General features: G+C 65.8%; 102 protein-coding genes, 2 tRNA genes and 1 pseudogene (1 of these 105 only partly in view). 29 read left to right on the top strand and 76 right to left on the bottom strand.

Translation table 11 applies throughout. From position 1 onward, the window contains the following. Positions 1–40: 40 nt before the first annotated feature. The 6 genes from ACPXYO_RS11190 to ACPXYO_RS11165 form a co-directional block, all read right to left on the bottom strand. Positions 41–1,315, bottom strand: coding sequence for a substrate-binding domain-containing protein (locus tag ACPXYO_RS11190; RefSeq protein WP_423920308.1), 1,275 nt, complete (start codon positions 1,313–1,315; stop codon positions 41–43). A 22-nt stretch (positions 1,316–1,337) separates the two neighbouring features. Beyond that, positions 1,338–2,582, bottom strand: a complete 1,245-nt coding sequence (locus ACPXYO_RS11185; RefSeq protein ID WP_423920305.1) for a M20 family metallopeptidase — start codon at positions 2,580–2,582, stop codon at positions 1,338–1,340. Continuing rightward, entirely contained in the window at positions 2,579–3,718 is a 1,140-nt protein-coding gene (locus ACPXYO_RS11180) for an ROK family transcriptional regulator (RefSeq protein WP_423923816.1), read from the bottom strand. Before ACPXYO_RS11180 ends, ACPXYO_RS11185 begins: the two co-directional genes overlap by 4 nt. 158 nt (positions 3,719–3,876) lie before the next feature. Further along, complete coding sequence (locus tag ACPXYO_RS11175; protein WP_423920302.1) at positions 3,877–4,767, bottom strand: class I SAM-dependent methyltransferase; 891 nt, start codon at positions 4,765–4,767, stop codon at positions 3,877–3,879. 79 nt (positions 4,768–4,846) lie between these two features. After that, positions 4,847–5,554, bottom strand: coding sequence for a ribonuclease HII (locus tag ACPXYO_RS11170; protein ID WP_423920299.1), 708 nt, complete (start codon positions 5,552–5,554; stop codon positions 4,847–4,849). 52 nt (positions 5,555–5,606) lie between these two features. After that, positions 5,607–8,027, bottom strand: coding sequence for a hypothetical protein (locus ACPXYO_RS11165; protein WP_423920296.1), 2,421 nt, complete (start codon positions 8,025–8,027; stop codon positions 5,607–5,609). Between the two features lie 115 nt (positions 8,028–8,142). On the opposite strand from ACPXYO_RS11165, the gene cofC reads away from it, so the two are divergent. Then, positions 8,143–8,760 carry a 2-phospho-L-lactate guanylyltransferase gene (gene cofC, locus ACPXYO_RS11160; protein WP_423920293.1) on the top strand — a complete coding sequence of 206 codons (618 nt, stop codon included), beginning with the start codon at positions 8,143–8,145 and terminating at the stop codon, positions 8,758–8,760. Beyond that, positions 8,750–9,508 carry a PIG-L deacetylase family protein gene (locus ACPXYO_RS11155; RefSeq protein WP_423920291.1) on the top strand — a complete coding sequence of 253 codons (759 nt, stop codon included), beginning with the start codon at positions 8,750–8,752 and terminating at the stop codon, positions 9,506–9,508. The genes cofC and ACPXYO_RS11155 overlap by 11 nt, the downstream gene beginning before the upstream one ends. A 21-nt stretch (positions 9,509–9,529) precedes the next feature. Here the strand turns inward: ACPXYO_RS11155 and ACPXYO_RS11150 are convergent, their stop codons facing one another. Both ACPXYO_RS11150 and ACPXYO_RS11145 read right to left on the bottom strand, forming a co-directional pair. Beyond that, complete coding sequence (locus ACPXYO_RS11150) at positions 9,530–11,104, bottom strand: DNA-methyltransferase (protein ID WP_423920288.1); 1,575 nt, start codon at positions 11,102–11,104, stop codon at positions 9,530–9,532. Between the two features lie 55 nt (positions 11,105–11,159). Beyond that, the gene (locus ACPXYO_RS11145; RefSeq protein WP_423920286.1) at positions 11,160–11,903 is read right to left on the bottom strand and encodes an alanyl-tRNA editing protein; all 744 of its coding nucleotides are present in this window, start codon (positions 11,901–11,903) and stop codon (positions 11,160–11,162) included. A gap of 42 nt (positions 11,904–11,945) precedes the next feature. On the opposite strand from ACPXYO_RS11145, the gene ACPXYO_RS11140 reads away from it, so the two are divergent. Further along, entirely contained in the window at positions 11,946–12,752 is an 807-nt protein-coding gene (locus ACPXYO_RS11140; protein WP_423920283.1) for an endonuclease/exonuclease/phosphatase family protein, read from the top strand. 14 nt (positions 12,753–12,766) lie between these two features. Here the strand turns inward: ACPXYO_RS11140 and ACPXYO_RS11135 are convergent, their stop codons facing one another. The 7 genes from ACPXYO_RS11135 to ACPXYO_RS11105 all read right to left on the bottom strand — a co-directional run bounded on the left by ACPXYO_RS11135 (position 12,767) and on the right by ACPXYO_RS11105 (position 22,054). Beyond that, the gene (locus ACPXYO_RS11135; protein ID WP_423920280.1) at positions 12,767–13,741 is read right to left on the bottom strand and encodes a helix-turn-helix transcriptional regulator; all 975 of its coding nucleotides are present in this window, start codon (positions 13,739–13,741) and stop codon (positions 12,767–12,769) included. Beyond that, positions 13,738–14,733, bottom strand: coding sequence for a helix-turn-helix transcriptional regulator (locus ACPXYO_RS11130; RefSeq protein ID WP_423920277.1), 996 nt, complete (start codon positions 14,731–14,733; stop codon positions 13,738–13,740). The genes ACPXYO_RS11135 and ACPXYO_RS11130 overlap by 4 nt, the downstream gene beginning before the upstream one ends. A gap of 78 nt (positions 14,734–14,811) precedes the next feature. Next, a complete protein-coding gene (locus ACPXYO_RS11125) occupies positions 14,812–17,148 on the bottom strand; it encodes a xanthine dehydrogenase family protein molybdopterin-binding subunit (protein ID WP_423920274.1) in 2,337 nt (778 codons plus the stop codon). Then, a complete protein-coding gene (locus tag ACPXYO_RS11120; RefSeq protein ID WP_423920271.1) occupies positions 17,148–18,632 on the bottom strand; it encodes an FAD binding domain-containing protein in 1,485 nt (494 codons plus the stop codon). The genes ACPXYO_RS11125 and ACPXYO_RS11120 overlap by 1 nt, the downstream gene beginning before the upstream one ends. A gap of 48 nt (positions 18,633–18,680) precedes the next feature. Further along, positions 18,681–20,288, bottom strand: coding sequence for an AMP-binding protein (locus tag ACPXYO_RS11115; RefSeq protein ID WP_423920269.1), 1,608 nt, complete (start codon positions 20,286–20,288; stop codon positions 18,681–18,683). Between the two features lie 4 nt (positions 20,289–20,292). After that, positions 20,293–20,365, bottom strand: a tRNA-Glu gene (locus tag ACPXYO_RS11110). 45 nt (positions 20,366–20,410) lie between these two features. Beyond that, positions 20,411–22,054, bottom strand: a complete 1,644-nt coding sequence (locus ACPXYO_RS11105) for a DUF3179 domain-containing (seleno)protein (RefSeq protein ID WP_423920267.1) — start codon at positions 22,052–22,054, stop codon at positions 20,411–20,413. Between the two features lie 112 nt (positions 22,055–22,166). On the opposite strand from ACPXYO_RS11105, the gene ACPXYO_RS11100 reads away from it, so the two are divergent. Further along, the gene (locus tag ACPXYO_RS11100) at positions 22,167–23,045 is read left to right on the top strand and encodes a polysaccharide deacetylase family protein (RefSeq protein WP_423920264.1); all 879 of its coding nucleotides are present in this window, start codon (positions 22,167–22,169) and stop codon (positions 23,043–23,045) included. A gap of 19 nt (positions 23,046–23,064) precedes the next feature. Here the strand turns inward: ACPXYO_RS11100 and ACPXYO_RS11095 are convergent, their stop codons facing one another. Then, the gene (locus ACPXYO_RS11095) at positions 23,065–24,207 is read right to left on the bottom strand and encodes an acyl-CoA dehydrogenase family protein (RefSeq protein WP_423920262.1); all 1,143 of its coding nucleotides are present in this window, start codon (positions 24,205–24,207) and stop codon (positions 23,065–23,067) included. An 84-nt stretch (positions 24,208–24,291) separates the two neighbouring features. On the opposite strand from ACPXYO_RS11095, the gene ACPXYO_RS11090 reads away from it, so the two are divergent. Next, on the top strand, positions 24,292–25,458 hold the full coding sequence (locus ACPXYO_RS11090; RefSeq protein ID WP_423920259.1) for a nitroreductase family protein: 1,167 nt from the start codon (positions 24,292–24,294) through the stop codon (positions 25,456–25,458). Between the two features lie 139 nt (positions 25,459–25,597). On the opposite strand, the gene ACPXYO_RS11085 is transcribed toward ACPXYO_RS11090, so the two are convergent. From ACPXYO_RS11085 to ACPXYO_RS11020, 14 genes are all read right to left on the bottom strand, one after another. After that, positions 25,598–27,325 carry an ABC transporter substrate-binding protein gene (locus ACPXYO_RS11085; RefSeq protein WP_423920256.1) on the bottom strand — a complete coding sequence of 576 codons (1,728 nt, stop codon included), beginning with the start codon at positions 27,323–27,325 and terminating at the stop codon, positions 25,598–25,600. A 115-nt stretch (positions 27,326–27,440) separates the two neighbouring features. Beyond that, positions 27,441–28,304: an ABC transporter substrate-binding protein gene (locus ACPXYO_RS11080; protein ID WP_423920253.1), complete on the bottom strand. Its 864-nt coding sequence runs from the start codon at positions 28,302–28,304 to the stop codon at positions 27,441–27,443. A 40-nt stretch (positions 28,305–28,344) separates the two neighbouring features. Next, a complete protein-coding gene (locus tag ACPXYO_RS11075) occupies positions 28,345–29,565 on the bottom strand; it encodes a branched-chain amino acid ABC transporter permease (RefSeq protein ID WP_423920250.1) in 1,221 nt (406 codons plus the stop codon). After that, positions 29,562–30,506, bottom strand: a complete 945-nt coding sequence (locus ACPXYO_RS11070; RefSeq protein ID WP_420621451.1) for a branched-chain amino acid ABC transporter permease — start codon at positions 30,504–30,506, stop codon at positions 29,562–29,564. The genes ACPXYO_RS11075 and ACPXYO_RS11070 overlap by 4 nt, the downstream gene beginning before the upstream one ends. Before the next feature lie 178 nt (positions 30,507–30,684). After that, positions 30,685–32,511 carry a branched-chain amino acid ABC transporter permease gene (locus ACPXYO_RS11065; RefSeq protein ID WP_423920246.1) on the bottom strand — a complete coding sequence of 609 codons (1,827 nt, stop codon included), beginning with the start codon at positions 32,509–32,511 and terminating at the stop codon, positions 30,685–30,687. A 29-nt stretch (positions 32,512–32,540) separates the two neighbouring features. After that, positions 32,541–33,599: a branched-chain amino acid ABC transporter permease gene (locus ACPXYO_RS11060; RefSeq protein ID WP_423920244.1), complete on the bottom strand. Its 1,059-nt coding sequence runs from the start codon at positions 33,597–33,599 to the stop codon at positions 32,541–32,543. Between the two features lie 22 nt (positions 33,600–33,621). Further along, complete coding sequence (locus ACPXYO_RS11055; RefSeq protein ID WP_423920241.1) at positions 33,622–34,335, bottom strand: ABC transporter ATP-binding protein; 714 nt, start codon at positions 34,333–34,335, stop codon at positions 33,622–33,624. Then, positions 34,332–35,093 (bottom strand): ABC transporter ATP-binding protein, encoded by a 762-nt coding sequence (locus tag ACPXYO_RS11050; protein WP_423920238.1) that lies wholly within the window; start codon positions 35,091–35,093, stop codon positions 34,332–34,334. The genes ACPXYO_RS11055 and ACPXYO_RS11050 overlap by 4 nt, the downstream gene beginning before the upstream one ends. A 227-nt stretch (positions 35,094–35,320) precedes the next feature. After that, a tRNA-Gln gene (locus ACPXYO_RS11045) sits at positions 35,321–35,395 on the bottom strand. Positions 35,396–35,457: 62 nt separating this feature from the next. After that, the gene (locus ACPXYO_RS11040) at positions 35,458–36,759 is read right to left on the bottom strand and encodes a glutamate--tRNA ligase (RefSeq protein WP_423923814.1); all 1,302 of its coding nucleotides are present in this window, start codon (positions 36,757–36,759) and stop codon (positions 35,458–35,460) included. 73 nt (positions 36,760–36,832) lie between these two features. Continuing rightward, on the bottom strand, positions 36,833–37,519 hold the full coding sequence (locus ACPXYO_RS11035; protein ID WP_423920235.1) for a hypothetical protein: 687 nt from the start codon (positions 37,517–37,519) through the stop codon (positions 36,833–36,835). Positions 37,520–37,588: 69 nt separating this feature from the next. Continuing rightward, positions 37,589–38,119: a hypothetical protein gene (locus tag ACPXYO_RS11030; RefSeq protein ID WP_423920232.1), complete on the bottom strand. Its 531-nt coding sequence runs from the start codon at positions 38,117–38,119 to the stop codon at positions 37,589–37,591. A 62-nt stretch (positions 38,120–38,181) separates the two neighbouring features. Beyond that, positions 38,182–39,852 carry a citramalate synthase gene (gene cimA / locus ACPXYO_RS11025; RefSeq protein ID WP_423920229.1) on the bottom strand — a complete coding sequence of 557 codons (1,671 nt, stop codon included), beginning with the start codon at positions 39,850–39,852 and terminating at the stop codon, positions 38,182–38,184. 8 nt (positions 39,853–39,860) lie between these two features. Next, the gene (locus tag ACPXYO_RS11020; protein ID WP_423920226.1) at positions 39,861–40,859 is read right to left on the bottom strand and encodes a 3-isopropylmalate dehydrogenase; all 999 of its coding nucleotides are present in this window, start codon (positions 40,857–40,859) and stop codon (positions 39,861–39,863) included. A gap of 116 nt (positions 40,860–40,975) precedes the next feature. On the opposite strand from ACPXYO_RS11020, the gene ACPXYO_RS11015 reads away from it, so the two are divergent. Beyond that, on the top strand, positions 40,976–41,443 hold the full coding sequence (locus tag ACPXYO_RS11015) for a GreA/GreB family elongation factor (protein ID WP_423920224.1): 468 nt from the start codon (positions 40,976–40,978) through the stop codon (positions 41,441–41,443). A 73-nt stretch (positions 41,444–41,516) separates the two neighbouring features. Here the strand turns inward: ACPXYO_RS11015 and ACPXYO_RS11010 are convergent, their stop codons facing one another. Then, positions 41,517–42,239 (bottom strand): hypothetical protein, encoded by a 723-nt coding sequence (locus tag ACPXYO_RS11010; protein ID WP_423920221.1) that lies wholly within the window; start codon positions 42,237–42,239, stop codon positions 41,517–41,519. A 564-nt stretch (positions 42,240–42,803) separates the two neighbouring features. Between ACPXYO_RS11010 and leuC the strand changes: the two genes are divergently transcribed. Beyond that, entirely contained in the window at positions 42,804–44,225 is a 1,422-nt protein-coding gene (gene leuC, locus ACPXYO_RS11005) for a 3-isopropylmalate dehydratase large subunit (protein WP_423920219.1), read from the top strand. 64 nt (positions 44,226–44,289) lie between these two features. Then, the gene (gene leuD / locus ACPXYO_RS11000) at positions 44,290–44,880 is read left to right on the top strand and encodes a 3-isopropylmalate dehydratase small subunit (protein ID WP_423920216.1); all 591 of its coding nucleotides are present in this window, start codon (positions 44,290–44,292) and stop codon (positions 44,878–44,880) included. 275 nt (positions 44,881–45,155) lie between these two features. On the opposite strand, the gene ACPXYO_RS10995 is transcribed toward leuD, so the two are convergent. Together ACPXYO_RS10995 and ACPXYO_RS10990 are read right to left on the bottom strand one after the other, a co-directional pair. Beyond that, the gene (locus ACPXYO_RS10995) at positions 45,156–45,950 is read right to left on the bottom strand and encodes a glutamine amidotransferase-related protein (RefSeq protein ID WP_423920213.1); all 795 of its coding nucleotides are present in this window, start codon (positions 45,948–45,950) and stop codon (positions 45,156–45,158) included. A 7-nt stretch (positions 45,951–45,957) separates the two neighbouring features. Further along, positions 45,958–47,070, bottom strand: coding sequence for an LLM class flavin-dependent oxidoreductase (locus tag ACPXYO_RS10990; RefSeq protein ID WP_423920210.1), 1,113 nt, complete (start codon positions 47,068–47,070; stop codon positions 45,958–45,960). A gap of 355 nt (positions 47,071–47,425) precedes the next feature. Between ACPXYO_RS10990 and ACPXYO_RS10985 the strand changes: the two genes are divergently transcribed. The 6 genes and pseudogenes from ACPXYO_RS10985 to ACPXYO_RS10960 all read left to right on the top strand — a co-directional run bounded on the left by ACPXYO_RS10985 (position 47,426) and on the right by ACPXYO_RS10960 (position 50,772). Further along, positions 47,426–47,755, top strand: coding sequence for an ATP-binding cassette domain-containing protein (locus ACPXYO_RS10985; protein ID WP_423920207.1), 330 nt, complete (start codon positions 47,426–47,428; stop codon positions 47,753–47,755). Then, positions 47,737–47,952 carry a hypothetical protein gene (locus ACPXYO_RS10980; RefSeq protein WP_423920204.1) on the top strand — a complete coding sequence of 72 codons (216 nt, stop codon included), beginning with the start codon at positions 47,737–47,739 and terminating at the stop codon, positions 47,950–47,952. Before ACPXYO_RS10985 ends, ACPXYO_RS10980 begins: the two co-directional genes overlap by 19 nt. After that, positions 47,949–48,433: pseudogene (locus tag ACPXYO_RS10975) on the top strand (ATP-binding cassette domain-containing protein); the annotation flags it as partial. The gene ACPXYO_RS10980 and the pseudogene ACPXYO_RS10975, both read left to right, overlap by 4 nt. Before the next feature lie 6 nt (positions 48,434–48,439). After that, a complete protein-coding gene (locus ACPXYO_RS10970) occupies positions 48,440–48,997 on the top strand; it encodes a hypothetical protein (RefSeq protein ID WP_423923812.1) in 558 nt (185 codons plus the stop codon). A gap of 159 nt (positions 48,998–49,156) precedes the next feature. Beyond that, positions 49,157–50,452, top strand: a complete 1,296-nt coding sequence (locus ACPXYO_RS10965; protein WP_423920202.1) for an amidohydrolase family protein — start codon at positions 49,157–49,159, stop codon at positions 50,450–50,452. A gap of 89 nt (positions 50,453–50,541) precedes the next feature. Next, complete coding sequence (locus tag ACPXYO_RS10960) at positions 50,542–50,772, top strand: hypothetical protein (protein WP_423920199.1); 231 nt, start codon at positions 50,542–50,544, stop codon at positions 50,770–50,772. A gap of 66 nt (positions 50,773–50,838) precedes the next feature. On the opposite strand, the gene ACPXYO_RS10955 is transcribed toward ACPXYO_RS10960, so the two are convergent. Beyond that, complete coding sequence (locus ACPXYO_RS10955; protein ID WP_423920197.1) at positions 50,839–51,780, bottom strand: hydroxyacid dehydrogenase; 942 nt, start codon at positions 51,778–51,780, stop codon at positions 50,839–50,841. A gap of 1 nt (position 51,781) precedes the next feature. After that, the gene (locus tag ACPXYO_RS10950; protein WP_423920194.1) at positions 51,782–53,008 is read right to left on the bottom strand and encodes a pyridoxal phosphate-dependent aminotransferase; all 1,227 of its coding nucleotides are present in this window, start codon (positions 53,006–53,008) and stop codon (positions 51,782–51,784) included. Between the two features lie 184 nt (positions 53,009–53,192). On the opposite strand from ACPXYO_RS10950, the gene serC reads away from it, so the two are divergent. Then, positions 53,193–54,341, top strand: a complete 1,149-nt coding sequence (serC, locus tag ACPXYO_RS10945) for a phosphoserine transaminase (protein ID WP_423920191.1) — start codon at positions 53,193–53,195, stop codon at positions 54,339–54,341. A gap of 51 nt (positions 54,342–54,392) precedes the next feature. Here serC and ACPXYO_RS10940 read toward each other — a convergent pair whose 3' ends face one another. From ACPXYO_RS10940 to ACPXYO_RS10900, 9 genes are all read right to left on the bottom strand, one after another. After that, positions 54,393–54,953 (bottom strand): RDD family protein, encoded by a 561-nt coding sequence (locus tag ACPXYO_RS10940; RefSeq protein WP_423920188.1) that lies wholly within the window; start codon positions 54,951–54,953, stop codon positions 54,393–54,395. A 7-nt stretch (positions 54,954–54,960) separates the two neighbouring features. Further along, positions 54,961–55,506 (bottom strand): RDD family protein, encoded by a 546-nt coding sequence (locus ACPXYO_RS10935; RefSeq protein ID WP_423920185.1) that lies wholly within the window; start codon positions 55,504–55,506, stop codon positions 54,961–54,963. 51 nt (positions 55,507–55,557) lie between these two features. Continuing rightward, positions 55,558–56,076 (bottom strand): RDD family protein, encoded by a 519-nt coding sequence (locus ACPXYO_RS10930; protein ID WP_423920182.1) that lies wholly within the window; start codon positions 56,074–56,076, stop codon positions 55,558–55,560. A 118-nt stretch (positions 56,077–56,194) separates the two neighbouring features. Next, positions 56,195–56,818, bottom strand: a complete 624-nt coding sequence (locus ACPXYO_RS10925) for a YqgE/AlgH family protein (protein WP_423920179.1) — start codon at positions 56,816–56,818, stop codon at positions 56,195–56,197. A 47-nt stretch (positions 56,819–56,865) separates the two neighbouring features. Next, positions 56,866–57,387, bottom strand: a complete 522-nt coding sequence (locus tag ACPXYO_RS10920; protein ID WP_423920177.1) for a DUF4411 family protein — start codon at positions 57,385–57,387, stop codon at positions 56,866–56,868. 251 nt (positions 57,388–57,638) lie between these two features. Next, entirely contained in the window at positions 57,639–58,526 is an 888-nt protein-coding gene (locus ACPXYO_RS10915) for an ImmA/IrrE family metallo-endopeptidase (RefSeq protein ID WP_423920174.1), read from the bottom strand. Between the two features lie 126 nt (positions 58,527–58,652). Further along, a complete protein-coding gene (gene ilvC, locus ACPXYO_RS10910) occupies positions 58,653–59,690 on the bottom strand; it encodes a ketol-acid reductoisomerase (protein WP_423920171.1) in 1,038 nt (345 codons plus the stop codon). Between the two features lie 30 nt (positions 59,691–59,720). Then, a complete protein-coding gene (ilvN, locus tag ACPXYO_RS10905; RefSeq protein WP_423920168.1) occupies positions 59,721–60,254 on the bottom strand; it encodes an acetolactate synthase small subunit in 534 nt (177 codons plus the stop codon). Further along, positions 60,251–62,005, bottom strand: a complete 1,755-nt coding sequence (locus ACPXYO_RS10900; protein ID WP_423920165.1) for an acetolactate synthase large subunit — start codon at positions 62,003–62,005, stop codon at positions 60,251–60,253. Before ACPXYO_RS10900 ends, ilvN begins: the two co-directional genes overlap by 4 nt. A gap of 261 nt (positions 62,006–62,266) precedes the next feature. Between ACPXYO_RS10900 and ACPXYO_RS10895 the strand changes: the two genes are divergently transcribed. Then, the gene (locus ACPXYO_RS10895; protein WP_423920163.1) at positions 62,267–63,661 is read left to right on the top strand and encodes a PQQ-dependent sugar dehydrogenase; all 1,395 of its coding nucleotides are present in this window, start codon (positions 62,267–62,269) and stop codon (positions 63,659–63,661) included. A gap of 34 nt (positions 63,662–63,695) precedes the next feature. Continuing rightward, the gene (locus ACPXYO_RS10890) at positions 63,696–65,006 is read left to right on the top strand and encodes an MATE family efflux transporter (protein WP_423920161.1); all 1,311 of its coding nucleotides are present in this window, start codon (positions 63,696–63,698) and stop codon (positions 65,004–65,006) included. Positions 65,007–65,018: 12 nt separating this feature from the next. On the opposite strand, the gene ACPXYO_RS10885 is transcribed toward ACPXYO_RS10890, so the two are convergent. From ACPXYO_RS10885 to ACPXYO_RS10860, 6 genes are all read right to left on the bottom strand, one after another. Further along, entirely contained in the window at positions 65,019–66,239 is a 1,221-nt protein-coding gene (locus ACPXYO_RS10885; RefSeq protein ID WP_423920158.1) for an ATP-binding protein, read from the bottom strand. Between the two features lie 9 nt (positions 66,240–66,248). After that, on the bottom strand, positions 66,249–68,963 hold the full coding sequence (locus tag ACPXYO_RS10880; protein ID WP_423920156.1) for a TrlF family AAA-like ATPase: 2,715 nt from the start codon (positions 68,961–68,963) through the stop codon (positions 66,249–66,251). Between the two features lie 89 nt (positions 68,964–69,052). After that, positions 69,053–70,507: an Asp-tRNA(Asn)/Glu-tRNA(Gln) amidotransferase subunit GatB gene (gatB, locus tag ACPXYO_RS10875; protein ID WP_423920153.1), complete on the bottom strand. Its 1,455-nt coding sequence runs from the start codon at positions 70,505–70,507 to the stop codon at positions 69,053–69,055. Further along, positions 70,507–72,000 (bottom strand): Asp-tRNA(Asn)/Glu-tRNA(Gln) amidotransferase subunit GatA, encoded by a 1,494-nt coding sequence (gatA, locus tag ACPXYO_RS10870; protein WP_423920150.1) that lies wholly within the window; start codon positions 71,998–72,000, stop codon positions 70,507–70,509. The genes gatB and gatA overlap by 1 nt, the downstream gene beginning before the upstream one ends. Before the next feature lie 30 nt (positions 72,001–72,030). Then, positions 72,031–72,342 carry an Asp-tRNA(Asn)/Glu-tRNA(Gln) amidotransferase subunit GatC gene (gene gatC / locus ACPXYO_RS10865; protein WP_423920147.1) on the bottom strand — a complete coding sequence of 104 codons (312 nt, stop codon included), beginning with the start codon at positions 72,340–72,342 and terminating at the stop codon, positions 72,031–72,033. A 103-nt stretch (positions 72,343–72,445) separates the two neighbouring features. After that, positions 72,446–73,354 (bottom strand): hypothetical protein, encoded by a 909-nt coding sequence (locus ACPXYO_RS10860; protein ID WP_423920144.1) that lies wholly within the window; start codon positions 73,352–73,354, stop codon positions 72,446–72,448. Positions 73,355–73,626: 272 nt separating this feature from the next. Between ACPXYO_RS10860 and ACPXYO_RS10855 the strand changes: the two genes are divergently transcribed. Together ACPXYO_RS10855 and ligA are read left to right on the top strand one after the other, a co-directional pair. Beyond that, complete coding sequence (locus ACPXYO_RS10855) at positions 73,627–74,910, top strand: HNH endonuclease signature motif containing protein (RefSeq protein ID WP_423920142.1); 1,284 nt, start codon at positions 73,627–73,629, stop codon at positions 74,908–74,910. A gap of 119 nt (positions 74,911–75,029) precedes the next feature. Continuing rightward, positions 75,030–77,384: an NAD-dependent DNA ligase LigA gene (gene ligA / locus ACPXYO_RS10850; protein ID WP_423920139.1), complete on the top strand. Its 2,355-nt coding sequence runs from the start codon at positions 75,030–75,032 to the stop codon at positions 77,382–77,384. A gap of 29 nt (positions 77,385–77,413) precedes the next feature. Here ligA and ACPXYO_RS10845 read toward each other — a convergent pair whose 3' ends face one another. The 4 genes from ACPXYO_RS10845 to ACPXYO_RS10830 all read right to left on the bottom strand — a co-directional run bounded on the left by ACPXYO_RS10845 (position 77,414) and on the right by ACPXYO_RS10830 (position 81,223). Next, a complete protein-coding gene (locus ACPXYO_RS10845; RefSeq protein ID WP_423920137.1) occupies positions 77,414–78,373 on the bottom strand; it encodes an exonuclease domain-containing protein in 960 nt (319 codons plus the stop codon). A 137-nt stretch (positions 78,374–78,510) separates the two neighbouring features. Continuing rightward, positions 78,511–78,978: a hypothetical protein gene (locus ACPXYO_RS10840; RefSeq protein ID WP_423920134.1), complete on the bottom strand. Its 468-nt coding sequence runs from the start codon at positions 78,976–78,978 to the stop codon at positions 78,511–78,513. Then, positions 78,975–80,069, bottom strand: coding sequence for a tRNA 2-thiouridine(34) synthase MnmA (gene mnmA, locus ACPXYO_RS10835; RefSeq protein ID WP_423920131.1), 1,095 nt, complete (start codon positions 80,067–80,069; stop codon positions 78,975–78,977). The genes ACPXYO_RS10840 and mnmA overlap by 4 nt, the downstream gene beginning before the upstream one ends. Beyond that, complete coding sequence (locus tag ACPXYO_RS10830) at positions 80,066–81,223, bottom strand: cysteine desulfurase family protein (protein WP_423920128.1); 1,158 nt, start codon at positions 81,221–81,223, stop codon at positions 80,066–80,068. The genes mnmA and ACPXYO_RS10830 overlap by 4 nt, the downstream gene beginning before the upstream one ends. Before the next feature lie 323 nt (positions 81,224–81,546). Here ACPXYO_RS10830 and ACPXYO_RS10825 point away from each other — a divergent pair, with 323 nt between their 5' ends. Next, a complete protein-coding gene (locus ACPXYO_RS10825; protein WP_423920125.1) occupies positions 81,547–82,491 on the top strand; it encodes a LysR substrate-binding domain-containing protein in 945 nt (314 codons plus the stop codon). A 125-nt stretch (positions 82,492–82,616) separates the two neighbouring features. Beyond that, positions 82,617–83,741, top strand: a complete 1,125-nt coding sequence (locus ACPXYO_RS10820) for an SRPBCC family protein (protein ID WP_423920122.1) — start codon at positions 82,617–82,619, stop codon at positions 83,739–83,741. Between the two features lie 42 nt (positions 83,742–83,783). Here the strand turns inward: ACPXYO_RS10820 and meaB are convergent, their stop codons facing one another. Further along, positions 83,784–84,749, bottom strand: a complete 966-nt coding sequence (gene meaB / locus ACPXYO_RS10815) for a methylmalonyl Co-A mutase-associated GTPase MeaB (protein ID WP_423920120.1) — start codon at positions 84,747–84,749, stop codon at positions 83,784–83,786. Positions 84,750–84,791: 42 nt separating this feature from the next. Further along, positions 84,792–86,072: a UDP-N-acetylglucosamine 1-carboxyvinyltransferase gene (gene murA / locus ACPXYO_RS10810; RefSeq protein WP_423920117.1), complete on the bottom strand. Its 1,281-nt coding sequence runs from the start codon at positions 86,070–86,072 to the stop codon at positions 84,792–84,794. Positions 86,073–86,166: 94 nt separating this feature from the next. Between murA and ACPXYO_RS10805 the strand changes: the two genes are divergently transcribed. After that, the gene (locus ACPXYO_RS10805) at positions 86,167–87,729 is read left to right on the top strand and encodes an MFS transporter (RefSeq protein ID WP_423920114.1); all 1,563 of its coding nucleotides are present in this window, start codon (positions 86,167–86,169) and stop codon (positions 87,727–87,729) included. 46 nt (positions 87,730–87,775) lie between these two features. After that, a complete protein-coding gene (locus ACPXYO_RS10800) occupies positions 87,776–88,354 on the top strand; it encodes an alpha/beta family hydrolase (protein WP_423920111.1) in 579 nt (192 codons plus the stop codon). Between the two features lie 13 nt (positions 88,355–88,367). Here ACPXYO_RS10800 and lhgO read toward each other — a convergent pair whose 3' ends face one another. Continuing rightward, positions 88,368–89,579, bottom strand: a complete 1,212-nt coding sequence (gene lhgO / locus ACPXYO_RS10795; protein WP_423920108.1) for an L-2-hydroxyglutarate oxidase — start codon at positions 89,577–89,579, stop codon at positions 88,368–88,370. A 152-nt stretch (positions 89,580–89,731) separates the two neighbouring features. Between lhgO and glpX the strand changes: the two genes are divergently transcribed. Together glpX and ACPXYO_RS10785 are read left to right on the top strand one after the other, a co-directional pair. Continuing rightward, positions 89,732–90,772: a class II fructose-bisphosphatase gene (glpX, locus tag ACPXYO_RS10790; RefSeq protein WP_423920105.1), complete on the top strand. Its 1,041-nt coding sequence runs from the start codon at positions 89,732–89,734 to the stop codon at positions 90,770–90,772. A gap of 3 nt (positions 90,773–90,775) precedes the next feature. After that, the gene (locus tag ACPXYO_RS10785; protein ID WP_423920103.1) at positions 90,776–91,231 is read left to right on the top strand and encodes a phosphoribosyl-AMP cyclohydrolase; all 456 of its coding nucleotides are present in this window, start codon (positions 90,776–90,778) and stop codon (positions 91,229–91,231) included. A 27-nt stretch (positions 91,232–91,258) separates the two neighbouring features. On the opposite strand, the gene ACPXYO_RS10780 is transcribed toward ACPXYO_RS10785, so the two are convergent. The 14 genes from ACPXYO_RS10780 to ACPXYO_RS10715 form a co-directional block, all read right to left on the bottom strand. Continuing rightward, on the bottom strand, positions 91,259–91,831 hold the full coding sequence (locus ACPXYO_RS10780; protein WP_423920101.1) for a hypothetical protein: 573 nt from the start codon (positions 91,829–91,831) through the stop codon (positions 91,259–91,261). A gap of 146 nt (positions 91,832–91,977) precedes the next feature. Beyond that, positions 91,978–92,361 (bottom strand): ATP synthase F1 subunit epsilon, encoded by a 384-nt coding sequence (gene atpC, locus ACPXYO_RS10775; RefSeq protein WP_423920098.1) that lies wholly within the window; start codon positions 92,359–92,361, stop codon positions 91,978–91,980. Between the two features lie 86 nt (positions 92,362–92,447). Next, positions 92,448–93,905 (bottom strand): F0F1 ATP synthase subunit beta, encoded by a 1,458-nt coding sequence (gene atpD, locus ACPXYO_RS10770; protein WP_423920095.1) that lies wholly within the window; start codon positions 93,903–93,905, stop codon positions 92,448–92,450. Between the two features lie 34 nt (positions 93,906–93,939). Next, positions 93,940–94,917, bottom strand: coding sequence for a F0F1 ATP synthase subunit gamma (locus ACPXYO_RS10765; RefSeq protein ID WP_423920092.1), 978 nt, complete (start codon positions 94,915–94,917; stop codon positions 93,940–93,942). Positions 94,918–94,923: 6 nt separating this feature from the next. Continuing rightward, on the bottom strand, positions 94,924–96,492 hold the full coding sequence (gene atpA, locus ACPXYO_RS10760; protein ID WP_423920089.1) for a F0F1 ATP synthase subunit alpha: 1,569 nt from the start codon (positions 96,490–96,492) through the stop codon (positions 94,924–94,926). Beyond that, positions 96,489–97,016, bottom strand: a complete 528-nt coding sequence (gene atpH, locus ACPXYO_RS10755) for an ATP synthase F1 subunit delta (protein WP_420621500.1) — start codon at positions 97,014–97,016, stop codon at positions 96,489–96,491. Before atpH ends, atpA begins: the two co-directional genes overlap by 4 nt. Before the next feature lie 93 nt (positions 97,017–97,109). Then, positions 97,110–97,661 carry a F0F1 ATP synthase subunit B gene (gene atpF, locus ACPXYO_RS10750; protein WP_423920085.1) on the bottom strand — a complete coding sequence of 184 codons (552 nt, stop codon included), beginning with the start codon at positions 97,659–97,661 and terminating at the stop codon, positions 97,110–97,112. A gap of 9 nt (positions 97,662–97,670) precedes the next feature. Next, positions 97,671–97,922, bottom strand: coding sequence for an ATP synthase F0 subunit C (gene atpE, locus ACPXYO_RS10745; RefSeq protein ID WP_423920082.1), 252 nt, complete (start codon positions 97,920–97,922; stop codon positions 97,671–97,673). A gap of 108 nt (positions 97,923–98,030) precedes the next feature. Continuing rightward, a complete protein-coding gene (gene atpB / locus ACPXYO_RS10740; RefSeq protein WP_423920080.1) occupies positions 98,031–98,825 on the bottom strand; it encodes a F0F1 ATP synthase subunit A in 795 nt (264 codons plus the stop codon). Further along, positions 98,822–99,304 carry an ATP synthase subunit I gene (locus ACPXYO_RS10735; protein WP_423920077.1) on the bottom strand — a complete coding sequence of 161 codons (483 nt, stop codon included), beginning with the start codon at positions 99,302–99,304 and terminating at the stop codon, positions 98,822–98,824. Before ACPXYO_RS10735 ends, atpB begins: the two co-directional genes overlap by 4 nt. Beyond that, complete coding sequence (locus tag ACPXYO_RS10730; protein WP_423920075.1) at positions 99,301–99,675, bottom strand: AtpZ/AtpI family protein; 375 nt, start codon at positions 99,673–99,675, stop codon at positions 99,301–99,303. The genes ACPXYO_RS10735 and ACPXYO_RS10730 overlap by 4 nt, the downstream gene beginning before the upstream one ends. Before the next feature lie 556 nt (positions 99,676–100,231). Further along, a complete protein-coding gene (locus ACPXYO_RS10725; RefSeq protein ID WP_423920072.1) occupies positions 100,232–100,639 on the bottom strand; it encodes a hypothetical protein in 408 nt (135 codons plus the stop codon). A 112-nt stretch (positions 100,640–100,751) separates the two neighbouring features. Beyond that, positions 100,752–102,176, bottom strand: coding sequence for a hypothetical protein (locus tag ACPXYO_RS10720; RefSeq protein ID WP_423920069.1), 1,425 nt, complete (start codon positions 102,174–102,176; stop codon positions 100,752–100,754). Between the two features lie 150 nt (positions 102,177–102,326). Beyond that, positions 102,327–103,877: a transposase gene (locus tag ACPXYO_RS10715; RefSeq protein WP_423920066.1), complete on the bottom strand. Its 1,551-nt coding sequence runs from the start codon at positions 103,875–103,877 to the stop codon at positions 102,327–102,329. 1,221 nt (positions 103,878–105,098) lie between these two features. Here ACPXYO_RS10715 and ACPXYO_RS10710 point away from each other — a divergent pair. Then, positions 105,099–106,232 (top strand): IS630 family transposase, encoded by a 1,134-nt coding sequence (locus ACPXYO_RS10710; RefSeq protein WP_423920063.1) that lies wholly within the window; start codon positions 105,099–105,101, stop codon positions 106,230–106,232. Positions 106,233–106,312: 80 nt separating this feature from the next. Here the strand turns inward: ACPXYO_RS10710 and ACPXYO_RS10705 are convergent, their stop codons facing one another. Continuing rightward, the gene (locus tag ACPXYO_RS10705) at positions 106,313–107,953 is read right to left on the bottom strand and encodes a hypothetical protein (protein WP_423920060.1); all 1,641 of its coding nucleotides are present in this window, start codon (positions 107,951–107,953) and stop codon (positions 106,313–106,315) included. Between the two features lie 417 nt (positions 107,954–108,370). Between ACPXYO_RS10705 and ACPXYO_RS10700 the strand changes: the two genes are divergently transcribed. The 3 genes from ACPXYO_RS10700 to ACPXYO_RS10690 all read left to right on the top strand — a co-directional run bounded on the left by ACPXYO_RS10700 (position 108,371) and on the right by ACPXYO_RS10690 (position 110,519). Then, positions 108,371–108,601, top strand: a complete 231-nt coding sequence (locus tag ACPXYO_RS10700; RefSeq protein ID WP_423920058.1) for a hypothetical protein — start codon at positions 108,371–108,373, stop codon at positions 108,599–108,601. Positions 108,602–109,003: 402 nt separating this feature from the next. Then, the gene (locus ACPXYO_RS10695; protein ID WP_423920055.1) at positions 109,004–109,360 is read left to right on the top strand and encodes a hypothetical protein; all 357 of its coding nucleotides are present in this window, start codon (positions 109,004–109,006) and stop codon (positions 109,358–109,360) included. Between the two features lie 385 nt (positions 109,361–109,745). Then, a complete protein-coding gene (locus ACPXYO_RS10690) occupies positions 109,746–110,519 on the top strand; it encodes a recombinase family protein (RefSeq protein WP_423920053.1) in 774 nt (257 codons plus the stop codon). Between the two features lie 164 nt (positions 110,520–110,683). Here ACPXYO_RS10690 and rpiB read toward each other — a convergent pair whose 3' ends face one another. The 4 genes in view from rpiB to ACPXYO_RS10670 are tightly spaced (at most 33 nt apart) and all read right to left on the bottom strand, a layout consistent with a single transcriptional unit that may run on beyond the window. Further along, entirely contained in the window at positions 110,684–112,417 is a 1,734-nt protein-coding gene (gene rpiB / locus ACPXYO_RS10685; RefSeq protein WP_423920050.1) for a ribose 5-phosphate isomerase B, read from the bottom strand. A gap of 29 nt (positions 112,418–112,446) precedes the next feature. Continuing rightward, positions 112,447–113,991, bottom strand: coding sequence for a peptide chain release factor N(5)-glutamine methyltransferase (prmC, locus tag ACPXYO_RS10680; RefSeq protein ID WP_423920048.1), 1,545 nt, complete (start codon positions 113,989–113,991; stop codon positions 112,447–112,449). Positions 113,992–114,024: 33 nt separating this feature from the next. Next, on the bottom strand, positions 114,025–115,131 hold the full coding sequence (gene prfA, locus ACPXYO_RS10675; protein WP_423920045.1) for a peptide chain release factor 1: 1,107 nt from the start codon (positions 115,129–115,131) through the stop codon (positions 114,025–114,027). Between the two features lie 33 nt (positions 115,132–115,164). Continuing rightward, on the bottom strand, positions 115,165–115,343 hold the 3' end of the coding sequence (locus ACPXYO_RS10670) for a hypothetical protein (RefSeq protein WP_420621508.1). Its footprint extends 898 nt past the window's final position; only the last 179 of its 1,077 coding nucleotides appear in the window; its start codon lies off the right edge, out of view; its stop codon occupies positions 115,165–115,167.

The raw sequence follows: 115,343 nt of genomic DNA, 5'->3' as shown, positions 1-115,343 counted from the left end.
GATGGGTTCCTCAGCTCGCCCCCGAAAGGACGAGTCTGCGTCAGTTGCCGAGGGCGTCCAGAACCTCTTTCGGGGGTTCCGCGGCCAAGGACTGACGATAGGCGTCGACGATGTTGTCGGCCGTCACCCCAATTGCAGGCACCACGACAAATGCCGGAGCCGCCTTGCCCAGCAGGCCGTAGGCGCCCTCGAATGCCATCGTGCGGCCGAGGTTGTAGGCCTCATCGGCAGCGATGCCGACGATGTTGCCGCCCTCGACCAGATCGAGCGACACGTTGGTGTCCAGATCCATCGTCACCACGGCAACATCGGATGCTCCCGCAGCGCGGAGCGCCGCCAACACGCCGTCGGCTGGGCCGGCGGACCAAGGTGCATAGATGCCGTCGAGATCTGGGTGACGCGTGAGCAGCGCCGCGGCGATCTCCTCCGCAGCGGCCGGATCAGCGAGCCCCTGTTCGGCGACGATCTCGATGCCTGGATAGTTGATCTCGATCCACGACTTGAATGCCTGATCCCGTTGGTTGGTGACGTAGTACGCAGCGTCGTGGAAGATGAATCCCACTTCGCCTTCGCCACCGAGGGCCTCGCCAAGCAGGTTGGCTGCGGTGATGCCCATCGCCGCGAGGTCATCGGTCACGATGCCGACGTAGTCCTCGCCATGGACGTACCCCTGCGGGACGTTCGAGAGGAAGACCAACTGCACGCCGGCTTCGGTTGCAGGACGGAATGCTGCCGCACCGGCGTCGGGTCCGATGGCCAAGCTGATGATGATGTCGGGATTCTGCGCCATGACCGTCTCGACATCGTTCGCCTGCTGAGCAGCGTCGAACGAGGCATTGGTCTCGGCAATCACCTCGATTCCGAGTTCTGCGAAGGCATCGCGTGCGCCTTGGCTCACTGCATCGGTGAACGCGCCCGCGGTGTGCCAGAGCAGAGCGGCCGTGTGGCTACCTGCCTGCACCTGCGCAATCTCGTCATCGCTGAGCGTGATCTCGCTCGACGCGACCGCCTCCTCGCCACCAGGGCCTTGGGTGACCGGTGCGGTGGGTGCGTCGTCAGCCATGTCATCGTCGGCCATGTCGTCATCGGCCATGTCGTCATCGGCCATGTCGTCATCGGCCATGTCGTCGTCAGCCATGTCGTCATCGGCGGGAGCGGTAGTCGCCGGAGCGGCACCGCCGTCCGCATCGCTGTCGGTGTCACCGGTGCACGAAGCAGCGAGCAAGGCGAACACCGCCAGCAAGCACAAGAGCAAGAGTCGCCTCGGCGCTCGCACTCGAGACTTGGTCGTGTGTCTTTCTGATTTGGTTCTCATGGGTCCCTCCTCCGGGTCCGGCTTATGAGTCCTCGACACCGCACCACTCGGCAATGAAGTGAGCGAGCGTGCGGGTTGCGGTCACCAGCTCGTCGATGGCGACCCGCTCGAACGGTGTGTGGCAGTGCGAGATGTCTCCGGGAGCGAAATAGACGCCAGGAATGCCCAGGTCCCGCAGGAATGGCTTTTCCGACCAGTAGGGAGCGCCCTCGATACGGGCCTGCTCGCCGGTTACCGAGGTGATCGATGCGGCGAGAGCGGCCACTCCCGGATGGTCGGCGGAGACTTCGTCGGGTGTGCCGCCGACGACGTGATCCCGGGGAGCGCTGAAGTCCACGCTGCATTCCACGGAATGCTCTGCCGCGGCGTCCGTCACAACGCTGCGAATCTGCTCAGCGGCCGCGTCGAGACTCTCGCCCGGATTGATCTTTCGAATCAGCGACGCCTCGAAACGCCCCGGCACGGCGATGTTGCCACCCGAAGAAACCGAGGTGACCAGCAGGAAGGCTTCGCCGAGCAACTCATGGGCCGGCACCATTGCTCGCAGCTCGTCGGAAAGCTCCCACAAGCGGCTGAGCAAGCTGTGGCCGGCCTTGAGCGCATCCACACCGAGTTCGGGTCGTCCGAAGTACGCAGACTTGCCAATGCAGACGATGTCGGCGATGAGGAATCCCATCTGCGCGGTGTAGATGGCCGATGTCGTCGGCTCGGTATAGATGGCGAAGTCGGCGACGCCTCGTGGACTGTCGCTCGCCGCCGTGCGCATTCCGAGCGACACGCCAGACCCCGGCTGTCCGGATTCCTCGTCGCAGACGAACCACGTGGAGACTGCACCGGCCGGACGCAGCCCGACCCTGCTGAATGCCCGGAGCGCCTCGATGATGATGCAGATGCCCGCCTTCTGGTCGGCGGCACCTCGTCCCCAGATTTCGCCGTCGATGACGCACGGCTGGAATGGGTCTGCGCGCTCGGTCCCAGCCCAGTGCCGCTCCCAGTCGTCAACGGCGACCGTGTCAAGATGACCAGCGAGCAGCAGTGACCGGCCGCTGTCTCCCCCGGCGCTGCCGTACACATTCGGCCGGCCCGGCTCGCATTCGATCATCTCTGCTGCGTGGAATGCTCCCGATTCGTTGAGACAGCCCAGCGCCCAGCGGGCGACGTCGGACTCATTGGGCGTGACACTCGGGATGCGGACGGCTTGCCGCAGCAGCTCTACGACCGCGTCAGCGTCCACCGCGTCGGCGACGAGCGCGGCGGCGCTACTCATCTGCGCTGGTCTCCCAAGACTTCTGGCACGAGGGTCTCGTGCACGATCCGCAGACTCATCGACACGGCTCCTGCGAGAGCGGCCCGACGTCCCAAACTTGACGCAGCCAGCTCGGGGGGTGCCCCCACGAGGCCTTCGAGCCGTTCCCGCACGGCATCGACGAAGACAGGATTGACGCCGACTCCGCCGCCGAACACGACCCGGGCCGGATCCGCGATCAGGCAGAGGTGCGACACGGCGAGCGCCATCGACTCCGCAACTTTGTGCAGGACGTGGCGTGCGGCGGCGTCATTCGCCTCAGCCGCGGCAAGGATGTCAGGAACGTCAGAGCTGGGAGCCAGCCCGCTGTCGTAGCCATCCTCGATTGCTCGGCCGAAGAGCTTGCGAATGGACGGCGCTGAGGCCACATCTTCGAGCGTGACTGGAGGTTCGCCAGGTTCTGGGTGCTGCAGCAGCAGAGAGCCCATCTCGCCTGCGGACCCGGTACCTCCTCGATACAGCTCCCCGTCGACCACGATCGCACCGCCGATGCCGGTGCCGATCGAGATCGCAGCGAAGTCGCCGCCCGGCTGATCGTCGTCCAGATGGGCGAGCTCCCCGAGCGCAGCGAGGTTCACGTCATTGTCGACATGGACTCGATCGACCGTGACTCCGAGTTGCTCGGCGAGCCATGCACGCGGCGACAACTCATCGAATCCGGGCAGGTTCAGTGCCTGCTCAACGCGGTCGCTGCCGGTTCGGTAGATGCCCGGCACACCGATGCACGCGGCGCTGCACGGCTCATCAATGGCGTCCAGCATCGCCGAGATGGCTCGCCCGAGTCGCTCGAACGCCGTCGGAGCATCCGGTCCTGTCTCCATCTCGCGATCAACGATGAGGTTCCCGAAGAGGTCTCCGACGCCGATCAGCATCTTGGTGGCGCCGATGTCGGCCGCAAGCACCTGCCGTGCCGTCGGGACGAGTTCGTAGAGCGCCGCCGGCCTCCCGATGGATCCGGTTCTGTGGCCCTCCGAGGCGACACGCACCAGTCCCGCCGACGTCATGTCAGCCATGAGGGCTGACACCGTCGGTTTCGACAGTCCGGTGGCCCGGGCAATGCCAGCGCGAGACATCTGCCGCGGGTGTGCTGTGAACATCGCGTCAGCGATCCTCTGCCCGCTCAGCAGCCGCAGACCCCCCGAACGCGCTCGGTCGTCCATATTGTTAGTAATCTTACCTTACAAACTCAACGTGTCAAGACGCCATGTCGGCCTTGTCCGCTGCCACGGCCCTTTTGGGACAGTTCGCCCGAGAATCAGTTGCGGGCGGTGGCGATCCAGGTAGCTGCGGGGAAGACGACGCCTGCAGGGGTTTGTCGAGGCCCCAGCACAGCGGTCACGGCTTCGCGGACCTGGTCGTGGACCTCTGGCGGGTGGCCCTTCAGGGCCCGGCGAGCAATACCGAGATCCATGGCGAAGTCGACCGTCTCTTCGAGGGTGCCTCCCCCGCTGAAGACGAGCTCGGTGTCGTGCGGCCGGAGGGCGATGCCGAACCAGCCAGCTGCGTCGAGGATGCCCCGCACATGGTCGGGGTCGGCGAAGGCGAACGGATCGACGGCCGGGCCGTCACTAGGCGGCAACTCCACGACCTCGAGCACTGCCTTGTTGACCGAGATCAGCCACGGGTTATTCCGCGCCCGTTGCCAGCAGACGAACGAGAGCTGACCGCCGGGGCGCGTCGCTGCCCGCAGGTTCGCAAATGCGGCGACCGGGTCCGCGAAGAACATCACCCCCAGGCGGGAATACACCAGGTCGAAGCCGTCGAAGCTGCCGTTGTCGGCAGCCGGGCCCGCAGCCAGTCCAGCAATGTCGGCCGTCTGAGCATCGACCACGGCGAAGCTGATCGGTGCCGCTTCCGGATGCTTCGTGGCGTGGTCGGCAGCCCGCCGCTGGGCCACTTCGATCAGCGCATCGCTGATGTCGACACCCAGCACCGAACCGGTCACGCGCTCGCTCCACTGCAGCGACGTCTGGCCACAGCCGCAACCCACATCGAGAACATGTGCCCCCGCCCGCAACTGCTCGGCAACGCCCATTGCCGCAACGCCGAGGTGGGCGAGCTGCGCATCGAGTCGTTCCTGCTGGTCGGCCCACACCGCCGCGTTGCGCCAGAACTCTCGTTGGTCCGCGTTGGGGTCGTCGCTCACGCTGGTCCCTTTCTGAGGCTGCCTTCTTCTAGCAGGCCACGCCAGAGGCTTCCGAACAGCCTGATACCCGCAACGGCGGTCAGAACAAGGTTTCGCCAGGGCCGGCGAACGCCCGCTCGTAGGTCGCCAACGCGCTGGTTGTGTCACGGTGCGCTGCGCTCGGCACCGGCTCGGCGTTGGGCAGCGCATCGGCGAACGACCAGCTCAGCCGGTGAATGGCGCACGGGCCATGCGTCGCCAAAGCCGCACGGTGGACCGGCGCCGGATACCCCTTGTTCGACTCGAACCGGTACGGCGGAAACTCGGTCGCCAGCCCTGACATGATCCGATCCCTCACCACCTTGGCCATGACCGACGCCGCAGCAATCGACAGGCAGCGCCGGTCGCCCTCCACCAGAGCAGTGCTCGGACGCCAGTCCACGAAGTTGAAACTGCCGTCGAGCAGGACACGATCCGGCTCGGCTCCGAGCACATCCAGTGCCCGACGTGTCGCCAACCTCAGCGCATCGGTCATGCCCAGCTCGTCGCATTCGGCTGCAGTGGCGTGTCCCACCGACCACGCACGGGCCCAGTCGTCGATGCGCTCGAAGAGCTGTTCGCGCACTTTGGGACGGAGTTCCTTCGAGTCGCGGATGCCGTTCACACGCCCATGCGACGAAACCACCACCGCACCGACCGTCAGCGGTCCGGCCCAGGCTCCGCGGCCCACCTCGTCCACGCCGACGACCGTGGCCTCGCCCGCCTCCCAGCACCGCCGCTCGAACGTGAGGCTCGGCCGTGCCGTCATGGAATCGAACCTAGTTGCCGACCCTGTCCCGATCAGAACCCACGGGCACCCTCTAGGGCGCTGGCATCGGAGCGAGCAGAGTCTCGCCACGCCACTGCGTCGCAGTGAACGCCGGGTCCAAGCCTGGCGCAGTGACGCTCGGCGCCTCGCCGCCCGAGTCGCGGGGCACCACGTCCCACAACAGCGCAGGCCGCTCGCCATGCCAGCGCACCGCCCACGACACCGTGCCGATCCGGGTCGGGACGTCATGCACCTCCACCGGTTGTCCGAGCCAAGCCGCAGGCCAGTGCGCAGCAATTCGCAACTTCGGCCGCTCCTTTGAGTTCGACCCGCCGTCGTCGGGGGCATCGACAAGCAGCCGCAACAGGGTGCGCACGATCAGTCCGCCCACTCGCAGGTCTTGGCCAGCCCCGTCGGTGCCGGTGCGCAGCTGTGGATGCATGAAGGTTGGCCAGTTCAACGTTGGCGATGCCACCGACACCAGTGCTTCTAGGCGTTCGTAAGCCCGAGCCGGCGCCACACGCGCCTCGGCAAACGCCAGCAGAGCAGTTGCCATCAGGTCGTGACCGCGCGACGCTTCGGCATCGGGAACGAAGTCCGTCGGCGTGCCTTCGGGAGGCTCACCACTCACAAAGGGCAGCGCCGGCGACCAAGGGACGGCCGCGTGCACCCACAGACCGCCGTCACGCATCTCCCACTCCCACCGTCGCTTCGTCGAGGCTTCGTTCTGGCCGTGCTCTGGAATCTCCCACGGCAGGTGACCCCGGAAGTTCAGGTAGAAGGTGGGTGCGTCAGGCTCCGCACTGACGTCCAGCCTTCTGTGTGGCGGCAGCGACTTCCCAGCGCGCCGCAACTCGGTGGCAGCACGATCAGCACCCAGCCGTCGCAGCATGCGGTAGCCGGCCCGCAGCCCCTCCCGATTGGCCCACGCCTGTTCCCATTCGGCGTCGCGCGTCAGCAGCCAACGGACCGCTGAGGTCACGAATTCTCCCAATGCTTCGGCCAATTCCTGGTCGCCATGCAGCGACAGCAGGTGCTCTGCCAGTACCAGCGACGTTGCCGTGACCGTACGGCCCAAGCTCGTCGTGTAGCCCGAGGCATCTTGCACCTGGGCCTGCCGTATCAGCAGGTCACGCGCCAACTCGGGCGAGCCGCCCTCGATCAACCCCAGCAGTTGAACCAGATCGTCGCCGTCTTCCTGATCGACGATGAACGCGGGATGCCACAACATCGGACCGGTCGTGCCGTGGCCGTCGTCAGCTGGCCAGGTACTCAGCAACAGCGACGCGCGCGCCGCTTCGACCGCATCGGCGAACCGGCCACCAGGCAGCTCAAGCCGGCAGCCGGCATCCAAGCGCCGGCGCCACCCATGGGCAACTCGTTCCAGGCTCGGCAACCGATCGAAGAGGTCGGCCGCCTTGGGTCCGATGGCGGGCGTATCGGACCAATCCCCCCAGTTGCGCGCAATGATCGCGACCCGCAGCGTCGATCCGGCAACCAGGGGAAAGACCGCGGCCGCAGTAGCAAGTCGATCCGGGCTCTCGACCGAGACAGGCGCCGCAGCGTCGGGTTCCACCGTCGTGTCCATCCCGCCATCGTCCGCTGGGCCGCTGGGGCGGATGGCAACGGGAGTCGAGTGCTGCACATCGGCTTGCGATGCCGCGACGAGCGACGCCGCGCAGTCGACCCCTCCGCTTGCAGCAATGACATCGCCGGGCAGCCGGTCGAAGATCACCTGCCGATGCCAGCCAGTTCTCAGGCTCCAGCTGCGCCCATCGACGGTGATCCCCTCGATGACGCCACCGTTGTCCCACTCCATGCTGCCGCCGTGCACTTGGGAGTATGCGCTCAATTCGTACGGTCTGGCCGCCGTCGCGACAGCGATGGGCGCGCCCGTCTCGTTGGTGATTTCGATGAGCAGCGCTTCTGACGCACCCTGATCGCTCGACGCGCTGCGCGCCGCCGCTGCCCGGTGAACGACATCGCCGCCTCCGACACGCAGCACGGTCTCAACGACCGGCATGTTGTCTGCCAGACGCTGGCGGACCGCGGGCGCGCGCGACGGGAACACCCACTGATCACCGGCCCGTACCCACCAATCCATCGACCACGGCCCCGATACGACCAGACCCCGGGGGTCGACCTCAGCGCGCTCGTAGCTCTCGGGCACTCCAATGACTGTCCATGAGCGACTGACCGTGTTGGTCAGGACGTTTGCGACGAACTCCTCGTCGCCGATCCACATTCGGAACTTGCTGCGCTGTGGCGCGTATGCCGGCGAGTCGGGGTCGCGCTGGCGTTCGGCCCACCACGGCCCGACCCAATCGGCGGGCGGCTCGGTTGGCTTCGGAGGGCGCCACTGGTGCCGTCGAGCCCGGAACTGCAGGAATGATGGCAAGCGCGGCAGCGGCCAGCGCCACGCCCCTCGAGACGGGAAGGTGCGGGTGACATCCCTTCTTCGCCGCCTGGACATCCTGTCGTCCTATCAGGTCGAGGTCGCGACCCCTCTGCATGGGTGTGCCGCGTTCGGTCGTGTCCGCGGGCTGCGGCTGCGCTCGGACCTCTGAGCAGCCATACACTCGCCGCGGGTGACTGCAACGAGCGTCAGGCCGACCGTGCTCATCCCCGTCAAGGGCTTCCGGCTTGCGAAGGGCCGCCTCGCCGAGCGTCTCAATGAGACCGAGCGCGACGAGCTGGCACGCAACATGGCCGCACAGGTCGTCAAGGCGGCCGGATCACTGCCCGTGCAGGTCGTCTGCGACAACGACGAGGTGTCGCGTTGGGCCCGCACCGTCGGCGCAGATGTGCTGTGGATCGAGGCCAAGGGCCTGAATCCTGCCCTCACTGCTGCCGTCGCAGAACTTGAAACTTCCGAAGGCCGCAACTACGACAGCCCAGGTCATGTGCTCATCGCGCACGCCGACCTGCCCCATGCCGAGACACTCGCCGGGCTGGCAGAAGCCGGCACGGTCACGATCGTCCCGGACCGGCATCTCGACGGCACCAACGTGATGGCGCTCCCGCTGGGGACTGGTTTCGAATTCCACTACGGGCCTGGCTCGTTCAACGCCCACTGCGCCGAAGCTCTGCTCCACGGCCTCGACCTGCGCGTACACCGCGTTGCCGCGCTCGAATTCGACATCGACACGCCCGACGACTTCGACGCCGCCGGCCTCTCCCTGCCAACAACGGCCGATGCCCCCTAAAGCTGAGTTCGCCGAGCCCGAGTTCACGGTGGACCTGCCGGTGCCTGACTCGGCGCTCGTCATCGCAGCACACCCCGACGACGCCGAGTTCGACTGCGGCGCAACGCTGGCCAAGTGGGCTGCCGCCGACGCCATCGTGCATCACTTCATCTGCACCGATGGCTCCAAGGGCACCTGGGACACCGATTGCGACCAGGCCGAGCTGGTGCAGACCCGCCAAGGCGAGCAGCGCGCCGCCGCTGCGGCTCTGGGCGCAACGGGTGAGGTGCGCTTCGGCGGCCACATCGACGGCGAGCTGGACAGCGATCTCTCCTCCCGGGCCCAGGTTGCCCAAGTCATCCGCGAGCTGCGGCCCGCTGTTGTGCTGGGGCATGACCCGTGGAAGCGCTACCGGCTGCATCCCGATCATCGGCATGCCGGGCTGCTGGCCGTCGAAGGCGTAGTTGCCGCACGCGACCCGTTCTTCTTCCCCGAGCAGGACCTCCCGCCGCATCGCCCCGACGAGCTGCTGCTGTTCGAAGCCGACGAGCCCGACCACGCCGAGAACGCCGAGGGCTGGACGGCCGCCAAGACCGCCGCTCTGCTGTGCCATCGCAGCCAATTCGTAACCACCCACGACATCACCGACCCCGACGACGCCGCCCAGGTGCAGCGCTTCGCCGACTGGGTGGACGCCGTGGCGGTGGCCAGCGGCCAGCCTGCCGGGCTCGCCTACGCCGAGCTCTTCAAGCGAATCAAGAACCTGTAGGGCCGCGGCGCAGCTACGCCGTTAGAGCGCAGCGTCGATCTCGGCCTTGTCCCAATAGCCGGTTCGCGGCGCCACAGCACCAAGGGCATAGCCCGCCAACCGTGCTGCAGCCTCGTAGCCGAACAGCTCGATGACATCGAACACGGCGGAGGGCCCCAGCGTGTGCAACGCCCGGTCTCCCTCGCTCCCCGGACGGGGCAGGTGCGGGGTCAGCAGGAGCAGCTTCGCGTCGGGATCAGCTCCAGCGAGCACTGACGCCCGACCGAGCGCCTTCCACAACGTGTCGGCCCGCAACAGACCCGGCCGCACGGTCGTGAATGCGCCCGCTATATCGACCCACCACTCGCCTCCCGCTTGGTCAGCGAGCAGGAAGCTGAACTGCACTCCGCCGCCACGTACCTTGGCCGGGCTGCGCAGTATTTCGAAACCGAAGCCCTCCAAGAGCTCCGCGGCGATGTCGTGTGCCTTGCGACCAGCTTCGACGGCATGTCGCACGAAATTGTCCGCGCTCATCGAATCCGCAATCGCGCCTGCCGCCGCTTCCGACTCATCGGCGGACTCAAGCGCGCTGAATAACGCCGGTTGCTGTGTGGGCCGTTGGCGCTGCTTCCACGCGACGTGAGCACTGGCGACCCGGGAGCGCGCCAATTTCACGTAGTCGGGATCGAGGTCGTAGCCGACTGCCCTCCGACCGCACAGCACGCTGGCCACCAACGTGGTGCCCGAACCCATGAACGGGTCCAGCACGAGGTCGTCCTCGTAGGTGTACAGGTCGATCAGGCGACGTGGCAGTTCCAGCGGGAACGGGGCGGGGTGTCGCACACGCTGGGCGCTCTCGGGCCCCATGTCCCACACGTCGAGCGTGGCCTCCATGAATTCGTCCGTGGACAGGCTGCTGCGGTAAGGCAGCCCTTCGGCTTCACGCCGGGACGCCGACCGCGCTCGATCGAAGCGCCCCTTGCTCGCCACGATGATGCGCTCGGTGGTGTCACGCAGCGTCGGATTGGACGGGCTGCGAAACGACCCCCAAGCACACGACCCGCTCGACCCCTTGCTCTTCTGCCACACGATCTCGCCGCGCAGCAGCAGGCCCAGCTCTTCGAAGATGCGCGCCACATCCCCCGACAGGCTGCGATACGGCTTGCGGCCGAGATTCGCCACGTTCACCGCGATGCGCCCGCCCGGCTCGAGCACCCGGACGCATTCGGCGAACACCTCTCGCAGCATGCCCAAGTAGTCGAAATAGCTCGTCGGAATCCGGTCGTCAGACGCAGCAGCCAGCGCGTCCTCGTACGCCTTGCCAACGAAATACGGCGGTGAGGTGACTACCAATGCCACGCTGGCGTCCGGCAGCTCAGCCATCTGCCGGGCGTCGCGGCAGATGCAGCCGTCACCCAGACGCTCGGTCAGGTCAGGGTCGAATTCGGGTCCCCGCGCAACCGTGTCGTCATCGCAAAGATTCGGTGGGGTGAAGCGGGCGTAGAACTCCGACGCGTCGTGCCCCTCGCGCCGGGAGGCACCAAATCGCGACGTGACCGTACGGCGAGCGGACGGCGTGACAAGGCGCGTTCCGCCCAATGTCTCCCGGGGAGCCATTTGTCACAGAGTACCAAATTGGAACAAACGCGCGCATCGGGGTGACCGCGCCGGTTCAGGCGTCGTGCAGCACCATCCGCACACGCTTGTTGCCCTTGCCCTTCGACTCGGTCTTGGTGATCTCGAAGCGACCGACCGCCCCGGTGGACGCCACGTGCGTACCGCCGTCGGCCTGCCGATCCAGCCCGACGATGTCCACCACCCGGATATTGGTGACCGACTCCGGGATGAGATTCACCTTCGTGCGGATCAGCTCGGGATCGGCGAACGCCGCACCACGGTCCAGGAAGCTCACCTCGATCGGACGATCCGCAGCGATCTCGGCGTTCACCAACTCGGTGACACGCGCAGCGAAGCCCTCCGGCAGCGGACCGAACTCGAAGTCCATGCGGGCCGAGAGCGGCTCCATGTTCCCACCGGTCACCAGCACGCCCCACTCGTTCCAGATGACGCCGCACAGAATGTGCAGCGCTGTGTGCGTACGCATCAGCTGCAGCCGCCGGTCCCAATCGATCGAGCCTGCGACCGCCGTTCCCACCGATGGCGGCTCCCGATCTACCCAGTGCCAAATGAGACCACCGTCCTTGCGCACGTTCAGCACTTGCCACTCGTTGCCGCTCCCGTCGGCGAGCGTGCCTGTGTCATGGGGCTGGCCGCCTCCGGTCGCATAGAAGACGGTCTGGTCGAGTGCGACTGCGTCGTCGCGCACCGCGACGACGGTTGCTTCGACGCTCGTCTGGTAGGCGTCGCGCAGATAGATCTGGTCTGTCTGGGAGTCAGCGTTCTCGTCGGTCGACATGGCCGCCGACGATAGGGGACTCGTCGAATTACCGTTGCGCCTGTGCGAGTGGTGACGTGGAACCTGTGGTGGCGCTTTGGGGACGACTGGCAGGCGCGTCACTCCGCCGCTGCTGCCGCACTCGAAGCGCTCGAACCCGACATCGTGTGCTGCCAGGAGATCTGGGCCACACAAGACGGCATGGACCAATCGGCGGTGCTGGCCGAACGCCTTGGCATGCACGTCGCACATCAGCCGAGGTTCGGTCGCAGGGGCGAATCGTTCGGCAACGCCATCTTGAGCCGGTCGGAGATCCTCAGCTCAGAGGTGCACACGCTGGCCTCAGAGGTGCACACGCTGGCCGTCGACAACCAATCGGGCCACCGCAGTGCTGTCGTGGCGCGCATCGCCCGCGGCGACGGCGAGATGACCGTCATCTGCACGCACCTCGAGCATCGCTTCCACCTCAGCGAGATCCGGCAGGGGCAGGTGGCCACACTGTGTGAGCTGGCTGCGCCGCATCACGATCCTGCAGGCTTCCCCGTGATCCTGGCCGGCGACTTCAACGCAGTGCCTACGTCCGAAGAGATCCGCCTGCTCACCGGCGAGCGTCCCCCGCCAGTGCCTGAGCTGGTCTTCAGCGATGCGTGGGCTCAGGCCGGCGACGGGCCGGGCCACACCTGGAGCGGCCAGAATCCCTACCTGTCCCAAGCCATGTGGCCGAACCGCCGCATCGACTACGTGTTCGTCTCCACGCCCCGACCGGTCCCGGTGGGCAACATTTCGGCCATCCAGCTCATCGGCACCGAGCCGATCGACGGCGTGGTGCCGTCGGACCACTACGGGCTGGCGGTGGATCTCGTCGACTGAGGCACGCCGGGCCGCTAGGTCTCGTAGAGCTCCAGGATCGCGGCAGCACCTGTGCGTCCCGCTTGAGCCAGCTCGGGCGGCAGCTCTGCTGCGTTGACGACGTGCGTCTTGGCCCCGAGGCGCAAGAGCATCTGGCTGAGCACCCACGGGCTGCGGATCGCGTAGGTGACAACGCACCGATCCCCGTCGTCGGTCACCTCACGGGACGGGTAGGCCTCCACACGCCACAGGTCGCTGCGGGGAATCGACAGCACGACATCGGTGGTCTCGTCGGACTCGGCGGGTGCGACGTCCGCGACCTGCCCCGCTTCGGGGGTGCGGCCGTGCGGCGCGCCCGTGTCGGCGCACTCGTCGATCCGGTCGATTCGGAAGGAGCGCAGGTCAGTGCGCAGATGGCACCAGCCCCGCAGGTACCAGTGGCCGTCATGCAGCGAGACCGCCAGTGGGTCGACCTGGCGCTCGGTGAGGGCGTCGGTGTTGGGCGTGTAGTACTGGATGCTGACCGTGGTCCCAGTGCGCAGCGCTTCCCGCAGGATCGGCAGGTGGCGTGGCACGGGCAGGTCCACCGACACCCGCACTCGCTCGCCGTAGGAAGCGCGCAGCTTGTCGAGCGCCGTCGCGAGGGCTCCCGAGCGGTCAGCACCGCGCAGCGCCAGTGCCGACTGGCCGGCCACCAAGATGCCGAACGCCTGCGGCACCGACAGGTTGAGCGGCCGGTCCAGCATGGCTCCAGGCTCGACGTGCACCCAGGCCTCGCCTGCGTCGCCATTGTCAGCGTCGTCGCCGAAGACGACCACACCGAGGTTCTGATAGACGCCAGCGCCCGCCACCTCGTAACACATGGCCGCCAGCAGCAGGTCATACACCGCGCTCGGCCCCATATCGAAGCGCTGAGCAATGTCGCCCACCGTGGCGCCGCCTCGCTCGACCACCCACGGAACGATGGCCAGCAGCCGCTCGATCTTCGCCGAAGCGCTCGGGCCCCTCATCGCGGGTCTGTTTCTGCTCCGGAAACCAGCGCTCGCAGCCACCACGTGATCTCGTCCACCAGCTCGGGGGGCGATTCCACGACGGCATGTCGGCCCATGTCCAGCAGCCACGTACGGAACGCCGTCCGGTTGCGGACCCACGCCTCGACCGTCACCGAGCCGTCGTCGTGCCGCACTACGACCTTGCCTCGCTCAGCAGTGGGCTGGTGCGCCATGGTGGCGTCGATCCGGACCCGGGCCACGAAGTCGTCGCCGAAATCGATCTCCATCGGCTCGGACGGCAGCAGTCCCGCCATGTCGACATCGGCTCTGGAGAATGCGCCCCGCTCGCCTACTTCCGCGTCGCCCTCCATGCGGTCCACGCGGAACGTCTTGGCCGTGCCGTCTTCGATGGCGGCGAAGTACCAGTAACCGGCCCGGCACAGCAGACCGAGCGGTTGCACGTGTCGCTCACGGCCGCCGTAGGTGAACCGGACCGCAGCGCGTTCCGCGGCAGCAGCCGCCAACGCGGGCAGCAGCGCGCCGGCTGACTTCTGGCTCGCGGCGGCAGTCTCCAGCGCCACCTCTGCGGCGGGTGGCTCCAAGTCGCGGACCGACGCCGCCTCGGCACTTGTGAGCTTGGCGACGGCCTCGAGGTCCCACGTTTCGCCGATGTCCACCCTCGCTGCCGCAAAGCGCAGCGCGAGCTGTTCGTCGGGAGTCAATTGCAGGTCAGGCAGGAAGTAGTCCTGGCGCCGGACTGTGTACGACATGGCACCGTCGTGTTCGATCGTCTCGGTGATGCGCACACCGAGGTTGCGGATCAGCGCCTTGTCTCGCTCGAATGAGGCGCGGGCGCTCTGGCGCAGGAGCCGGTCGGTGTTTCCCTCGGGTGCATAGAGCCCAGTGTCCCGCCAGATCTCTTCGCGGGTCTTGGGCACGTCGCGAGCCAGCAGGTACATCATGAGTTCCATCACGCGCTCGGTTGCGTCCGGCCGTGATCGCGTCGCCACCCTCGGGAGTGTAGGACTGCCTCATCGGGCGACCGGGTGAGTTCTGGAGCCGATCGTCGGGCGGTATGAGACCGGGTGTCAAGTGTTGACGCTGGCCGCCCGCAGCCCCGCCCAGACCCGCTCCGGAGTCAGCGGGAAGTCGTCCATCCACACGCCCGTTGCATCCGCCAGTGCCGCGACAACCGCCGGCGCGTAGGGAATCACGCCCATCTCGGCCATGCCGCGGGCGCCGAAGGGACCCAGCGGATCAGCCAATTCCAGCACCACGCTCTCGGTGGAGACGGGAATGTCGCCGATGCCGGGGATCAGGTAGGTGCTGAACCGGGGATTCAGCAGCCGACCGTCCCGGCTTTGCAGGTGCTCGCTGAGCACATGGCCGTGCGCCTGTGCCACCGCACCCTCGATCTGGCCGACCACGAAACGAGGATTGATGGCCCGTCCCACGTCGTTTGCACTGATCACCCGGTCGATGCGGATGTGACCGGTGTCAATGTCGACCGTCAGCTCCACATGCTGCGCGACGTAGCCATAGGCGAAGTTGGGAATGCCCTCGCCGGTCTCGGGATCCAGTTCGGTGGTCGGTGGCGGGGTGAAGCGGAAGTGTCCGATGGCCGGCCGATCGCCCTCGCGCCACGCCTTCTCGGCTTCCTCGGCAGCTCCGAGGATTGAATTGCCGGCCATCCAGGTCATGCGCGACGCTGATGCCGAGCCTGAGTCGCCCGATGTGCCGGTGTCGCTGAAGCGACCTGCCACTCTTGCTGGATCCACACCGGTTGCCTCGGCAGCCATCTGCAGGAACGCAGTGTGCGCACCCTGGCCGACGTCAGCGCCGGCATGGGACAGCTCTGCCCCCGACGGCGTCTCGTCGCTGGGCTCGCCGTGCAGCACGATGGTGGCCTCGCAGCGCTCGGGGAAACCGAGCGAGAACCCGACGTTCTTGAACGCGCAGGCGAAGCCCCTGCCCCGACGCAACGACGACGGGCGAGCGGGCAGCGATCCGAACGGGCTGAAGAGCCCTGAGCCGTCGATGTCAGAGCCGGCAGGGCGGGCAGGCAGGGCAGCGGCGTGCGCGCACGCCTCGATCACTTCGGGCATGGTCACGCCGGCCGGCATCGGGGTGTGAGCGATGCTCGGCGATCCCTCCCGCAGCGTGTTGACGCGGCGGATGTCGATGGGGTCCATGCCCAGCGCCTCGGCCAGCTTGTTCACCTGGCACTCCACGGCAAAGGCCGCCTGCGGTGCCCCGAAGCCCCGGAACGCTCCGCCCGGCGTGGCATTCGTGTACACGACATGGGTGTCGATGGCGGCGTTCGGCAGCTCATAGGCCCCGCCGAGGCCCAGATGCAGGTTCCCCATCACCTTGTTCGAGGTGTAGTTGTATGCGCCCGCGTCCAGCCACGCTTCGGCCTGCGCGGCGGTGATCTTGCCGTTGCGGTCGGCACCCCAGCGAGCCCAGATGCGCCCCCGGTGACGCTTGTGGTGACCGACGATGGACTCCTCACGCGACCACTGCATCGCCACGGGCCGATCGATGCCGCGCTCTGCCAGCCGGTAGGCAGCCAGCGCCAGGATGATCTGCAGCGACATGTCCTCGCGCCCGCCGAACGCACCGCCGATGGCGGGATAACGCACCCGGATCCGGTCTTCGGGCAGGTCGAGCGCGTGCGCGATCTGCTCACGATCCTCGTGTGCCCACTGGCCCGCTATCTCGACGCACACAGTCCCATCGGCGGCGACCCACGAGGTTCCCGCTTCTGGCTGCAGGAACGCGTGCTCCTGATAGGGCACTTCGTAGGTGGCCTCCACGACCACCTCGGCAGCTTCGAAACCGGCGTCGAGATCGCCCTTGCGGGTGCGCATCGACTCGTACAGGTTGGAGCCGACGCCGTCATAAGCGTGCACTAGCGGTGCACCAGCCCCCAACGCCGCGTCCAGATCGGCTACGACCGGCAGCAGTTCCCACTCGACGTCGATTGCAGCTGCGGCGGCACGAGCCTGGGCGAGGCTCTCGGCGATGATGAGCGCCAGGTGATCGGCTTCCCAGCGGGATACATCGCAGGGCACCGAGCTGCTCCCGTTGTGATCGAGCCCGACGAACACCGGCTGATCGAACTTGGTCAGTCCGTATTCGTTGCGAGGCACGTCAGCAGAGCCGAACACCGCAACGACGCCCCCGCAGCGCTGCGCAGGGCCGAGGTCGAGGTGGCGGAGGCGGGCGTGGGGCTGATCTGTGAAGACAACAAAGGCCCACAGCGCATCTGCGGGGATGCGGTCGGCGGGATAACCGGCGAGGCCAGAAACCTTGGCAGGGCCGTCGGCGCGCGGCGGCGAATGGCCCAGACCGCCCGCGGCGTGCGTCGCCATCTCGAGTTCGATGGCCGCGCCGGGCGCACCGGGGGCGGCGCCGTCCCTCATCACACAGCCCCCGTGCCGGCTGCTTCTTGCACCGCCCCCGTTTCGACCGAGGCGGTTTGCACCGCCTCGATAATCGAGCAGTAGCCGGTGCAGCGGCAGAGGTTGCCTGACAATCCGATGGTGATCTGCTCGGAGGTGGGCTCGGCGAACTCGTCGAGCAGTGCCACGGCGCTCATCACGAAGCCGGGGGTGCAGAACCCGCACTGAGCTCCGCCTGTGTCCACCATTGCCTGCTGGAACGGATGCAGACCGCCGGTGGGCGCTGCCACTCCTTCGACGGTGGTGATGGTTGCCCCGTCGGCTCGGCCAGCGGGCACCAAACACGAGAACACCGCGGCGCCGTCGAGGTGCACCGTGCATGCGCCGCACTCCCCCTCGGCGCAGCCCTCCTTGGTGCCGGTGAGCCCGAGATCGTCTCGCAGCCAGTCCATCAGCGTCTTCCCCGAAGCGTTTGCTGCGCTGCGCCGCTCCCCGTTCACGATCGCCGTGACGACGTCGTCGGGCCCGTCCAGCGCCGTCGACGCTGACGCAGATCGGTCTTGGGCAGCCGCCGGAGCCAACCGCGGCGGTTCGTGCGGCCAGCGTTCGGCCGCGGTGCCGCTGGCCAGCGCGGCAATGGCGCGGTCCATCACAACACCGACGGCGTGCGACCGGTACTCGGCAGTGCCGCGGATGTCGTCGATGGGCGTCGCCGCCCGGCGTGCTGCGGTGACGATGTCGCCCGCTGCTTCGGTCAATTCGCGATCTCGCGCCAGCTCGGCGGCCTCGGGCACTGTGATGATCGTGGGCGCGACGCTGCCGAGGGCGACGACAAGATCAGCCACTCTGCCGCCGTCGGTCTCCGCCACCACGGCGGCATGCACCACCGAGATGGCCTGCGCCCGGCGCAGACCCAGCTTCACGAACACGCCCAGCCGGTTCACACCGTCGAGGGCTTCGAACGTGACTGCGGTGACGATCTCGTCGGGTTCGAGGACGGTCTGGCGGAAGCCGGTGAAGAACTCGGTGATGGGGACCGTGCGCTCACCCCTTGCTGACAACACAGTGACGTCGGCGCCAAGGGCCACAAGCGCCGAGATGGTGTCGTTTGCGGGGCTGGCCGTGACGATGTTGCCCACCACAGTCGCTCGGTTGCGCAGCGGCGGCGAACCCACCTCCAGGCACGCTTGGGCCAGTGGCAGCCCCGCGGTGAGCATCGGTGCCGAGGCAATGACGTCGGCATGGGTGACGAGAGGCCCCAACGAGACTCTGGCGCCGTCGTAGGAGATCTGGTCGAGGCCCGGCAAGCCGGAGATGTCAATGAGCAGCTCCACGCCCGAACGGGCCCCGCGACTCAGTTCCAGCATCAGGTCGGTGCCGCCGGCGATCAGCCGCGCCGCGGCGCCGTGTGATGACAGCAGGTCGGCCGCCTCGGAAAGCGAGCCGGGTGCGACAAATCGGGACGGCAGCGGGGACGCCCGCTGAACGGGATGAAGCTGGAACATGGCCCATACAAGGGTGTCAGATGCGCCGCTCGCAGGCGACCCCCCGTCCTAGCAGCCGATTGCGGTGGCGAGTTCGTGCCGTTGCACCTTGCCGAGCGCGTTTCGGGGCAGCGCCGCGATCCGATGCGTGCGGCGGGGCCGCTTGTAGTAGGAGAGGCGCTCGCCCACGAAGTCCTTCAGCTCGTCGTCGCCGAAGTCCCGCTCGGCGACCACATACGCCACCACCACCTCGCCCCACTCCGGGTCCGGCTCGCCGCCCACAGCGCACTCGATCACATCGGGATGGGCGCCGATGACCTCTTCGACCTCCCGGGGATACACGTTGAACCCGCCACAGATGATGAGCTCTTTGGCACGGCCGACGATCCGCAGGTAGCCGTCATCCCATTGACCAAGGTCGCCGGTTCGGAACCAGCCGTCGGTGAAGGATTCGGCGTTGGCGTCGGGGCGCTCCCAGTAGCCCGAGAACACGTTGGGACCTCGCACCAGGATTTCGGCGGCTTCATCAACAGACGTCTGGTCGGCGGCCTGGACAGCATCGAGACGTACTTCCACTCCCGGCAGCGGAAAGCCGACGGTGCCGGAGCGACGTGACTCGTCGTAGGGGTTGGACACCAGCATCACCGTCTCGGTCATGCCGTAACGCTCGATGACATGTTGACCACTGGCCTGTCGTACGGCGTCATGCAGCTCGGCGGGCATGGGCGCCGAGCCCGAAACGCACAGTCGCAGTGCCGACAGTTCGGCTGCCCTCAACGAGTCCAACAACCGGGAGTACATCGTTGGGACGCCGAAGAACAGCGTGGCTTGGTGCTCGGCAATCGCATCGAAGACAGCGTTTGGCTCGAAACTCGGCTGCAGCACCGCCCGAGCCCCCACGTTCAGCGTGCCGTGCAGCCCGACACCGAGACCGTGCATGTGAAACAGCGGCAGCGCCAGCACCAGCACGTCATCGGGCGTCCAGCGCCACGCCAGCTCCAGCGCTCGCACCGATGCCAGCAGGTTTGCGTGGCTCAGCACCGCTCCCTTGGGACGCCCCGTCGTGCCGGACGTGTATCCGATGAGCGCGGGGTCGGAGGGCAGGCGCAGGCGGGCCTCTGCGGGCAGGTCGAAGTCAGCCTCCGCTGCACCGCTCTCGAGATCGGCCGCGTCAAAGTCGCCGACCAATACAGCCGGATCGGCTGAAGCAACCCACTGCTCCCACTCGCCGGGGTTGCCGACACCCTCCACCAGAGCAGCTGCGGGACGACAGTCGGCCACCACGCCGCGCACCTCGTCGGCCCGGAAGGCACCGTTCAGCGGAACCACCACCGCGCCCATGCCCAGCAACGCAGCGTGTGCCGCGACGAGCCGCGAGGAACTCGGGCCACTCATCAGCACCCGGTCACCAGGCACAATGCCTGCGCCGGCCAAACGCTGAGCGACTCCTTGGGCGCGTTCAAACAGCTGGGCGCCGGTCACCCAGCCATCGTGCGAATCCCTCACCACCGTGCGTCGCGAATCGGCCGTCCAACGGTTCAGCCACACCGCAGGCAAGGTCCCGCCCACAGCGAGATCCACGTCGGCAGCACTGCGTCCGGGCGGCAGATGCCTGGACCACTGAGACGCGTGCCCGCTGGGTTCTTGACGAATGCGCCGCCCGACTTGAGCTGACATGGAGCACCCCCAACGGGATTCGAACCCGTGCCGCCACCTTGAGAGGGTGGTGTCCTTGGCCGCTAGACGATGGGGGCTGGTTGCGATGCGACTCGCCAGCATATCCACCGCCCGATTCGTCCCTATTTCTCGTCGACCGGCGGCCAGATCTCGGTGTCGGGATGCAGGCCGTACCAGGCGAACCAGAACGACTGTGACGACACCATGCGCGGCAGCCTGATGTCGACACGGTTGCGTCCGTCGAGACCGTTGACGAGCAGCAGGTCGTGCAACACACCTTGGGGAGCCACTTCGACTGGGGCTCCGTGACGCCACGCCGCGGCCGGCACTCCTTCGACGTCGGCTGCGCTGTAGACCCTGGCCCCGCCCTGGTTCGGCACGATCACCAGCGGCTCGCCGCCCAGCACGTATACGAACGAGTCCTCGGCCTCGAGCGCAGTCAGGCCCAGCGCCAGAGCGTGGCCGTTGCGGTCGATCGTGACCACCTCGTCCTTGAGCGCGAACACGTCCGGCGTCTCGAACGTCGGGAACCAGAGATCTTCGCTGGAGTAGTACGTGCGGTAGGCCGCACCCGGTGTGTAGTCGTAGGTGATCGGCGGACGCTCGGGCAGCTCGGGGTAGTACGTCGGCGGGGGTGTGTCGAGCGTGAACGTATCGGGGTGATCGGTGAGCCAGTCCTCCCAGCGCACGGTGGCGACCGGGTACTGGTCCAGTTTCGTGCCGGCCAGCGGACCAGCGAACGCGGTGCCCGAGAGGTGATTCCACAGGCTCTCGGTCTCGTTGTCGATCATGATCTTGTTCGAGTCCACCAGCAGGCCTGATGTCTGGAACGTGAGCTCGTCACCGTTCGGGAGCCGCCGGTCGAACATGAGCGCTGTCAAGCACAGCGTGCAGTAGCCGAGCGCGACCGGCACGCCCCCGACGACGTCGTTCAGCAGCTCATGGCGCGCCAGGAACCGCACCGGATAGGTCCCGGCCACACCGCCTATCACGACGCCGAGCACCAGCTCTTCGGGAGTCATGAAGTCGGCCTCGGCAGGCGTCAGCCGCTCGGGGTTGTTCAGCTCCGGTATGCCGCCACGGCGCACACCGCCCCACTGGATGGCGCCCAGCTTCACCCGGTCGGTGACCTGCGCCAACAAGTCTTCGTACTGGTACTCGACGTACGCATACAGCGTCTGCTTCCAGATCTTGTAGCCCTCACCAGGATCGATGCCATTCGTGCGATACCACGAGCCGTACCTGACGTAGTCGGAGCTGAAGTCCTGGGTGCTCTCGATGCCGGTGAGCGTCTGAAGCGCCCGCATCGATGCCAGCGTGACGTCCTGCGTGCCGCCGAAGCGCATGACGTCCAGGATCCACGGCACCCAGTGCTGTTCGCCGCTCAGGCCCATCTCTCCTGCGATGTTGGCTGCGAACGCCGTGTTGGGAAGCTCCAGGAACTCGTCGATTTTCTCGAGCAGGGTGAGCTCGAGAAATGGCCGCCCGTCTTCGGTGCCGGGGAAGAACGGCTTGGTCGTCGTCGGCGGCACTGTGTCGGGGGGCGTTGTCTCAGTGGGCGCAGTGTCAGAGGGCACTGTGTCCGAGGGCGCAGTCTCTGTTGGCGCATCCTCGACCATCTCTGAGTCGTCGACCACGTCGCCGCCGGACGGGGCCAGCGTGGTCGTGGACTCGGCGACCGATGCGCCGTCGGGGTCCTCCTGCGAAGTCGAGCACGCGGCGACGAGCACGCTCACGGCCACGGCCACGCAGACCAGCTTTCGCATATGGCTGGCGAGCCTATGGCAGGGCTTCGCTGCGCCACAGTCGGGCTTGTTGGACTAGAACGACGCTCGGGATGCGCTGCCGCGGCTGCGGCACACCGAAGGGGGAAGCGACATGGACAACGGGCTGAGCGCCGACGCGATACCTGACAACCCGGCGGGCTATGTGTGCCTGACGTTCGATTTCGACGGACCGTCGCTGTGGATAGCCCGTCGCCAGACCACACCGAACCCCATCTCGCGGGGAGAATTCGGGGCGGTCGCCGTGCCCCGGATCCTGAAGCTGCTGTCCCGCCACGAGATCCCGTGCACGTTCTTCATTCCCGGCCATTCCATCGACACCTACCCCGACGCCGCCAGGATGGTCGTCGACGCCGGCTGCGAAGTGGGACTGCACGGCTACGCCCACGAGTACAACCCCCGGCTCGGCGAAGAGGAGGAACGCGCCATTCTCCAGCGGACGTTCGCACAGATCGAGACGCTCACCGGTGCTCCGCCGAAGGGCTATCGAGCCCCTTCAGGCGACATCAATCCGTGGACGATCGACCTGCTCACCGAGTACGGCCTCAGCTACGACTCGTCGCTCATGGGCCATGACTACGCGCCCTATTGGCTGCGCAGCGGTGACCGGTTCCCGACCGATGGGCCCATGGAGTTCGGCGAGCAGGTGGACCTCGTCGAGCTGCCGTTCAGCTGGCACCTCGACGACTACGTCCATCTGGAGTTCGTCACCTTCAAGAACACGATCCTGACCGGGCTCGAGAACCCCGGCACGATGTTTGACACCTTCTTGTCGGATGTGAAGTGGATGGTGAACGAAGTCGAACACGGCGTGTGCACGGTCACGTTCCACCCCCAAGCCATCGGCCGAGGCGGGCGCATGTACGAGATGGAGCGCTGGATCGAACAGATGACCGATCTCGGCGTGAGCTACGCCCGCATGTGCGATGTCGCGGAGTCCTGGCGGGCAGGTCGCCAACTCGGCATCGAGTAGCCAGAACTGTCGCAGCGACCTACCAGTCGGTGCCATCGAGCATGCGGCTGATCAGCATCTTCTGAACCTCAGAGGTGCCTTCGTAGATCTGGTACACCCTCACGTCGCGGTAGATCTTCTCGACCGGGTAGTCGGCCAAAAACCCGTAGCCGCCATGGATCTGGATGGCCTTCGAGGCCACTCGCTCGGCCATCTCCGACGCGAACAGCTTGGCCATCGAGGCCTCCCGGGCGCACTCGAGACCCTGGTCGCGCATCTGGGCGGCGTGCAGGTAGAGCTGCCGGGCAGCCTCGATCTGGGTCGCCATCTCGGCCAAGGTGAATGAGATGGCCTGGTGCTCAATGATGGGACGACCGAAGGTCTCCCGTTCCAAGGCGTACTCGTATGCGGCCCGCAGCGCAGCTCGCGCCCCGCCGGTGGCCTGGGCAGCCACGCCGATGCGACCCAGCGAGAGGTTTCCCAGTGCGATGCCGAGGCCGCGGCCGGGCTCGCCGAGAACGTCGCTGACCGGCACCCGCATGTTCTCGAAGACCACTTGGCAGGTGTCATTGGTGCGGTGACCGAGCTTGGTCTCGGTGGCGATCACCTGGTAGCCGGGATTGTCGGTCGGGGTGACGAACGTCGTGATGCCCCGTTTGCCGGCTGCGGAGTCGGTCACCGCCACGATCATCGCTAGATCGGCGCTGGAGCCTGCAGTGATAAAGGCCTTGTGGCCGTTCAACACGTACTCGTCACCGTCTGGGGTGGCCCGCGTCCGGATCGCCGCTGCGTCTGAACCGGTGTGCGGCTCAGTGAGGTGAAAGCAGCCCAGCCACTCACCGCTCGTGAGCTTGGTGAGGTAGTCGCGGCGCTGCTGATCGGTTCCGGACTGCTCGATCGCCGCAGCCACGGGCGAGTTGTTCGCCGCCATCATGTTGCTGATCCCGCCGTCGGCAGCTGAGATCTCCTCGATGGCCAGCGCGTACGACACGAAATCGGCGCCCGCACCGCCCCAGCAAGGATCGATCATCACGCCCATGAGCCCGACGCCGGCCATCCGCCGGTACAGCTCCCGAGGCGCTCCCCCATCGCGATCCCACGCTGCCGCAAAGGGAGCGATCTCGCGCTGGGCGAAGCTCCGCGCGACGTCGCGAATCTGCTGCTGCTCGTCAGTCAACTGCACTGCGCCCTCCCCGAAGCGGGCTCCCCGTGGCGGGGTGCATCGTGGTCAAGGCACCGCTGGCCCGCGGCGACCTAACGTACCGCCATGGGTGAACGCATCTCAGAAGCTGGATTCGATCTCGATCAGGTGGACCGTCTGCTCACGACCACGAGGGCCGTGCGCAAACGACTCGACTTCGACCGCTGGGTCAGCGACGAACTCATCTTCGAGTGCATCGATCTCGCAGAACAAGCGCCTACGGGCGGCAACGATGCGAGCCGCCGCTGGATCGTGATCCGGGACCAGGAGCTCAAGAGCCAGCTCGGGGAGCTGTACGCCGAAGTCGGCACCATCTTCATCAACGCCCGCGGGCGTCTCGACGGAACGGGTCACCCCAAGGAGCAGATCGTCAGCTCCAGCGCCTACCTCGTCGAGAACTATGCGAAGGCGCCAGCGCTGGTCATGCTGGCGATCTGGGGCATTCACGACAATAGCGGCCGGCCGGGACTGTTCGACAGCGCCATCGGATCGGCATGGAGCTTCAACCTGGCCCTGCGCTCCCGCGGTCTCGGCACCGCCTACGCCACGATGCTCAACAACAAATCCGACGAAGTGGCCGAGCTGTTGGGCATGCCGCCTGGCCTGACCACGCTCGTGTGCTTCCCGGTGGCCTACACCAAGGGAACCGAGTTCTCGCCAGCGCCTCGGCGACCGGCGAGCGAGATCACCTACTTCGACCAGTGGGGCTTTACTCGCCAGCAGCCGAGCGCCGACGGCACTGCTCGGGTTGCAGACGGTCAGGGCGTCGTCGCCGAGATCGACACCGACGCGCGACCCCGAGCGGTGTGGGAGGTCATCTCCGGCATCAACATGCCGGCACAGTTCTCAGAGGAGTTCCTGGGTGCCGAGTGGACATCCGACGGCCCTGTCGGCGTCGGATCCACCTTCAGGGGCCGCAACTCCATTCCGGACGTGTTCGACTGGCAGACCGACTGCATCGTCACTGCCTGGGAGGAGCGCACAGCGTTCGAGTGGCGGGTGACCGACACCGAGAACCCCGGTGCGGTGTGGCGCTTCGACCTCGCCGAGCAGGGCGCCGGCAGCCGGCTTCGGTTTTCGATGCTGATCGGCCAGGAGAACAACGGCACCGTGCCGATCGCACTCCGTGATCCGGCGAAGGAGCAGCGAGTGCTGAACCGGCGGCGGGAAACCCTGCGAGCCAACATGCAGCGTGTCGTCGAAGGCGTCAAGGCCATCGTCGACGGCGAGTGATCCAGGGAATCCTGCACTCTGCGCGCACGGGACGAACGCGAGAGGGCCGGCGGGCAAGTGCCCGCCGGCCCTCTTCGTTGACCGTTCGGTCAGCTAGGGATTCAGATGCAGCCGCATCTAGTCCCCCAGCGACAGTTGCCTAGCGGCAGCCGCCGTTGTCCTTGTCCCAAGCGCAGTTCGTGGACTTGCCATTGACGTCCACGACGTCACCGACCTGGTTCCAAGTCTGCACGGTGGCGTCGAACTGGCTGAAGTCCGAACCCTCGACGAAGTACGCATCAGCGTTGCCGTTGAGCTGGGTGATGATGCCGTCGAGAAGCATCGGGTGGTAGACGTCGATCGAACGCACCGCCAGGATGAAGTTCGTTCGGTTCAGACCGCCCGGAAGATCAGCCGCAATGCGCAGCGCCTCGCCGTACGGATAGCCGTAGGTATAGCCGATGGCGTACAGCGACACCGCCGGGTCCAAGCCACCCGCCTCGAGGTTGGCGTTCACGAACGACATGAACGGCTCATCGATGAACTTCGGATCGGTGGAGTCCTTCGACCCGCCGCCGATGATCCACCAGTTATCGGCGGAATCACCAGCCGGCTTCATGTAGGCCTCGATGCCCTTGCACACCGACGGCGTGAACAGCGCGCCGCCCTTGGCGTTGATGTCGTCGTACAGGCCGCTCTGACCGGCTTCCTGGATTGCCAGCAAGCACGGGTTGCCCGCTGTCATCGAAATGAACACATCAGGCTCGAACGCCAAGATGGTCGTCATCTCGTTGGTCAGCGTCGGCGCAGCCGGGTCGTGACGCACCGGCAGGTACTCGCTCACCACGTCGGAGTTGGCACCTGCCCACTCCTCGAAGCCAAGCTCATAGGCCAGACCGAAGTCGTTGTCCATCACCAGGCCGGCAACCTTCACCGGCAGCAAGTCAGCCAGGTTCTCCTTGATCCAAGCACCCCACAGGATCGACTCAGTCGAGTACGACATCTGCATGATGGTGGTCCACGGGTGGTTGACGGGGTCGCCCCAAGCGGGGTGGCCGGTCATCACGAACGGGTGCGGGATGCACTCCTCGTTGATCTTGTCGTACACCGCCAAGGTGTTCGGCGAGCCCAGCGTCAGGATCGAGAACACGTTCTCCGCCTCGATCAGCTCGTCCACGAACTCGATCGTCTGAGCGGCCACGTAGGCGTCGTCCTTGACGATCAGCGTCAGGTCACGCGCCGAGCCGCCGACCGTGATCGGGTCGTTCTCGTTGATCCAGTCGAAGTAGTTCTCCCAGCCGTAGGCGATGTTGCCGTACGCAGCAAGGTTGCCCGACTGAGCCGTGGTATGGCCGATGCGAATCTGCGAGTCGGTGATGCCCGTCGTGTCCGACCAGTCGTCGGGACACGCGTTCATGTCGATCTCGAAGCCCTCAGGGCCGCGCAGGATGCCGTCGTCGCCGACGCCGTACTCACCGGCCTCGATCTTCTCGGTCAGCGTTGCAACAGCCTTGGCGCGGCGAGCAGCGGCCTCGTCGAAGATGCCTTCGAGGGTGGAGCGATCAAACATCATCTCCTCCTCTTCGGCCATCTCCTCTTCGGCCATCTCCTCTTCGGTCATCTCCTCTTCTTCGGTCTCGCCGGCAACAGCCGCCTCGATGTCCTCCTCGGCAGCGGCACCGCCGAGAGCACCAGTGGCACCCTCGTCTTCGTCCTCTTCCATCTCCTCTTCCATCGCCTCGTCTTCGCTTGCCGCGGCGGTGGTTTCAGTCTCTGTCTCGCCGGCTCCGCCATCATCCGCGTCGTCATCGCCGCCGCCGCACGCAGCGGCAACAAGCGAGAACGCGAATAGCAGGGCCAGCAAGCGCCACATTCGACGCTTGGTCATGTTGTCTCCCCCTTCGGTTACAAAAGACAAACCGGAAACGGAATCGCACAGAAACCCCAACCGGTAGAGAGCGACGTTAGTTCTCGGCGTTGGGCTGGTCACCAGCCGGCCCATGTCAATTCTGCAACGATTTCGAATTCGCGATCCTGTGACAGGACGCGCAAGGGCCTGCCGGCTTGATATACGCCTCGATGCCCTTGCACACCGACGGCGTGAACAGCGCGCCGCCCTTGGCGTTGATGTCGTCGTACAGGCCGCTCTGACCGGCTTCCTGGATGGCCAGCAAGCACGGGTTGCCCGCCGTCATCGAAATGAACACATCAGGCTCGAACGCCAAGATGGTCGTCATCTCGTTGGTCAGCGTCGGCGCAGCCGGGTCGTGACGCACCGGCAGGTACTCGCTCACCACGTCGGAGTTGGCACCTGCCCACTCCTCGAAGCCAAGCTCATAGGCCAGACCGAAGTCGTTGTCCATCACCAGGCCGGCAACCTTCACCGGCAGCAAGTCAGCCAGGTTCTCCTTGATCCAAGCACCCCACAGGATCGACTCAGTCGAGTACGACATCTGCATGATGGTGGTCCACGGGTGGTTGACGGGGTCGCCCCAAGCGGGGTGGCCGGTCATCACGAACGGGTGCGGGATGCACTCCTCGTTGATCTTGTCGTACACCGCCAAGGTGTTCGGCGAGCCCAGCGTCAGGATCGAGAACACGTTCTCCGCCTCGATCAGCTCGTCCACGAACTCGATCGTCTGAGCGGCCACGTAGGCGTCGTCCTTGACGATCAGCGTCAGGTCACGCGCCGAGCCGCCGACCGTGATCGGGTCGTTCTCGTTGATCCAGTCGAAGTAGTTCTCCCAGCCGTAGGCGATGTTGCCGTACGCAGCAAGGTTGCCCGACTGAGCCGTGGTATGGCCGATGCGAATCTGCGAGTCGGTGATGCCCGTCGTGTCCGACCAGTCGTCGGGACACGCGTTCATGTCGATCTCGAAGCCTGCAGGTCCACGCAGTACGCCGTCGTCACCGACGCCCTACTCCCCGGCCTCGTGCGAACATCCCGACAAGGCCCCGAGGGAAGACGAACGTCAGCGCCACCAGCAGCACACCGAACACGAACTGTTCTTCATCGAGCAGGCTCAGGAGCTCGCTGACCGGACCGAGCCCGCTCACACCGCCGACGAGCTCTCCGATCCACGAGAAGACTTCCCGGATGGCAACGCCCAACACTGAGCCCCACAGCGAGCCCAATCCGCCGAGCACGGCAGTGGCATACAGCACCAAGGATTCCTGGAACGGATATGACTCCTGCGACGTGAACGGCACGAGCACGATGCCAAGGGCTCCTGCGAGGCCAGCCAGGGACGCACTCACCACAAACGTATTGACCCTGGTGGCCACCAGGTTGACGCCGTACACAGCCGCGGCCGTGTCGTTGTCCCGAATTGCACGCATCGCCCGACCCGGCCGACTGTTGATGACGTTGTGCGTCACCCACATCGCCAATGCCACGATCGCCAAGCAGATCAGGTAGCGATACAGCCCCTCAGCCCAGCGACTCGTGCCGAACCACTCTGGTGGCACCATTTCGGCGCCCACCGCCCGGCCACTGACGCCCCCCGAGAATGCAGGGACGCGCTTGGCGAGCGGCTGGAACACGATGGCAAGCCCGAGGGTCACGAGCGCGAGGTGGATGCCCTTGATGCGCAGGGCCGGGAGGCCGACCAGCGCACCGACTGCGCCCGCAACAGCGGCCCCCGCGAGGATTGAGAGGAGCCATGGCAACCCCATGTCGTCAACGGCGTATGCCGCAGCGAACGAACCGACCGCCACAAAGACCCCATGACCCAGGCTGATCATGCCGCCATAGCCCGTGGCGATATTCACGCCCAGCACCGCAAGGACCATGACCACGATCTGAGTGTTCTGCCGCAATTCGGTCACCGTGCTGGTCAGCGGCATCACGATCAGCCACGCTCCTGCCAGCAGGGCGCCGATCCCGCTGAGCGGGCTTATCCGCCGACGCCCCGGGGGCGCTTGCGATGGGTCCTTTGGGAAACCGTCCGTTACAACTCCAGCGCTGGGGGGTACTGGCTGCTCATGTACGGCTTGGGACGCGCCGGTCGCCGCTTGCTCCGCCTCCCCCGGTGGGGCAAACACTGCGAAGACGCTGGCATCGGCTCCCGAGACCTCATCGTCGTCGCCTGGGCGAGGCAACGGAGTCGGCCACCCGTCGCCGCTCACACCCGCTCAATCTGCCGAGTGCCGAACAAGCCGGCCGGCCGCACAATGAGCACGACCACCATCGCGACCATCGCAGGCAGCACGCTCAGCTCGAAGCCGATGAACGGGACATAGGCGGGGATGAGCGTCTGACTCAGACCGATGACCACGCCGCCGATCAGCGCCCCCTTCGGCGAGTCCAACCCTCCGAGGGTGGCGGCCGCAAAGGCGTACACCAGCACCCGCACCATCATCGTGGGCTCGAGCAACACTGAGTTGGCGCTCATATTCGCCGCGATGGCTCCGAGCCCTGCCGCCAGTGCCCATCCATACATCAGCGTGGGTCCGATGCGGATCCCGTTCAGCGCCGCCGACTCTGCATCAATCGAAACTGCCCGGAACGCGAGGCCAGCCCGCGTGTAGCGCAAGAGCAAGGCCAGCAGTGCCAACAGCGTCAGCAGCACGAGCCACGCTCCGACCGTCGAGAATCGAAGCCGGGCCCCAGCGATGCCGAAGTGGTCGTCGGGAGAGGACGGGAAGAACGTCGGGAAAACGCGCGGCCCGGTTCCCCACCATTGCCCCATCAGCGAATTCAGCGCCAGCAGGATGCCAATGGTGACGTTTACGAGTGCTAGCTCCGGTGCGTTTCGCAGTGGCCGAATGAGCACACGCTCGGTCGCAGCTCCGGCCGCGATGCCGATGATGACAGCAAGGGCGATCGCCAACGGTGTAACCAGCGGCGCCCCGATCCACGACGCCAGCCCGCCCCCCGTGACGCCGGGTGCCGCCCCGGCGAGCAGGACGAAGGCGACATAGGCCGAGAAGGTGGCCATCTCGCCCTGGGCGAAGTTCAACAGTCCGGTGGACCGGAAGATGATGACCAGCGCCAACGCCAGTGATGAGTAGATGGCGCTGTTGAACAGGGCGTCGAAGATTCGCTGCAGCAGCAGAGCTAGATCCATCTCAGCTGCTCAGCCTTCCTCGGTTCTTGACTGTCACCTGACTCGACACCCTTGCCGTCGCCTGGCCCATGGCCCGACAAGCCGCCGCTCGGAGAAGCAGCCCAGCGCGTCGCCCGACAGCGATCCCCACGATGCCCAGCAACCCAGCGGCGGCGTGAGGTTCGCCGCTGAACTCTTGCTACGCCGAGGTGCCGACGTCTTCAGGTTCGGGGGCGGGGGCAGACTCAGCCTTGGGCTCGGCGAAGACGAAGTACCGCAGCCCGACGACAACCACCACTGCGATGGAAATGACGCTCAACACCAGCGCGAGCATGCTCTGCGTTGGCCACCCGACCAGCCAGATGCCAACCGGCGTCTCTGAAGCGTCGATGGCAGGTCGTGCGATCTCGCACAGCTCGGCGACCGACATGGAGCTGATCTCGCCTTCCGGCAAGGTGGCGCAGAAATCGCCAGCCGTGCCCACGAAGTCCTTCGACTTCCGGGCCTCGTTGACAAGAGGAATTGCGGGGACCGTCCTACCGTCAGGATTGACCGTCACAGCCTCTCGAGCAAGGTGCCCGACGTGGTGGGCTCGCAGCGCGATGTTCAAGGCCAAGGTCTTGATGTACGCAAAGCTCAGCACGCCGATCACACCGGCCGTCGTGGCTTGCGAGATCACTGCAGCTGCGTTTTCGCCACGTCGGCCGGACTTGGCCGCTCGAAGCTCGTTCATCGACACAAACACGACGATCGGTGCGAGCACGACGATGCCGAATCGAAGCGCAAAGGCCAGCGTGCCGAGAATCAGGTTGTCGACGTTCATCAGCACCCAGCCGATGACCAGCAACACGGGGCCGAGCACGGCGAACCGAAGCGCCCACGTCGCTCGAGTTGACGACGGCCCTGGATCCAGATCATCAAGCGATGCGATGGGATCGCCATCCGGTGTCAGCGGAACAACCTGGATGATCTTCTTCTGGACCGCAGTCACCATGGAGGCAATGCCGCCGGGAGCGAAGAAGGTGAACAAGATGAGGATCAGGCCGAAGATGGCAGCCGACAGCGGGCCATCGCCATCAAGTGTGTAGAAGCCCAGCGGGATCGAAATGCGCTTGGTGAGGTCTCGCACCCACACAACGAACAGGCCGCCGAACACCGATCCTTGCAGGGTGCCGACACCGCCGATCACCAAGCCGATGATCAGGTCGATTGCCAGCAGGAAGGTGAAGTCCTGGCCAGCCACGAAGCCCTTGTCCAAGCACCACATGAGGCCCGCCAGCGAACCGAGCGAGGCGCTCAGCGCGAAGTTCACGGTCTTGTACAGCGGCAAGTTCACGCCGTACACAGCAGCACCGGATTCGTTGTCACGAATGGCAAGGACTGCTCTGCCGGGCCGGCTTCGCATGATGTTGCGGACCAGCATCAGCGCCATCACGACGATGGCCAGCAGGATCCAGTAGCGATACGCATTGGCGCCGCGAGCGCCGTTGACACCCGGCAGCCACTCGAAGAAGCTGGAGAAGCCAGACTCTTGCCGGTCGACTTCCTCGGCGACATCTCGCCCGTTTGGTCCACCGGTGCGACGTGCGATGCCCAATTCGTCGATGTTGACGAGAGTTGGGAACACGGCTGCCTGCGCGATGGTGACCAACGCGAGATATAGACCTTTCACGCGGAGTGCCGGCAGACCGACGACCACCCCGATGGCAAATCCAACAACCAGGACGACCGGGATGATCATCCAGTAGTCCCAGCGCTCGTCTTGGACCATCGAGGCCGCGACGAACGCGCCGATGCCCATGAACGCCGAGTGGCCCAAGGCGAGCATGCCGTTGAACCCGACGACCAGGTTGACGGCAAGAACTGCAACCATCAGCACGAGTGCGCGGTTCATCTTGCCGATCTCGAACGGCTGCAGCACGAGCGGCACCAGGACCGCCAGCGCAATGGCGTAGCCCCAGCTCAGGAACTGCCACTGACGGTGCTGCGTGCTCCCCTTGGAAACGATGAGCAGTGGTGAACTCATACCTCAGCAACTCCCCTTGGGTCGTTGAGCTAGACGCGCTCGATGCGGCGGGTTCCGAAGAGCCCCGCGGGACGGAACAGCAGAACGATCAGGATCAGCAGGAATGCCATTGCCAGCTGCAAGATCGAGAAATAGGCCTGGCCCATCACCACGACGCCGAACCACGAGACCAGCACCGCCTTGATGAGCCCGACCAATAGGCCGCCGATCACTGCGCCGCCGAGGCTGTCAAGCCCGCCGAGTGCTGCGGCAGCCAATGCGTAGATCAGGATGGTCAGCATCATGTTGGGGTTGACACCGCCCAGCGCGGGTGCGACGAGTGCCGCACCAAGCGTGCCGAACACCGATGCCAACGCCCAGCCGAAGCCCAGCGTGCGGCCGGTGTTGACACCCACGAGCCGGGCAGACTCGGCGTTGGACGACACCGCCCGGAACGCAAGCCCAGCCTTGGTCTTGCCCAGGATGATGGCGAGGGCGACCAGCGCCAGCGCCAGGGCGACCCACGTGCCGATCGTGCGGTAGTGCAGGCGAGCGCCGAGCACTTCCCAGAATGTCCGGCCGACCATGTCGCAGGCCTCCGCGTCGACGGTGCCCGCAGCAACCTCTCGCAACACGCCTTCGGAATTGCGGGCGCAAGAGATCATCCCATCGCTTGTAGTCTTGAGTTCGCTGCCGTTGGGCACCCAGCTCGGGAATGCGCCAAACGGATCGTTCACACGGCGCACCTGGTAGTTCCAGATATCGCCCGCTACGGCGTTGATGATCAAGAACAAGCCCAGCGTGATGAGCACCACAGGAAGGTGGTCGTCGGGGTCGAAGGGTCTGACGAGCGCTCGCTCAACTGCGGCGCCGATTGCTGCGCTCGCGAGCATCGCCACCAGGATCGACAGCCACAGCCACAAGCCCCGCTCGATGTTGAGCACATACACAAAGAACGCGCCGAGCATCGCCAGCTCGCCGGTGGCGAAGTTGACCAGCGTCGTCGCCTTGAAGATCAGCACCAGCGCCAGCGCTACCGCGCCGTAGACGGCGCCATCGCGAAGGCCGTTGAAGATGAAATCCGGGAGAATGTCGAAGTTCCAGTTCACGGTCTGATCCAGCCCCTTCGCGTCAAGCGCCCAAGTACGCTTCCTGCACTGCAGGATCGTTCTTGAGCTGATCGGCGAGTCCATGCAGAGCGATCTCGCCGCTCTCGATCACGTAGCCGTAGTCGGCCATGTCCAAGGCCAGGTTGGCGTTCTGCTCGACGAGGAGCATCGTCAACCCGGTCTCCTTGTTCAACTGGGCGAAACGCTCGAACAGGTCCTCGATGATGAGCGGAGCCAAGCCCAGCGATGGCTCATCGAGCAGCAGCAGCCTCGGCCGGCACATCAGTGCCCGGGCCACCGCCAGCATCTGCTGCTCGCCGCCGGAGAGCGAGCCGGCGAGCTGCTCGCGTCGCTCTTCCAGCCGGGGGAATATCTCGAACCAACGATCAATGTCGACGTTGACCTCCTTGTCCCTGCGGGTGTAGGCGCCGATCTTCAGGTTGTCCAAGACGGACAGCTCGGGAAACGTGCCTCGACCCTGCGGCACGTGCGCTACGCCTCGCCGCACGATGTCGGCCGTCTTGGACCGCGAGATGTCGTCGCCTTCCATCAAGATCGTGCCGGACGTCGTGCACATGTTGCACACTGCGCGCAGCGTTGTCGTCTTGCCCGCACCGTTGGCGCCGAGGATCACGACAACGTTGCCGTCAGGCACCTCGAAGTTGAGGCCGCGTAGCACCTCCACCGCGCCGTAGCGCGCGTGGAGGTCCTCGACCTTCAGCATCATCTCTTTCATGAAGAGCTCCCCAGGTACGCCTCGATGACCTCCGGGTCGTTGCGCACGACATCGGGGTGACCTTCAGCGATCTTGCGGCCGAAGTTGAGCACGACGAGGTGCTCGCTGATGTTGAGCACCATGCGCATGTGGTGCTCGACAAGCAGGACCGACAGGTTATGCCGATCGCGAATGTCCTTGATGTCTTGGGCGAGCAAGTCGACTTCTTGGTGGGTGAGTCCTGATGCGGGCTCGTCCAGCATGATGAGACGCGGATTCGAGATCAGCGCCCGGGCCAGCTCGATGCGCTTGAGCGTGCCGAAGGGCAGGCCGGCGGCGGGGTGATAGGCGTAGTGCTCAAGGTCGAGTTCCTCAAGCACATCCCAGGCTCGTCGACGCAGATTGGTCTCTTCGCTGCGGGTGCCGAGACGGAATGCGGCCGTGAAGAAGTTCGCCTTGGTGCTGGTGTGATCGCCCACCATGACATTCTCGATCACCGTCATGCCGCGCCAGAGCGCCAGGTTCTGGAACGTCCGGTAGACGCCGACCTGGCTGATCCGGTGCGCCGGCATGGCCAGCAGGTCATGCCCGTCGAACGTCACAGAGCCGGTCGTCGGGTCGTAGATCCGGCTGACCACGTTGAACAGGGTGGTCTTGCCGGCGCCATTCGGTCCGATGAGCCCGAGGATCTGTCCTTCGTCCAGAGTGAAGGACAAATCGTCAAGCGCGCGGATGCCGCCGAACTGCACGGAGATGTCTGAGACTTCGAGCAATGCCACGCGCTGAACCCCCTCCGGTCCGAGCCGATCAGGAGACCGGCCGCAGGCAAGTTATCAGGTCGGCTCGGCTTAGTGAGTTTCCGTATGGAGCCTGATGCGGGCCGAGCCAGCGGGTGATGCTAGGCCGCCAACGCGCAACAAGTGCAAATCGGGTCGGGAACACCGCCGACGCCGCAGTGCGCCCGTCCTGACGAGTGCTCAACGGCCGAGGGGTGCCCGCCGTCGCCTGGTTCGGGGAGGAGGACTCGAACCCCCAATGACTGGACCAGAACCAGTTGTGTTGCCAATTACACCATCCCCGAAAGCGCACACAGGCTAGCGCTGGGGCCATTTGCGCAGCCCAGGGATTTCTTCACGCATCGGATCAGCGTACGAGCCTCGCCTGCGCTGCGGCGAGGCGAGCGAGCGTGACATTTCGACCGAGCAGGGCGAGCGATTCGAACAACGGAGGACCCACGGCACGGCCGGTGATCGCAACGCGCACTGGTGCCTGCGCCTTGCCCAGCTTCAGGCCATACTCCTCGCCAATCCCTCGCAGCGTTGCATGCAATGTCGCAGCGTTCCAATCCGCCGAAGAAAATGCGGCACGCGCGCGGTCGAGGATGTCGCCTGCTGGCGGAGCCATCGCAGCAGCCCAGTCGTCGGGATCGATCTCGGGTTCGGCGAAAAGGAACGCAATGCGGTCGGGAGCGTCGGACAGCAGGCGCGTGCGCTCGCGGATCAACGAGGCAACGTCGCTCAACGTCGCTGCGTCGAGATGAGTTCCCCAGGGCTCGGCGCGCACCCAAGGCTGGATCGCTGCAGCGAACCCTGCGTCGTCGAGCGAACGCAGGTACTGGCCGTTGATCGCAGTGAGCTTGTCCATGTCGAACATGGCAGGTGCCGCATTCACGTCGACAAGATCGAACAACTCGACGATCTCGGCGAGCGGTCGCACCTCGGTTCCATCGGGCGGGCCCCAGCCCAGCAGCGCGAGGTAGTTCACCATGGCCGCCGGCAACACGCCCCGGTCGCGATAGCTGGTGAGCGACACGTCGTCGCGTCGCTTCGAGAGCTTCTTTCGCTGCTTGTTGACGATAAGCGGCAGGTGGGCGAATGTCGGCACATCCGTCGCGCCCAGCGCAGCTCGCAGCAGCAGCACCTTCGGGGTCGTGTTCAGCAGGTCCTCGCCTCGCACCACATGCGTGATGTCCAGATCGAGGTCGTCCACGGCGTTGGCGACGAAGAACGTCGCGCTGCCGTCGCTGCGTCTGACGACGAAATCCTCGATCGAAGCGTTCGGGAACTCGACGCGACCTCGCACGATGTCGTCAAAGGCCGTCACCCCGTCATCGGGAACCGAGAATCGGACCGCACCCTCATCGAGGTAGGCCTGCCCTGCGTCGAGCCAGCGCGCCACGGCAGCGTCATATAGGGCACCGCGCTCGCTCTGGAAGACCGGCTCGCCATCAAAATCCAGTCCCAGCCAGTCGAGCATCTCAAGGATCTGGTTGATGTGAGCGGTTGTCGCGAGTTCGGCGTTCGTGTCTTCGATGCGCAGCACCATTTCGCCGCCGCAGTGACGGGCGTGGAGCCAGTTGAACAACGCCGTACGTGCTGTGCCCAGATGCGGCAGCCCTGTGGGTGCGGGCGCGAATCGCAGCCGGGGCCGCACGGGCACCGACATGCCGGCTGATGGTGTGCTCACCGCAGACACGGGGCCACCCGAAGACGTGGGTCATGAGCGCTCGAGGCGCCGCTCAGCACTGGCCGGTGCTGCAGTTCGGGTCGCTCGAATCGGCCCACCGGCCCACCGGCCTGCCGGCCATCGCGAGCAGGCGCTGCAGCGGCGGCGTGGACAGGTCGATCGGGGGCACCTCGAGGCCCGGCCAGACCCGCACGCCGGGTGCTGCTGCGAGCACCCGGTCCACCACCAGCTCATCGAGCCCGGCGCCGGCGCTGATTGCTTGCTGCAGGTCGTAGCCCAAGATCGTCAGCTCCACAACTCGCGTCCACAGCAGCTCGCGCAGCCGGGGGCTGAAGCCAGCACCGGCATCGAGGCCGGCTGCTACAGCGAGCACCGTGCGGACGCTCTCGATGATCGGCTGCGTCGGATCGGGACGATCGGCGCTGCGAGTGCCGAAACCGCGCCCGGTACCAGTAGCAGGCGTGGGGAGCTGCACCGGCGGCGGTACTGGCTGGCCGCTCATCTGGGCCGCGGCTACCAAGTTCCCATGGGCCGCGCGGGCCAGTAGGTCAGCCACCGTGTAAGCGCCCAGAGGCGGTGCCAGCGGCATGGGAATGTGCTCCCACGCAGGCAGCCGCATCCGCGCGGCGAAATCGGTGCACGCCCGGCGGTGCAACCGCAACAGCTCGCGGTCGGTTGGCATCGGCATGGTCGAGATGGTGGGTGGAGTGGTGGTCTTGGCGTTCGTCATCTGGGCCATGAGTATCTCAGTCAGTGTCGTGGTGGCCGGCGTTGTCGGTTCGTTGAGTGCCCGCCCGGGGCCCTGCGCTCACGCATCTGGATCTCGCGTCAAGCCGAGGGCATCCGATTCGTAGCGACGCTTGATCTCTGCTGGTGTCAGGGCGAGCACGTCTGTCGGGACGCAGGCGACCAGCTTGCGCACGCGGTTGTAGTGGTGTGCATCGGCTGCACCCTCGAAGAGTGCCTCACGGCGCGCAACCAACGCCGCCGGGGGGTGCTGGTCGAGGTAGCCAAAGGCCAGGTACCCCGCCTCGAGGTCCCACACGACCGGCGCTCGCCTGAAGATCGAGGCGCGCTTGAGCGCCACCGCGACACAGCCGGTGTCCACGTCGCGACGATCCTCGCCGTCGGCGAGGTACACCCGGTCGTCGAACAGATGAACCAGCCCGTACGCGTAGCCCTGGTCGGGCCCCTGATGTCCCCGCAACGCCCCCGTGGGCTGACCAGCGGCAAGGTCGCCGGGACGTGCGGCCTTCCAGTGTCGGGGCGTCACCTCTGGCGAGGAGTACGCGCGGACCTCCGAAAGCGGTCCGACCCGGACGTGGCGTGGCGCAGCCATTTCCGCGCAGTCTAGGAAGTGACGGCGGGGCCGACCGTGGTCAGCACCTGCCGCCTCGACCGCTACCCGCTTGTGTCCTCACCCTGGCGGTGGCGCATCAGGGCATAGATGAGCGAGTCGCGCAGAGCCAGCCACGACGCCTCGATGATGTTCTCCGAAACGCCGATGGTTGTCCACGTCGTCTCACCGTCGGTGGAGTCGATGAGCACCCGTGTGACCGCTTCAGTGCCGCGGTCGGCGTCCAGCACACGGACCTTGTAGTCGGTCAGGCGTACGGAATCGAGCTCCGGGTAGTCGTTGCGCACCGCCTGTCGGAAGGCGTTGTCGAGGGCATTCACCGGGCCGTCGCCCTCGCCGACGGTGACCTGACGCTCGCCGCCCACGATGATGCGCAGCGTCGCCTCCGTATCGAATTCGGCCTCGCGGCCCCGCTCAACGAGCACCTTGAACGATTCAACGTTGAAGTAGTCGAACGTCTGCCCAGCGGCCCGGCGCAGCAGCATCTCCAACGAGGCGTCGGCGACCTCGAAGTGGTAGCCGGCGTGCTCGAGTCGCTTCAGCTCGTCCACGACACCCGACATCGCCGCCTTGTCGATCTCGATGCCGAGCTCGGCTGCCTTCAATTCCACCGACGCCCTCCCCGACAGGTCTCCGAGAAGGAACCGGGTGCTGTTGCCGACAGCGGCGGGGTCGACATGCTCGTAGCTGTCGGGTCGGCGAGCAATGGCACTCGTGTGCAGGCCCGCCTTATGAGCAAATGCCGAAGCCCCGACGTAGGGCTGCTGGTTCTGTGGAGGCATGTTCACCAACTCGGCCACGTGGTGCGCCACCGATGTGAAGCGGGTCAAGCACTCCTGCGGCACGGTCTCGATGCCCATCTTGAGTGTGAGATTCGGCACGAGCACGGTGTTGTCGCAGTTGCCCGTGCGCTCGCCGTAGCCGTTGACGGTGCCCTGTACGTGGGTTGCACCAGCGACGACACCCGCAACGGCGTTAGCTACGGCGCAGCCGGTGTCGTTCTGGGTGTGCATGCCGATCTGGACGCCTTCGAAGTGCTGGACCACATTGCGCACGATCGTGGAGACCTCATGCGGCAGCGAACCCCCGTTGGTGTCACACAGCACCAAGCAGTCGGCGCCGTTGACCGCCGCTGCCTCCAGCACCGACAGAGCGAACTCGGGATTCCGCTTGTAGCCGTCGAAGAAGTGTTCCGAGTCGAAGAAGACGCGCAGCCCCTCCCCCTTCAGAAACTCCACCGAGTCGCCGACCATGGCGATGCCTTCGCTGAGCGGCTGCCGGAGAGCTTCGGTGACGTGGTAGTCCCATGACTTGCCCACGATGCACACGGTGGAGGTTCCGGCTGCAACGAGCGCAGCCAGGGTCTGGTCGTCGTCGACGCGGCCGCGGGGCCTTCGGGTCGAGCCGAATGCCACCAATGTCGCATGCTCCAGTTCGAGCTCGTTGGCTGCCCGGGCGAAGAACTCCTCATCTTTGGGATTTGAGCCGGGCCAACCACCCTCGATCCAGTGAATGCCCAATGCATCGAGCTGACGGGCCACCTTGAGCTTGTCGTCGGGCGATACCGAGATGCCTTCGAACTGCACGCCGTCGCGCAGCGTGGTGTCGAAGATCTCGACCTTGGAGGGCCACGATGGGTCGCGCACTCCGGCCCGGTCCAGCGGTGCCGCCGAGCCTGGCTCACCGGCCGCGCCGCCTGTTCGGTTCGAACTCATGTCAGGCGTCATCCCTCCTCGACACCGGCCAGGATCGCCTTGGCAATCTCGTCGGTGCCGATGTCGGGCACGGATTCATCGGCAACTACGGCGTCGCACGCCGCCCGAACCCGATCTGCGCAGTCTGACTCTCCCAGGAACTCGAGCATGAGCACAGCTGAGAGAACTGCCGCAATCGGATTCGCAAGACCCTTGCCGGCGATGTCAGGTGCCGATCCGTGCACCGGCTCGAAGAGCGACGGGCCCGTTCGGTCCGGGTTGAGGTTGGCCGAGGCCGCAAGCCCGATGCCACCCGCCACGGCGCCGCCGAGATCAGTGAGGATGTCGCCGAACAGGTTGTCAGTGACGATCACCTCGTAGCGGTGCGGATCTTCCACGAAGTGAATGCAGGCGGCGTCGACGTGGCTGTACGCAGTCTCCACGTCGGGATACTCGGCGGCGACCTCGTTGAAGGTGCGTTCCCACAGGTCGCCGGAGAACGTCAGCACGTTGGTCTTGTGGACCAACGTCAGATGACGGCGTTGGTGGGTGCGCGCCAGCTCGAAGCCGTATCGAATGGCGCGCTCGGCCCCCATGCGGGTGTTGACAGAGCCCTGCGTGGCGATCTCATGAGGTGTGCCCTTGCGCAGGAACCCACCCTCGCCTGCATAGGTGCCCTCAGTGTTCTCGCGGATCACAGTGAAGCTGTGGCCGTCGGACAGGGTGAACGGGCGCAGGTTCACGTACAGATCCAGCTCGAAGCGGGCCTTCAACAACAGGCCGCGCTCAATGACGCCCGGCGGGACTTCCGGCGTGCCCACGGCGCCGAGCAGGATGGCGTCGAAGGTACGCAACTCTTCCAGGGTCTCGTCGTCGAGCACCGTGCCATCTCGCAGGTAGCGGTGACCGCCCAACTCGAACTCGGTCGTCGAGATGCCGGCGCCGGCGGCGCTAATCACATCGAGCGCGACCGAGATGACCTCGGGTCCAATTCCGTCTCCTCCGATGACTGCGATGCGATGAGTCACTGTGGTGTCCTTTGCCGGATCGTGTTGGCAAGCCTGCCGTCAACGCCTCAGGCACGCCCTGAGGCGCAATCGCGACAGTGAGTGTGCCCTGAGAAGCCCTCTGTAACCTCGCGCGGGTGCCCGAGATCCATCACATCTCAGCGGAGACCCATGATCGGCTGCAAGCCGAGTTCACCGATCTGACCGGTCGAGGTCGCATCGACATCGCGGCGCAGATCGAAACGGCCCGGCTGCTCGGAGACCTGTCCGAGAACGGCGACTACCACGCTGCCAAAGAGGAACAGGGGAAGATGGAAGGCCGCATCATGCGGCTGAAGTCGATCTTGGAGAACTGCGAGATCGTCGTCGGATTCGACGACAGCGCTGTAGCACCGGGCTTGGTCGTCTCTATTCGTTTCAAGGGTGACGATGAAGTCGAGCAGTTCCTCTTCGGTTCGATCGAGGAGCGCCGATCGGGCATCGAAGTCGTCTCGCCGGGCTCGCCGATGGGCCAGGCCCTCGAGGGCGCTCGCGCGGGTCAAACGGTCACTTACGAGGCGAATGGCAACCAGCTGAGCATCGAAGTCGTCGCGATCGAGGCCTGACAGCCGAACACGGATCACGGCGGTGCCCGATGCCGGACCGTTGCGGCAGAGTCCACCAAATCCAATCCTGAGTTCACAACGCCCAGGCAAACCCCACCAGCAGCAGAAGCAGCACGATCGACAGGTTGGCCACGGCGTGCAGCACGACGGCGGACCACCAGCCGAAGTGGATGCGGACAATGCTCGCCAGCGCCCCGAACCACAGCTGCGGCAACACGACGAACGGGATCGCCAGGATCGTCGTGCCGGACCATGCAATGTCGTACGGGGCGACGTGCGCCAGTCCGAAACAAGCAATCAGCAGCCAGATCGGCACGGCCGGCCAGCGCAGCAACAACCGGTCGACACGGCGATCCAGTGAAGCGAGGACTCCGATGCGATCACTCAGCAGGTGCAATCCGACGCCGACACCGACGATCGCTAAATCGACGAGCAGCCGACCGGCGTAGCCGAGACGGGGGCCGTAGATGCCACTCAACGCGGCAACCGCAATGAAGAATCCGGGGAACAGCAAGAACGTCCGGGGCCGCTGCGCGAACGGCCATCGGACCATCGCTTCCTCAGCGATAGGGGCATAAACGATTGCCGAGACAGCGAAGATGAGTAGTGATGCATCCGCCTCGACAACCGATTCGGGCAATGTGAACCCACTCCGCAGATCGCCGATGGCCAGCACGGCCCGGGAGACCATGAGCAGTGCCACCGCTCCGCCGAGTTCGATGGCGAGGAGGATGGCCAGCGCGCCGACCTTGTGCTGAGGCGAGTGGCATCGATGCCATTCGGGCCGTATCAACACCTTTGGGTTGAGATGACCCCAGAAGGAACCGCTGCACCGTTGCACGGCGGGGGCAGGTACAGGCGCCGCTCCGAACGGCGGCCGAACATCCACAGGCGCGAGGGCTGGGTGCGGACCGGGTCGCTGTTCCGGTGTCGCAGCGGAATCGACGCGCGGGGCCTGCGACGGCGAGATGGGTCGCGGACGGCGCCGGTCCCGGCGCTTCCGCCGAACAGGAGCACCGACGCCACCGTCGTTGAAGAAGATGGTGACCATTCTCCGAAGACGTTGACGTTTCGGGGGACCGGGGCGGACGGGCCGAACCGGCGGCGGCGGGACTGGTCGCGGGCCTCGTGTCGGAGGACGCGACGTCGGCGGCGGGACAGTTCGCGGGCCCGATGCGGGGGGACGCCCGGGCGGTGGCGGGACAGGTCGCGGGGGTGGAGGCTCGTTCGTCACGAATGCGGGGCGTCAGGGCGAGAACCCGTCGGCGTCACGACTTTGGCACAACATCCCGCGCACGCCGGAACGAGCCATGCAGGCGGCAGGTTGGAAGCGGTAACGCCACAGGCGCACACTGACACTGTGACAAACACCACAGCGGCGGGGCCGCGCACGCTCAGCGAGAAGGTTTGGGACCGCCACGTCGTTCGCACCGGCGGCGGGCAGCCCGACCTGCTCTACATCGACCTGCACCTCATCCACGAGGTGACCTCGCCTCAGGCCTTCGACGGCCTGCGCATGTCTGGGCGCAACGTGCGACGCCCGGACTTGACCGTGGCCACCGAGGACCACAACGTCCCCACTGCCGATCTGCACCTGCCGATCGCCGATCCGGTCTCGGCCAAGCAGGTGCAGGTGCTTCGAGCCAACTGCGAGGAGTTCGGCATCACGCTGTACCCGATGGGCGATCCCGGTCAGGGCATCGTGCACGTCATTGGCCCCGAACAAGGGCTCACGCTGCCGGGCATGACCGTGGTCTGCGGCGACAGTCATACCTCGACCCACGGAGCGTTCGGCGCACTGGCGTTTGGCATTGGCACCTCGGAGGTGGAGCACGTGCTCGCCAGCCAGACGCTGCCGCAGACCCGGCCTTCCACTATGGAGGTCTGCGTCGACGGCACCGCGCCGGCCGGTGTCACTGCAAAGGACATCGTGCTCGCGATCATCGGCCGGATCGGCACCGGCGGCGGCATCGGGCACATCATCGAGTACCGCGGGTCCGCGATCCGTGCGCTGTCGATGGAAGGCCGGATGACCGTTTGCAACATGTCCATCGAGGCGGGTGCCAAGGCCGGCATGGTGGCGCCCGACGAGACCACCTTCGAGTACATGGCAGGTCGTCGGCATGTGCCGACCGGTGCCGACTGGGACGCAGCGGTGTCCGACTGGCGGTCGCTCGTCACCGACCAAGGCGCGACCTTCGACCGTACGGTCACCCTCGACGGCGCATCGCTGCGCCCGCATGTGACCTGGGGCACCAATCCTGCACATGTCATCCCGATCGACGGCGCCGTACCTGCACCCAGCGACTTCGAGGACCCCGTCGAAGCCACGACTGCCCAGCGGGCACTCGACTACATGGGGCTCGCCGCGGGCACCCGGCTGGCAGACGTGAGGGTCGACACGGTGTTCATCGGCAGTTGCACCAATTCCCGCATCGAGGACCTGCGTGCGGCAGCAGCGGTGGCCCGCGGACGCAGCGTGGCCGACGGCGTCCGCACGCTGGTGGTGCCCGGCTCGTTCGCTGTCAAAGCCCAAGCCGAGGCCGAAGGGCTCGATGCGATCTTCACCGAGGCTGGGTTCGACTGGCGCGAACCCGGCTGCTCTATGTGCCTGGCGATGAATCCCGACAAGCTCGCGCCCGGCGAGCGCTCGGCGTCGACGTCGAATCGCAACTTCGAGGGTCGGCAGGGGCGGGGCGGCCGGACGCACCTGTGCTCGCCGGAAGTGGCCGCCGCCACGGCGATCGCCGGACGCTTTGTGACCCCCGACGATCTCGCCTGAACGGCTGCGGCAAGCGGCGGCCTCGGGCACGACAGAGCGACAGAGTCGAGAGAGAAGGAACAGCATGGAGTCAGTACGGGTGCACGAGGGGCGGGCAGTGCCGCTCGACCGCTCCGATGTGGACACCGACCAGATCATCCCCAGCGACTGGCTGAAGCGGGTCGAGCGCACCGGCTTCGGCAAGGGATTGTTCAGCGAGTGGCGCGACGAGCGCGACTTCGTGCTGAACGACGAGCGCTATGCCGGAGCCACGGTGCTGGTGGCCGGATCCAACTTCGGCACGGGCTCGTCACGCGAGCACGCAGTATGGGCGCTCATGGACTACGGCTTCGTCGCGGTGGTCTCGCCCCGCTTCGGCGACATCTTCCGCAACAACTCCACCAAGAACGGCCTTGTGCCGGTGCAGGTGTCCGAGGAGGCCGCAGCGCGCCTGCGCGCTGCGGTGGCCGAAGACCCGGACCTGGTCGTGACCGTCGACGTGGAGCGGCGTTTGCTCAGCGCCCCCGCTGCAGGCATCGAGGAATCGTTCCCGATGGACGACGCCACCCAGGAGCGCTTCCTTGAAGGGCTTGACGACATCGGCATCACGATGCGCAGCGTGGCCGACATCGACGGCTACGAGCCGACCCGTCCCAACTGGATGCCCACGACCTGATTGCGCAGCAGCTCAGGCGGGGCGCAATGCCTGGAGCAGGATCCAGGTGGCCGCGGTGCGGTCAAGCTGAACAAGGTCCTTTGGTGGGCTGACTTCGAGATGGAGCAGGTCATCCCGTACGAGACATCCATCATCGACCCGCGACCGCTCACCGGTGAAGATCGTGCGCGGTTTGGAAATGGCGATAGCGGCCGGGCTTATTGCGGAGTGACAGCCGCTCCAATCGGCGCAGCTGTCGAGCGCTCCGAGGGTCTTCAACGAACCGTTGAAGCCAGCTACGACTGGTTCGACGGCACTGATTGATTGTCCCGCTCGCCCCGTCTGGCGCACTCAGGTTGGCCGCTGAAGAAGCGAAGCATCCAGCCTGCGGCGAGCTCCTGGTTGCAGGGCATGGACAGGCTGGTCTTGGCCTCGGCGACGACGTCCGCGCCCAGCAACTCCGTGCGGCTCTCGTACAGCGGCCCGACGAATTCGGGTTGGAATTCTGGGTGACCTTGCAGTCCGATGAGGTGGTCCCCTACCGCCAGCATCGCGATCGGGCACCGGTCGGCGCCTGCCAACACGACGCCACCGGGGGGCAGTGACACCACCTGGTCTTGATGGCTGTGAATGAGGCGGATCTCGTCCGATTGCGGATCCATCCACTCGCGGTGCTCGTGAATCTTCCAGACGTTCGCGCCGACCGTCCAGCCATGCGGTGCCCGTTGCACCGCTCCGCCGAGCGCGTGGGCGATCATCTGGTGGCCGAAGCAGACACCGAACATCTTGCGCCGCTCAGCGTGCAGCTGCCGCACGAAGTCGGCGAACTGGGTGATCCAGGGCACGTCGTCGTAGACGGAGGCTCGCGTGCCGGTGGTCATCCAGCCGTCGTAGGCGTCGAGGTCGTCGGGCCACTCGCCATCGGGAAGGCTGAAGGTGTCCATCTCGACGCTCGGGTCGACCCTCGCAATCACGTCGGCGAACATGTCCGAATAGGTGCCGCAGATCGACCTCAGCTCGCCCACGGGATCGTCGCAGCGCAACAGGCCCAAGCGCAGCGGCCGGTGCACGCCTGGTGAGGTGGGCGGCATCGTCAGCTCAGCGGAACGACGAGACGAGGGCGCTGTCCGAGCCGTGAGCGAGCGGTTCGAGCAGGCCACGCTCCCGCAGGATCGGCATGACGCCTTCGCCGAACCAGTAGGCCTCTTCGAGGTGCGGGTAGCCCGACAGGATGAACTCCTCGAACCCGAGTCCGTGGTATTCGGCAATACGGTCGGCAACCTCTTCGTAGCTGCCCACCAACGCTGTGCCGGCGCCTCCCCGCACCAGCCCGATGCCGGCCCAGACGTTGGGATGGATCTCGAGTCGGCCGCCCTGTTCGGAATGCAGCTGGGCCATCCGCCGCTGGCCCTCGGACATCGTGGTGGCGAAGTCGGCTTGGGCCGAAGCGATTGCCTCGGGACTCATGTGGGCGAGCATGTCGTCGGCCACGGCCCAGGCATCAGCCGCATCGGGTCGGGTGATGACGTGAAACCGGATGCCGAACCGCAGAGTGCGTCCCTGTTCGGCCGCCAGCGCCCGCATGCGACCCAGGCGTTCAGTCACCATGTCTGGCGGTTCGCCCCAGGCGAGATACACGTCGACGTGAGCCGCCGCGATGCGTTCGGCCGCGGGCGACGCTCCGCCGAAGTACACGGGCGGCACCGGATCGGGAACATCGCGGGTCGTTGCCCCGGCGACCTTGTAGAAGTCGCCGTCGAAGTCGAACGGGTCCCCGCTCCATGCCTCGCGCACGATCTGCAGGAACTCACCCGTTCGGGCATAGCGAGTGTCCTTGTCGAGCCAATCGCCGAAGCGATTCAGCTCGCGTGGCTCTGCTCCGGTCACGATGTTGAGCAGCAATCGGCCGCCGGTGAGCCGCTGGTAGGTGGAAGCCATCTGTGCGGCGAGCGTCGGCGAGAGGAATCCGGGCCTGAACGCCACCAGGAACTTGATGCGGCGCGTCAGCGGCGCCAGGGCGATGGTGGAGAGCCAGGCGTCCTCGCACATCGTCCCGCACGGCGTGAGCATCCCCTCGTAGCCGAGCTGATCGCAAGCAGTCGCGATCTGGGCGAGATAGTCCATCGACGGCGCCCGCCAATGCGCGCCCGGCTCGTCGGGCAGCACGTCACGGGAATCGCCGCCGGTGGGCAAGAACCAGTGGACCTTCATCGGCCGAGCACCTCGCTTGCAACGTCGCGCCGGGCTCCGCAGACAACGGGCGCCGACTGCGCTGGGGGATGGCGACGTCGGTTACGGTAGCGCCGGCCCCACGGGAGCCCGGTCAAGATCTTGCTGGCTGTGGTCGCACCCGACTTCCTTCTCATCCGCATCACGCCAGGCGATCCAACCACGATCATCATCGGCGAGAGCGGGTCCGGCGACCCAGAGCCGCGGGAGGAGTTCCGTGTCTGAGATGTCGACGCTGGCTGATCTCGCTGCACCGGCAGCCCTCGATATGAGCTTCAGCCTCATCGGCGACGGCCTGCAGGACGCCTACAACCCCAAGCTGCGCGAGCGCTGAGCAGTGTTTCCCAACTTCGGCGTGCCGCGGCTCTCGGTTCGGGGACTCACTGTCCGTTTCGACGCGTTCACGGCGGTGAGCGATGTCGGATTCGATCTCCACGACGGCGGGACGCTCGCGGTGGTCGGCGAATCGGGTTCGGGCAAGTCGGTGACTGCTCTGTCGATCATGCGGCTCATCGAGATCGGAACGAGAGCCACCATCGACAGCGGAGCGGTGCTGTTCAGGCATGACGACGGTCAGGTCGCCGATCTGTGCTCATCATCACCCACGACATGGGTGTCGTCGCCGAGATCGCCGATGAAGTGGTCGTCATGCAAGCGTCGCGGGTAGTCGAACGCGGAGAAGTCCACGATGTCTTCGAGCGGCCGCAGGAGACCTACACACGCTCCCTCCTCTCGGCGGTGCCGCGGCTCGGCTCGATGACCGGCGAGAGCGGGCCCCGTCGTTTCGAATTGCTCGACACGGGTGGATTCGGCGACCCCGAACCTGTCGCTGCGACAACATCTGATCCGGTTGTGGACGCATGAACGCGCCGGCTCCCGCAACGCCGATCGTCGAGGTTGAGGCGCTGACCAAGCACTTCCCGGCTCCTGGCAAGGCTCGTGTTCATGCAGTCGAGCAGGTCAGCCTTCAGGTCGGCCGCGGCGAGACCTTGGCGATTGTGGGAGAAAGCGGTTGCGGAAAATCCACGCTTGCGTACCTCATCATCCGGCTGCTCGATCCCACGAGCGGCACGATCCGCCTCGACGGCACCGATATCACCGGTCTGGGGCCACGCGACTGCGCCCACATCGGCGCAAGGTACAGATCGTTTTCCAGGACCCGTTCGCCAGCCTGGACCCGCGTCGACCCATCGGCAAGGCCATCGGTGAGCCGCTCGTGATTCATCGGGCTGTGCCGCGCCGCGACATCGATGATGTCGTGGCGACGCTGCTACAGCGCGTCGGCATGTCTGCTGACGACATGTCGCAGTACCCGCACCAATTCTCGGGCGGGCAGCGTCAACGCATCTGCATGGCCCGTGCGTTGGCGCTGCGCCCCGAACTCGTGATCGTCGATGAGGCCGTGTCAGCGCTGGACGTCTCGATCCAGGCCCAAGTCATCAACCTGATGATGGACCTGCAAGAAGAACTGGGCCTGTCGTACCTGTTCATCAGCCACGACCTCGCGGTCGTGGAGCGCATCGCGCACCGCGTGGGTGTGATGTATCTCGGCCAGATCGTCGAGCTGGGGACGCGCCAGGCCATCTTCGAGAACCCGACACACTCGTACACCCAGCGGCTGCTGGAGGCCGTGCCGATCGCCGATCCGCGCCAGCGCCGTACTGATCGGTCGGTGCGCACCGACGAGATCCCGAGCCCGGTGTTCGAACCCGGCACCGCGCCCGAGTCAGTCGTGCTCACCGAGATCGAACCCGGCCACTTCGTGGCGCAAGCCACGAACATGGGACACAGCGTGGCGCAAGCCACGAACATCGAACACAGCGTGGCGCAAGCCACGAACATCGAGCACAGCGTGGCGCAAGCCACGAACATCGAGCACAGCGTGGCACGAGAGGAGCAAGACCGATGAACGCAGACACACCTGGCGCCTCCGAGCCATTCGTGATCTACCCGGCGCGGCACGTTGCGGGCCGACTGGCTCAAGCGAAGCCTTGGCGTGCCAGAATCGTCTGGGGCCGGACCGACTCGGCTCTCACCGTCCCCACCTCGCTGACTCTGGAGCCTTGACATGACGACGCTCATTCCGGAACCTGATGTCAACAACGTGTGGCGTCTCGAGACGCCGGGCAACGAGGGCTGGCTGCGTTCAGCTCGGCCGGATGCGGCCGACAAGTTCTTCATGTGCTCTGCCGATGGTCACGTCCAAGAGCCGAACCCGTTCCTTGTCGATCGCATCGACCCGGAGTACCACCATCGGCTGCCGACCATTGCCGTCAGCAAGGACATGGATCCCCATGGCAAGGGCGACAAGGACGCAGCCGGAAACGACACTTCCGAGGAGCAGTTCTTCCAAACGGCAGAGGGCTTCCGTCCGGCCAAGCTCAACTGGGCGAAGCCGTTCGAGGGCCACGAGAAGCTGCGCAACCGGTCAGGTCGCGACCCCGAAGCACGTGTGCGCGACCTGGCACTGGACGGCTGCGACACAGAGATCCTGTTCCCGAATAAGGGCCTGACCATCTGGGCTACGCCCGACGCCGACTTCAGTCACGCAATGTGCCGGGCCTACAACGAATGGGCCTGGGAGGAGTTCGAGGCCTACAACGACCGGCTGGCGCCGATGGCCTGCATTGCTCCCGCAGCGTTGGACAAGGCAATCGCCGAGATCCAGCGTTGTGCGGCGCTCGGGTTCAAGGGACTGAGCCTGCCGTGCAAGCCCGTCTTCGGGCCACCCGACGTCGACGACCCGAACTACAACCTGCGGGAGTTCGAGCCGTTGTGGGACTGCATCGACGACGTCGATCTGCCGGTCACGTTCCACGTCTCTACGGGTCGCGACCCGCGCACCGCTCGCAGCCAGGGCGGGGCTGTCATCAACTACGCGGTGCACTCGCTGGCGCCGACCATGGAGCCGCTCGTCAACATCTGTGCTTCAGGCGTGGCGGAGCGACACCCGAACCTGCGCTTCGGCGCAATCGAGGCCGGCATCGGCTGGGTGCCGTGGATGCTGGGCGCCATGGATGAGGCGTATCTCAAGCACCACATGTGGGTGCGTCCGAAGCTGGAGCTGCTGCCCAGCGAGTACTTCAAGCGCCAAGGCTTCGCGAGCTTCCAGGAGGACGCCGCCGGCCTTGATCTTGCCCGCGAGCACGGTTTGATCGACAACTTCCTGTGGGCGAACGACTTCCCACACCACGAGGGCTCCTGGCCGTATTCCGCCCAAGCGATCGAGCGCACGATGAGCCATCTCGATGACGGCGAGCGGGCCAAGATCCTTGGTCTCAACGCTGCCCGCATCTTCGGGTTCGAGATCCCCGAGCGCTACCTGCATCACCCCGACGCAGCTGCTGTCGCCGCCCAGCGCTGATCGCAGCCAGGTCGAGTGCTTGGCGGATGGCCGGATTCCGGCGCGAGATAGGGTGGACTCAACCGGATCTGACCCGTTGAGGAGTCGAGATGTTCCGCAATGCTCTGAAGCGCATCGGCAGCGCCGCGAAGAGCCTCGGCCACTTCTTTGCTGTGCTCGCGCATACGAAGAATCGACCGCAGGCTCCGGATCCCCGCAAGGCGGCAGCGCGTCGCGTACGGGAAGCAATGCACGCGACGCGCGGCAACACGGGCTTCAGCACCTCCGGCGCCAACGAGAAGATCTATGGCAAGGTCCTCTCTGACGGCCACAAGCAATAGCGATAGAATTCAGCTACCCGCAGCTGCGGGGTCGTGCACTGGGCAACCTGCCGGGTTGAAGAAGCGTTAGGCGTTGACGGCGTAGGGCACGGGATCGCCGGCCAGCGCCAGATTCACCTGCTCGGCGATCTGCATACCAGCTCGGTCTTGAGCTTCGCTGGTGCTGGCACCGAGATGCGGGGTTGCCACCACGTCGGGCCGGCCGAACAGCGGTGACTGCGTCGCTGGTTCGGATGCGTAGACATCCATTGCCACGCCGCCCAGCCGTCCCTCCTCCAGCGCGGCCGCTGCTGCCGCCTCATCGAGAATGCCGCCCCGGGCGGCGTTCACGATCAATGCGTGCGGGCGGCACTTGGCGAGGTTCTCGGCGCCCAGCAGGCCGACCGTCTCGGGCGTCCGCGGCATGTGCAACGTGATGATGTCGGAACGCTCAAGCAGCTCTTCGAACCGCACCATGTCGACCCCTGCCGCTCGAGCAGACTCGGGGCTCACATAGGGGTCGTAGGCGATGAGCGCAACATCGAAGGGGGCGATCCGCTGTGCCACCAGGAGGCCGACGCGGCCGAGGCCCAGGATCCCGACCGTCTTGCGGTAGATCTCCATGCCCCCCCAGCGGCTGCGCTCCCACCGGCCATTCGAGAGCGCTTGGTGAGCCTGCGGTATGTGGCGAGCCAGCGCCAGCATCAATGCGATGGTCATCTCCGCAGCCGACACGACATTGCTCAACGGCGCATTGCAGACGAGCACACCGCGCTCGGTAGCAGCAGCGACGTCGATGTTGTCGAGTCCGACTCCGGCACGCCCTACGACAACGAGTGCATCACCTGCCGCGAGGAGATCAGCATCTACCTGCGTTGCCGAGCGGACGATCAGCGCCTGCGCCGCGGCGATGGCGTCGCGCAGTTCGTCGGTACTGAGCCCGATGCGAACATCGACGTCGTGGCCGGCTGCACGCAGCATGTCGAGGCCAGCATCAGCCAGTTCCTCGGCGACCAAGATTCGTGCCATGTCACGCAACCAGATCTGCGATGCGGCTGATGCCTTCGCCCAGATCGTCGAGACCCAGGGCGAACGAGAAGCGCGCATAGCCAGGGGCGCCGAACGCCTCACCTGGAACGAACGCCACCTTGGCGTGCTCGAGGATTGCGGCCGCTAACTCCAGCGTGTTCGTGACCTCTGTGCCGCCGAATCGGCGTCCCAGCAGCCCTTCCATGTTCGGGAACGCGTAGAACGCGCCTTCGGGTTCGGGACACTCCACGCCCTCGATGGCGTTGAGCATTTCGGTGATGCGCTGGCGCCGCACGTCAAACGCGGCTCGCATCATCGCAACCGCCTCAAGGTCTCCCGAGACCGCTGCGAGCGCTGCTGCCTGTGCGACGTTGCACACATTGGAAGTGGAATGGCTCTGCAGATTGGTGGCCGCAGCGATCACGTCAGGCGGCCCGGCCATCCACCCGACTCGCCAGCCCGTCATGGCGTAGGTCTTGGCTACACCGTTCAGCACGACGCAGCGGTCGGCAACCTCGGGCACCAGCACAGGCAGCGAGTGATGCTCGGCATCGCCGTAGGTGAGGTGCTCATAGATCTCATCGGTGATCACCCACAAGCCGTGCTCGATCACCCACTCACCGATCGCAACGATTTCGTCACGGGGGTACACGGCACCGGTCGGGTTCGACGGCGACACGAACAGCAGCGCCTTGGTGCGGTCGGTCCGCGCCGCCTCAAGCTGGTCGACACTGACCCGGAAACCTGAATCGATGCCGGCGAACACGTCAACTGGGACGCCGCCGAATACTCGGATCGCTTCGGGATACGTCGTCCAGTACGGCGCCGGCAGCAATACCTCGTCACCCAGATCCACCAGCGCGGCCATGGTGTTGTAGACGGCCTGCTTGCCGCCATTGGTGACCAAGAATTGGCTCGCGTCCCGGTCGAGACCGCTGTCGCGCTTGGTCTTGGCGGCAAGGGCGGCTTTCAGCGCAGGCTGACCGCCAGCCGGCGAATAGCGGTGGTTCGCCGAGTCGCGGCACGCCGCTACCGCCGCGTCCACGATGTGTTCGGGCGTTGGGAAGTCAGGCTCGCCGGCGCCGAATCCGATCACGTTCTCGCCTGCAGCCCGAAGTGCCTTTGCCTTGGCATCAACTGCCAGGGTCGCCGACGGGGCGATGCCCGCCAACGCTTCCGAAACCCGTTTGCCGCCCAATGCTCGGCTGGACCCTGGTGAGGTAGGCATGAGATGACTCCTGTCCTGCTGCTTCGAGGGCACTGCGCGGCCGCGAGCGCCCGACAGTCTCGCTGCCAAGTCATGCATTCCGGCGCGTGAGGGACGCGCCGCGAGCCCCACAGACCGGCGTCTCGGAAAATTGTCGGGAAAATGTGGTTGTCGGCAGCAGTGCCGGGCGCAATAGTGGCAGCCGATGGCTGTGTCTCCCTCATCAATTTCCATTCCCGCAGAACTGCGGCCTGTCGACGGGCGCTTTGGCTCGGGACCGTCCAAGGTCCGTCCCGAAGCCGTCAAGTCACTCGCAGCGCGCGCGATCGACTACATGGGTACATCGCACCGCCGCAGCGGCGTGCGTTCGGTGGTGGGTCGGCTGCGGGCCGCGATGGCTGAGCTGTTCAGTCTGGGCGACGGATGGGAGGTGGTGCTGGGCAATGGCGGCAGCACGGGCTTCTGGGACGCCGCCGCCTTCTCGCTCATCGAGCGCCGGGCCCAACACCTGACCTTCGGCGAGTTCTCCGAGAAGTTCTCGGTCGTCACGACCGCAGCGCCCCACCTCCACGACCCAATGGTGATCACGGCCCCTTACGGCCGGCATCCGGTGCCCGAGCCTGCAGACCCGGCTGAGATCGACACGTACGCGCTGACGCACAACGAGACCTCGACCGGCGTTGCGATGCCCCTGCGCCATCACGAGCTGGCGGCAGCCCGAAGCGGCCCGGCGCCAGCGCTGTCGATGGTCGACGCCACTTCTGCGGCTGGCGCGATGACTTGGGATCCAACCGATGTCGACTGCTATTACTTCGCCCCGCAGAAGGCTTTTGCCGCTGACGGCGGGTTGTTCATTGCGCTGTGCTCGCCGGCGGCAATCGAACGGATCGAACGCATCGATGCCACCGGTCGCTACAAGCCCGCCACGCTCGACCTGGCCATTGCCGTCACGAACTCCCGCCAAGATCAGACCTACAACACGCCAGCGCTGGCGACGATCCTGCTGACGCTCGAAACCGCCGAGTGGATGCTCGACGGCGGCGGCCTCGCTTGGGCGGCGTCCCGCTCGGCAGCATCCAGTGGCACCGTTTACGGCTGGGCGGCCGAGCGTGATTTCGCCGCGCCGTTCGTCACCGATGCCGCGATGCGTTCCCCCGTCGTGTGCACCGTCGACTTCGAGGGTGTCAGTGCTGACGACATCGCTGCGACGCTTCGCGCCAATGACATCGTGGACACCGAGGGCTACCGCAAGCTGGGTCGCAACCAACTACGCATCGCGGCCTTCCCAGCAATAGAACCGGCCGATGCCGAAGCGTTGACGGCCTGCATCGACTACGTGGTGGAACAGTTATAGAGCCCAGCCGGCGCCCGGCCCAGGCGACTGATGAGTGGAGCACGACCCACCTCAAATCTCGACGAACAGGTTGCCCGTCCTGACGACGACGGTGCCCGCGGCCTTGTCGTGCCAGCCTTGGTTCTTGCGGTCCCAGACGAGACTGAGAGGGCACAGCACTGCGCCGACGAATGCCGCGAGTACTACGGGCGGGGGGAGGACCCGCGCCAAGGCGGCTACTGGCACCAGCGGTACCGCCCAGCGGATCAGCGACCTGCCCCAACCGGGATGCCCCCCAGTTGACAGATTCACCACTCTGATGTCCACGATCCGCTTGCCGAGCGTCCGGCCCCAGAGCGCTGTCTGCATGACCTCATAGCCGACGAGGAAGAACAGCAGTATCGCAAGGCCGACGAAGAGCCTGCCAGCGGCGCTAGTCCTGGAGTCAACGACGTACATGCCGACAGCGTCTCGAGCGATGAACCAGAGCGTGCACACGACCCCTCCGTCCAGGATCCGGGCAACCAATCGAGTTCCAGGACTCGCGAGCCGCACCGTTCCGATGTCATGCACATCGACCCAGCCGGTCCGCCACCTGCGCGGCGCGGCGCGCCTCTCATCGATGTCGCTCATGTGCCACCTAGGCCTTGATCACGAGCGTGCCGGCGGCCTTGTCATGCCAGCCCTGATACACCCGGTCCCATGTGAGACTCACCTGACACAGCACCCACCACAGTTCGCCGATCCACGGAATAAACGGCATGGCAGCGAGCACGCTGGGAACCAGCCAGCGCAACAGCGCCTTGCCCCATCTGGGCCGTTCCCCGCTCACGGCGTGCACGACCTTGATCCCGACGATGCGCTTGCCCAACGTCCGTCCCCATACGGCTACCGACACGACCTCATAGACGAGCCAGACGGCAACCCATGCCCACCAGATGCCGGGTCCCAGGCCGAGATCAGCAAAGTCCGGCGTAGCCGACTGGGCCTCGTCCAACACGGTGTCCCAGTCGATGCTGATGAGCAGGGTCACCGTATTGATGGCCAGCACCACCAGCAGGTCGAACACGCGTGCGCCGAAGCGAGCGGCTGGTGACGCCAGCTTGACGGTTTCACCGCCACCAAGCTCCGCCCATCCGGTCCTCCGACTGCCGTCGGACATCGGTTCGGGGTGATACTCGCTCAAGAGTCTCGCTCCAGCCTCGATGTTCAGTTGAGGGCCACCCGGGGAACCTGGTCAAGCCCGGACGACGAGGGTGCCAGCCGCCTTGTCATGCCAACCCTGGTAGACGCGGTCCCAGGTGAGGCTGACGTAGCACAGGATGGCTAAGAGCCAGCCGACGAATGGGATGAGCGAGACCAGGCCCGGAATCAACCAGCGGCCGACAGCCTTGCCCCAGCCCGGCACGCCGCCGTGCGCTGCGCTGACCACCTTGATGCCGGTCATCCGCTTGCCGAGAGTCTGGCCCCACACAGCGATCTGCACGACCTCATATGCGAGACCGATGGCCAGACCAACCAGGAACATCACGGCGATACCGCCTGAATAAACCCCTGAATCGTCTCCGGAGAGAAAACCTCCGAAAGCCACTGCGGCGAGAATGAAATAGAAGATGACGACGATGATCCCGTCGAGAATCCGTGCACCGAAGCGTGTCCCTGGTCTTGCCAGCTCGACGGTCTCGCCGGTCGCGAGTTCAGCCCAGCCAGTCCGCCGCCCCTCGTCGGAGGTCGGCGGCTCGTTGTAATCGCTCATGGAAGACCTCCGCCATCGATGTGGTGGCCGACAGATTCGCGAACGAACCTAGCGCGCTGCGCGAGCGTGCCCCTGTCGTTCGCGCAGCCGCGTATGTCCCGGGATACAGCCCAACGCGCTAGTTCAGCGCGGGGTCGTCGGGATAGTGCGCGAGCAGGCGGGCGGGCGGCCTCTGGCGTGCGAGCACGTCGTACCAGAGCGCGGTGGCATCGGCGGCCAGGTCGCCCGGTGTCGAATCGAACACCCACCAGCATCCGGCCTCCAACTCGCCTCGCAACTGGCCGGGCCCCCAGCCAGCGTGCCCGCCGTAGATGCGTACGGCGACAACCTCGGCTTCGAGTTCGGACGGATCGGCGGTGAGATCAACCAGGCCGACCTCGCCGTTCACTGTGCGCCATGCGCCGCCGGTCTCGGACGACTCGGTGCCAGTGCCCTCCGGTTGCTGTGCTTGCGCCGCAGGAGGAGCGGCAGCCGTCCCGAGAGCGAGCAGTCCCTGCGGTTCGACTGGCCCGCCGAGCCCGACCGCAGCTCCCTCCGTGAAGCGTGACGCCCAGCGCGGAACCGCTGAAGCGCACGAGATGTCCGAGACGCGATTGATGACGATGCCCAGCGTGCCTGCCTGCTGATGCTCGATCACGAACACGACGGTGCGGTCGAAGTTGGGGTCGACCAAGCGCGGAGTCGCCACGAGCAGGTCGCCCGCAGAGGGCACCCGCACCGGCGTCACGACGACTTCGACCACGCCCCGATTCTGCCACTGCGTCGCAGCGACTCAGGAGCCCCAATTTCCTATGGCTCCGCTCGATAGGGGGTGCCAAGAATGGCCAAGAATTCCCGTGGCCGGATGCACTGAAGATTGAGAGAGGCGCAAGCTGTCGCAATCGATGTACTGACGCGGTCCACGATGTCCTCAGTCACCACGCAAACTTCGTTTCCCTGCTCGCTCAATTGGCGAGCGAGGCCCACGACGTAGGGGTCCGCATCTTCCTCATCCTTGCTGATGTCAGCGAGATTGGGCACACGCGCCGTCACGTCCCGCATGATCCCTGATTCGACATCGAGCGGAAGCACTTGGGTATCTCGGACACCAGCAGCCCATACACCGGGCGCATCAGGGTGCGTGACGCTGCTGACTTCTCGATACACCTGCCGGGGCGATGCCATTTCCGCTTCGGCAACCATCTGCTCCATTCGCCGGAACAGCGACCATTGGTGACTTGCTGTCACAACTTTCTTGATCTGAATCAGTGCTGTGGAATCAACAACCCACACGTCGGGATGACCGAAGCGAAGCGTGCCATGCTCACTCACTTGCAAGCTGCGCAGTGAGATCGTCTATCTCATTTGGGGATAGGCCAAGATAGTCCGTGGCATCACGCAAATTGAGCCGACCGCTGTCCATTGCTTCCAACATCGTGCGAAGCGTTCTGACTCCCAATTCGCGCCGTCGTTTTTGGATCTTCGGTTCGCCGCCGCCACTTCGCTTGCTCTGCGGATTCCAATCGCGGAGTTTGGACCGGTTGGAATACACGCTGTACAAGTCACGTGTTCCAAGACCTGCATCAGTAAGCCTGATCGCCATGGCGCGCCCGCTTAAACACCGCGCGCCCGCTTACGCGAAAACGGTTTGCGATCTGTCGTACCTCCTTCGGCCTTGCCGCCGGCGCCGACCTCGTCACGCCGGTCCGGCCTGCCACCTCGTGCAACGCCTCTGTGGGCACGAGATACGCGGCGGCAAACCGTTCGCACCAACGCTCGGCAACACGGTCGTCGTCAAGCGATCCAACAAAGTCCTGGCATGCAGCATCACCCCGGTTAAGTAGGTGGCCGAACTCATGCATCAGGGTGAAGCTGCGGGCCGCCGGGACGTAGGCGGAATTCACCACGATGAGCGGTGCATATTCGTCCCAGGTGCTGAAGCCGCGGATTCCACCGCGGCCGAGAGAGGACTGCTCGACGAAGATCCCGAAGCGCTCGAGAACCGCTCGCCATGATCGAAATGCAGTCCGATCGCTGTCCCAGTCCAACTGTTCACCAACCGCTATTCCCGAGCGCTGGCGAGCATCTTGCCCTGCAACCAACGCGTCGGTGTCGATCTCATGCCTTGGAATATCGACGGGCGGGTCACCGCGGTCACGGATGCACCACGACAACATGGCCTGTCGACGCTGCGCCCGACGGATCACACGTAGATCGCCGCTCTGCAGCGGTTTGCCACCTAGGCCCGGAGCCGACCGGAGCCGAGGAGACACCGATGCACTCAAAGGAACCGAAGGCAGGAAGAACACTGCCGTAGGGCGCCTCAAGGCATCAGCTAGCTTGGTGACCTGGCCCTTGGAAGGCTCAGCCTCCTCCGACTCCCACAGTGCTATGTCAGCCGGAGCGACCGACAATTTCTCGGCGAGCCCGTCAACACTCAAGCCCGCTTCCTCGCGCGCCCAACTGAGCACCGAGCCCGTGATGGGAACTGATTGTGACGCCACAGTCCACCTACTTTCTCATGCCGTGCGTTAGCCCGTCGCCCGAGCGCGAGCTTTCTCAGCGACATGCTCCGAGCACATGTAGCTTGACGTCGTTCAGGAAACGGCGCCACCTGATGCGGCGGTGACGTCCTGGCGGCCCGCGGTGATCCACGGCATCATCGCCCGCAACTCCGCCCCGACCTGCTCGATGGGGTGCTGCTTGCCCTCGGAGACCATGCGGCGGTAGTTCGGCAGCCCGTTGCGGTTCTCATCGATCCACTCTTGGGCGAAGCTGCCGTCCTGGATCTCCGCCAGGATGCGCTTCATCTCCGCACGGGTCTCGTCGGTGATGATGCGCGAGCCACGGGTCATGTCGCCGTACTCGGCCGTGGTCGAGATCGAGTACCGCATGCCTGAGATGCCGGCCTCGTAGATGAAGTCGACGATCAGCTTCACCTCGTGCAGGGTCTCGAAATAGGCGGACTCGGGCTGGTAGCCGGCCTCCACGAGCGTCTCGTAGCCAGCCCGGATCAGCTCGGTCAAGCCGCCGCAGAGCACCACTTGCTCGCCGAACAGGTCGGTCTCGGTTTCCTCGGCGAACGTCGTGGTGAGCACGCCCCCGCGAGTACCACCGATGCCCTTCGCGTACGCCAGCGCGTCTGCCATCGCGTTCCCGGTCGCGTCCTGGTGGATGGCCACGAGCGCCGGGACACCACCGCCCTCGACGTAGGTGCGTCGCACGTTGTGGCCGGGACCCTTGGGGGCGATCATCCACACGTCAACATCGGAAGGCGGATTGATCTGGCCGAAGTGGATGTTGAAGCCGTGAGAGAAGGCAATGGCGTTGCCGGCCTTCAGGTTCGGAGCGATCGAGGAGTCGTAGATGGCGGCCTGGTCGGTGTCGGGCAGCGCCATCATGATGATGTCGGCCTCGGCAGCCGCGCCTGCAACATCGGCGACACGCAAGCCCTCTGACTCAGCCTTGGGGCGCGACGCCGAGCCCTCGCGCAGTCCCACGACGACGTCTACGCCGCTGTCGCGCAGGTTCAGAGCGTGAGCGTGGCCTTGCGAGCCGTAGCCCATGACGGCCACGGTGCGCCCTGCCAGCTGGCCCAGGTCTGCGTCTTGTTCGTAGTAGATGGTTGCAGGCATCGTTGTCGCTCCTCGACCTATGTGAATCGTTCAGGAATCGTGCGGATGGAGTATGCCGACGGCGGGTTCATAGGCATCGAGCGCTCGCAGCGCGATGCGGCCGGTGCGCTGAAGCACATGCAAGCCAAACGGGCGTAGTTGGCGCTCGCATCGGTCGAGCCGATCCGGATGGGCGCTGACGCTCACAATTGCCTCGCCGTCGGTGTGATCAAGCACTTCCCCCCCGTACTCGGAGATGACCTCGACGACTGCTGCGAGATCGACCGCCCCGACGCGTGCGAGCATCAGCTCGCGCTCGATCGAGTCCGACGGGTGCAGCTCACTGATGTGGATCACGTTGATGAGCTTGTCGAGCTGCTTCGCGATCTGGGTGACGTCGGTGTTGTGGACGTCGACCACGATGGTGATGCGGCTGTAGTCGGGATCGCCCGTCGGAGCGACCGCAAGGGAGAAGATGTTGAAGCCGCGGCGGCTGAAGAGACCGGCGATGCGCGCCAGCACGCCGAACTTGTTCTCCACAATGGCCGCGAAGATGTGGAGGTCCGGCTCCTGTGGGGCGCTCACGACGGCGCTGAGCCCTTCAACGCAGCTTCGGCATCGCCTTCAGGCCCCAGGATGATGTCGTCGTTGGAGCCGCCGGCCGGCACCATCGGGTACACCTTCTCCTCGGTATCGACCCGGAAGTCGATCACCACAGGGCGGTCGTTGATCGAGTTCGCCTTCATGATTGCGGGCACCACTTCGGAGGCTGATTCCACCCGGATGCCTGCGCAGCCCATGGCTTCGGCCCAGCCCACGTAGTCGGGGTGATCTGCGCTGAGGTACACCTGGCTGTAGCGCTCGGCGTAGAAGAGCTCCTGCCATTGACGCACCATGCCGAGGTAGGCGTTGTTGAGGATGGCCACCTTCACCGGGATGTTCTCGGCGCTTGCGGAAATCAGCTCCTGCGCAGTCATCTGGAAGCAGCCGTCGCCATCGATGGCCCACACGGTGCGGTCGGGCCGGCCCACCTTGGCACCGATGGCAGCCGGCACCGCGAAGCCCATGGTTCCGAGGCCGCCCGAGTTGACCCAGGTGTAGGGGTGGTCGAACTTCCAGTACTGGCTCGCCCACATCTGGTGCTGCCCGACACCCGCCACGACGATCGTGTCGTCGGGCGTGTTATCGCGCAGCTGCTCCACCACGTACTGCGGCTTGAGCGGGTGACCGCTCGAGGGCTGGTCATAGCTCAGCGGATACTGCTCCTGCCAGCCCGAGATCGTCGACTTCCAGACCGACCGGTCCGCCATGGCATCGGTGACGTCGGTGCCGTCGGCAGGCCGCAGCGCAGCGATCAGCGCCACTACGGCCACCCGGGCGTCACCGGCAATGGCGACGTCGGGCACGCGCACCTTTCCGTGTTCGGCTGGGTCGATATCGACGTGAATGACCTTGGCACCGGGGGCGAAGTGTGCTGGGTTTCCCGTGACCCGGTCGTCAAAGCGCGCCCCGAGGTTGATGAGCAGGTCGGCCTGCTGCATCGCGGTCACCGCCGAGTAGTTGCCGTGCATGCCGGGCATGCCCAGGCAGAGACGATGACGGTCTGGGAACACTCCGCGGGCCATCAAGGTCGTGACGACATGGATATCGCACATCTCTGCGAACTCACGCAACGCCTCCGCCGCACGTGCCTTCAGAAGGCCCCCGCCCGCGTAGATCACTGGGCGCTGAGCGGTGCGGATCAACGCGGCGGCTTCGGCGATGGCCGCGGGATCGACTTCGTTTCGAGGTCGGTAGCCGGGCAGGTCAACGCTGTCTGGCCAGTACCAGGTCATCATCTCGTTGCTGACGTCCTTCGGCAGGTCGATCAGCACGGGTCCCGGCCGGCCCGTGGTGGCGATGTGAAACGCCTCGGCGACGATGCGCGGGATGTCGGCCGCTTCGGTGACCAGGTAGTTGTGCTTGGTGACCGCCATGGTGATGCCCGTGGTGTCGCACTCCTGGAAGGCATCCGAGCCGATCGCCGACATCGCCACCTGGCCGGTCACGACCACCAACGGGACCGAGTCCATGAAGGCATCGCACAGCGGCGTCACGATGTTGGTGGCAGCCGGCCCGCTCGTGACCATCGCCACACCGGGCTTGCCGGTGACGTGCGCGTAGCCCTGCGCCATGTGGCCCGCACCCTGCTCATGGCGCACCAGGACATGGCGGATCGGCGAGTCCAGCACCGGGTCGTACACGGGCAGGATCGCCCCGCCAGGCAGGCCGAACATCACCTCGACACCGCTCGTCTCGAGGCTTCGCATCAAGGCCTGAGCGCCCGTGAGCTCCATGAAGTTTCTCCTGCAACGAATCCTGAAATGCAAATGCCTCCCGAGCGGGAGGCAGGGCGAGCGCGTCGAAACGGGCTCGCCTTAGGTAAGTACCCCTACGACCTCATTGCGCCTCGCGGGCTCGGCCGGGCAGCCGAACTGGTTTGCTGGTGAGCGCATCTACCCATTCTGTCGTGCCTGCCCCGCAGCCACAACTTGATTCGGGCGCACGCATGGTCGAAATCAGGCCGGCATGCCGCTGGGTGGGCGTACATTGGCCGGGTGCAGGGCGGACGGCTGCTGAGCGTCGCTGCCTGCACCGTGGCTATTGCTGCTGGGGCGATGGCGGCCGGGTGCTCGGACATCGGGCTTGACGAGGGCACAGGCCCTGCCGTCGGCAGTCCGGGCGACGGCACGGGCGCCGAGGCAACCGTGCCTGCCACCACGCTGCCGCTGACGCAGACCCCCGAGTACCTGGCGTCCAACACGCCGTGCCCGGTGGGTCTGCCCGAGCTCGGGGCGGTCCCACTCAGCGAGGCGGCCTCCGGGCGTGTCGTGACGCTCGCGCCGTACATCGACTTGGTCGAGGCGACCGTGATGGTGTTTGACAGGGCGACATCGGGCACTGGCGATTCAGGTACCAGCAGCGCGGGCGGTGGCTTTGTCGGCGACCGCAGGGGCCGCATCTGGCGATTTGCACCCAGCATGGCGGTACAGAGGGGCCCCGGATTCGGTGCGGTCTTGAGCGCGGAGCCCGTGGCCGACTTCTCGTCGAACACGGCGGCCGAGCACGATCAGGGCTTGGTAGGCATGACACTGGGGCCGCACGGCCGGCTGTGGATCAACCGCACCGACCGGCACGGTTCCAGTGTCCTCACTGTGCTCACGCCGACCGCTGACCGCACGGCGCTGCATGGCGACTACACCGATGTGCTGCGGGTAAGTCAAACCAACGCACAGCACAATGGCGGCGACTTGCTGTTCGGTCCCGACGGGCTGCTGTATGCGTCGTTCGGTGACGGCGGCGGCCTCGGCGACCCTCGTCATCACGGCCAGAACCTCGCCACTCCGCTGGGGGCCGTGCTGCGATTCGCCCTCGATACCGGCGGCAGCACTGATTCCGACGACTGGCGCCTGGTGCCCGCGCCGGGCAACCCGGACCTTGGGCCCGGCAGCGATCCGCACATCTGGGTCTACGGCACCCGCAACCCGTACCGCATGTCGTTCGACGAGGCGACCGGCACGTTGTGGGTCTCGGACGTGGGCCAGCAGTGCATCGAAGAGGTCAACGTGCTCGCACCCGACGAGGGCGGCGCCAACTTGGGGTGGAACGCCTACGAGGGCACTCGGCGTTTTGTGGGCGATGAGCTCAGCAACCACCGGGCACCGGACTTCGAGTACCGGCACGGGCGCGGCCTGTGCGCGGTGATCGGGGGACACGTCTACCGCGGCAGCGAGCTGGAGTGGCTGGCGGGTCGCTACGTATTGGCGGATTTCTGCGGGGGCGACATCTACGCCGCATCGGTAGAGCCCCGTGCACAGCCCGACGAGGTCTGGCATCTGGGCGTGAGCACGCCGCGGCCGGTCGGGTTCGCCGTCGACGGAGCCGGCGAGCTGTACGTCATCGACATAGAAACCGGCGTGTGGCGACTCACCGCCGATTCTTTCGCCGGATGATGCCAGAAACATCGATTGCAACCGGGGCATAGCTGTGCTGCGCCGCACGGTCTATGACCGCGAGATCCTGCTGCTGGCCGTGCCAGCGTTCGGCGCGCTGATTGCCGAGCCGCTCTATGTGATCACCGACACGGCCATCGTGGGCAGGCTTGGCACACCCGAGCTGGCAGGGCTAGCCATTGCATCGGCCATTTTGCTCAGCGCCCATGCCGCGCTGATCTTCTTGGCCTACGGCACGACGGGGCTGGTCGGTCGGCTGGTCGGCGCCGGCTCGCCGCAGCGGGCAGCCGAGCAGGGAATCGCTGGCATGTGGCTGTCGGTCGGCTTCGGCATCGCCGTCAGCCTGGCCATGTGGGCGGGATCCGACTGGCTCGTGGGTCTGTTCGATCCAACGCCCGAGGTCGCCGAGCTGGCGCTCACCTACCTGCGGATCAGCCTGATCGGCTTCACTGCGCTGCTCGCCGCCATGGCCGCCACCGGTTACCTGCGAGGCGCACAGGACACGGTCACGCCGCTCATCGTTGCCGTGGCGTCTGCTCTCGCGAATCTGCTGATCGAGCTCGTGCTGGTATTCGAGCTCGACATGGGAATCGCCGGCTCGGCCTGGTCGACGGTTGTTGCGCAGTGGGGCGCGGCGATCGTGTTCGTTGTAGCGATCCACCGCCGGACACGGGCCGCAGGCGCTTCGTTGCGGCTGGTCGCGGCCGCCGCACGCCGCTATGCCCGTGTTGGCCTGCAGATGTTCGTGCGCACGAGCGCGCTCCGGGGCTCGTTCGTGCTGGCGGCAGTATTCGCCTCGCGCATCGGCACCACGGAGATCGCCTCCCACCAGATCGGTGCGGAGATCTGGTCGCTGCTCGCCCTCGCCCTCGATGCGGTCGCGATTGCGGGTCAAGCCATGGTGGCCAAGGAGCTTGGCGCCAGTCGGCCCGAGGTGGCACGCGCCGCCAGCGTGCGGATGATCGGCATGAGCCTCCAGCTCAGCTTCATCTTCGGGGCAGCACTCGTATTGCTGCGCACGCCGCTCGCGGGAATCTTCAGCACCGATCCCGAAGTGGTCTCCCTGGGCGGTTTCGTGCTGCTGTTCGTGGCTGCCATGCAGCCGGTCAATGCCGCCGCCTTCGCCTTTGACGGCATCTTCATCGGCGCCGGCGACTTGGGCTTCTTGGCACGGGCAATGGCTGGCGCCGCGGCGGGATTCACGATTGTCGGGGGGACTGTGCGCGTGCTGGACCTGGGACTCGGCTGGCTGTGGGCCGCGCTGGTCCTGTTCATGTGCCTGCGCGTTGCGCCCCAGTGGATTCGCTTCCGAGGCAACGCCTGGCTCCGCACCGGCGACGCCTGAGCGCCGCGCCCGCTACTTCCAAAGGCACACCGTAAAGCGATGCTCTTCTTCGATGAGATCTGGCTCGGTTCCGTTGTGCTGCAGCATTGCCGGAAGCACTCTGTTGCGTATGCCCATGCCACGGGCATCGACATAGCGGTAGTCACGCATGAAGTTGACGAGCACTTGGTTTCGTGCGTACCGCGCACCCGACCTCATGCCGTCGACAGTCACCGTGTTGGGCAGCCGCCCTGGGCTTTGGACTTCCAAGCGGTTGCTGAAGATGCTGAGCAACACATCGGTGCCCGTGATGCTGTAGTCGCGATGGACCAACGCATTGACGAGTACTTCGCGTAGCGCTTCTTCCGGATAGTCCCATCGCTCTACGCTCTGAGGGCCGTCGAGTACAGCCGACACCTCAATATTTCTGCGCACAAAATCCCACGCTCGGTCAACGACGCCCGATTCAAAGAGCGCGCCATCGTCGCCGCGCAGGGGCACGAGAGGTCCCCTGATCGTCTCGTCAGCGCGCACCGCATAGTCCGGCTCGAGACCGTGGTGGCAGACGGCCCGGATGCCGGAGTGAGGGAGGAAGCGGCCGACGTTGAGACCGAAGAGCAGCATGCCGTCCACCGTCGCAAGCGTTTGCCCGTTTGACTCGGTTGCCAATTCGAGGTTGCACAGCAGTCGTGCCCACTGCTCAGAGCCCGGCATGGGCGCGTCGCTGTCACCCAGCACACGAGTCAAGTAGTCGCGCAACCGCCGTGAATCCAGATCGCTCAGAGAAGTCCCCGGTACCGGCTTGAGGCCATAGCGCAGTCCGCCTGACTGCTGGTACAGCCGTTGTTCCTCCTCGCGGGTGGCATCGCGCGTCGTCGTGCCGACACGAACCTTGGAGACCCAGTGCGATCCCTGCTTGACCTTGTACGGCTTGTCGGGTGCATTGGCTGGCACGGTCACTATGCCCACGACGACGCCTTCTTCGGGCTTGGCGACTTCCCACGCCGGAATTACTGGGGGCTGCAGGTGGTCGCGAGCCACTTGCATCAACCACTCCTCAGCCTTCTCGGGCGGGCGCGACAGTCCCGAGATCGAGCCGTCATCTTCTACGCCGAGCAGCACATGTCCACCATCGAGATTGAGCAAACCTGCCAATCGTGACGCCAGCCTGTCTGGCGGCACATCGTCGCGCTTGAACTCGACACGAGAGTTCTCCCCGCCAGCAATCAGTTGGAGTAGGTCGGTTCGATTCACCGGTCGCCTTCAGAAGCCGTACTTGCGGCGTCGCCGCTCGAACGCGTCCTTGCCGCCTTCCAGGATCTCCTCGACTAGCGACCGTACCGAAGGCGTGTCAATGGACCCCATGTGCTCGGGCCTGATGAACGCCTGACCCGTTGCATCTTCAAGTTCAGCATCACCCTTCGCATCGAGTCCCACAATGAGCTCAGCGTCGCCGAGGACGGGAATGTTTGCGTTATGGGTCGAAAAAACGAATTGGCGCCGCTGCTTGTTCTCCCGCATCTTGGAGACGATTACCTCGCTGATAAATCGATTGTCCAAATCGTCTTCAGGCTGGTCGATGATCAGCGGCGCATCAGAATCGAGCAGCAGCAACAACAGCACCGCTGTGGCCTTCTGGCCCTTGGAAAGCTGATCGAGCGACTGCCATGACTCGATTTTCTGATCCCCAGATGTGTTTAAGAATAGGCGTGTCGTCGGCGCAAGCTCCAGTTCTTCAATCTTCAGGAAGGTGCTCTCGCCGGCACCTGCCAGATTCTCAGCTTGGCCAGGTGTGAACCCGTAGTGTTTCGCCAATTCGGCCGCCCCTCCCCGACAATGTGACACGAAACCAGGCAACGACAAGTCGTCCTCCGCTTCCAGTTGTCTGATCGACTCGGTCAAACGGCCGCCCACCTCGTCCCTCAGCAACTCCGCTAGTGGTGACCGGTCTCCGGCCGCCATGACCTCGACCTTGACGTATCCGCGGAGCTTCTCGTTCACTTCTTTCGCAGCGCGAGACAGATCGCGAAATTGTCCGGCTTTGAGGTTTTCCCACTCATCGAGCAGATTGCGCCTTCGCTGATGGGCCTCCGTACGAAGCCGCATGAGCCCGGACCGTCGTTCCTCCAAGGGACGCAGATTCTCGATGCTGCGACGCAATCGGATGAATTCCTCACCATCGACGGCCGACTTCTGCAACTCGCGAAGAATCGCCTCGTACCGCTCATCGATTCCTGACTTGTGTTCGGACCATTCAGAAGCGACTACAGCGATGCGTTCGTCGGCTTGCTTCAAGGCGTCTTCGATGCGCTGCGCGGCGGACTCGAGCGCGTCGCTCAACTCCTGAAACACCGCGTTCGTCCTGTCGAGGATGGGTCCGCCCGGCAGACCGGCCAACGCGCGCGCTGACAGGAATGTCCGATCCAGAGGGAGTTCTTGGCGGAGCATCGTCAAGGCATCGCGCAATGACTGAAGGCGCTCCGGAATGGAATCGACGATGCGGGATTCTCGGACCAGCAAGCTCTGTTCACCAAGACGTTCTTCGAGTCCGGCCTCCTGAAATCGTTCCAACGTCTCTTCGAGATGGGGTAGCTCAGCAAGTCGCTCATCGATCGATGCAAGATCGGTATCAGTGTTGAGGAGTGACTGTCGGGAGGTCTGCAAATCGCGAAGGATCTTTGCTCTGCGCGTATCCAGGTCAATATCGGCACGCACGAACCGGCGCAGAAGACCAGTCAGCTTGGAGGCACTACGCGTGAGCTCAGAAATCTCATGCTGACCGAAGACTTCAACGCTGGGCAGCACATCACGAGGCCGCAGGTGGGAGACTTGACCTTCAGCGTCGCGAACAATCGGCGGATTCGGGACCGTTCGCTCGATGCGATAGTGACGCTCGGCAGGATGCAATGATCGCAACAGGAGCGACACCTTTGTGCCGCTGCGAAGCACGTGACGAACAATGTCTTGGTGCGCACTGCGCGCTAGGTCGCCGGCTGGTTCGAGATCCAGCACGTACCTAATGCTCTCGACGACAGTGGACTTGCCTGCACCGCGGCCGCCGATGAAGACATTTAGATTCGGATTGAAATGGATGGCTCCGCCGTCCAGAAAGCCTCCTATCCAGGTCAGCGCCACCAGTTCAGAGTGTTCTTCAGGAGTGTCGTCCGAGTTGAGGCGGATACGTGAATCGGGATCCAGGAAGGCCTGTCGTAATCCCTCAACGCTAGGCCGGCCTGCGAACTTGATCAGGGTGGTCGCTCTCTCGTCATCCAGATCGTCCGAACCGGCGACATCTTTCGCATTAACGACGGCTATCGCCTGACGCTGACCAGCCTTGTAGCCGCGTGCGTACTCAGGCACTTCGTTCCTGATGATCGAACGCTCTCCTTCGTCAAGATCGTCGATCGACGCGGGAATCTGAATTGCCAGCAGCTTTTCGTTCTTCCAAGCCCGCGCCCGCGCGCTTTTCTGAAGCGCCTGGAACAGTCCCTTGGCGCCGGTGGCGTGTGCCGCAATCGCGATCCCGCCCTGGCTGGACACTGTCGACAGGATTCTCGCAAAGTCGCTGCCGCAAGGCTCTCGTGACGGCTCGGGCTTCAGGATGCCCAATTTGCCGAGGTAGCGTTCAAGCTGCGCGGTATCGGTATCGGTGTCGTATATGCACAGGACATGGATTCCGTCTGTTGATTCCACCTCAAAGCCTGGCAGGACCGTTATGTCGGTGCCCTGCGCGGCTGCTCGAAATGAATCCACATCTCGAACGCTGTTGTGGTCCGTCACTGCGAACACGGAGATCTGAAGTTCGCTAGCCCGATTCACGAGTTCCGCCGCGAAGCTCTCCGGGTTGCCATCGATTGGCGAGCCCCGATAGCTTTCGCCATAGTGGTGCGGGTTCACCTGCAAGGCACAGCGAACGAAACCGGCTCCAGAAGGCAGCTCGACCGCTGCGGCAACCACATCGCTCTCGCTGACGGCCATGTACGTCCTCAAGTTGCTAGGAGTTGATCGGCGGAACCTCGCGCGAGGATACGACGCGTACGTGTCTCTGCTCCTCCATTAGCGGGCGATCAGGCCTCGCGGCGCTGCGCGAGGAGCCGGTTGACGGCCTTGCCGTCAGCTTGGCCGCGGGTGGCCTTCATCACTGCACCCACGAAGACCCCGGCCACCTTGGACTCGCCAGCGCAGAACTTCTCCCAGGCCTCAGGGTTCTCGGCGATGGCCTGGTCCACCAGGGCCTCGAGTTCTCCGGAGTCCATGGCTTCGAAGCCCAACCCTGCTGCAATCGCGCCCGGTTCGGCACCGGCGCCAGGCGCCCGTTCGCACATGATCCCGAGCACGGTCTTCGCCTGCGTGGCCGTGAGCTGGCCCGACGTTTCCATTGCGACAAGCGACGTCAGCTGCGTGACGTCGAGCAGCTCGGCCCCCTCGAGCGCCAGGTTCTGCACGGCGTGCGTGACGGTGCGGGCCGCATCAGCGCCGGCCTCGACTGCTCCCAGCACCAGCGGGGCCATGCCGCGGCTCACGATGACCTCCGCGTCGTCGGGGTCGGCACCCAGTGCACCGAGGCGCTCGCGCTGAGCGGCAGGCAGTGCTGGCATCGCAGAGCGCACCCGCTCGATCCAGTCGGGCTCGGGCGCGAGCGGCACCAAGTCGGGCTCGGGGAAGTAGCGGTAGTCGTCGGCCTCTTCCTTGGACCTCAGCGAGTGGGTGCGACCGTCGGTGGACCAGTGCCGGGTCTCCTGAATCGGCAACTCGCCCGCTTCATAGAGCCCGATGTGCCGCCGGGCCTCGTGGTCGATGGCGCTGCGCAGCGACCGCAGCGAGTTGAGGTTCTTGACCTCGCAGCGAGTGCGCAGTTCGCCCGAGCCGGCGGGCCGCACGCTGATATTTGCGTCGACGCGCAGAGAGCCTTCCTCAAGCCGAGCGTCGGACGCGCCGAGCGCCAGCAGGATCGCCCGCAGTTCGGTGACATAGGCGCTGGCCTCGGCGGCCGATCCGATGTCAGGTCGTGAGACGATCTCCAGCAGCGGTGTGCCCGCCCGGTTGTAGTCCACGAGCGCGCCGACCGCCCCGTGGATGCGGCCATCTGCACTCCCCAAGTGCGTCGTCTTGCCAGCGTCTTCTTCCAGATGCGCCCGCTCGATGCCCACCCGGTTCCCGCCGGGCACATCCAGCCAGCCATCCGAGCAGATTGGCTGGTCGTACTGGCTGACCTGGTAGTCCTTCGGCATGTCGGGGTAGAAGTAGTTCTTGCGGTGGAACACCGATGGCCGTATCTCGCAGTTGAGCGCGAGACCCACCGCCATGGCCAGTTCGACGGCGCGGCGGTTCAGCACGGGCAGTGAGCCGGGCAGGCCTAAGCAGACCGGCGTGACGTTGGTGTTCGGCTCGTCGCCGAAACGGCTGGGCGCCGCGGAGAACAGCTTCGTATCGGTCGCCAGCTCGACATGGACCTCGAGCCCGACGACGATCTCCCAGTCTGTCGGCGTCGCCCGTGCGGCGTCCTGATCAGCGGCCGGCATCACGTGCCCCTCGAGGGGGTGCCTGCGGTCAACTGCGGTGCTGGCAGCTGCGGCGCAGCGCGCTCGAGTGCTGCAGCCACCGTCAGCATCGTTTCCTCGCCCAAGGCCGGTGCCATCACCTGCACGCCCACCGGCAGATCCTCGGCGCCTGTTCCGAACGGCACCGACATGGCCGGGTCGCCTGAAAGATTGGACGGGATAGTGCAGGTGTCGCAGCGGTACATCGTCATTGGGTCGGAGCGTTCGCCGAAGCGAAACGCCACGCACGGCGAGGTGGGCGAGAGCAGCACGTCGAAGTTGGCGTAGGCAGCGTCGAAATCTCGCCTCGTGAGCATGCGGACTCGCTGAGCCTTGCCGTAGTAGGCGTCGTAGTAACCGGCGCTGAGGGCGAAGGTCCCCAGCATGATGCGTGCCTTGACCTCGTCGCCGAAGCCGGCCCGGCGGGTCAGGCGGTTCATCTCGGAGACGTCAGCGCCATCGATGCGCAGCCCGTAGCGGGTTCCGTCGTAACGCGCCAAGTTGCTTGAGGCCTCCGCAGGCGCAATGAGGTAGTACGCGGTGAGGCCGTACGTGACCGCAGGCACCGAGACCCGGCCCACGGTCGCACCAGCGGCCGCAAGCGCATCGGCAGCCTCGATCACCCGATCAGTGACGTCCGCGTCGATCCCGTCCAGCGCGCCGCCCGCACTGCCACCAGTCCCGGTCAGCTCGCTGACAACGCCCACCCTCAAACCTTCGACACCCCGGCTCAGCGCGGCGGCGTAGTCGGGCACCGCAATGGGGATGGATGTGCTGTCGGCTGGATCATGGCCGCTGATGACCCCGAGAGCGAGCGCCGCATCGGCGACGTCGGTTGCGAACGGGCCGATCTGGTCAAACGAGCTGGCGAAGGCAACGAGCCCGTAACGGCTCACCCGGCCATAGGTCGGCTTGATGCCCACGATGCCGCACAGCGAAGCGGGTTGCCGGATGGAGCCGCCGGTATCAGACCCGAGCGCCAGCGGCGCGAAACCAGCGGCAACAGCGGCAGCCGAGCCCCCGCTGGAGCCGCCTGGCACCCGGCTCAAGTCGAAGGGGTTGCGTGTGGGGCCGAATGCCGAGTTCTCGGTGGAACTGCCCATCGCGAACTCGTCCAGATTGGTCTTGCCGACCATCACCGCACCGGCGGCCGTCATCGCCTGCACTACCGTGGCGTCGTAGGGAGGCGACCACGTCTCGAGCATTCGCGATGAGCACGTGGTCGCCACGCCGCGAGTGCACAAGTTGTCCTTGAGAGCGACGGGGACGCCTGCCAGAGGACCCGGGTCGCGACCTGTGTCCACGGCGGCGTCCACTGCCGCTGCGGTCGCACGGGCGTGGTCGGCGGTCACCGTGTTGAACGCGTGAACGTCGCCGTCGTGGGCCTCGATTCGGCTGAGGAATGCCTCCAGCACATCGGTTGCGCGGCGGTTGCCCGTGCGTACGTCCTGCGCGATGGCGTTGGCTGTGCTCATCGGAGGCTCGCCTTGTGGGTCATGACCGGCTCAGGACTCCCCGCCGAGCACCGGCGGCACTTCGAACTGTCCGTCCGATGCGGCGGGCGCCTGGTTCAGCACCTCGTCCCGGTCCACTGACGGACCGGCGATGTCGTCACGAAAGACATTGCGGAGGGGGTAGGGGTGCGCCAGCGGCGGCACCTCCGCGAGGTCAAGATCTTCCAGCTCGCGGGCGTGGTCCAGGACGCGCCCAAGGTGGCCCGTGTAGTGCTCGATCTCGGCCGGAGTGAGCTCGATACGCGCGAGCCGCGCCACATGCGCCACCTGGTCCGTGCTGATCGCGGGCGTCGCTTCTCCCATCGCAGGCCGCAGGGTACCGGTGCCTCGGCAACGAGTAATCGGCCACGAATGAGTGACTGATCAACGGTGGTTCAGCGATGGATCAGCGGGGATCAGCGATGGATCAGCGGGGAATTCGTCGGCTGGCGGCTTCGGACAGCATTTCGCCTGGGCGGGTTGGGCTGAACAGAACCCGGGACACCGCCATCACCTGTGCCGTGCCTGTCGTGCGCGGCACCACTTCGACTTGGCCGTCCAAGGTGACGAGCAGCACCGGGCCGAGTGCGTTGCCGCTGATGTCCGCCAGGTCGTCCGCCCCAAGATCGATATCGGCAGGAGCGGGACCGAGCGACGCGATATCGGCTCGGCGCAGCAGGAACGGCTCGCGCGTCGCCATGCGATCGTGCAGGACGAATCCGTTGGGAACGAACACGACCCAGCGACGGGCAAGTTGATGCAGCGATCGGAAGCCCAGCGTCGCCGCGGTGAATCCTGTGACCGTGGCAACGGCAGCCCAGATCCACTGCTCGATGGCCCACAGCACCAACGGCGCCGTTGTCCCGGCGACAACAGCCACCCACACGATCGGGATGGGAGCGACTGCCAGCAGGAACGGTGTGCGCAGCAGCATCCGTCGCTCATTGCCGTAGCTGAGACCGTCCACGAAGGAATTGCCTGTCTCGGGAAGCAGCGCTATCGCCGTCGTGACGACCGCCCCGACGATGGCCGTCGCCGCACGCTGCGCTGGAAGGTTGGCGTCCCATGCCACAGCGGCCACGACCGAACCGATCGCCACGCCGATTGCTGCCGGCGTCGCGATGCGAACGATGGTGAGGGCCCATGGCCGGCGCACGAGTGTCGCCGTCAGCACGAGTGCCCATGCAGCCCACAGTTCGGCGCTCAGGATTCGCGCCGACGTTTGGGAGCAAGCACCGAGCGCGTCCGCTGCTGCTGCGCCCGCGCTCCAGGGCATCGTCAACCACAGCAGCCGCAGCAACCACAGGGTCGGGTGCGCGCGAAGCGTTGCTCCCACGGCTGAAGTCTCGCCGCTGGACGTCGCGAACACCCCCATCTGAGTGTCACACGGCACCGCTTAGTTCCCACAACTGGGCGCTCGGGCGATGCCCTGCCGGCTGTATCCCAGCCCGAGGAGACCGGAGATAGAGCGTTCAGTCGAACTCAGAGTGACCCGATCTTCGGCGTTGCCCGTGGCTCTAGTTCTCGATCTCGGTCCATACTTCGGCGCATCGAGAAAGCGGTCGACAGCGAAGCTTCGGCAGCGACGCTTCCCATGCACCCCATCCGGTGTGCAGCTTGGCCGCCGAGATGTCGGGCACGGTTGCCGCTGCGCTACGCAGTGCGGCGAGTGGGCCATCAGCCGATGACGCTGGCGATGGTGTCGATCTGGGGGCGCTGAGCTATCGGGATCTGAAGGACCGGGTGGTGGATCTGACCGGGGAACGCGCCCGTGTCGAGGGGGAGTATCTGGCTGCTTTGGGTGAGCTGGCGTCACGTGTGGGTGCGCAGGCCGCGGCGCATCAGTTGCGGGAGCTGACCCGGATGAACTCAGCTCAGGCACGCTCGGAGTCCCGGCTGGCCCAAAGCCTCGTCGAGCACGACATGGCTGCCTCGCTGGAACCGCTCAAGTCCGGTGAGATCCAGACGTCTCATGCCAAGGTGATCGCCCGCGAAGCTCCCAAGAAGCACCGGCGCAGCGAAGAAGAGTTCTTGGAGCTGTGCCGCGTCTATTCCTCCGACACGGTCGCCCGTCACCCACTGGCCTATGCGAGTTTGGAGGTGTACGCCGATCTCGAAGCCGAGGCCAACGCGGCGGGGCTGGGCCCTATCGACGCGGAGCTTGCGTTGCAGCGCCATGAGCGCAGCGGGTCGATGCGTCTCGGCAGCGACGGCATGTGGCATCTGTTCGCCAAGCTGGACTTCATCTCCGGTCGCCAGGTCAGCGCCGCGATCCAAGCCGCCGTGCGGTCACAGCGCCGCCGCAGAGCCGATGACGACACCGGCAGCGACAGCGGCGCCGACGGCGCAGAGCCGACGCGGGCTCAGCTCACCGCCGATGCGATCAGCGAACTCATCGCCGGCACCGCCAACATGCGGCGGGCCAACACGAGCCTGATGATCATTGCGGATTACGACACGGTGAACGACCGGCTCGCCAACCCTCGCCTCGACGACGGCACCCCTTTGTCAGCACAACAGCTCGCTGAGCACACCGTGGACGCCAAGGTGCTCCCGGCGGTGTTCAGCGCCGACTGGTCCGAACTGGCCCTGGGGCGCAGCCGCAATGCCAGCGACGCCCAGCGGCTGGTGCTCGCTGTCCGCGACGGGGGCTGCATCGGCTGTGAGTTCACCAGCGAGCACACCCAATCCCACCACATCGAGTACTTCGAGAACGGCGGCCTCACCGACATCGGAAACCTGGCGTCGATGTGCGAACCGTGCCACAAAGACCTCCACCAGCACGAACGGCAGATCGACACCCCACCCGACGGCCGCCCCCGACTGATGCCGCCCGAGCACGACAACTCCGGCCCGCCCGCCAGAGCACCAGCCACAGCCCGCAGCCCATAGCCACATCCCGGGTCGACATAGGCCCGGCGACTGCTACCTCCTGCACCTCATAGCCACGCCCCGGGCCATCACGGACGGCGCCATGGCCGTGACACCCCCTAGCTACTCTCGGCGGTGCGATGGATGTCACTGCCAGCGAACCCGAGAACCCGTCCGCTGACGCCGAGCTACGGCGCATAGCGCATCTACGTCAACTCATCAGCCGCTACGACGTGGAGTATCACCGGGACGACTCGCCGTCTGTGCCCGATGCGGAATACGACATCTTGAAACGCGAGCTGTTCGAACTCGAAGCACGTCATCCCGATGCTGCCGATCCGAAATCACCCACTGCGCAGGTGGGGGCCGAGATCTCACCGCAGTTCACCGAAGTGACCCACGCCAGGCCGATGATGTCGCTCGCCAATGCGATGGACTTCGACGAGCTGAGGGCGTGGCACGGCCGGGTGATGCGCGGTCTGGCGGCGGTCCAACCGACGCTGTTCGATGTCGAAACCGACATCGGCAATGGGGAGGTCACCACCGCTGAAGTGCCCGAACCGGAGCTGATTTGCGAGCTGAAGTTCGATGGACTGGCTGTCTCGCTCCGCTACGAGCACGGCCGCCTCACCCAAGCAGCCACGCGCGGCGACGGCCGCGTCGGCGAAGACGTCACGGCGAATGTCGTCACCATCGCAGCAGTTCCGCGAGAGCTGAGCACTGCAGCAGAGGCGCCCGTGGTCATCGAGGTGCGCGGCGAGATCTACCTTCCGCTTGACAGATTCCGCGAATTGAACGAAGCGCAGGCCCGGGCGCGCGATGCCCTCATGGAAGCAGCGGCCAGTGCCAAACGGCAGCTTGCCGATGCCGATGCCGATGCCGACATTCCAGCGAGGGAGCATCGGAAGCTCGAGATGCTGGCAAAGCTCACGAACGTAGACGCGCAGCGCCGTCATCCGGATTATGCAAATGCTCGCAACACTGCCGCCGGCAGCCTGCGCCAGAAGGATCCATCGATTGTCGCAACGCGAGGCCTGTCGTTCTGGAGCTACGACCTCGGCGAGATGGTTGGCGGTCCCGAGTTGGCGGGCGCCGGCGAGGTCTTCGCCTACCTGAGCCAGCTCGGATTGCCGGTGAATCCCGAGATTCGCACGTTCAGCTCGCTCGACGAGGTCGAGAGCTTCTGCAGCCAGTGGCAGCGCGATCGCCACCGCCCCGAATACGAGATCGACGGCGTCGTGGTGAAGGTGGCCGACCTTGAGCTTCGCTCACAGCTCGGTTCCACCAGCCGTGCGCCGCGTTGGGCTGTCGCGTACAAGTTCCCGCCCGAAGAACGCACGACCAAGCTGAACCAGATCATGGTCTCGATCGGGCGGACGGGCCGCGCGACGCCGTTCGCTCAGATGGAGCCCGTGTTCGTCGGCGGCTCCACCGTGACTCTGGCCACGCTGCACAACGAAGACCAGGTGGCCGCCAAAGACGTCCGCCCTGGCGACACCGTCATCGTCCGTAAGGCCGGCGACGTGATCCCCGAAGTCGTCGGCCCGGTGCTCGCCGAGCGTCCCGGAGGCCTGGCGGAGTGGACGTTTCCCACCGCCTGTCCCGTCTGCACCCAACCGCTGGTCCGGGAAGAGGGCGACGCCAACACCTACTGCGTGAACCGATCATGCCGGGAAAGGGTGATTCAGGGCATCGGGCATTTCGTGAGCCGGGGCGCGCTCGACATCGAAGGCCTGGGGGAACGGACAGTTCGCCAGCTGCACGAGGCAGGTCTCATCGCCGACGCAGCCGACCTATTCCGACTCCATTTTCGAGATGTGACCGGAGACGAGCAACTGCTGCGTGCGGGCGCCGCAGAAGGCTGCGTCCTCTTGGCGTTGCGACCTGTCGCGATTCACGGCCTCGACAAGTTCGCCGAGAAATCCGCCGCCAGCCTCATCGCCGAGATAAACGAGGCGCGCCGAACTCCGCTCGCCAGGTTGCTCATCGGTCTCGGTGTCGAGCATCTGGGTCCGACTGCCTCCGAGCTGCTCGCCATACGCTTCGGCTCACTCGATCCGATTATGGATGCCACTGCGGAGCAGCTCGCGGAAATCGACGGCATCGGACCGATCATTGCCTCCAGCGTCACAGGCTTCTTCGCCGACGACGCCAACCGGGCACTCGTGGAAGAGCTGCGCCGCATGGGTGTCAGTTTCGATGTCGTCGTCGGCTTCGGCGCCGAAGTCGACGTGCCCCAAGTGCTCTCCGGCTGTTCGGTTGTCGTCAGCGGCAATCTCGACGCATGGTCTATTGGGCGTGAAGACGCGAAGCGTGCCATTGTTCAGCGCGGCGGCAAGTCCACCGCATCGGTGAACAAGAGCACCTACGCGCTCGTCGCAGGCGACCGAGCGGGCCAGGCCAAGCTGGATCGTGCGGCTGAACTCGGTGTCCCGATTCTCGACGAAGAAGGGCTGAGCACGCTGCTTGAATCGGGCGAAATCACCTCTCCGTAGCGGACACAAGGCTACGTAAATCGCATCGTCTAGATAGGTTCGTTGGCCAGCAGGCAATGAAAGTCATCTTCGTCGATGATCTGAATCCGGTGCCCTGATTGTTGGAGCTCGAATGCCATTCTGTGGTTGGTGCTCATGCCGGACGGACCAACCTGTGCCAAGTTGATGGAACCTACGACCAAGTAGTCCGTCTTGCCACTTACCCTCTTGGCCGGATTGCCACCGACACCAAGAATCGCATCGAACGCATCTGTTCGCGGCATGGACGCGAGGGTGCCGGTCAAGGCGACGTTCTTGCCGTGTAGCCGTCCATCTGGATCAATCACTGTGTCTGCTGCGAACCGGCGCCGCTCAGGCCGGCTTGCCTCAGAGGACTTGGCGTTCGAGAACGGGAGGTAATCGATGATGTCGAAGTTCCCAAGTCTGTAACCGTGAAGATCCAGAAGGTCTCTGTGGCTCAACGCTGCGAAATGAGACAGTGCAACCCACAACTTTCCGGCTGCCTCCGCAACCGACATCGGATCGTGGTGCACCAGCGGGATGTCAAATTCGTCGGCGAGCACGTCAAGTCTCCACGCGCCCACCTCTGGCATGTGCGACGCCGAGAGCCGATAGGTGCACGCGAAAGCGAATCCACCGGGTTGGTACTCGTGGTGTTCTGAGCTTCTCCGAAGTACGGACATATCGAACGCCGTATTGTGCGCGACGACGAGTGAGCCTTGGGTGAACGCCTCTATATCTCTCCAGACTTCCGGAAATGTCGGAGACGATCGCGTATTACTCGGCCTGATCCCGTGAATTGAGATATTGAAAGGGTCGTACTCGTTGCCGGGGGGCTGAATCAACGAGACGTAGCTGTCGGAGACTGCTCCCTTCTCGAACATGACTGCTGCGACAGCGCAGGCCGAATTCCGCGCACTTGTCGCGGTCTCGAAGTCGAGCGCTACGAACGAATCGCTGAATCGAGAATTCCACGGTGGATGATTCATCGCACTCACGTTTCCATGCAATGTGGCTTGGATCGGGCGACTCTAGCGCCACGATTCAGGCGGTTGAGCATGTGTGGAGTTTGATCTGGCCCGGGCACTCTTGCTTGTGCTGGACGAGTTGGCCTGGACTCCGAGCCTTAGAACGTCGCGAAGCACCACTCGAAGCTGAAGTCGGCCGCTTCGATGTCGATCGTCGGAGTGGCGGTCACACGAGCGCACGTCTGCCCGCTGCGCAGCTTCTCGATGACCTTGCCAGTCCCTGGAGCAAAGAAGTACTCACCGAGTTGGGTCGTGCCGGCGTCGAGCTGTCCAGCGGGAATGGTCGTCCCGTTGATGACGAGTGTCGGCCTCCAGCCGGGGTCGAGACGAGCACCGATCGGGCTCTGGTGTGGCACTTGAGCGCCGGGCACCGGCGTCACTGTCTGCAGGCCGCTCGGATATGGCGGAGCAGACTCGCCTCCGCGAGTCAGCCACACCGCTAGCACGACGCCCGCCGCAGCGGCGAGCACGCCAAACGTGATGGCCGTGGAGACACCTTTGCGCAACGCCCAGGGAACGGGCGGATCGTCGCCGTTGAGATTGCCCTCGGATCTCGCGCGCCTCATGCGAGATGTCCGGCGGCGGTCGCACCGCCGAGCACCTCGTCACCTTCGTAGAAGACGACAGCTTGTCCGGCAGCGACGCGGCGCTGAGGTTCGATCCAGTGCAACTGACCCTCAGCATCGAGGCTCGCTGGCAGCGCGTGCCCGTGCGCGCTGGTCTGGGCGAGTACGTCGCCGGCAACGGACCTGTTGGCCCAGCGATGGTCGACCAGCTGGACACCCCGTGCTGCCAGATCATCGACCCCGCCGACGGTGACACGACGGGTTCCGATGTCTACTTCGATGGCGTATCGACGCTGCGGCGCGCCGCCGAGATCGAGACCCTTGCGCTGGCCGACCGTAACCAACTCCACCGCCGGAGCGGTGCCGATGCGCCGGCCCGACGCGTCGACCAGTTCCGCAGAGTGCAGGTCGATGCGTTCAGCCAGGAAGCGTTCCCTGCCCGCGGTCTCGGTGATGAAGCAGACGTCCTGGCTCTCGGCCTTTTGGGCCGTGCGCAGTCCGAGTTCGGATGCAATTGCCCGCAGCTCGTCCTTGCGGTAGTCGCCGACGGGGAACCACACGTCCGCCAGATCTGACGCCGAGAGCATGTACAGGACGTAGGACTGGTCTTTCGCGCTATCGGTACCGCGCTGCAGCGCCAACCCGCCGCTTCGGGAGCTGATGCGCACGTGATGTCCGGTGACCAAGCGGTCGAAGCCCAAGCGACGGGCTCGGTCCAACAGCACATCGAACTTGACATGCCGGTTGCAGGCGATACACGGGTTTGGAGTGAGACCTCTGCGGTGTGCATCCACGTACGTCTCGACGACATCGCGCTCGAATTCGGCCGCGTAGTTGAAGACGAAGTGGTCGATGCCCAACTGCTGGCACACCCTGCGGGCATCGTCCACGTCTGACACCGCGCAGCAGCCTCGATCTTGGGGCCCTCCCCACAGCTTCAGCGTGACGCCGACCACTTCATGGCCCTTGCGCAGGCACAGCTCGGCAGCGACGGAGCTGTCGACGCCGCCCGACATCGCGACGAGTACCTTGCTTTTTGTCGCTGCTCCATGCAGCTGTGTCTTGGCAGCTGCTCCACGCAGCTGTGTCATCGCAGCTGCTCCACGCAGCCGGGAATCGCTTCGACGGCCCGCTCGATCTCCCACGGTTCGGTGCGCCAGCCCAGCGACAGGCGCAGCGAGCCAGCTGCGACTTGACGGTCGACGCCCATGGCGGCAAGCACATGGCTGGGCTCCATGGCACCCGATGCACATGAGGCCGCTGCGGAGGCCATCACGTCATATCGATCGAGCAGCACCAGCAACGCCTCGGTCTCGATGCCTTCGAGGAGCAACTGGCAGATGCCCGCGGCGCGGCGAGACCGCGTGACGGTCTCGACGCATCCGTCGATTGCTGTGAGCAGTCCGTCGGCCAACTGATCTGCCATCGCGCCTATGCGGCAGATGTCGGCATCGCGCGTCTCGGTCAGCTCTGCAAGCGCTGCGCCGAGCGCGGCGATGCCAGCGGTGTTGTGCGTGCCGCTGCGCCGGTCCGCCTCCTGTCCGCCGCCGAGCAGCTGCGCCGACAGCGGCACCTCGGGCCGGATGCCCAAGAGGCCGACGCCTTTGGGGCCGCCGAACTTGTGAGCGCTCAACGACAGCAGGTCTGCGGGGCGCGCCGCTGCGGCGATGTCAATCCAGTTGACGCCCTGCACGGCATCGGTGTGCAGCAGCGCCTCGGGGGCGTGCGCACGCACCACCTCGGCGACCGCATCGAGGTCGGCAACGACGCCTGACTCGTTGTTGACGAGCATCACCGAGACCAACCCGACCGGCGGACCCGCATCGGGAGCCAGCTGTGATGCCAAATGTTCGAGATCGACCGCGCCGCCGGAATCGACTCGCACCTTCCGTCCGCCGACCGCTTCAACCGGATGCAGCACTGCGTGGTGTTCGGTCGCCGGGCACAGTGCGGTCGTTCGGGTCGCAGCCGTGACGCCGCGCACTGCGAGATTGTCGGCCTCGGTCCCGCCACTGGTGAACACGATGCCGTGCGGGTCGAAGTCGAGCGCGTGGGCCGCAATCTCGCGGGCGTCGTCGATCGCCAACCTTGACCTGCGCGCCATGCGGTGAGCTCCCGACGGATTGGCGAACTGGGTTTCAAAGAACGGCGTCATGGCCTCGACGGCACACGGCCGCATCGGCGTCGACGCAGCACAGTCGAGATAGGCGGGCCGATCAGCGGTCCGAATCCCGTCGACGTTCACATCGTGAGGTTACGGGTGCTGCCCAAGGCCGTCCGCCGGCGGGCGCAGATGTGCCACTCCGAGCACTCATTCATGGCTTTGGCCTAATCGACACGAAGGGACAAACGAATGGTTTTGGGGCCGTTTGCGCGACCACCTGCGTGCGGAGCCGGGAGACAATGCATGTGGGGACAACCGCAACCGACCTCTTCAGCCGGAGTAAGGAATTTCATGGACATCACCTCACTGGTGAGTCGGACGTCCCCATCGCCGACAGCCGGAAGCGTCACGTGAGTCCCCCGTCGGCGACACGTCCGAATACCAACGCTGTCGGTCGACCGACCATGCGCCAGTTGGAGTATCTAGCGGCACTCGACACGCACGGGCACATCGGACGCGCGGCAGCGGCCTGCTACGTCTCCCAGCCCACGCTGAGTACGCAGATCCGGCAGCTCGAACGCCATCTCGGCGTCGCGATCACCGAACGGGTCGGCCGCGGCATCGTCGTGACTCCTATAGGTCGCGAGCTGGCGGACCGTGCCCGGACCGTCCTGCGCGATACCGACGAGCTCCTCGAATGGGGCCGCAGCAGCACTGACGAACTCATCGGCCCCTTGAGAATCGCCGCGATCCCGACGGCAGCGCCGTACCTGCTGGCGCGAATCCTGCCCATCGTCCGCGAGCGACACCCTGACGTGCAGATACATCTCGACGAGCTCAAGACACTTGCGCTGGTCGACGTGTTGACCACGGCCCAGCTCGATCTTGGGCTGCTGGCATTGCCGATTCCGTCCGGGGACATCGAACATCTCGTGTTGCTCGAAGATCCCTTCCTGCTGGCAATGGAGCCCCGGCATCGCTTGGCGCGCCGACCCGCTGTGACGTCGGACGAACTCGCTGATGAGACGGTGCTGCTGCTCGAAAATGGCCACTGTCTGCGTGGTCAAGCGCTCGAGATCTGCCGCGACGCTGGCGCCCGTGAGGTCGGCAAGGGCGGTACCAGCCTGACGACGATCTGCCAGATGGTTGCGGCCGGCATGGGTGTGACGCTGCTGCCCAGGAGCGCCGCCCCCATCGAGGCGCGACGGGGTGCAGGAATCGTTGTCCGCCCGTTCAGCGACGCAATCCCGAGCCGCCAGCTGGCACTCGCTTGGCGTGGTCGGTCGCCCGCCGCGCCGTTGTACCGCGATCTGGCTGTCCTGATTGCGGAACGGCTGGCGGATCTGAACAACACCTCGCCGCCGGCTGCAGCGAGCCAGGAACCTGGAGATGCGCCAGACGCGGAATGACAGCGGCCGATTGCGGTGCCACACTCTCTGAGCGTTCGCACTCGCTGGCCTTGGTCCCCTGCCGGGCTACGAGACCCATTGGGTGCGACGCATTTGCGACGGGCAACGACAGGGCAGCCGGCGACATGGGCATCGAGGTCAAGATCGACATTCCCGCATCGCAACAAGAGGTCTGGGATTTCGCGGCGGACCTTGCTCGCAATGTGGAGTGGATGGTTGACGCCGAGTTGATCACCTTCACCTCCGATCAGACCGAAGGTGTCGGCACGACGTTCGACTGCGTGACCAGGCTCGGCCCGCTGCAGACAACGGATCGCATCGAAGTCGTCGAGTGGGACCCGCCGCGAACGCTCGGCGTCGAGCACCACGGAGCCGTGCGTGGCACTGGCCGCTTCACGCTCACGCCGATTGATGAAGGCACACGCTTCACTTGGAACGAGGAACTCATGCTGCCGTGGTACTTCGGCGCGCGATTCGGGCAGCAGCCCGCCTCGTTGGTGCTCGAGCGCATGTGGCGGAAGAATCTGCGCACGCTGCGGGCCCGGATTCTCGAACGGCAGCAAGGACCGACCGGCCATGAGCCTGGACCGCTGCTCGGGATGGGACGCGACTCCGAAGTGCGTGCCTACGGCCCGCACATCATTCGTGTCAGCCTCCGCGGGCGAGATCTGAGCCACGAAGCCGAAGCGATGCGCCACGTGCGGACGTACGGCTTTCCTGCGCCCAAAGTGATCTCGGTGCCCGACGATCACTCGGTGGTGATGGAGCGCCTCTCCGGACCCACCATGCTCGACGACTTAGCGGCAAAGCCGTGGCTGCTGTCGCGACACGCGAAGGGTTTGGCGAGACTGCACCGACGACTCGGCGAGGTACCGGCGCCCGGCGATTGGGTCAAGGTCTCAGGCGGCAGCTCGGTCGTCCATCTCGACCTGCAGCCCGACAACGTGAAGCTCACCCCCGGCGGCCCCGTCGTCATCGACTGGTCGAACGCAGCCGCCGGCGACTGCGGATTCGACGCTGCCTCCACCTACGTGCGGCTGCGCACCGGCTCGCCCGACAACCACGCCGCCGCCCGTGCGGTCATCAACGCATTCCGCACCCGCTTCGCGCGCGCCTTCCTCAAGGCGTTCGGCGCCGACGAGATTCTCTCGCGCCTGCGCGCCGCGGCCGACCTGCGGCTGCTCGACCGCAACCTGCACCCGAACGAGCGCGAGGCGGTCTTCGCGCTCGCCCGCGGCGAACTCGACTGAGTCCCGCAGCGCTAGGGCGTCCACAAGATCAACTCTGGCGACTCAGCGAGCCTGGCTGAGAAGGACTTCGGCAGCGGCGTAGGGATCCAGCTCTCTCCGAGCAAGACGCTCGCGGAGCTGTTCTGCGGCAGGACCATCGGTCAGCGCCTTAACACGCTCAGCGATGCTGGCCCGCAAGACCTCATCGAGCTCGGTCTCCACACGAGCCGCTCGGCGCGCCTCCAGTTCCCCCGAAGCCGTGCAGTGATCGCGGTGCGCGCAGATGGCGTCCCACAGCTCGGCCGCGCCTTCGCCGGTGGTGCCAACCGAGGTGAGAATCGGCGGGTCCCAGTCACCCGGCGCAGAGAGGTCCAGCATCTGGCGGATGTCCCTGCTCGTTTCCGACGTGCCGGGCCAGTCGGCCTTGTTCACAACAAAGATGTCGGCGATCTCCATCAGACCCGCCTTGTTGGCCTGCACCGAATCGCCCCAACCCGGATTCACGACCACGACCGTGGTATCGGCGGCGCCGACGATCTCGGTCTCGACCTGTCCCACGCCGACTGTCTCGATGACCACCCACGGCCAGCCCAGCGCATCCAGCACCCGCGCCGCGAGCGGCGTCGCCAGCGTGAGACCGCCGAGATGGCCCCGGGTGGCCATCGAGCGGATGTAGACGCCCTCGTCGAAGGTGTGGTCGGACATGCGCACCCTGTCGCCGAGGATCGCCCCACCGCTGAACGGCGACGACGGATCGATGGCGAGCACGGCAAGCCGCTCCCCGCGCTCGCGGGCCACGCCGGCCACTGCCGAGTTGAGGGTGGACTTCCCGGACCCAGGGGCACCCGTCATTCCGACCGTGTGAGCGTTGCCTGACTGGGCGAACGTCAGCGCTCCCAGCTCCCGTGCCTGCGGACCCCCGCGCTCGACGTGCGACATGATCCGCGCCAGGGCGCGCCGGTGCCCCGTGCGAGCAGCCTCAAGCAGGCTCGCCACATCGGCAGTCAGGGAACCTTCGGTGGGCGTCATCGGCGCGCCGACGGTAGCGATGCGCACCGAAGGTGGCACGCTCTAGCGGCGTGTGATGGTCGCGCCAATGCCGGCGAGCTTGCTGACGAGATCCTCGTAGCCACGATCGATGTGCGTGGCGCCTGCCACTTCGGTCTCGCCTTCGGCTGCGAGGCCGGCCACCACCAGTGCCGCGCCAGCTCGGATGTCATGGGCGCGTACCGGCGCTCCCGAGAGGCGTTCGGTGCCGCGCACTACGGCATGATGGCCCTCTGTGCGGATGTCGGCACCCATGCGCCGCAACTCATCGATGTAGCGGAACCGCCCGGTGAAGATGTTCTCGGTGACGATCCCGACGCCGGACGCCGTCGTGAGCATCGAGACGAGGAACGGCTTGTAGTCGGTCGCCAGGCCCGGATACGGCAGCGTGGAGACGTCCGCGGCCGAGAGCCGACCGGTCGCGGTCGCCCTCACCCCCGCCGCGTCGGAAACGATGCGCACCTCCATCTCGGTGAGCTTGCGAATCAGCATCGTCATGTGGTCAGCCACCGCGTCACGCAGGAACACCGACCCACCGCACATGCCGACCGCCGCAAGGAATGTGGCTGCCTCAATGCGGTCGGGAATCACCCGGTAGCCGTCGGTGGATCTGGCGGGCGCCAAGCGTTCCACCCCGTCGACCGCGAGGCGATCCCCTGCCCAGCCCACCTGCGCTCCCATCTGGTTGAGGAAGTTCACGAGGTCGCCGATCTCTGGTTCGCGGGCCGGGTTGTGAATGAGCGTGCGGCCCTTGGCTCGCACCGCAGCCATCAGCACGTTCTCGGTCGCGCCCACCGAGGGATACTCCAGCACGACTTCTGTCCCGGTGAGCACCTCCGCGATGCCCGAGATGTCGCCGTGGGCGGTGCTGAACACTGCCCCGAGGCTCTCCAACGCCCTCAGGTGCATGTCGATCGGGCGCGGTCCGAAGTCGTCCCCGCCCGGCAGCGCCACACGGGCCTTGCCGAATCGCGCCAGCAGCGGGCCGAGCACCACGATGGAGGCTCGCATGCGCTCGACAAGGTGGTACGGCGCCGCTGTGTCCAACTCCTCCGGCACGTCAATGACGAGCCGGTGATCGGCACGCGTCACCGTCACACCCATCGCTTCGAGCAGCTCGCACATGAGCGTCACGTCGGAAATGTCGGGCACGTTGGCCAGCACGTGTCGGCCTTCGGCCAGCAGGCACGCTGCCATCAGCTTGAGCACGCTGTTCTTGGCGCCGCCGATGTGGACCTCGCCTTCGAGGGCACTGCTGCGCTGAGCCACGATCGTGTCAAGCTCGCCCGAATCCGGCTCGTTCATCGCCCTACCGATACCACTGCCGGGCACCCATGCGGTGCCGCGGGGCCAGTGCAGTATGTACCGGCTCAGAGTGCAGCTGTGCTAGGCCCCCAGCGTGACCCGGCAGGTACGTACCTTCGTTGCCGACTCCGACGAGGTAGCTGAACTGCTGCGCCCGCGAGACGACATCGTGCTCGAGGCCCCCGGCCCCGCCGTTGACGGCACACGCACCTTCGATCTCGCAGAGGGTCCCTTCGAGGGTTATGCCCGCTCGGTGCGCGTGACCCCCATGGAAGGCACAGCGCGCCACCAAGTGACCGAGACGCTGGAGTGGCAACTGGCGGTGCCGTGGTTCGGACCGGCCATCAACGTTGCTGTCCGGCGCGCCATGCGCACCTCGCGAACAGGCGACGGCAAACAGCCGGTGTGGGCACCGCCGCAACGCCTCACCCCACGCTCGGCAACCATCATGGCCATGCTCGCCGCCGCGGCGATGCTGAGCGGCTACCTCGCCAACGCTCCATCGGAACTCCACACCTACGCAGCGGACGAATTCGGGGCCGATCAATCCGCCCAGGGAACGCTGGGGGCAGTGGTGCGCATCGGAACGCTGCTCGCCATCGGTGTGTCGGTGCTTGCGGATCGCTACGGGCGGCGGCGCATCGTGGCCGGCGCCATGCTCGTCGGCATCTCGAGCGCGGCGCTGGCGGCGCTGGCGCCCTCTATGGCATGGCTCGGCGCGTTCTGGCTCATCGGTCGCACCGCCAACGCGGCACTCGGCGCCACGATCGTCGTGATGGCGCTCGAGGAGATCCCAGCGGGCTGCCGAGCGTGGTGCTTGTCAGTGCTGGCGATGGCGGCTGCGCTGGGCGCCGGCGTGGTCGTCTGGCTGCAACCCCTGTCCGACCTGGCCCCGTGGGCGTGGCGACTGCTGTTCAGCGTTCCGCTCTTCGCACTGTTCGCCGCTCGTCCGCTGCTGCGCAGGCTGCCCGAGAGCCGTCGCTTCGAACGACGCGGCCGTGGAGTGAGGCTGAGCGGGTACTGGCGTCCGATCGCGCTCCTTGGCGCCATCTACCTGGCATTCGGCCTGTTCCTGGGGCCCATCGACTGGTTCCGCAACGAATACCTGCGTGACGAGCACGGCTTCAGCGCAACGTTGGTGTCGCTGTTCGTGCTGGGCACGGCGACGCCTGCGGGTCTCGCCGTGTATGCGGCGGGCCGGTTGGCGGACTCCCGGGGCCGGCGCGTCATCCTGGCCATTGCTTCGGTGGCGGGCCTGGGCTCCCTCGTGGTGATGTTCAACGTGTCCGGGGCGGCGCTGTGGTTGCTGGGCCTCGTCGGGGCGATGCTGTCGGCAGGATTGCTGCCTTCGCTCGGTGTGTACCGCGGCGAGCTGTTCCCGACCGCCGTGCGGGCACGCGCTGCGACACTGACCGGTGCCATGGGTGTCGGCGGCGCGGCCGCCGGCGTGCTCATCGCTGGGCGTCTACGTACGGCGTGGGGCAGCTTCGGCGAGGTCATCGCGCTGCTGTGGGTCGGGCCGCTTGTCGCAGCAGCCATCGCCGTGCTGTGGCTGGTCGAACGCAGCGGCCACGAACTCGAGGAACTGCACCCGGCCGACGCTGCTGCGGACTCCGAAGGGCTGCGGCCCCCTGCGCCGCCCCCAGCAGCGATGTGACAGGTCGGTACACGACCAGTCCTGACCGGGTCAAGATGAGACTGCGATGAGCGACGCTCGAGGACTGCTGCTGACACCGGGTGCCGGCGGTGGCGCGGACCACCGCACGCTCGTTGACATCGAGACAGCCTTGACCGACCGGATGCCGGTGAGGCGACACGACTTCGCCTACCGGCGGGCCGGTCGGCGAGCACCGCCCCGCGCGGAGAACGTCGTCGATGAACTGCTGGAGGACCTGCGGAAGATCGCGGCCGAACTCGGCGTGCCGCCAGCAGGCATGTTCCTCGGCGGCAGATCCTTCGGCGGCCGTGTCTGCTCCATGGCAGTCGCTGCCGGCGCTCCCGCAGCTGGTCTCGTGCTCCTCAGCTACCCGTTGCATCCACCCGAGCGACCCGAGCGTCTGCGCAGCGCTCACTTCGGCCAGATCACGGTGCCGTGCTTGTTCATCTCAGGCACGCGTGATCCGTTCGCGACGCCAGACGAGCTGCGCGAGCACACGAGCGCTCTCGCAGGTCCGGTCACACTCCGCTTCATCGACGGCGCTCGACACGATCCCAACACCATCGCTGCACGCCGCGCCGTCGTCGAACACGTCGAGAACTGGCTGGACGGGCTCGAGGGCTGAGCTGTCGCCAGCCTCAGCCGTCGATCCGCTTCACGATCATCTTGGCAATCTCCAGGCTGGAGGTGGCGGCGGGACTCGGGGCGTTCAGCACATGGGTGCTACGCCCAGCGGTCGCTACAGCGAAGTCGTCCTCGAGCTCACCGCCGGGATCCATGGCCTGGGCACGCACGCCAGCGGCCGAGCGGATCAAATCGGACGACTCGATGTCGGGCACCAGCCGCTGCAGCGCCCGGGTGAACGCTGTTTTGTTCAGCGACCGCCACACCTCCCCCGCGCCCGTGCGCCAATAGCGCCGAGCAAGACGCCACAGGCCGCGGTTGGTGACGTGCTCGCGCAGCTGGACCCCGCTGATGTCGCTCCAGCGGTAGCCCTCACGGGACAACGCAAGCACGGCGTTGGGGCCGGCGTGGATAGTGCCGTCGATCATGCGGGTGAAGTGCACCCCGAGGAACGGAAAGCTCGGGTCAGGCACGGGATAGATGAGGTTGTTGACGAGATGCGAGCGCTCGGGCACCAGTTCGTAGTACTCGCCGCGGAACGGGACGATCCGGTAACCGCCCCTTGCACCCACCAGCGCTGCCACCTGATCGCAGCGCAGCCCCGCGCAGTTCACCAGGCTCTTCGCCACCAGCTTGCCAGTCGTCGTGGTGACCCGCACGCCGTCGGCGCCCTCGCTGAGCCCGACCACCGCCGTACCCGTGCGCAGCTCGCCGCCCGCGGCTTCGATCTCGCCGATCAACGCGTCGCACACTGCGCCGAAGTCGACAATCCCAGTGCCTCGAATCAGCAGCGCCTCCACCCCAGCGCAATACGGCTCCAGCTCAGCCAAGCGCCGAGCGTCAATGAGCTCGGCGGGAACGCCATTGCTCACGGCCCGCTCGGCGAGCGCAGCGAGCCGCTCTAGCTCGGAGCTGTCAACTGCCACGATGACTTTGCCGCACACTTCGTGAGCGATGCCCCGCTGTCGGGCGAACTCGACCATCGAACTGCGGCCGGCGACCGCCAACTCCGCCTTGGCTGAACCGGGCCGGTAATACACACCCGAGTGCAGTACGCCGGAGTTCCGGCCCGTCTGGTGCATCGCCGGCCGGTCTTCGGCTTCCAGGATCACCACGCGGCGACCGGGATGATCTGCCAGATAGCGGTGCGCGGTCGCCAGCCCGATGATCCCCGCCCCCACCACGGCGAGATCCGCGCGGGCTGACGGGGACCGGGCGCTAGTCATCGAAGCGAAGCTAGCGGGCCAATCGAAAGGACTACGGTCTGCCGCCGAGTTGATTGCGCGGCGGTCTACGGTCTGCCGCCGAGTTGATTACGCGGCGGTCTACGGCCCGCCGCCGTGGGTTCGATACGGCGGCAGCACTATGGTCGGCTGCAATGAATGACAATCGCAGATCGTTCGGCGATCGAGGCCGCGACGACCGTCCGGATCTCGCCCGCCAGACTCCGGACCGTAACCTGGCGCTGGAATTGGTTCGCACCACAGAAGCAGCGGCCATGTCCGCCTCTCGCTGGATGGGTCGCGGCGACAAGGACGGTGCCGACGGCGCCGCCGTCGACGCGATGCGAGTGGTGCTGAGCACTGTGCCCATGGACGGCATCGTGATCATCGGCGAGGGCGAGAAAGACGAAGCGCCGATGCTGTTCAACGGCGAGCTCATCGGCGACGGCACCGGCGCACTCACCGATGTAGCGGTGGACCCGATCGACGGCACCACGCTGACCTCGCTCGGCCGGGGGAACGCCATCTCGGTCATCGCGGTCTCGCCGCGAGGCACCATGCTGGATCCCGGCCCGTGCGTGTACATGGAGAAGATCGCTGTTGGTCCCGACGCCAAGGGGGTAGTGGACTTGAACCGCTCGCCGTCGGAGAACCTCCGGGCGATCGCTGAAGTCACCGGACAAGGCCTGCGAGACCTGACCGCGGTCGTACTGGACCGCGACCGCCACGGTGAGCTGATCCGGGAGATCCGAGAGACCGGCGCCCGCATCCGGCTCATTCCCGACGGCGATGTCGCCGGGGCCATTTCCGCGGCGGCCAGCGATACCACTGACGTGCTCTTCGGCATCGGCGGCACGCCCGAGGGCATTATCTCCGCGGCGGCGCTCAAGTGCCTCGGCGGCGAGTTGCAGGGTCGCCTGTGGCCGCGCAACGACCACGAACGGCGAGCGGCCGTAGAGGCCGGTTTCGACCTCGAGCGCGTACTGCACATCGACGATCTGGTGCAGTCCGACGATGTCTTCTTCGCCGCCACGGGCATCACCGACGGAGAGTTGCTGCGGGGTGTCAAGTTCACCGCGCAGCGTGCCACCACCGACTCGCTGGTGATGCGCTCGCGCAGCGGCACAGTGCGGCGCATCGAAGCCACCCACGACATCGACAAGCTCAGCGCCTACGCGGCTGTGGACTTCACCTGAGCCATGCCTGACTCCCGAACCGATATCGCGCCCCAGACGGAGCCAGCGCTCGACGACCTTGAAAAAGGCACGGTCGCCCGCATCGACTTCGGCAAGGTTGCTCAGATCGGCCGCGACAGCCACCAGGTCGTGCCGGTCGTACTGCAGGACGTCGACACCGGCGACGTGCTGTTCATCGGCTACGCCAACGACGAGGCGTTGCGACTGACCCTCGAGCGACGCAGTGCCGTGCTGTACTCCACCTCGCGCAACGAGATCTGGCACAAGGGCGCCACCTCGGGCGACACCCTCTCACTCGTCGACGTGCGTGTGAACTGCGAGCAGAACTCGTTGCTGTACCGGGTGCGGCGCGACGCAGGCGGAGCGTGTCACACCCGCGACGCCAGTGGTTCAGCCCGTCCAGGCTGCTACTACCGCGCTCTGGACGACTCGAGCCAGCTGCGCCACCTCAACAGCTGAATTGTCTCGACAGCTGAATCAGCACTGCTACTCGTCGAAGTTCTCGGGCATCAGCACGAACTCCGGGTAAGCCTCGATGCCGAGCTCCCCGGAGTCCTGACCCAATTGCTCGACGGTGCGCGAGACCCGCAGGCCCATCGCGAGATCCATGAGCTTCCAGACGATGAAGGAGGCGATGAACACGAACGCTCCTACCGAGACCAGGCCGGCAATGGCTCCGTTGAGACCCGCGAAGAGGTCAACCCTTCCCAGTACTGACCGGGAGACCGCAAGCGCCGCCACTACGCCCGCTGCGGCCGCGAGGTTCCTGTTGACGAGCACGTTGCTCATGGCGACGGCGTCGAAGACGCTGCCGAGCGCAAGCTGGGATCCGCCGTTGAAGCCGAACCAGCCGAACCACAGGATGAACACGCCAAGCGTCACGATGAGCACATTCGACGGCGGCGTGGGCCTCACCGTGCCGTCGGAGCGGAACTTGCCGAGTCGGGGACCAACCACCAGCACGCCGGCCAGCGCTGCCCACCCGCCGGTGCTGTGCACGATCGTCGAGCCCGCAAAGTCCTGAACGCCCTGCTGGGCCAGCCAGCCGCCGCCATCCACATGATCAGCGATCCCCAGACGAGGAACATGAACGTGTTGAACACGAACTGATCAGGCAGTTCGATCATGACGAGTCCTCTCAGTGCAGCAGCAGGACTCTCAGATGTTCGCAGACGCCCGGATCACCCCGCGACGACGAGACTTGCTCAAGCGGCTCCGGCGACCGCGATGCGTGTCTCGGCCCAAGCGAGCGCAGCCTTGGCTTCGTCGTCGTCTGCGTCTGCCGCAAGTGCAGCCTGGGCGGCTTGGAGGTCTGCCTGAGTGGCTGCCACGTCGATCTCGTCGGCTGCGAAGGCAGCATCGCTGAGGATGGTGACGACGTTGTTGCTGACTTCCACGAAGCCACGGTTCAGGGCCAGCGTCACGATGCCATCGGAGGCCCACAGCTGGGTCTGCCCGATGTCGAGCGCGCCGATGAACGCAGCATGGTGGTCCAAGAACGCGATGTCGCCGTCGACTGTGCGAGTCACTACCTGACTGCACTCGCCGCTGAACAGCACCGCTTCGGGCGAGACGAGTTCAACCTGCATTTGGCTCAACCTGCATCCCGTGTGACTCCCTGTGCCGCTCTGCCGCTGCCGTCGATACCCGAGTCCGCTGCGTGCGCAGGCAGCCCTCAGGCCCCGCCCTGGGCCAGGTCTCGTGCCTTGGCCATTGCGGCCTCGGCGTTGCCGACATTGAGGAACGCCTGCTCGGGCAGATCGTCGAGATCGCCGTTGCACAGCATTTCGAACGACTCGATGGTCTCCGAGACTGGCACGAAGACGCCCGGCAGGCCGGTGAAGACCTCGGCCACGAAGAACGGCTGGCTCAAGAAGCGCTGGATCTTGCGGGCACGATTGACGGTGATGCGGTCCTCCTCGGACAGCTCGTCGAGACCCAGGATGGCGATGATGTCCTGCAGCTCCTTGTAGCGCTGCAGGATCTCCTGCGTGCGCCGCGCCACGGCGTAGTGCCGGTCGCCCACCACCTCGGGGCTGAGGATGGTGGAGGTCGACGCCAGCGGGTCCACCGCCGGGTAGATGCCCAGCGAGGCAATCTGCCGGCTCAGCTCGGTCGTTGCGTCGAGGTGGGTGAAGGTGGTGAACGGCGCCGGGTCGGTGTAGTCGTCCGCCGGCACGTACACGGCCTGCAGCGACGTGATCGAGTGGCCCGACGTCGAAGTGATGCGCTCCTGCAACTGGCCCATCTCGTCAGCCAGGTTGGGCTGGTAGCCCACCGCTGACGGCATACGGCCCAGCAGCGTGGACACCTCCGAGCCGGCCTGCACGAATCGGAAGATGTTGTCAATGAACAGCAGCACTTCCTGACCCTGTACGTCGCGGAAGTACTCCGCCATCGTCAGCGCCGACAGCGCAACACGCAGCCGCACACCAGGCGGCTCGTCCATCTGGCCGAAGACCAGTGCTGTCTTTTCGAGCACACCGGACTCTTCCATCTCCAGATAGAGGTCGGTGCCCTCACGGGTGCGCTCTCCGACTCCAGCAAAGACCGACACACCGCCGTGCTGGGAGGCGACACGGTTGATCATCTCGGTGATGAGCACCGTCTTGCCCACGCCGGCACCGCCGAAGAGGCCGATCTTGCCGCCCTCCACGTAGGGCTCGAGCAGATCGATGACCTTGATGCCGGACTCGAACATCGTCGCTCTCGGTTCGAGCGTGTCGAAGGCCGGCGCCGGACGGTGGATCTCCCACAGATCCGCGATGCCTTCGGTCAAATCGGCACCGTCAAGCGGCTGACCGAGCACATTGAAGATGTGGCCGAGCACGCCGTCGCCCACCGGTACGGCGATGCCCCGGCCGGTGTTTGTCACCGTCATGCCGCGGGTCAGTCCGTCGGTGGCCTTCATCGAGACAATGCGAACGCGGTTGTCGCCAATCTGCTGGGCGACCTCGCCAGTGATGGTGACGGGTGCGCCTTCCAGCTCGACATGCATCTCGACGGCGGTGTTGATCTCGGGGAGCGCCCCCGACGGGAACTCCGCATCGATGACCGGCCCGGCGATGGCCACGACGCGTCCACCGGCGTGATCGCCAGTTTCTGCGCCAGTTCTCTCTTCGGTCATCGTCATCGCTGTCTCTCCTCGGAGGCGGGGTTCGGTCTGGTTACTCGCGTGCGCGGAACAGGTTTGCAGTACGAGCTTCGATGGTGTCTGAGAGCAAGTCGACTTCGCCGCCGGCCGTCTGGGACAGTGCCTCGGCGCCGCCGACGATCTCCATGATCTCGGTGGTGATGGCGTCCTGGCGGGCACGGTTCATGACGCGCGTCAGGTTGGTCTTCAGGTCCTCAGCATTGTCGGTGGCCGCCTTCATGGCTCGCTGGCGGGCCGCATGTTCCGAAGCCGAGGCTTCAAGCAGAGCCGAGTACAGCCGGGCCTCGGCGTAGCGCGGCAGCAGACGCTCGAGGATGGCGGCGGGCTCGGGCTCGAACTCATAGCCGCCCGAAGGACCACCGGCCGACCCGTCCGCATCCGCGTCACCGCTGCCGAAGTCGCCGGAGTCCAGTGGCATGAACGGCACGATCGCCACTTCCTGGACGCCCATGGAGTGGAACTGGGTGTAGGCCAGCTTCACCTGGCCGCACTCGCCTCTCTCGAACAGCGCCGTGGCCGCCTCAGCAATCCGCTGGGCATCGGAGTAGCTCGGCTGGTCGCTGAAGCCTTCGAAGCCGGCAGCGATGCGGCAGTCCCGGAATCGGAAGTAGCCCTGGGCCTTGCGGCCCGACAGCACCAGTTCGTAGCCACGGCCCGTAGCGGCGTCAGCCGCGATTGCACGCTCGGTGGCTCGCAGGACGTTGTTGTTGTAGCCGCCGCACAGGCCACGATCCGCAGCGATGACCACGTAGGCCACCTTGGCGACGTCGACCGGCTCGCGCAAAAGCGGGTGATCGGCCTCGCCGCCCGCGGACGCCAGGTTGGCAATGACCGCGGTTACCTTCTCGCTGTAGGGCCGTGCTGCGCGTACTCGGGTCTGCGCCCGCACGATGCGTGATGCCGCGATCAGCTCCATGGCGCGCGTGATCTTCTTCGTGGCCTCGATCGACTTGATGCGACGCCGAAGAATGCGCTCCTGACCGCTTGCCATAGAGGATCAGCTCTCCACGGCGTCGGCAGTGTCTTCGCTGCCAGCGGCGTCCGACGTCACGAACTGGGCGCCGAATGCCTCCACAGCCGCTTGAAGCGCCGCCTCGTCAAGCGCGCCGGTTGAACGGATGTCCTCCATCAGGGCGCTGTGGCGGGTGCTCATGTACGCCAGCAGCTCGGTCTCGTAGCGGTTCACGTCCTCAACCGGGATGCCGTCCACGTAGCCGTTGGTGCCCGCGTAGATGACCACCACTTGCTCGGAGACAGGCATGGGCGAGTTGAGCCCTTGCTTGAGCAGCTCGACGAGTCGGTAGCCACGGCCCAGCTGGGCGGCAGACACGGCGTCGAGCTCGGAGCCGAATGTGGCGAATGCTTCGAGGTCGCGGAACTGAGCCAAGTCGATCTTGAGGGTGCCAGCCACGCTCTTCATGGCCTTGGTCTGCGCAGCAGAGCCCACGCGCGACACCGAGATGCCCACGTCCACCGCGGGGCGAACTCCGGACTTGAACAGGTCGTCCTGGAGGTAGATCTGGCCGTCCGTGATGGAGATCACGTTGGTCGGGATGTACGCCGAGACGTCCCCGGCCTTCGTCTCGATGATCGGCAGCGCTGTCAGTGAGCCGGCACCGTTGACGTCGGACAGCTTGGCGGCACGCTCGAGCAGCCGGCTGTGCAGGTAGAACACATCGCCCGGGTAAGCCTCGCGTCCCGGCGGACGGCGCAACAGCAGCGACATCTGGCGGTACGCCTCGGCCTGCTTGGAGAGGTCGTCATAGACGATCAGTGCGTGGTCGCCGCTCTCCATCCAATGCTGGCCCATCGCGCAGCCGGCATAGGGAGCCAGGTACTTGAACGGCGCAGCATCTCCAGCAGGCGCGGAGACCACGACCGTGTACTCCATGGCGCCGCGCTCCCGCAGCGTGTTGACCACCTGCGCAACCGTCGAACCCTTCTGCCCGATCGCCACGTAGATGCACTTCACGCCGAGGCCCGCCTGGTTGAGGATCGTGTCGACGGCAATCGACGTCTTGCCGGTCTTGCGGTCACCGATGATGAGCTCGCGCTGGCCTCGCCCGACCGGAGTCATCGAGTCGATGGCCTTGATACCGGTCTGCAGCGGCTCGTGCACCGGCTTGCGACCCATCACGCCAGGTGCCTGGATCTCCATGCGGCGCTCGATAGCGCCGGTGATCTCGCCTCGCCCGTCGATCGGCTCTCCCAGCGCGTTGACGACGCGGCCCAGCACTGCGTCGCCGACCGGCACCGACAGGATGCGGCCAGTTGCCTTCACGGCCTGGCCCTCTTCGATCGACTCGACGCTGCCGAGCACGACCGCGCCAATGGAATTCTCGTCGAGGTTCAGTGCAAGACCCACGTCTCCGCTGGAGAACTCCAGGATCTCGTTCACCGAGCAGCCCGGCAGCCCTGAGACGCGGGCGATGCCATCGCCCACCTCGAGGATGCGCCCGACAGTGCCAGACTCGATCGACGGGTCGAAACCTTCGAGGTTCCGGCGAATTGCCGAGGTGATATCGCCCGTATCAATGGACAACGGGTTGATGGAAAGGTCGGTCACGACAGGCGCTCCTTCATCTTGTCGAGCCGAGTGCGAACTGAGCCATCGAAGACGGTGTCGCCGATCTGGGCCGACAGGCCTCCGATGATCTCGTGGTCCACTACGACATGAACGGTCACATTGCGGCCGCTGGCCCGGGTGAGCGCTTCGGCAACCCGGGCGATCTGGGAATCGGTGAGTGCGACGGCCGAGCGGACTTCGGCCACCGCTTCTCCTCGCGTGGCAGCCGCCAGCGTGAGGGCTTCGTCCGCGATCGCATCGATTTCGCCGCCGCGGCCGGCACCGACCAGCATCGTCACCACGTTGAGGGTGACTGGCGACGCCTGCGCAGCCAGCAGGTCCTCGATGATGCCGATGCGACGCGAGGCCGGGACCGTGAGGTCGGTCAGCACGCGGCGCAGTTCCTCGTTCTCCGCGGCGGCCCGACCGACTGCGGACAGTTCCTCGGTCACGCGGTCGAGCACGTCCTCGGCCTGCGCGATCGCCACAACTGCGCTGGCGTACCCCTCGGTTCGCTCGCTCATTGGTCGATCCTGGTCATCTGCTCATCTCCTGTCCCGAGCCGCACCGGTCGCCGGCCCCGATCAGGGGGCGGCAACGGGCGTGACGCAGGACGTTCAGTTCCCCACCCGTGCGATGTAGTCATCGATCAGCTGGGCGTGGACCGCCTCGTCGATGCTGGCGCGCACCACCTGCTCGGCGGCGCCCACGGCGATCGACGTGATGTCGGCCCGAACCTCGGCCATGGCCCGTGCTCGAGCCGCTTCGATGTCGGCTTCGGCCTGGGCACGGCGCTCGGCGATCTCAGGTTCGATCGCGGCGAGCCGTTCCTGGCGCACTGCCTCGGCAGCTGCCCGTGCTTCTTCGATGATGCGTGCCGCTTCGGCGTTGGCCTCAGCCAGACGGGAGTCATAGGACGCACGCAGCTCTTCGGCCTCGGCCTTGGCGCTCGCGGCCGCGTCCAGGTCGCCCTGGATGCGCTCGGTGCGAGCCTCCATTGCCCGGCGGATGGGCGGCAGTGCCAGCTTCCACATCACGATGAGCAGGATGAGGAATGCCGCCGAGCCCCAGATGACCTCATTCCACTCGGGAATGATCGGGTTGGAGGTGGCCTCGCCCTCGGTCGCCGCGAGCAGGCCGGATGCCATATTGCTCAGAGTGGCGCTCATGTGTGCCTCCTACGTGAAGTTGAGGAGGATGAACACCACGAAACCGATGAGGGCCAAGGCCTCGGTGAACGCGATGCCCAGGAACATGGTCGTACGGACCATGCCCGCCGACTCGGGTTGGCGCGCCATCGCGGTGATGGCGTTGCCGACGACGAGGCCGATGCCGACGCCCGGGCCGATGGCCGCGAGGCCGTAGCCGAGGCCGGCGCCGAGCGCCTTGAGGCCGTCGAGTGCGTTGTCCGCTTGTGCGAGCAATTCCATTACTCGTTTCTCCTGTGTTGTACGGGTTCTTGGGGCAGGGGCCGCAGCGCTGAGGCACGGTGAGGCTGGTGGTCGGTCGGGCTGGATCGTTTGGGCTGGGGGCTGGGCCTAGTGCTCGGGGTGCAGGGCACCGCCGATGTACACGGCGGTGAGGATGGTGAAGATGAATGCCTGCAGGAATGCGACGAGGATCTCGAACCCAGTCAGGCCAATGAGCACCACGAATGGCGCCCAGACGATGGCTGCCAATGGACTCGTGTCCCACAGCGCAGCAGTGAGCACGCCGAACGTCACGAGCAGCAAGTGCCCGGCGAGCATGTTCGCGAAGAGCCGCACCGCCAGTGAGAAGGGTCGCACGATGAACGTCGAGACGAACTCGATGAGGGCCACCAGCGGCAGCAGAGCCTTCGGCACGCCTGGCGGGATCACCACGTTCTTGAGGTAACCGAACAGTCCATGGTTCTTGATTCCGACGGCGTTGAACACCACCCAGACAAGCACTGCGAGGACAACGGGCATTGCCATGCGGGCGTTGGCCGGGAAGTGGATGAACGGGAACACCTCGGTGATGTTCGAGAAGAGGATGAAGAAGAACAGCGTCAGCAGGAACGGCAGATAGCGCAGACCGTCGGGCCCGATGGTCTGCATGATGATGTTCTCGCGGATGAACGTCACCGACGTCTCCGCCACCGTCTGGATGCCGCTGGGTGCCGTGATGACTTCCGTCCGCTCGTAACGACGCTTGGCCATCATGAAGATCGCGACCGGGGCCACCAGAGCGAAGATGTAGATGATGCCGACCTTGTTCAGCGCGAAGATCGAGTTGTCATCGAGACCCGGCAGGATGTTCGGCCACTCCAAGAGGTGCCCGATGTCAGGGAAGGTCAGCGCTAGCAGGTTCACTTCTGCTCCTTGCCGGGACGTTGAAGATCAAGGCCTGGGGCTGCGAGCCGCAGGGAAACATATCGGATCTCCCACGCGAGCAGACCGAGGTGACTCGCCCCGATGGTGATCGCGATAGGCACAGGCTCAAAAAAGCCGAGCGGGCTGACCGCGAGCACGATGCCGGCGAGCGCCGCGAGACGCACGATGAAGCCGCCCAACGTCACCCCCATGAGTGCGACCGGCGACGTGCGAGCGCCCCACGCCATCAGCGCAGCGGCAGCCGCAAGATTGCCGATGACCAGCGCATAACCCAGCGCTGACGAGAGCGCTCCGCCCATGCCCCAGATGAACCCGCTGACGACGACCCAGGCGGGAATCACCCACAGGCTCCGGCGCGCCATGTCGAACGCGATGTCGCGCTCAGGGGAGCGGTCGTCGCTGGCGGGATAGGCGCCGTTGCCGGTCTCGGCTCGCTCGTCGGACGTCGCCGGTGTCATGGCTGCGGTGGCGTCGAGTCGGTGTCGGACTCAAGCGACACGCCAGTCGGCAACGATGTCGGCTCGTCGAAGCCGGTTGCGCGATCGATACCCCGCTGCTTGGAGGGACGGTTCGAGGCCAGCTCCTCTTCATGGAGCTGCATGCGCTCGGCATAGCGATACCACTCGACCAGCAGCTTCACGATGAACGCCACCACGCCGAAGCTCAGCGCGAGCCACGGTCCGGTATCCCACCAGCGGTCCAGTCCAAACCCTGCCGCCGCGAAAATGGCCGGCGTCACGACGATCTCGATGGCCTTGGCCAGACCGTCCTCACTGCCGGTGCCGTTGCGACGATCCCGCTGCTCGTCGCGCGCGTTGTCCGATCGCATGGTCCGGATGTCTCCGATGCCGCAGGGAGTGTCGACGCGCACCCCGATCAGCCGCTAATTCCGCACGAATTCCGGGGGCGAGCGCTGGCTAAGCCGCCCGCAATCTACGCCCTAAATCCAGCCCCCGCACACGCTCGACCGCACCGGCAGAGCAGCACCGTGTCGCCAGTGACTTCAGGGCTTCGTCCGGCCGAGTTAAGAGTGCCCGGCACTCGCTGGAGCCGACGCAAATCGCGTTCGGTCTTGACTCGTTCCCTTGTTTCCCGTCTCGACCCGAGCCCACGCTTCTTGATCGCTGCCCGTTCGATTGGCCACCACACCAAGATGACGACGCCGGCGGCGACACCCGCCCACAGGCTGACTTGCCATCGACCGACTCCCGTTGAATCCAGAAGCGGCCGCAATACCCGACCATAAAGCAGCGAAAAAGCGATACAGAAGGGCAAGATGGTCCGAAACCGCGGTGGTCGCAACCACCAAGGAATCGGTGGCGCTGCCGCGGCTTCGTCACCTCGTGCAGTTCGGCGCACGGGATCGCGATCGTCGGAATTGCTTGTCATGGCTGACGCACGGTTCGCTTCCCCGGCTTCGTGGCTTCAGTCGCCGCTGCCGCCGAGGGCGAAGGGTCGGACTCAGCAAACGCCCTGCGCTTAGACGATGTCGACAGCCCGTACTTCTTCTTGAGCCAGCGATCCAATAGGAACACGCAGACGAGCACGATTGGCAATACAGCGATCAGAAGCAGCGTGAACTGACCGCCACTCATGCCGAGACTGTCGCTGATTGCCGGCCCGATCGGACGCCACACGAGCGAGACGACGATGCAGTAGGCGAACAGACTCCGATATGACGGCGTCTTCATCCACCACGGTACGTCTCTCTGTCGAGAAGTCGTCTCGCGGTTTTCCGAGTCAGAATTCACGCGTTCATCCAAGGTCTGCGCATGAGTTTCGCGGATGCGCACCTGCCACTGCGTTGATCATAGTTTCTCAACTTGCTCATGAACCAGGACGGCCGAGCTGCAGCACCGAGAAGCTGCAGCCCGGCCACCCGAGTGCCTCAGCGGGCGAGCGATGTCAGCATTCGCCGACCCCGTTGGAACCGGCCCAGCCGCCATCGTCCGTGACCCGCTGGCTCTCCCACGGCTCGAAGCCGCCGACCCCTGCAGAGGCGATGACCCCGACCGTCCAATCGGCCTCAGCAAGACTGCCGCCCGTGACCCACGGGGGCTTCGGAATCCGGAAGCTGCGCACGTTCGTTGCGAGCCAATAGTCCCTTTCCTGGATCGAACCGCCCGAGTCCATGTGGACTGACCAGAACACCGTCCACCAGCGCAGGCGACTCGTCGACTGAGCAGACACCTCGCCCCACGTCACTTCAAGCCAGTCACCGTCAATACGGGCACACACTGGCGGCACCTCGGCGATGTGAGCTGATGGCGGTCCAGCTTCCGGTTCCGGATCTGAATCATCCGACCCGTCGTCGTGCACAAGACAACGCCCGATGTGTGCCCACGGCGCATAGATCCCGCCCATGGAAATCAACGTGAGGTCGTCGTCATCGATGACGCCGTCGCATTCACTCAAGCGCTGGACCAAGTAGTCCATGCAGTCGACGATCCAGCGTGAGACTTCTCCCGCAGCCTCACCGCACTTGATGAGAACGTACGTGCCCACTGCAAGTGCGACCGGTCCTGACAGGGAAGTGGCGCCCACGGTGCTGGCGGTGATGGCACCGCAAACGATCTCGAGGCCGACATGGATGCCGAATTCGGCGAATGCCTTGGGCGATGTATCTCCGTCAAGGACGTAGTGCCAGTAGGACTGGGCACCGTCTCCGCAGATCACGGCGAGGCCGTACTTGCCGAGCGCTTCGATGAGCTTCTGGCCGCGGAGGACGTTTGGCGTGGCATCTGAGTCGGCATCCCCGGCCAGCTGGCACAGAAATGTGACCTCGGTGCTGCCGACGACGTCTGCGACAGTCCGGCCGTCGATCTCAGTTTCGTTCGGGATATGGCTAGAGGCGTCGGCCTCCTCGGACTCCTCTTCACCTTCGGCGTCTGCGCCGGAGGGTTCGCCTTCGGTCCTGGGCTGACAGCTCCCACTGACGAAGGTGCCGCTCAGGCAATCTGTGTCGGATTCCTCTTCCTCCGCTTCCTCCGCGCCGTCTCCTTCACCTTCGGCAGGGGTCTGGCTGCCGCCAGTCTCGTCGCCTTCATCGTGTTCGGGCGGATCAGGCAAATCGTCCTGCTCGTCGTCAGTGCCCCCCGGATGACCCTCACCGGGCAGGGTGGTGTCGGGCGGATCAGGCAGGTCGTCTCGTTCGTTGTCGGTACCGCCGGGATGACCTGCACCGGGCGGGGTCTCGTCCGGCGGGTCGGGCAGGTCGTCTCGTTCGTTGGCGGTACCGCCGGGATGACCTTCTTCGGGTTGTGTTTGATCCTGCTCCGACTGATCCTGCTGTTCGCCCTGCTGCTGGCCGCCTAGGAGGGTGGTCGGCAATTGGGGTGTGGTGTGTGTTGTTTGTTGAGCGTGCGCGGTTGTCTGGTCGGTGGTTCGGGGTGGGTTGGGCGCGGGTGTTCTGCTTGATGATGCCCAGGCGCATCGTCGGTCGGCCAGTGGGGGCCGGGGTCGCCGGTCGGGGCGGGTGTTTTACCTGATGATGCCGAGGCGGCCGGCGCGGTCGAGGTTGAGGGCGGCGATTCGCAGGTCGAGCCACAGGTTGGCCTTGTCGAGGCCGCGCCAGGGGACGTTTTTGGTGCGGGACTTGATCTGAGCGATTTTGCGTTCGGCTTGGGTTCGCAGTCGGTATCGGCTGAGGAACTCCGGTGTCCATCGTTGCGCTCTTGCGGGGGCGAGGAGTTCTTCGTGGGGGTTGATCTCGACGATTCGGCCGCCGTCGCGTGTGGTGCATCGGGGCTTGAGCTCGCATGCTGCACAATCGGTTGCTGCGAACCGCGCCTGGCGCCGTTTGGCGCCGCGCGGCGGCGGGATGGGTGCGGTGTTCCCTTGCGGGCAGGTGACCGTCGCTGCTTCGAGGTCGATGTCGAAGTCGGCTTTGGTGAGCTTGTCGCCGCGGGCCGGGATCGGCTGGGCGGGGGCGACGAGGTGGATGCCTCGGTCGGCCATCGCTTGGCGGGTGGGCCCCGATCCGTAGTGGGTGTCGGCGATGATCTCGGCGACCGGGACCGGGTCGGCGTCGATGAGGTCTTCGATCACAGCGGCGTCGTGGGTGGTCGCGAGCGTCGCGGCCGCTGAGCAGACCAGGTCCGAGTCCACATCCGCGGACACGTGCAGCTTGTAGCCGTCGTAGCGGTCGGTGCGCGAACGGTGCCCGTGCCGAGCGTCGGGATCGACCGTGGAGATGACCCGGTCCGGGGCCACCCGTTGAGCTATCCGCGGGGTCTGGGCTCCGTCGTCGTCGGCGGCGATCTCGATGTCCTGGCCCGCCACGACCCTCAACAGCTCGACCGCCCCAGCCAGGCCCGGGTCCCCGAAACGGGCGCAGAACCCGATGACGGTCTCGGCGTCGCCGAACAGCTCCGCGACCAGAGCCGCCCGTGCTTGGGGGTCTGCCCACATGATCTGCGGCTTGGCCCCCCGGTCGTAGTCGTCACGCGACAACAGCCCCGCCAGCTCCGCCCCGGCATCGGCGTCGATCCCGCCCAGCACCCCGACGCACCTGCGGACCCCGGACCTGATGAGCGTGATCGTGTCCTGGGTCAGCACGCAGTCCGCCACACCGGTCGAGTCCATCGTGCGGCGATGGCCGATCACCCCGGCGCGCTTGGCAGCGATCTTGACACGATCCCCCAAAAAGGACTCCATCCCGGCGCGAACCAGACGCGCCCGGAACTCCACCAGCACCACATGAGCAATCCCCCGATGCTCCAGCGGCAAACCCAAAGCCGCTTTCCACGACATGTCGAACCGCGAACGCCGCTGCGCCTCACGGTCCGACACGCCATAGAACAACTGCAACAACAACAACGCCGCCACCACCGACGGCGGATGCGACGGCCGACCCCGGCCAGACGCATACAACGCATCAAAATCGGCATCACAGAACAGCTCGCCCCGAGCCTGCCCCAACGTCACCAAGAACCCCTCGGTGTCGAGCAGGCCGCCCACCAACACCCCGACATCGAAAATCGAACCCTGACCATCAGCCGAACCGCGCACCCCACCATCATCCGCGATCACGCCCCCCAACACGAGGACCCACCCCCGGACTTTCCGACCACCCTCCTAGGTCTGTTTGCGCGCGGCGTGCAATCGCATGGGTCCGGAGGTCTCCGATGCTGACGAGCGTGTGTTGACGCGCACCTCGATTAGCCACGAGTTCCGCACGAGATTCCGGGCCGAGCGCCAGCCAGGCCACCCGCAATCTACGGCCTCAGCCGGCACGTCGCCACGCCAAACGGCGCTCAGTTGCAACTGCATCGTGCCGTTGGCATCCCGAGAGGATGTCCCAGTCCTGCTAACGGTGCACCTGACGACTACCAACGTAGAGCCTGGCGAGCGGCTGCGATTCGTTCTTTGATCCCTCGCGGTGACGTGAGGCCGTACTTCTTCCTCAACTTGTGTTCGATTGGTAACCCGATCAACGCGACGACTCCCAGAATCACGAAGAACCAGATGTAGAACTGGCCTCTCGAGACTCCTTGCTCGCCCAAGTATGGAACGAGAACTCGTCGATAGAGCACGACGACCACGACGTAGATGGGCAACAGGGTACGAAATCGAGGAATCCCCATCCACCTCGGAATCGCCGGCTTTGCCTCGACATCTTCTTTGGACGCGTTTCTCGTGGGGTCTCCCGACGCACTGTCGCCTGCCGAACCCACTTGCCCAGTGCCATCGACCAAGGGTTCCGTGCGCCGCTGTGGGCTGTCAGGGCTTGATCCACTAGTCATGCTCGCCGCTCCGTCCTTCTTCGCAGCGCTGTCATCGGTTCGGTGCCTTGCCGGTTCGCCGGTGAAGCGTCCTGCCCAGGTTCGCGGCACCGAGAATCGTTCGACAACCCGTATTTTTTCTTGAGCCCGCGGTCAAGCACGACGCCAACAACGAACAAGACGGTACATGCCGCATATAGCGCAGCGGAGTACTGGCCGCGGCTCCAGTTCGGGGCATCGATGAGCTGAGGCTCGAACCCTCGACGAAATATGCCGTACAGCACCACAATCGCGACCCACGCTGCGGTCGAAGGCTTCGCCGTGACCCACCGCGGCACGTCTCGCGGCCGAGCGAACGCATCGCGATCTTCCGAGCTGGAGCTCATGAGTTTTCCTCGGGTGAGTGGGACAAACGTGCACCTGGTACACGCATCGGTATCAATGGCACGAATGAACCTAGTGCCGTGTCAGGCAACGTTGGGGGTGGCGCGTCCGCGTGTGGGCTGTCGGGTTGTGGTGTTGTTGGGGCATGGCTGAGCGTGTTCGTGTGAGGGAGATCGACAGTGGTGAGGGCAATCGGTTGTTGAGGATTGTGCGTCGTTCGTCGGGGTCGGTGGTGACGTGGCGGCAGGCGCAGATCGTGTTGTGGTCGGCGCAGGGGATGGATGTGGGCCAGATCGCCCCGTTGGCGTTTTCCAGCGAGGATCGGGTGCGTGAGGTGATCCACAATTTCAACGAGGACGGGTTCGGGTCGTTGTATCCGAGGTACGCCGGGGGCCGTCCGCCGCGTTTCGACGCTGCTCAGCGCAGCGAGGTCCGCCGGGTCGCTTTGGGGCGGCCTGCTGATTACGGGCTGCCGTTCTCGACGTGGTCTTTGGCCAAGCTGGCTGAGCATCTCGTCGCTAAGGGGGTGGTCGACGACATCAGCCATGAAGGCCTGCGCGGTTTGCTCCGCGAGGAGGGCGTGTCGTTTCAAGTCGTGAAGACCTGGAAGGAGTCCAACGACCCGGACTTCGAAGCGAAGAAGAACCGGGTCCTGGCGCTGTACGACATCGCGGACGCCAAGAAAGAGCCAGAGCCCGGCGATCCGGTGGTGGTGATCTGCATGGACGAGTTCGGGCCGCTCAATCTTCAGCCCCACCCCGGGCGGCAGTGGGCCGGCGTCGGCGGCAAGGCAGCGGACCCCCACCGGGCGCCCAGACGGCGGCGGCGAGCGACCTATACGCGTCCCCACGGTGTGCGGCACCTGCTCGCCGGCTACGACATCACCGCCGACAAGCTCTACGAGCACATGAAAAAACGCAAGGGCCGCACCCAGTTCCTCGAGTTCTGCCGCTACCTGCGCACCCTGTACCCACCCGAGATCCGCATCGCGATCATCCTGGACAACTACTCGCCGCACCTGTCAGCCAAAAAAGACGCCAGCGTCGGCGAATGGGCCGAGGCCAACAACGTCGAGCTGGCCTACACCCCGCACTACGCGTCATGGCTCAACCGCATCGAAGCCCACTTCCAAGCCCTGCGCTACTTCTGCGTCGACGGCACCGACCACGCCACCCACACAGAACAGGCATCGATCATCCGCCGCTACATCCGCTGGCGCAACAAGAACGCCACCGCCAAAGCACTCAACGAAATCGTCAACCGCACAAACGTTTGTTGACACGGCACTAGTTTGATGGCCGGGGGCAGCGCCAACGCACAGCACCCCGGCCAGGACCAGCAGTCGTATTGGTGGCAGTGTCAGCAACTACCGACCCCGTTCGATCCGGACCAGCCGCCCTCAGCAGCTACTCGCTGGCTCGCCCATGGCTCAAAGCCGCCGACGCCCGCGGAGGCGATGACTCCAACTGTCCAGTCCGCTTCCGCCAAGCTTCCGCCTGTGACCCAACCGGGCTTCAGGAATCGGTGGCCGCGCACGTTTGTGACGAGCAGGTTGTCTCGAGTCTGGATGGACCCGCCTCCGTCCATGTGAACCGACCAAAACACGATCCAGCCACGAAGCCGGCTCATTGATTGGGCCGAGACTTCATCCCAAGTCACCTCAAGCCAATCGCCGTCAATACGTGCGCAGACCGGGGGCGTCTCGGTGATACGCGCATGCGATTGCTGCGTCGTCTCGTCTCCCGGCTCGAACGCGTCCGACAGACAGGCCCCGGCACTCGCCAATGGCGTCCACGGAATCAAGGGACTCGGTGGAGCAATATTGCCGCACTCGTTCAACTCCTGGATCAGGTAGTCCATGCCTTCGACGATCCAAACCGCTACTTCACCCGCGGCATCACTACAGGTAATCGCAACTGCCGTTCCTGCGAGTGCCCGACCGAGCGGCGTCGTGAGTGCTGACGTAGCGGCGACGGTGCCTACGGCGATTGCACCGCAGATGATCTCGAGGCCGACATTGATGCCGAACTCGGCGAACGCCTCGGGCGAGGTGTCCCCGTCAAGCAAGTAATACCAGTACGACTGCGCACCGTCTCCGCACACCAGAGCGAGGCCCCACTCGCCGAGCGCTTCGATGAGCCGCTGGCCACGGAGACGGTTAGGTACAGAGTCCGTCTCGATCTCCGCCGCGAGTTGGCACAAGAATGTGACCTCGGTGCTGCCGACGATATCGGAGATGGTCTGGCCGTCGATCTCGATGTCGTTCGGAATGTGGCTGGCGGTGTCGTCACTTTCGCATGGGGGTATTCGGACAGGGTCGTGTCCGTGTAGTGGCCTCCACGTCTGCTCAGCGTCGGTGCAATCATGGGTGTCGTGTACTCGACAGTCGGTGTGTGCTCCGTTGGCAATGCTTGCGTGCCGATGCGACACCGTGGGTGTCGCTGAGGTCACGTCGCACTCAGGAGGCGGCGGATCGGACGGGCAGGCTGGAATGGTCTGCTCGGGATGGCCGTGTCCGGGGGGCCAACTCTGCTCGTCGTCGGTGCACGGGGGCTCAGCGTGTCTACGGCAGTCGGTGTGACTGCGCGGCCCGCCGCCGTGCCGATGCGACACCGTGGGTGTCGCTGAGGTCACGTCGCACTCAGGAGGCGGCGGATCGGACGGGCAGGCTGGGATGGTCTGCTCGGGATGGCCGTGTCCGGGGGGCCAACTCTGCTCGTCGTCGGTGCACGGGGGCTCAGCGTGTCTACGGCAGTCGGTGTGACTGCGCGGCCCGCCGCCGTGCCGATGCGACACCGTGGGTGTCGCTGAGGTCACGTCGCACTCAGGAGGCGGCGGATCGGACGGGCAGGCTGGGATGGTCTGCTCGGGATGGCCGTGTCCGGGGGGCCAACTCTGCTCGTCGTCGGTGCACGGGGGCTCAGCGTGTCTACGGCAGTCGGTGTGACTGCGCGGCCCGCCGCCGTGCCGATGCGACACCGTGGGTGTCGCTGAGGTCACGTCGCACTCAGGAGGCGGCGGATCGGACGGGCAGGCTGGGATGGTCTGCTCGGGATGGCCGTGTCCGGGGGGCCAACTCTGCTGTTCGCCGGTACATGGCGGCTCGGAATGGCTCTGGCAGTCGGTATGGCTGCGGGACCCACCGCTGTGACGATGCGACACCGTCGGCGTCGCCGAAGTCAGATCACACGGCGGAGGCGGCGGAACGACCGGGCACGGCGCGATCGTCTGCTGGGGATGGCCGTGACCCGGCGACCACGTCTGCTGCTGATCAGAACAGGCCAGCTCGGTATGGCTCTGGCACTCGGTATGGCTGCGGGATCCACCGCTGTGACGATGCGACACCGTCGGCGTCGCCGAAGTCAGATCACACGGCGGAGGCGGCGGATCGGGGTCGTCATGCGACTGGGTGCGCGGGTGGCAGCTGGTGTGACCGCTGTGGGAGTGCTGGGATGGCTGACCGCAATGCACCGTCCCCGTCGAGTGACAGCTGGTGTGACCGCTGTGGGAATGCTGCCCCGACGCGCAGTGCACATCAGTGCGGGCATGACACCCACGGCCATCATGCGCGTGCTGAGACGGCTGCCCACAATGCACCGTGCCGGTGTCATGGCAACTCGCGTGTCCGCTGTGGCTGTGCTGGCCTGAAGGACAATGCACATCGGTACGGGCATGACACCCGCGGCCGTCATGCGCGTGCTGGGACGGCTGCCCACAATGCACCGTGCCGGTGTCATGGCAACTCGCGTGTCCGCTGTGGCTGTGCTGGCCTGAAGGACAATGCACTTCGGTACGGGCATGACACCCGCGGCCGTCATGCGCGTGCTGGGACGGCTGCCCACAATGCACCGTGCCGGTGTCATGGCAACTCGCGTGTCCGCTGTGGCTGTGCTGGCCTGAAGGACAATGCACTTCGGTACGGGCATGACACCCACGGCCATCATGCGCGTGCTGAGACGGCTGCCCACAATGCACCGTGCCTGAAGAGTGACAACTCACATGGCCACTGTGGGAATGCTGACCCGAAGGACAATGCACTTCGGTACGGGCATGACACCCACGGCCATCATGCGCGTGCTGGGAGGGATGTCCGCAGTGCACCGTGCTGGTGGTGTGGCAGCTGGTGTGTCCGGTGTGGCTGTGCTGTCCGGTGGGGCAGTGGACGTCGGTACGGGCGTGGCAGGCGCGTCCGTCATGGGCGTGTTGGGTGGGGCTGCCGCAGTGCACGGTTCCGGTGCCATGGCAGCTGGTGTGCCCGACGTGGCTGTGCTGTCCAGATGGGCAGTGCACCTCATTCCGGGAATGGCAGCTGCGATCATCGTGGGCGTGCTGGGTGGGGTTGCCGCAGTGCACGGTTCCGGTGTCATGACAACCCGCCACGCCCTCGTGAGCGTGCTGTCCCGATGAGCAGTGCACATCCGTTCTTGGATGGCAGCCGCGACCGTCGTGAGCGTGTTGTGACGGGTGACCGCACGTGTCGTGGGTATGGGAGACGGGCACATCGCGGCAATTGAATGGCGCTCCTGAGATGGTGTCGAAATCGCAACGCTCCTCCGTGAGCGTGTGAGCGCCCACAGCGTCATCGGTCTCTGCCAATGGCACTACCACCAAGGTCGTCATGACGATCAGCAAGATGCCGAGGCCGCCCAAGGTTCGACGCGGCCGCCGTCTTCGGATCGGCGGCTTGGTCTTCGAGATCCGATGGAGCCATGGCCGAGTGCTGCGGGCTGATGCCGTCATGAACGGTTCTCCTTGTTGTGTCTGAACCGTTCCTTTCAGGTACAGTCGTTCTATGACTGAACGAACGTATGCAAACCCCTGTGCGAGAGCAATCTCCTACGCGCGGGTGTCCACCGGCGCGCAGGCCGAGTCGGGCCTGGGCACCGACACCCAGCACCACGCCGTGGACCAAGAGGCAGCCGCACGCGGCTGGCATGTGGTCAAGCGCATCACCGACGACGCGGTCTCAGGCACCACCCCCGCCCAGCGCCGCCCGCAGCTGCGCGAAGCGCTCGAGAAACTCGGCCGCGGCGACGCCGACGTGCTCGCGGCCGCGCGCGGCGACCGGCTGGCGCGCTCGGTGATCGAGCTGCTGGGGCTCTACGAGCGCGCCGAGGCCGAGGGCTGGAAGCTCGTCACCCTCGACGCCCCTGCGGGCCTAGCAGGCCCCGAAAGCCGCTTGTTCGTTGGGGTTCGCGCCCTCATAGCGGAGTTCGAAGCCGCCATGGCACGGGCGCGCACCACCGACGCACTGCATGCAGCACGACTGCGCGGCCAGCGACTGGGGCGTCCCAGCCGCCACGCGGAATCGACCAAGGCCCTCGCAGCGCAGCTGCGCTCAGCAGGCCACAGCCAGGGCCAGATCGCAGCCGCGCTCACCCAAGCAAGCATCCCCACGCCCACCGGCAGCACCGCATGGAGCCGATCGTCGGTCGCGTCCTTGCTGCGCACACTCGACCACGACGCAGCCGCAAAAGCCCACCGACAGGCCCGACAGCAGCGGGACATCGGCACCCAATCGCCTCCACAGCACCCCGGCGGAGAACCGGCGCAAGAAGCGGCTTGACGAGACGTCCGGGGCTGCATACAATACGAACGTTTCAGGCGCAGCCAAAAATGTCTCTGACCAGCAGGTTTTGTGAGCGATGAGAGTGTGGAGAGCCGAATTCTCGGCCGGAAACAGCCGCTCGGTCTCGGCAAATGCGCTGCCGCCCCAGCCGCAGACCGTGGTCAGCGGTCGTAGGGCGGGAAAGCGGCGCAGAGCTCGGCTACTTCGGCGCGCACCTGGGTGATGACTCCTTCGTCATCTGGGGCCCGCAGCACCCGTGCGGTGAACTCGGCGATCTTGGCCATCTCGGTCGGTCCCATGCCTTGGGTGGTGACCGACGGGGTGCCCATGCGCAGGCCGCTGGTGACGAACGGCGAACGGGGATCGTCGGGAATCGAATTCCGGTTCAGTGTCACGCCGGCCGCATCGAGTGCTTCCTGCGCCACTTTGCCCGTCAGGTCGGCGTCGAACGTCCGCAGGTCGATGAGCAGCAGGTGGTTGTCGGTGCCGCCCGAGACCAGCCTGAAACCGTGGCTGCCAAGCGCGTCAGCCAGCACTGCTGCATTCTCGACGATTCGGGCCTGGTACTGGGCGAACTCCGGGCGTGCGGCCTCGGCAAAGCCGACCGCCTTGGCGGCAACCGCGTGATCAAGCGGACCGCCCTGGCTGCCGGGGAACACCGCTGAGTCGATGCGTTTGGCATATTCCTGAGTGCACAGAATCGTTCCGCCGCGTGGTCCGCGCATCGTCTTGTGGGTGGTGAACGTGACGATGTCCGCGTACGGCACCGGGTTGATGTGCACGCCGCCCACGATCAGCCCGGCGATGTGCGCGGCGTCGAACATGAACACCGCGCCGATCTCGTCGCACACTTCGCGGAACGGCACCGGGTCGATGCGGCGCGGATAGGCCGTTGCGCCCGCCACGATCAGCTTGGGCCGGTGCTCGCGGGCCAGCTCGGCCATCGCGGCGTAGTCGATCCGCTCGTCGCTTCGCGTCAGGCCGTAGCTGACGAAGTTGTAGAGCCGCCCGCTCACGTTCACCGGCGACCCGTGTGTGAGATGACCGCCCTGGTCGAGGCTCATGCCCATCACGGTGTCGCCGGTGTCGAGCAACGCCAAGTACACCGCAGCGTTGGCCTGCGAGCCCGAGTGCGGCTGCACGTTCGCGTGCTCCGCGCCGAAGAGCCCCTTCACCCGGTCGATGGCGAGCTGCTCGGCTATGTCGGCGTTCGCGTTGCCGCCGTAGTAGCGGCGGCGGGGGTAGCCCTCGCTGTACTTGTTGGTGAGCACGCTGCCGGTCGCGGCCATCACTGCGGGAGAGGCGAAGTTCTCCGACGCGATGAGCTGCAGCGAGGTCATCTGGCGTTCGAGTTCGGCTTCGAGCACCGCTTCGATCTCGGGATCGGCGAGCGGTGCCCAGCTCGCAGACCGCGGGTGGGCGGGGCTGCGTGGATTCCCGTCGATCTTGCGGACCCGCGGCTCGTGGCGCCCGCCCTCGAAGGCCGCTCCAAGGAAGGCGTCAAGCGCACCTGTCGCCAGGTCTGTATCGAGCAGGCGGGCGCCGAGGCAGAGCACATTGGCGTCGTTGTGCTCGCGGGCGAGCCGGGCCGAGGTCTCGTCGTGGACCGTGGCGGCCCGGATGCCCGCCACCTTGCCGGCGGCCATGGCGATGCCAATGCCGCTGCCGCACACGGCCACGCCAAGCTCCGCCGTTCGAGCCGCGACAGCTTCGCCCAGCGCTGCACCGAAGTCGGGATAGTCCACCGAATCGGGGCCGTTCGTGCCGAGGTCGACGACGTCGTAACCGCCTGCACGCAGGTGCTCCGCCAAGCGATCTTTCAGTTCCCAGCCAGCGTGATCGGCGGCGAGCGCAATCACTGGCGCAGGCGTGATCGGGAAATTGTCGTGAGCCACCGCGTAAGTCTCGCAGCCGCCGTTGCCCCTCAGGCGCCAGATTCTTCGGGAAATTCTGGGAATTCGAGTGATTCGGCGGGCACGGCACCGGTTCGCAGGACAACGGGCTTGTCTCCGGTGACATCCACCACGGTGGAGGCGAATCCCCCGAGTGCCCGTCCGCGGATGATCCGTCCAGGCGAGGCCATCTCGCCCGGACGCGTAGCGAGGCTCGCTGCTGCTTCCACGGCGCCGGCCGGCGTCTCGTAGCCGTGACGGTTGGCACTCGTGCCAGTCACCGGTCCGACCTCGTCGATGAGCCATCGCAGCCAACCCAGCGCCGGTGCTCGGACTCCCAAGGTCTCCCGGCCGTGCAACGGGTCTGGACCCCCTCGGCGCCGTGCCACCAGCGTCAGACCACCCGGCCAGTGTCGCTGCGCGAGCGCGCGGGCTTGTGGGGACAGCTCCACTAGTTCGTCGGCCTGTTCGAGGCCGGACACCAGGATCGGCATGGGCTCGCTGTGGGGACGCTCCTTGGCGTCGCACACACGGGCGACCGCGTCGGTGTCGGCGTAGCGGGCCATGACCCCGCAGAGGGTGTCGGTGGGTGCGACCACGAACTCACCGGCGCGCAGCCGTTCGGCCGCTTGGTCAATGGTCCATGCGTCGGGTTCAGAGCGCGGGCGCGACGCAACGAGCGCCCGATCGAGGCCCGCCAAGTCGCGCTCGATTCGCACCTCTTCGTAACCGCGCGCGACCGCCATGGCCGCGACCGCCGGTGCCTGTGCCGTCGCGATCTCCAGCACGAGCAGACCGCCCGGTGCCATCCAGCTGCGGGCGTCACGCGCAATCGTGCGTACCGCGTCGAGTCCGTCCGGTCCGGCGTAGAGCGCCTCGTGTGGCTCCCAGTCGTCGATCTCAGCGGAAGGCACATCGCCGTCGGCCACATACGGAGGGTTGGACACGATGAGATCAAGTCGTTGGAACCGGAGCTCGGTCACGCAGTCGTTCCCGATGTGCAGTCCTTCGAGTGCTTCGAACCAGCTCCCTTGATGCAGTGAGACACGGGTGGCTGCACTCCCCAGACCAGCCATGTTCGCTGCCGCCAGCGCCAGCGCGTCGGCTGAACTGTCGGTGGCGAACACGCGGGCCTGGGGCACCTCGTGTGCGATCGACAAAGCGATCGCGCCGCACCCCGTGCCCAGATCGGCCACGTTCACTTCTGCCAGACGACGGCGGCGCACTGTCCTTTGGAGCCAATCGATGGCGATGCCCGCCACCACCTCCGTCTCAGGTCGAGGGATGAGCGCACGGCGGTCGGTGGCCAGGTCGAGCTTGCGGAAACCCCAGCTGCCGAGCACGTACTGCAGCGGCTCGCCCGCCACCCGACGGGCGGCCATGGCGTCGGCGTGCGCCACCATGCGCACAGTCATCGGCGTGTGCGGTGACAGGGCGACCACGGCGGCGTCGCGCCCGCTGGCTTCGGCCGCGATGCGGCGCGCGCTCACCTCGGGTTCGGGCACACCGGCAGCCTCGAACTGCGCACGCAGTCCCCGGTACAGGTCGCCCAGCGTCAGCCCGTCGGGATGGGCCATGACCGAGCTCCGTTCCCTCCCCCGGCGACGGTGTCAAGCACCGCCGTCGGCGACCGCAGCAGCCAAGAGCTGCTCGCGCTCAGCACTCGCGAGAGCGTCGACGATCTCGTCCAGCTCGCCGGCCAGCACCCGGTCCAGCTTGTAGATCGTGAGACCGACGCGATGATCGGTGACCCGGCTCTCCTTGAAGTTGTAGGTGCGGATCTTCTCGGAGCGGCCTCCGCCGCGGACCTGGTCCCGCTTGTGGGCTGCCACCTCGGCAGCGTGGGCCTCTTGCTGGAGCTGCAGGAGCCGCGAGCGCAGCACCCGCATGGCCTTGGCTCGGTTCTGAAGCTGGCTCTTCTCGTCCTGCATCGACACCACCACCCCGGTGGGCTTGTGGGTGACACGCACCGCCGAATCGGTGGTGTTGACCGACTGGCCTCCCGGTCCCGATGAGCGGAACGTGTCGACGATGAGATCATTCGGATCGATCTCGACGTCCACTTCCTCGGCTTCGGGCAGCACGCTCACTGTCGCCGACGATGTGTGGACGCGGCCTTGGGATTCGGTCACCGGTACTCGCTGCACTCGGTGCGGTCCGCCCTCGTGCTTCAGCGTCCGCCACACCCCGGGTCCGCGCACTGCGAACGTCACGTTGGTGAACCCGCCCATGTCGCTGTCCTGACTGCCGAGCAGCTCGAACGACCATCCCGACTGCGCGGCCACATACGCCCGGTACATCTCGAACAGGTCTCGTGCCCAGATGTTGGCTTCCTCGCCGCCCTCGGCCCCTTGGATCTCCACGATGACATCGCGCTCGTCGTTTGGATCCTGGGGCAGCAGCAGATCCTTCAGCCGCTCGTCGAGACTTGCTGCTCGCTCGGTCGCGACCTCCAGCATCTCTGAGGCCTCGGCCGCATCGTCGCCGTCGCTGGCGTCGAGAAGGTCCTGGGCAGCTTCGGCGTCGGCCTGTGCATCTCGAGCCTCGTGGGCGACGTCGATGATCTCGCCGATCCGCGCGAGGCGCCGGCCGAGTTCGGCGAACTGCGCTCGGTCGCCCGAGGCAGCGCCTTCGCCGAGTTTCCGTTCCAGCTCGGCCCGCTCGGCTTCGAGCGCGACAAGCCGTTCAGATTCGAAGGCTTCGAGAGCGCCCAACACGCGTTCAGGCTAACTGCGGGGGTAGTGAGCGGATCAGTGATCGATGGCGGTGATAGTGCGCCACCCGTCGTCGACCTCGACGATCTGTGCAGGCCTGCGAAGCCGGGCCGCCATGTTTGCGATGACCTCGTGGGCGTCGCGACGAGGCAGCGCAACCACCAGTTCGGCGTCAGGATCGAGGAACAACCGAGCGTCGGCTGCGAACGGCACCA

Origin of the sequence: Candidatus Poriferisodalis sp. (assembly GCF_965237655.1) — a bacterium.
Classification (GTDB): Bacteria; Actinomycetota; Acidimicrobiia; order Acidimicrobiales; family Poriferisodalaceae; genus Poriferisodalis.
Note: the sequence above shows the minus strand (reverse complement) of the source record. Positions and strands in the feature narration are given on the sequence as shown.

Bases quoted from the DNA above. Each gene is read 5' to 3' on its own strand.
- ACPXYO_RS10820 (WP_423920122.1), top strand. From the start codon at position 82,617: ATGGGCATCGAGGTCAAGATCGACATTCCCGCATCGCAACAAGAGGTC.
- ACPXYO_RS11100 (WP_423920264.1), top strand. From the start codon at position 22,167: ATGGACAACGGGCTGAGCGCCGACGCGATACCTGACAACCCGGCGGGC.
- ACPXYO_RS10880 (WP_423920156.1), bottom strand. From the start codon at position 68,963: ATGGCCGTCAGCGAGAGCGATGTGGTTGCCGCAGCGGTCGAGCTGCCT.
- ACPXYO_RS11165 (WP_423920296.1), bottom strand. From the start codon at position 8,027: ATGTCCAGGCGGCGAAGAAGGGATGTCACCCGCACCTTCCCGTCTCGA.
- ACPXYO_RS11090 (WP_423920259.1), top strand. From the start codon at position 24,292: ATGGGTGAACGCATCTCAGAAGCTGGATTCGATCTCGATCAGGTGGAC.
- prmC (WP_423920048.1), bottom strand. From the start codon at position 113,991: ATGGCCCATCCCGACGGGCTGACGCTGGGCGACCTGTACCGGGGACTG.
- ACPXYO_RS10950 (WP_423920194.1), bottom strand. From the start codon at position 53,008: ATGCCTACCTCACCAGGGTCCAGCCGAGCATTGGGCGGCAAACGGGTT.
- meaB (WP_423920120.1), bottom strand. From the start codon at position 84,749: ATGACGCCCACCGAAGGTTCCCTGACTGCCGATGTGGCGAGCCTGCTT.
- ACPXYO_RS11170 (WP_423920299.1), bottom strand. From the start codon at position 5,554: ATGACGGCACGGCCGAGCCTCACGTTCGAGCGGCGGTGCTGGGAGGCG.
- ACPXYO_RS10970 (WP_423923812.1), top strand. From the start codon at position 48,440: ATGGCCCGTGCGTTGGCGCTGCGCCCCGAACTCGTGATCGTCGATGAG.
- ACPXYO_RS10785 (WP_423920103.1), top strand. From the start codon at position 90,776: ATGCCTGACTCCCGAACCGATATCGCGCCCCAGACGGAGCCAGCGCTC.
- murA (WP_423920117.1), bottom strand. From the start codon at position 86,072: ATGAACGAGCCGGATTCGGGCGAGCTTGACACGATCGTGGCTCAGCGC.
- ACPXYO_RS11185 (WP_423920305.1), bottom strand. From the start codon at position 2,582: ATGAGTAGCGCCGCCGCGCTCGTCGCCGACGCGGTGGACGCTGACGCG.
- serC (WP_423920191.1), top strand. From the start codon at position 53,193: ATGGCTGTGTCTCCCTCATCAATTTCCATTCCCGCAGAACTGCGGCCT.
- mnmA (WP_423920131.1), bottom strand. From the start codon at position 80,069: ATGACACAGCTGCGTGGAGCAGCTGCCAAGACACAGCTGCATGGAGCA.
- ACPXYO_RS10940 (WP_423920188.1), bottom strand. From the start codon at position 54,953: ATGAGCGACATCGATGAGAGGCGCGCCGCGCCGCGCAGGTGGCGGACC.
- ligA (WP_423920139.1), top strand. From the start codon at position 75,030: ATGGATGTCACTGCCAGCGAACCCGAGAACCCGTCCGCTGACGCCGAG.
- ACPXYO_RS11120 (WP_423920271.1), bottom strand. From the start codon at position 18,632: ATGTTCCAGCTTCATCCCGTTCAGCGGGCGTCCCCGCTGCCGTCCCGA.
- ACPXYO_RS10730 (WP_423920075.1), bottom strand. From the start codon at position 99,675: ATGCGATCGGACAACGCGCGCGACGAGCAGCGGGATCGTCGCAACGGC.
- ACPXYO_RS10990 (WP_423920210.1), bottom strand. From the start codon at position 47,070: ATGAAGGTCCACTGGTTCTTGCCCACCGGCGGCGATTCCCGTGACGTG.
- ACPXYO_RS11085 (WP_423920256.1), bottom strand. From the start codon at position 27,325: ATGACCAAGCGTCGAATGTGGCGCTTGCTGGCCCTGCTATTCGCGTTC.
- lhgO (WP_423920108.1), bottom strand. From the start codon at position 89,579: ATGACTAGCGCCCGGTCCCCGTCAGCCCGCGCGGATCTCGCCGTGGTG.
- ACPXYO_RS11115 (WP_423920269.1), bottom strand. From the start codon at position 20,288: ATGTCAGCTCAAGTCGGGCGGCGCATTCGTCAAGAACCCAGCGGGCAC.
- ACPXYO_RS11145 (WP_423920286.1), bottom strand. From the start codon at position 11,903: ATGTCGACCGACGAGAACGCTGACTCCCAGACAGACCAGATCTATCTG.
- glpX (WP_423920105.1), top strand. From the start codon at position 89,732: ATGAATGACAATCGCAGATCGTTCGGCGATCGAGGCCGCGACGACCGT.
- atpH (WP_420621500.1), bottom strand. From the start codon at position 97,016: ATGAGCGAGCGAACCGAGGGGTACGCCAGCGCAGTTGTGGCGATCGCG.
- ACPXYO_RS11030 (WP_423920232.1), bottom strand. From the start codon at position 38,119: ATGGCTGCGCCACGCCACGTCCGGGTCGGACCGCTTTCGGAGGTCCGC.
- ACPXYO_RS10960 (WP_423920199.1), top strand. From the start codon at position 50,542: ATGTTCCGCAATGCTCTGAAGCGCATCGGCAGCGCCGCGAAGAGCCTC.
- ACPXYO_RS10825 (WP_423920125.1), top strand. From the start codon at position 81,547: ATGCGCCAGTTGGAGTATCTAGCGGCACTCGACACGCACGGGCACATC.
- gatA (WP_423920150.1), bottom strand. From the start codon at position 72,000: ATGAGCACAGCCAACGCCATCGCGCAGGACGTACGCACGGGCAACCGC.
- ACPXYO_RS10900 (WP_423920165.1), bottom strand. From the start codon at position 62,005: ATGGAGCTCACGGGCGCTCAGGCCTTGATGCGAAGCCTCGAGACGAGC.
- atpF (WP_423920085.1), bottom strand. From the start codon at position 97,661: ATGAGCGCCACTCTGAGCAATATGGCATCCGGCCTGCTCGCGGCGACC.
- leuD (WP_423920216.1), top strand. From the start codon at position 44,290: ATGGAGTCAGTACGGGTGCACGAGGGGCGGGCAGTGCCGCTCGACCGC.
- ACPXYO_RS11155 (WP_423920291.1), top strand. From the start codon at position 8,750: ATGCCCCCTAAAGCTGAGTTCGCCGAGCCCGAGTTCACGGTGGACCTG.
- ACPXYO_RS11135 (WP_423920280.1), bottom strand. From the start codon at position 13,741: ATGAGGGGCCCGAGCGCTTCGGCGAAGATCGAGCGGCTGCTGGCCATC.
- ACPXYO_RS11150 (WP_423920288.1), bottom strand. From the start codon at position 11,104: ATGGCTCCCCGGGAGACATTGGGCGGAACGCGCCTTGTCACGCCGTCC.
- ACPXYO_RS10765 (WP_423920092.1), bottom strand. From the start codon at position 94,917: ATGGCAAGCGGTCAGGAGCGCATTCTTCGGCGTCGCATCAAGTCGATC.
- ACPXYO_RS11080 (WP_423920253.1), bottom strand. From the start codon at position 28,304: ATGAACGCGTGTCCCGACGACTGGTCGGACACGACGGGCATCACCGAC.
- ACPXYO_RS10845 (WP_423920137.1), bottom strand. From the start codon at position 78,373: ATGAATCATCCACCGTGGAATTCTCGATTCAGCGATTCGTTCGTAGCG.
- ACPXYO_RS10980 (WP_423920204.1), top strand. From the start codon at position 47,737: ATGCAAGCGTCGCGGGTAGTCGAACGCGGAGAAGTCCACGATGTCTTC.
- ACPXYO_RS11040 (WP_423923814.1), bottom strand. From the start codon at position 36,759: ATGTCGGTGCCCGTGCGGCCCCGGCTGCGATTCGCGCCCGCACCCACA.
- ACPXYO_RS10965 (WP_423920202.1), top strand. From the start codon at position 49,157: ATGACGACGCTCATTCCGGAACCTGATGTCAACAACGTGTGGCGTCTC.
- ACPXYO_RS11125 (WP_423920274.1), bottom strand. From the start codon at position 17,148: ATGAGGGACGGCGCCGCCCCCGGTGCGCCCGGCGCGGCCATCGAACTC.
- ACPXYO_RS10955 (WP_423920197.1), bottom strand. From the start codon at position 51,780: ATGGCACGAATCTTGGTCGCCGAGGAACTGGCTGATGCTGGCCTCGAC.
- ACPXYO_RS11035 (WP_423920235.1), bottom strand. From the start codon at position 37,519: ATGGCCCAGATGACGAACGCCAAGACCACCACTCCACCCACCATCTCG.
- gatB (WP_423920153.1), bottom strand. From the start codon at position 70,507: ATGCCGGCCGCTGATCAGGACGCCGCACGGGCGACGCCGACAGACTGG.
- ACPXYO_RS11055 (WP_423920241.1), bottom strand. From the start codon at position 34,335: ATGAAAGAGATGATGCTGAAGGTCGAGGACCTCCACGCGCGCTACGGC.
- ilvC (WP_423920171.1), bottom strand. From the start codon at position 59,690: ATGCCTGCAACCATCTACTACGAACAAGACGCAGACCTGGGCCAGCTG.
- ACPXYO_RS11070 (WP_420621451.1), bottom strand. From the start codon at position 30,506: ATGGATCTAGCTCTGCTGCTGCAGCGAATCTTCGACGCCCTGTTCAAC.
- gatC (WP_423920147.1), bottom strand. From the start codon at position 72,342: ATGGGAGAAGCGACGCCCGCGATCAGCACGGACCAGGTGGCGCATGTG.
- cimA (WP_423920229.1), bottom strand. From the start codon at position 39,852: ATGAGTTCGAACCGAACAGGCGGCGCGGCCGGTGAGCCAGGCTCGGCG.
- ACPXYO_RS10995 (WP_423920213.1), bottom strand. From the start codon at position 45,950: ATGCCGCCCACCTCACCAGGCGTGCACCGGCCGCTGCGCTTGGGCCTG.
- atpC (WP_423920098.1), bottom strand. From the start codon at position 92,361: ATGCAGGTTGAACTCGTCTCGCCCGAAGCGGTGCTGTTCAGCGGCGAG.
- ACPXYO_RS11190 (WP_423920308.1), bottom strand. From the start codon at position 1,315: ATGAGAACCAAATCAGAAAGACACACGACCAAGTCTCGAGTGCGAGCG.
- atpE (WP_423920082.1), bottom strand. From the start codon at position 97,922: ATGGAATTGCTCGCACAAGCGGACAACGCACTCGACGGCCTCAAGGCG.
- ACPXYO_RS10710 (WP_423920063.1), top strand. From the start codon at position 105,099: ATGGCTGAGCGTGTTCGTGTGAGGGAGATCGACAGTGGTGAGGGCAAT.
- ACPXYO_RS10735 (WP_423920077.1), bottom strand. From the start codon at position 99,304: ATGACACCGGCGACGTCCGACGAGCGAGCCGAGACCGGCAACGGCGCC.
- ACPXYO_RS11065 (WP_423920246.1), bottom strand. From the start codon at position 32,511: ATGAGTTCACCACTGCTCATCGTTTCCAAGGGGAGCACGCAGCACCGT.
- ACPXYO_RS11180 (WP_423923816.1), bottom strand. From the start codon at position 3,718: ATGTTCACAGCACACCCGCGGCAGATGTCTCGCGCTGGCATTGCCCGG.
- atpD (WP_423920095.1), bottom strand. From the start codon at position 93,905: ATGACGATGACCGAAGAGAGAACTGGCGCAGAAACTGGCGATCACGCC.
- ACPXYO_RS11105 (WP_423920267.1), bottom strand. From the start codon at position 22,054: ATGCGAAAGCTGGTCTGCGTGGCCGTGGCCGTGAGCGTGCTCGTCGCC.
- ACPXYO_RS10800 (WP_423920111.1), top strand. From the start codon at position 87,776: ATGAGCGACGCTCGAGGACTGCTGCTGACACCGGGTGCCGGCGGTGGC.
- ACPXYO_RS10840 (WP_423920134.1), bottom strand. From the start codon at position 78,978: ATGAGGCGCGCGAGATCCGAGGGCAATCTCAACGGCGACGATCCGCCC.
- ACPXYO_RS10695 (WP_423920055.1), top strand. From the start codon at position 109,004: ATGACACCCACGGCCATCATGCGCGTGCTGGGAGGGATGTCCGCAGTG.
- ACPXYO_RS10930 (WP_423920182.1), bottom strand. From the start codon at position 56,076: ATGAGCGATTACAACGAGCCGCCGACCTCCGACGAGGGGCGGCGGACT.
- ACPXYO_RS10690 (WP_423920053.1), top strand. From the start codon at position 109,746: ATGACTGAACGAACGTATGCAAACCCCTGTGCGAGAGCAATCTCCTAC.